The 112,700-nt window shown below is 71.5% G+C and carries 107 protein-coding genes and 2 pseudogenes (2 of these 109 only partly in view); 21 read left to right on the forward strand and 88 right to left on the reverse strand.

Annotated elements, in window-relative coordinates; translation table 11 throughout:
* Positions 1–2,043, reverse strand: partial view of a DNA helicase PcrA gene (pcrA, locus tag ABZ404_RS15320; RefSeq protein WP_358833030.1) — the 5' portion only. The gene continues 423 nt to the left of window position 1, outside the view; the window shows 2,043 of its 2,466 coding nt (coding positions 1–2,043); the start codon lies at positions 2,041–2,043; its stop codon lies beyond the left edge, outside the window.
* Between the two features lie 219 nt (positions 2,044–2,262).
* Here pcrA and ABZ404_RS15325 point away from each other — a divergent pair, with 219 nt between their 5' ends.
* Positions 2,263–3,459 (forward strand): NlpC/P60 family protein, encoded by a 1,197-nt coding sequence (locus tag ABZ404_RS15325; RefSeq protein WP_358833029.1) that lies wholly within the window; start codon positions 2,263–2,265, stop codon positions 3,457–3,459.
* Between the two features lie 37 nt (positions 3,460–3,496).
* Here ABZ404_RS15325 and ABZ404_RS15330 read toward each other — a convergent pair whose 3' ends face one another.
* Positions 3,497–3,850, reverse strand: coding sequence for a hypothetical protein (locus ABZ404_RS15330; protein ID WP_358833028.1), 354 nt, complete (start codon positions 3,848–3,850; stop codon positions 3,497–3,499).
* Positions 3,851–4,176: 326 nt separating this feature from the next.
* On the opposite strand from ABZ404_RS15330, the gene ABZ404_RS15335 reads away from it, so the two are divergent.
* A complete protein-coding gene (locus ABZ404_RS15335) occupies positions 4,177–5,256 on the forward strand; it encodes an NlpC/P60 family protein (protein WP_358833027.1) in 1,080 nt (359 codons plus the stop codon).
* Here the strand turns inward: ABZ404_RS15335 and ABZ404_RS15340 are convergent.
* From ABZ404_RS15340 to ABZ404_RS15350, 3 genes are all read right to left on the reverse strand, one after another.
* Positions 5,220–6,356, reverse strand: a complete 1,137-nt coding sequence (locus tag ABZ404_RS15340; RefSeq protein ID WP_358833026.1) for an alpha/beta fold hydrolase — start codon at positions 6,354–6,356, stop codon at positions 5,220–5,222. The genes ABZ404_RS15335 and ABZ404_RS15340 overlap by 37 nt on opposite strands.
* Before the next feature lie 187 nt (positions 6,357–6,543).
* Positions 6,544–7,245 carry a response regulator transcription factor gene (locus tag ABZ404_RS15345; RefSeq protein WP_358833025.1) on the reverse strand — a complete coding sequence of 234 codons (702 nt, stop codon included), beginning with the start codon at positions 7,243–7,245 and terminating at the stop codon, positions 6,544–6,546.
* Entirely contained in the window at positions 7,242–8,522 is a 1,281-nt protein-coding gene (locus tag ABZ404_RS15350) for a PspC domain-containing protein (protein ID WP_358833024.1), read from the reverse strand. Before ABZ404_RS15350 ends, ABZ404_RS15345 begins: the two co-directional genes overlap by 4 nt.
* Positions 8,523–8,809: 287 nt before the next feature.
* Here ABZ404_RS15350 and ABZ404_RS15355 point away from each other — a divergent pair, with 287 nt between their 5' ends.
* Positions 8,810–10,165, forward strand: coding sequence for a PspC domain-containing protein (locus ABZ404_RS15355; protein WP_358990461.1), 1,356 nt, complete (start codon positions 8,810–8,812; stop codon positions 10,163–10,165).
* Positions 10,152–10,418 (forward strand): hypothetical protein, encoded by a 267-nt coding sequence (locus ABZ404_RS15360; protein WP_358835322.1) that lies wholly within the window; start codon positions 10,152–10,154, stop codon positions 10,416–10,418. Before ABZ404_RS15355 ends, ABZ404_RS15360 begins: the two co-directional genes overlap by 14 nt.
* Here the strand turns inward: ABZ404_RS15360 and ABZ404_RS15365 are convergent.
* The 4 genes from ABZ404_RS15365 to guaA form a co-directional block, all read right to left on the reverse strand.
* Complete coding sequence (locus ABZ404_RS15365) at positions 10,322–10,852, reverse strand: DoxX family protein (protein ID WP_358835323.1); 531 nt, start codon at positions 10,850–10,852, stop codon at positions 10,322–10,324. The genes ABZ404_RS15360 and ABZ404_RS15365 overlap by 97 nt on opposite strands.
* 107 nt (positions 10,853–10,959) lie before the next feature.
* Positions 10,960–12,210, reverse strand: a complete 1,251-nt coding sequence (locus tag ABZ404_RS15370) for a hypothetical protein (RefSeq protein WP_358835329.1) — start codon at positions 12,208–12,210, stop codon at positions 10,960–10,962.
* 114 nt (positions 12,211–12,324) lie between these two features.
* A complete protein-coding gene (locus ABZ404_RS15375) occupies positions 12,325–13,128 on the reverse strand; it encodes a class II aldolase/adducin family protein (RefSeq protein WP_358835324.1) in 804 nt (267 codons plus the stop codon).
* Positions 13,129–13,243: 115 nt separating this feature from the next.
* Entirely contained in the window at positions 13,244–14,842 is a 1,599-nt protein-coding gene (gene guaA, locus ABZ404_RS15380; RefSeq protein ID WP_358835325.1) for a glutamine-hydrolyzing GMP synthase, read from the reverse strand.
* 312 nt (positions 14,843–15,154) lie between these two features.
* On the opposite strand from guaA, the gene ABZ404_RS15385 reads away from it, so the two are divergent.
* Positions 15,155–15,442 (forward strand): chorismate mutase, encoded by a 288-nt coding sequence (locus tag ABZ404_RS15385; protein WP_358835326.1) that lies wholly within the window; start codon positions 15,155–15,157, stop codon positions 15,440–15,442.
* A gap of 773 nt (positions 15,443–16,215) precedes the next feature.
* On the opposite strand, the gene ABZ404_RS15390 is transcribed toward ABZ404_RS15385, so the two are convergent.
* The 6 genes from ABZ404_RS15390 to ABZ404_RS15415 all read right to left on the reverse strand — a co-directional run bounded on the left by ABZ404_RS15390 (position 16,216) and on the right by ABZ404_RS15415 (position 28,809).
* A complete protein-coding gene (locus ABZ404_RS15390; RefSeq protein ID WP_358835327.1) occupies positions 16,216–18,060 on the reverse strand; it encodes a GMC family oxidoreductase in 1,845 nt (614 codons plus the stop codon).
* A 45-nt stretch (positions 18,061–18,105) separates the two neighbouring features.
* Positions 18,106–19,722, reverse strand: coding sequence for a succinic semialdehyde dehydrogenase (locus ABZ404_RS15395; RefSeq protein ID WP_358835328.1), 1,617 nt, complete (start codon positions 19,720–19,722; stop codon positions 18,106–18,108).
* Between the two features lie 201 nt (positions 19,723–19,923).
* Complete coding sequence (locus tag ABZ404_RS15400; protein WP_358835330.1) at positions 19,924–21,399, reverse strand: serine/threonine-protein kinase; 1,476 nt, start codon at positions 21,397–21,399, stop codon at positions 19,924–19,926.
* A gap of 241 nt (positions 21,400–21,640) precedes the next feature.
* Positions 21,641–23,224: a serine/threonine-protein kinase gene (locus ABZ404_RS15405; RefSeq protein ID WP_358835331.1), complete on the reverse strand. Its 1,584-nt coding sequence runs from the start codon at positions 23,222–23,224 to the stop codon at positions 21,641–21,643.
* Between the two features lie 178 nt (positions 23,225–23,402).
* Positions 23,403–26,693 (reverse strand): protein kinase, encoded by a 3,291-nt coding sequence (locus ABZ404_RS15410; protein WP_358990463.1) that lies wholly within the window; start codon positions 26,691–26,693, stop codon positions 23,403–23,405.
* Positions 26,694–26,799: 106 nt separating this feature from the next.
* Positions 26,800–28,809: a serine/threonine-protein kinase gene (locus ABZ404_RS15415; protein WP_358990465.1), complete on the reverse strand. Its 2,010-nt coding sequence runs from the start codon at positions 28,807–28,809 to the stop codon at positions 26,800–26,802.
* A gap of 248 nt (positions 28,810–29,057) precedes the next feature.
* Here ABZ404_RS15415 and ABZ404_RS15420 point away from each other — a divergent pair, with 248 nt between their 5' ends.
* Positions 29,058–30,119: a serine hydrolase domain-containing protein gene (locus ABZ404_RS15420; protein ID WP_358833563.1), complete on the forward strand. Its 1,062-nt coding sequence runs from the start codon at positions 29,058–29,060 to the stop codon at positions 30,117–30,119.
* On the opposite strand, the gene ABZ404_RS15425 is transcribed toward ABZ404_RS15420, so the two are convergent.
* A complete protein-coding gene (locus ABZ404_RS15425) occupies positions 30,116–31,822 on the reverse strand; it encodes a glycerol-3-phosphate dehydrogenase/oxidase (RefSeq protein WP_358833562.1) in 1,707 nt (568 codons plus the stop codon). The genes ABZ404_RS15420 and ABZ404_RS15425 overlap by 4 nt on opposite strands.
* Positions 31,823–32,042: 220 nt before the next feature.
* On the opposite strand from ABZ404_RS15425, the gene ABZ404_RS15430 reads away from it, so the two are divergent.
* Both ABZ404_RS15430 and ABZ404_RS15435 read left to right on the forward strand, forming a co-directional pair.
* Positions 32,043–33,287 (forward strand): nucleotide sugar dehydrogenase, encoded by a 1,245-nt coding sequence (locus ABZ404_RS15430; RefSeq protein WP_358833561.1) that lies wholly within the window; start codon positions 32,043–32,045, stop codon positions 33,285–33,287.
* Positions 33,288–33,395: 108 nt separating this feature from the next.
* Positions 33,396–33,897, forward strand: a pseudogene (locus tag ABZ404_RS15435) (hypothetical protein).
* Between the two features lie 99 nt (positions 33,898–33,996).
* On the opposite strand, the gene ABZ404_RS15440 reads toward ABZ404_RS15435, so the two are convergent.
* The 4 genes from ABZ404_RS15440 to ABZ404_RS15455 form a co-directional block, all read right to left on the reverse strand.
* Positions 33,997–35,121: a GuaB3 family IMP dehydrogenase-related protein gene (locus ABZ404_RS15440; RefSeq protein WP_358833560.1), complete on the reverse strand. Its 1,125-nt coding sequence runs from the start codon at positions 35,119–35,121 to the stop codon at positions 33,997–33,999.
* Positions 35,122–35,253: 132 nt separating this feature from the next.
* Positions 35,254–36,759 (reverse strand): IMP dehydrogenase, encoded by a 1,506-nt coding sequence (gene guaB, locus ABZ404_RS15445; protein ID WP_358833559.1) that lies wholly within the window; start codon positions 36,757–36,759, stop codon positions 35,254–35,256.
* A 223-nt stretch (positions 36,760–36,982) separates the two neighbouring features.
* On the reverse strand, positions 36,983–37,558 hold the full coding sequence (locus ABZ404_RS15450; protein ID WP_067163238.1) for a sigma-70 family RNA polymerase sigma factor: 576 nt from the start codon (positions 37,556–37,558) through the stop codon (positions 36,983–36,985).
* A 255-nt stretch (positions 37,559–37,813) separates the two neighbouring features.
* Positions 37,814–38,425 (reverse strand): response regulator transcription factor, encoded by a 612-nt coding sequence (locus ABZ404_RS15455; RefSeq protein WP_003948568.1) that lies wholly within the window; start codon positions 38,423–38,425, stop codon positions 37,814–37,816.
* 406 nt (positions 38,426–38,831) lie between these two features.
* On the opposite strand from ABZ404_RS15455, the gene ABZ404_RS15460 reads away from it, so the two are divergent.
* A complete protein-coding gene (locus tag ABZ404_RS15460) occupies positions 38,832–39,164 on the forward strand; it encodes a WhiB family transcriptional regulator (RefSeq protein ID WP_358833558.1) in 333 nt (110 codons plus the stop codon).
* A 199-nt stretch (positions 39,165–39,363) separates the two neighbouring features.
* Here ABZ404_RS15460 and ABZ404_RS15465 read toward each other — a convergent pair whose 3' ends face one another.
* Entirely contained in the window at positions 39,364–40,260 is an 897-nt protein-coding gene (locus ABZ404_RS15465; RefSeq protein WP_358833557.1) for a LysR family transcriptional regulator, read from the reverse strand.
* A gap of 81 nt (positions 40,261–40,341) precedes the next feature.
* On the opposite strand from ABZ404_RS15465, the gene ABZ404_RS15470 reads away from it, so the two are divergent.
* Together ABZ404_RS15470 and ABZ404_RS15475 are read left to right on the forward strand one after the other, a co-directional pair.
* Complete coding sequence (locus tag ABZ404_RS15470; protein WP_358833556.1) at positions 40,342–41,022, forward strand: MOSC domain-containing protein; 681 nt, start codon at positions 40,342–40,344, stop codon at positions 41,020–41,022.
* A gap of 50 nt (positions 41,023–41,072) precedes the next feature.
* Positions 41,073–41,846, forward strand: a complete 774-nt coding sequence (locus tag ABZ404_RS15475) for an SDR family oxidoreductase (RefSeq protein ID WP_358833555.1) — start codon at positions 41,073–41,075, stop codon at positions 41,844–41,846.
* Here the strand turns inward: ABZ404_RS15475 and ABZ404_RS15480 are convergent.
* Positions 41,809–43,737, reverse strand: a pseudogene (locus ABZ404_RS15480) (DUF2264 domain-containing protein); the annotation flags it as partial. The gene ABZ404_RS15475 and the pseudogene ABZ404_RS15480 overlap by 38 nt on opposite strands.
* A 524-nt stretch (positions 43,738–44,261) precedes the next feature.
* Here ABZ404_RS15480 and ABZ404_RS15485 point away from each other — a divergent pair.
* The 5 genes from ABZ404_RS15485 (at position 44,262) to ABZ404_RS15505 (ending at position 49,806) form a co-directional block, all read left to right on the forward strand.
* Positions 44,262–45,440, forward strand: coding sequence for a substrate-binding domain-containing protein (locus ABZ404_RS15485; RefSeq protein ID WP_358833554.1), 1,179 nt, complete (start codon positions 44,262–44,264; stop codon positions 45,438–45,440).
* A gap of 136 nt (positions 45,441–45,576) precedes the next feature.
* A complete protein-coding gene (locus ABZ404_RS15490) occupies positions 45,577–46,905 on the forward strand; it encodes a sugar ABC transporter substrate-binding protein (RefSeq protein WP_358833553.1) in 1,329 nt (442 codons plus the stop codon).
* Positions 46,906–47,000: 95 nt separating this feature from the next.
* Positions 47,001–47,840 carry a sugar ABC transporter permease gene (locus tag ABZ404_RS15495; RefSeq protein WP_358833565.1) on the forward strand — a complete coding sequence of 280 codons (840 nt, stop codon included), beginning with the start codon at positions 47,001–47,003 and terminating at the stop codon, positions 47,838–47,840.
* Positions 47,837–48,715, forward strand: a complete 879-nt coding sequence (locus ABZ404_RS15500) for a carbohydrate ABC transporter permease (protein WP_358833552.1) — start codon at positions 47,837–47,839, stop codon at positions 48,713–48,715. The genes ABZ404_RS15495 and ABZ404_RS15500 overlap by 4 nt, the downstream gene beginning before the upstream one ends.
* Positions 48,716–48,777: 62 nt before the next feature.
* On the forward strand, positions 48,778–49,806 hold the full coding sequence (locus ABZ404_RS15505) for a hydroxyacid dehydrogenase (protein WP_358833551.1): 1,029 nt from the start codon (positions 48,778–48,780) through the stop codon (positions 49,804–49,806).
* Positions 49,807–49,934: 128 nt separating this feature from the next.
* Here the strand turns inward: ABZ404_RS15505 and groL are convergent, their stop codons facing one another.
* The 4 genes from groL to ABZ404_RS15525 all read right to left on the reverse strand — a co-directional run bounded on the left by groL (position 49,935) and on the right by ABZ404_RS15525 (position 53,551).
* Complete coding sequence (gene groL / locus ABZ404_RS15510) at positions 49,935–51,563, reverse strand: chaperonin GroEL (RefSeq protein WP_358833550.1); 1,629 nt, start codon at positions 51,561–51,563, stop codon at positions 49,935–49,937.
* A gap of 114 nt (positions 51,564–51,677) precedes the next feature.
* Positions 51,678–51,986: a co-chaperone GroES gene (gene groES / locus ABZ404_RS15515; RefSeq protein ID WP_358833549.1), complete on the reverse strand. Its 309-nt coding sequence runs from the start codon at positions 51,984–51,986 to the stop codon at positions 51,678–51,680.
* Between the two features lie 339 nt (positions 51,987–52,325).
* Entirely contained in the window at positions 52,326–52,619 is a 294-nt protein-coding gene (locus tag ABZ404_RS15520; RefSeq protein WP_358833548.1) for a hypothetical protein, read from the reverse strand.
* Positions 52,616–53,551, reverse strand: a complete 936-nt coding sequence (locus tag ABZ404_RS15525; protein ID WP_358833547.1) for a polysaccharide deacetylase family protein — start codon at positions 53,549–53,551, stop codon at positions 52,616–52,618. The genes ABZ404_RS15520 and ABZ404_RS15525 overlap by 4 nt, the downstream gene beginning before the upstream one ends.
* A gap of 92 nt (positions 53,552–53,643) precedes the next feature.
* Between ABZ404_RS15525 and ABZ404_RS15530 the strand changes: the two genes are divergently transcribed.
* Positions 53,644–54,885: a methyltransferase domain-containing protein gene (locus ABZ404_RS15530; RefSeq protein ID WP_358833546.1), complete on the forward strand. Its 1,242-nt coding sequence runs from the start codon at positions 53,644–53,646 to the stop codon at positions 54,883–54,885.
* 72 nt (positions 54,886–54,957) lie between these two features.
* On the opposite strand, the gene ABZ404_RS15535 is transcribed toward ABZ404_RS15530, so the two are convergent.
* The 10 genes from ABZ404_RS15535 to tsaB form a co-directional block, all read right to left on the reverse strand.
* Positions 54,958–55,323: a hypothetical protein gene (locus ABZ404_RS15535; RefSeq protein ID WP_358833545.1), complete on the reverse strand. Its 366-nt coding sequence runs from the start codon at positions 55,321–55,323 to the stop codon at positions 54,958–54,960.
* A gap of 44 nt (positions 55,324–55,367) precedes the next feature.
* Positions 55,368–55,997 carry a hypothetical protein gene (locus ABZ404_RS15540; protein WP_358833544.1) on the reverse strand — a complete coding sequence of 210 codons (630 nt, stop codon included), beginning with the start codon at positions 55,995–55,997 and terminating at the stop codon, positions 55,368–55,370.
* 114 nt (positions 55,998–56,111) lie between these two features.
* Positions 56,112–56,645, reverse strand: a complete 534-nt coding sequence (locus ABZ404_RS15545; RefSeq protein WP_358833543.1) for a VOC family protein — start codon at positions 56,643–56,645, stop codon at positions 56,112–56,114.
* Positions 56,646–56,772: 127 nt separating this feature from the next.
* Positions 56,773–58,023, reverse strand: a complete 1,251-nt coding sequence (locus ABZ404_RS15550; RefSeq protein ID WP_358990474.1) for a sigma-70 family RNA polymerase sigma factor — start codon at positions 58,021–58,023, stop codon at positions 56,773–56,775.
* A gap of 80 nt (positions 58,024–58,103) precedes the next feature.
* On the reverse strand, positions 58,104–58,460 hold the full coding sequence (locus ABZ404_RS15555; RefSeq protein WP_358834208.1) for a YciI family protein: 357 nt from the start codon (positions 58,458–58,460) through the stop codon (positions 58,104–58,106).
* Between the two features lie 186 nt (positions 58,461–58,646).
* Positions 58,647–59,504 carry a polysaccharide deacetylase family protein gene (locus ABZ404_RS15560; protein ID WP_358834209.1) on the reverse strand — a complete coding sequence of 286 codons (858 nt, stop codon included), beginning with the start codon at positions 59,502–59,504 and terminating at the stop codon, positions 58,647–58,649.
* 61 nt (positions 59,505–59,565) lie between these two features.
* Positions 59,566–59,832 carry a hypothetical protein gene (locus ABZ404_RS15565; RefSeq protein WP_358834210.1) on the reverse strand — a complete coding sequence of 89 codons (267 nt, stop codon included), beginning with the start codon at positions 59,830–59,832 and terminating at the stop codon, positions 59,566–59,568.
* The gene (tsaD, locus tag ABZ404_RS15570; protein ID WP_358834211.1) at positions 59,829–60,941 is read right to left on the reverse strand and encodes a tRNA (adenosine(37)-N6)-threonylcarbamoyltransferase complex transferase subunit TsaD; all 1,113 of its coding nucleotides are present in this window, start codon (positions 60,939–60,941) and stop codon (positions 59,829–59,831) included. The genes ABZ404_RS15565 and tsaD overlap by 4 nt, the downstream gene beginning before the upstream one ends.
* Entirely contained in the window at positions 60,941–61,414 is a 474-nt protein-coding gene (gene rimI, locus ABZ404_RS15575; RefSeq protein ID WP_358834230.1) for a ribosomal protein S18-alanine N-acetyltransferase, read from the reverse strand. The genes tsaD and rimI overlap by 1 nt, the downstream gene beginning before the upstream one ends.
* Before the next feature lie 17 nt (positions 61,415–61,431).
* Positions 61,432–62,085, reverse strand: a complete 654-nt coding sequence (tsaB, locus tag ABZ404_RS15580) for a tRNA (adenosine(37)-N6)-threonylcarbamoyltransferase complex dimerization subunit type 1 TsaB (protein WP_358834212.1) — start codon at positions 62,083–62,085, stop codon at positions 61,432–61,434.
* A gap of 133 nt (positions 62,086–62,218) precedes the next feature.
* Between tsaB and ABZ404_RS15585 the strand changes: the two genes are divergently transcribed.
* On the forward strand, positions 62,219–62,800 hold the full coding sequence (locus ABZ404_RS15585) for a hypothetical protein (RefSeq protein ID WP_358834213.1): 582 nt from the start codon (positions 62,219–62,221) through the stop codon (positions 62,798–62,800).
* 101 nt (positions 62,801–62,901) lie between these two features.
* Here the strand turns inward: ABZ404_RS15585 and ABZ404_RS15590 are convergent, their stop codons facing one another.
* The 8 genes from ABZ404_RS15590 to glmS form a co-directional block, all read right to left on the reverse strand.
* The gene (locus ABZ404_RS15590; RefSeq protein WP_358834214.1) at positions 62,902–63,090 is read right to left on the reverse strand and encodes a hypothetical protein; all 189 of its coding nucleotides are present in this window, start codon (positions 63,088–63,090) and stop codon (positions 62,902–62,904) included.
* A 171-nt stretch (positions 63,091–63,261) separates the two neighbouring features.
* Positions 63,262–63,768: a tRNA (adenosine(37)-N6)-threonylcarbamoyltransferase complex ATPase subunit type 1 TsaE gene (gene tsaE, locus ABZ404_RS15595; protein WP_358834215.1), complete on the reverse strand. Its 507-nt coding sequence runs from the start codon at positions 63,766–63,768 to the stop codon at positions 63,262–63,264.
* Positions 63,740–64,951, reverse strand: coding sequence for an alpha/beta hydrolase (locus tag ABZ404_RS15600; RefSeq protein ID WP_358834216.1), 1,212 nt, complete (start codon positions 64,949–64,951; stop codon positions 63,740–63,742). Before ABZ404_RS15600 ends, tsaE begins: the two co-directional genes overlap by 29 nt.
* A gap of 61 nt (positions 64,952–65,012) precedes the next feature.
* Entirely contained in the window at positions 65,013–66,164 is a 1,152-nt protein-coding gene (gene alr / locus ABZ404_RS15605) for an alanine racemase (protein WP_358834231.1), read from the reverse strand.
* Between the two features lie 41 nt (positions 66,165–66,205).
* Complete coding sequence (locus tag ABZ404_RS15610; RefSeq protein ID WP_358834217.1) at positions 66,206–67,201, reverse strand: L,D-transpeptidase family protein; 996 nt, start codon at positions 67,199–67,201, stop codon at positions 66,206–66,208.
* 394 nt (positions 67,202–67,595) lie between these two features.
* The gene (locus ABZ404_RS15615; protein ID WP_358834218.1) at positions 67,596–69,026 is read right to left on the reverse strand and encodes an NAD(P)H-hydrate dehydratase; all 1,431 of its coding nucleotides are present in this window, start codon (positions 69,024–69,026) and stop codon (positions 67,596–67,598) included.
* Between the two features lie 792 nt (positions 69,027–69,818).
* The gene (locus ABZ404_RS15620; protein WP_358832960.1) at positions 69,819–70,187 is read right to left on the reverse strand and encodes a holo-ACP synthase; all 369 of its coding nucleotides are present in this window, start codon (positions 70,185–70,187) and stop codon (positions 69,819–69,821) included.
* Positions 70,184–72,031 (reverse strand): glutamine--fructose-6-phosphate transaminase (isomerizing), encoded by a 1,848-nt coding sequence (gene glmS / locus ABZ404_RS15625; RefSeq protein ID WP_358832961.1) that lies wholly within the window; start codon positions 72,029–72,031, stop codon positions 70,184–70,186. Before glmS ends, ABZ404_RS15620 begins: the two co-directional genes overlap by 4 nt.
* A gap of 119 nt (positions 72,032–72,150) precedes the next feature.
* Between glmS and coaA the strand changes: the two genes are divergently transcribed.
* Complete coding sequence (gene coaA / locus ABZ404_RS15630) at positions 72,151–73,140, forward strand: type I pantothenate kinase (protein WP_358832962.1); 990 nt, start codon at positions 72,151–72,153, stop codon at positions 73,138–73,140.
* Between the two features lie 98 nt (positions 73,141–73,238).
* Here coaA and glmM read toward each other — a convergent pair whose 3' ends face one another.
* From glmM to ABZ404_RS15650, 4 genes are all read right to left on the reverse strand, one after another.
* Positions 73,239–74,597, reverse strand: a complete 1,359-nt coding sequence (gene glmM, locus ABZ404_RS15635; protein WP_358836278.1) for a phosphoglucosamine mutase — start codon at positions 74,595–74,597, stop codon at positions 73,239–73,241.
* A 130-nt stretch (positions 74,598–74,727) separates the two neighbouring features.
* Positions 74,728–75,246: a 30S ribosomal protein S9 gene (gene rpsI / locus ABZ404_RS15640; RefSeq protein ID WP_358836279.1), complete on the reverse strand. Its 519-nt coding sequence runs from the start codon at positions 75,244–75,246 to the stop codon at positions 74,728–74,730.
* A gap of 47 nt (positions 75,247–75,293) precedes the next feature.
* On the reverse strand, positions 75,294–75,737 hold the full coding sequence (gene rplM, locus ABZ404_RS15645) for a 50S ribosomal protein L13 (protein ID WP_101389615.1): 444 nt from the start codon (positions 75,735–75,737) through the stop codon (positions 75,294–75,296).
* A gap of 313 nt (positions 75,738–76,050) precedes the next feature.
* Entirely contained in the window at positions 76,051–77,673 is a 1,623-nt protein-coding gene (locus tag ABZ404_RS15650) for an ATP-binding cassette domain-containing protein (RefSeq protein WP_358836280.1), read from the reverse strand.
* A gap of 56 nt (positions 77,674–77,729) precedes the next feature.
* Between ABZ404_RS15650 and ABZ404_RS15655 the strand changes: the two genes are divergently transcribed.
* Entirely contained in the window at positions 77,730–78,581 is an 852-nt protein-coding gene (locus ABZ404_RS15655; RefSeq protein WP_358836281.1) for a hypothetical protein, read from the forward strand.
* A 31-nt stretch (positions 78,582–78,612) separates the two neighbouring features.
* On the opposite strand, the gene truA is transcribed toward ABZ404_RS15655, so the two are convergent.
* The 31 genes from truA to rpsJ form a co-directional block, all read right to left on the reverse strand.
* Positions 78,613–79,479, reverse strand: a complete 867-nt coding sequence (gene truA / locus ABZ404_RS15660) for a tRNA pseudouridine(38-40) synthase TruA (RefSeq protein WP_358836282.1) — start codon at positions 79,477–79,479, stop codon at positions 78,613–78,615.
* Between the two features lie 85 nt (positions 79,480–79,564).
* On the reverse strand, positions 79,565–80,056 hold the full coding sequence (gene rplQ / locus ABZ404_RS15665; RefSeq protein ID WP_358836283.1) for a 50S ribosomal protein L17: 492 nt from the start codon (positions 80,054–80,056) through the stop codon (positions 79,565–79,567).
* A gap of 197 nt (positions 80,057–80,253) precedes the next feature.
* Positions 80,254–81,276, reverse strand: coding sequence for a DNA-directed RNA polymerase subunit alpha (locus ABZ404_RS15670; protein ID WP_010473911.1), 1,023 nt, complete (start codon positions 81,274–81,276; stop codon positions 80,254–80,256).
* Positions 81,277–81,416: 140 nt separating this feature from the next.
* Positions 81,417–81,821: a 30S ribosomal protein S11 gene (gene rpsK, locus ABZ404_RS15675; RefSeq protein WP_006376016.1), complete on the reverse strand. Its 405-nt coding sequence runs from the start codon at positions 81,819–81,821 to the stop codon at positions 81,417–81,419.
* A 66-nt stretch (positions 81,822–81,887) separates the two neighbouring features.
* A complete protein-coding gene (gene rpsM / locus ABZ404_RS15680; protein ID WP_146481856.1) occupies positions 81,888–82,268 on the reverse strand; it encodes a 30S ribosomal protein S13 in 381 nt (126 codons plus the stop codon).
* Positions 82,269–82,454: 186 nt separating this feature from the next.
* Positions 82,455–82,568: a 50S ribosomal protein L36 gene (rpmJ, locus tag ABZ404_RS15685; RefSeq protein ID WP_003956441.1), complete on the reverse strand. Its 114-nt coding sequence runs from the start codon at positions 82,566–82,568 to the stop codon at positions 82,455–82,457.
* A gap of 28 nt (positions 82,569–82,596) precedes the next feature.
* Positions 82,597–82,818, reverse strand: coding sequence for a translation initiation factor IF-1 (gene infA / locus ABZ404_RS15690; protein ID WP_003956442.1), 222 nt, complete (start codon positions 82,816–82,818; stop codon positions 82,597–82,599).
* A 263-nt stretch (positions 82,819–83,081) separates the two neighbouring features.
* A complete protein-coding gene (gene map, locus ABZ404_RS15695) occupies positions 83,082–83,927 on the reverse strand; it encodes a type I methionyl aminopeptidase (RefSeq protein ID WP_358836284.1) in 846 nt (281 codons plus the stop codon).
* Between the two features lie 131 nt (positions 83,928–84,058).
* Positions 84,059–84,718 (reverse strand): adenylate kinase, encoded by a 660-nt coding sequence (locus tag ABZ404_RS15700; protein ID WP_358835987.1) that lies wholly within the window; start codon positions 84,716–84,718, stop codon positions 84,059–84,061.
* On the reverse strand, positions 84,718–86,031 hold the full coding sequence (gene secY, locus ABZ404_RS15705; RefSeq protein ID WP_358835986.1) for a preprotein translocase subunit SecY: 1,314 nt from the start codon (positions 86,029–86,031) through the stop codon (positions 84,718–84,720). The genes ABZ404_RS15700 and secY overlap by 1 nt, the downstream gene beginning before the upstream one ends.
* A 216-nt stretch (positions 86,032–86,247) precedes the next feature.
* Positions 86,248–86,703 (reverse strand): 50S ribosomal protein L15, encoded by a 456-nt coding sequence (rplO, locus tag ABZ404_RS15710; RefSeq protein ID WP_358835985.1) that lies wholly within the window; start codon positions 86,701–86,703, stop codon positions 86,248–86,250.
* A 1-nt stretch (position 86,704) separates the two neighbouring features.
* The gene (gene rpmD / locus ABZ404_RS15715) at positions 86,705–86,887 is read right to left on the reverse strand and encodes a 50S ribosomal protein L30 (RefSeq protein ID WP_005313525.1); all 183 of its coding nucleotides are present in this window, start codon (positions 86,885–86,887) and stop codon (positions 86,705–86,707) included.
* Positions 86,887–87,489: a 30S ribosomal protein S5 gene (gene rpsE / locus ABZ404_RS15720; protein WP_017239585.1), complete on the reverse strand. Its 603-nt coding sequence runs from the start codon at positions 87,487–87,489 to the stop codon at positions 86,887–86,889. The genes rpmD and rpsE overlap by 1 nt, the downstream gene beginning before the upstream one ends.
* Positions 87,490–87,535: 46 nt before the next feature.
* Positions 87,536–87,919 carry a 50S ribosomal protein L18 gene (gene rplR / locus ABZ404_RS15725; protein ID WP_358835984.1) on the reverse strand — a complete coding sequence of 128 codons (384 nt, stop codon included), beginning with the start codon at positions 87,917–87,919 and terminating at the stop codon, positions 87,536–87,538.
* 3 nt (positions 87,920–87,922) lie between these two features.
* A complete protein-coding gene (gene rplF, locus ABZ404_RS15730) occupies positions 87,923–88,462 on the reverse strand; it encodes a 50S ribosomal protein L6 (protein WP_358835983.1) in 540 nt (179 codons plus the stop codon).
* Between the two features lie 21 nt (positions 88,463–88,483).
* Positions 88,484–88,882, reverse strand: coding sequence for a 30S ribosomal protein S8 (gene rpsH / locus ABZ404_RS15735; protein WP_067163170.1), 399 nt, complete (start codon positions 88,880–88,882; stop codon positions 88,484–88,486).
* 211 nt (positions 88,883–89,093) lie between these two features.
* Positions 89,094–89,279 (reverse strand): type Z 30S ribosomal protein S14, encoded by a 186-nt coding sequence (locus tag ABZ404_RS15740; protein WP_003948630.1) that lies wholly within the window; start codon positions 89,277–89,279, stop codon positions 89,094–89,096.
* Positions 89,280–89,284: 5 nt separating this feature from the next.
* A complete protein-coding gene (gene rplE, locus ABZ404_RS15745; RefSeq protein WP_358835982.1) occupies positions 89,285–89,842 on the reverse strand; it encodes a 50S ribosomal protein L5 in 558 nt (185 codons plus the stop codon).
* Positions 89,842–90,165 (reverse strand): 50S ribosomal protein L24, encoded by a 324-nt coding sequence (rplX, locus tag ABZ404_RS15750; protein WP_067163164.1) that lies wholly within the window; start codon positions 90,163–90,165, stop codon positions 89,842–89,844. Before rplX ends, rplE begins: the two co-directional genes overlap by 1 nt.
* A gap of 2 nt (positions 90,166–90,167) precedes the next feature.
* Complete coding sequence (gene rplN, locus ABZ404_RS15755) at positions 90,168–90,536, reverse strand: 50S ribosomal protein L14 (protein ID WP_053727611.1); 369 nt, start codon at positions 90,534–90,536, stop codon at positions 90,168–90,170.
* Between the two features lie 98 nt (positions 90,537–90,634).
* Positions 90,635–90,919: a 30S ribosomal protein S17 gene (gene rpsQ / locus ABZ404_RS15760; protein ID WP_358835981.1), complete on the reverse strand. Its 285-nt coding sequence runs from the start codon at positions 90,917–90,919 to the stop codon at positions 90,635–90,637.
* Entirely contained in the window at positions 90,919–91,143 is a 225-nt protein-coding gene (gene rpmC, locus ABZ404_RS15765) for a 50S ribosomal protein L29 (protein ID WP_067163159.1), read from the reverse strand. Before rpmC ends, rpsQ begins: the two co-directional genes overlap by 1 nt.
* Entirely contained in the window at positions 91,143–91,562 is a 420-nt protein-coding gene (rplP, locus tag ABZ404_RS15770; protein WP_358835980.1) for a 50S ribosomal protein L16, read from the reverse strand. Before rplP ends, rpmC begins: the two co-directional genes overlap by 1 nt.
* 5 nt (positions 91,563–91,567) lie before the next feature.
* Positions 91,568–92,410, reverse strand: coding sequence for a 30S ribosomal protein S3 (rpsC, locus tag ABZ404_RS15775; protein WP_358835979.1), 843 nt, complete (start codon positions 92,408–92,410; stop codon positions 91,568–91,570).
* Entirely contained in the window at positions 92,410–92,757 is a 348-nt protein-coding gene (gene rplV, locus ABZ404_RS15780) for a 50S ribosomal protein L22 (protein WP_004571827.1), read from the reverse strand. The genes rpsC and rplV overlap by 1 nt, the downstream gene beginning before the upstream one ends.
* 41 nt (positions 92,758–92,798) lie before the next feature.
* The gene (gene rpsS, locus ABZ404_RS15785; RefSeq protein ID WP_067163154.1) at positions 92,799–93,080 is read right to left on the reverse strand and encodes a 30S ribosomal protein S19; all 282 of its coding nucleotides are present in this window, start codon (positions 93,078–93,080) and stop codon (positions 92,799–92,801) included.
* 12 nt (positions 93,081–93,092) lie between these two features.
* Complete coding sequence (rplB, locus tag ABZ404_RS15790) at positions 93,093–93,929, reverse strand: 50S ribosomal protein L2 (protein ID WP_344074965.1); 837 nt, start codon at positions 93,927–93,929, stop codon at positions 93,093–93,095.
* A 39-nt stretch (positions 93,930–93,968) separates the two neighbouring features.
* Entirely contained in the window at positions 93,969–94,289 is a 321-nt protein-coding gene (gene rplW / locus ABZ404_RS15795; protein WP_358835988.1) for a 50S ribosomal protein L23, read from the reverse strand.
* On the reverse strand, positions 94,286–94,936 hold the full coding sequence (rplD, locus tag ABZ404_RS15800) for a 50S ribosomal protein L4 (RefSeq protein ID WP_067163149.1): 651 nt from the start codon (positions 94,934–94,936) through the stop codon (positions 94,286–94,288). Before rplD ends, rplW begins: the two co-directional genes overlap by 4 nt.
* Positions 94,937–94,943: 7 nt before the next feature.
* Positions 94,944–95,588, reverse strand: coding sequence for a 50S ribosomal protein L3 (gene rplC / locus ABZ404_RS15805; protein ID WP_067163147.1), 645 nt, complete (start codon positions 95,586–95,588; stop codon positions 94,944–94,946).
* Between the two features lie 14 nt (positions 95,589–95,602).
* Entirely contained in the window at positions 95,603–95,911 is a 309-nt protein-coding gene (rpsJ, locus tag ABZ404_RS15810) for a 30S ribosomal protein S10 (RefSeq protein WP_003948644.1), read from the reverse strand.
* A 979-nt stretch (positions 95,912–96,890) separates the two neighbouring features.
* On the opposite strand from rpsJ, the gene ABZ404_RS15815 reads away from it, so the two are divergent.
* A complete protein-coding gene (locus tag ABZ404_RS15815) occupies positions 96,891–98,936 on the forward strand; it encodes a PIG-L family deacetylase (RefSeq protein ID WP_358833566.1) in 2,046 nt (681 codons plus the stop codon).
* Between the two features lie 189 nt (positions 98,937–99,125).
* On the opposite strand, the gene tuf is transcribed toward ABZ404_RS15815, so the two are convergent.
* From tuf to rpoB, 9 genes are all read right to left on the reverse strand, one after another.
* Positions 99,126–100,319 carry an elongation factor Tu gene (tuf, locus tag ABZ404_RS15820; protein ID WP_101389597.1) on the reverse strand — a complete coding sequence of 398 codons (1,194 nt, stop codon included), beginning with the start codon at positions 100,317–100,319 and terminating at the stop codon, positions 99,126–99,128.
* 163 nt (positions 100,320–100,482) lie between these two features.
* On the reverse strand, positions 100,483–102,609 hold the full coding sequence (gene fusA, locus ABZ404_RS15825; protein WP_266982618.1) for an elongation factor G: 2,127 nt from the start codon (positions 102,607–102,609) through the stop codon (positions 100,483–100,485).
* A 38-nt stretch (positions 102,610–102,647) separates the two neighbouring features.
* Entirely contained in the window at positions 102,648–103,118 is a 471-nt protein-coding gene (gene rpsG / locus ABZ404_RS15830; RefSeq protein ID WP_101389595.1) for a 30S ribosomal protein S7, read from the reverse strand.
* Between the two features lie 2 nt (positions 103,119–103,120).
* Entirely contained in the window at positions 103,121–103,492 is a 372-nt protein-coding gene (gene rpsL, locus ABZ404_RS15835) for a 30S ribosomal protein S12 (RefSeq protein ID WP_007265893.1), read from the reverse strand.
* Positions 103,493–103,762: 270 nt separating this feature from the next.
* Entirely contained in the window at positions 103,763–104,320 is a 558-nt protein-coding gene (locus ABZ404_RS15840; RefSeq protein ID WP_358833567.1) for a hypothetical protein, read from the reverse strand.
* Between the two features lie 518 nt (positions 104,321–104,838).
* Positions 104,839–105,309 carry a helix-turn-helix transcriptional regulator gene (locus ABZ404_RS15845; RefSeq protein ID WP_358833568.1) on the reverse strand — a complete coding sequence of 157 codons (471 nt, stop codon included), beginning with the start codon at positions 105,307–105,309 and terminating at the stop codon, positions 104,839–104,841.
* 254 nt (positions 105,310–105,563) lie between these two features.
* Complete coding sequence (locus ABZ404_RS15850) at positions 105,564–105,848, reverse strand: hypothetical protein (RefSeq protein WP_358833569.1); 285 nt, start codon at positions 105,846–105,848, stop codon at positions 105,564–105,566.
* 108 nt (positions 105,849–105,956) lie between these two features.
* On the reverse strand, positions 105,957–109,856 hold the full coding sequence (locus ABZ404_RS15855; RefSeq protein WP_358833570.1) for a DNA-directed RNA polymerase subunit beta': 3,900 nt from the start codon (positions 109,854–109,856) through the stop codon (positions 105,957–105,959).
* A 97-nt stretch (positions 109,857–109,953) separates the two neighbouring features.
* Positions 109,954–112,700, reverse strand: the 3' portion of a protein-coding gene (rpoB, locus tag ABZ404_RS15860) for a DNA-directed RNA polymerase subunit beta (RefSeq protein WP_358833571.1). The gene runs 739 nt beyond the window's last position; the window shows 2,747 of its 3,486 coding nt (coding positions 740–3,486); its start codon lies off the right edge, out of view; its stop codon occupies positions 109,954–109,956.

Below are 112,700 nucleotides of genomic sequence, written 5' to 3' on the forward strand. Positions count from 1 at the left end.
GTACGCCAGGCGGCGCTCCTCCTCCAGCTCCTTGACCTGGCCCAGCGCGCGCATGTGCGGGAAGACGCCGTCCTCCATGCCGGTCAGGAACACCACCGGGAACTCCAGGCCCTTGGCGGTGTGGAGGGTCATCAGCGTGATGACGCCGGAGCCCTCCTCGTCCTCGTCGGGGATCTGGTCGGAGTCGGCGACGAGGGCGACCTGCTCCAGGAACTCGGCGAGGGTGGGGGTGGGCGCCTCGGCGCCGTCGGTCCCCTCCGCCTCGCCGCGCGCCTGCTCGAACTCCAGGGCCACGGCGGCGAGTTCCTGGAGGTTCTCGATCCGGGTCTCGTCCTGCGGGTCGGTGGAGGCCTGGAGCTCGGCCAGATAGCCGGTCTGCTCCAGGACCGCCTCCAGTACGACGGCCGGGCCCGCGCCCGAGTCGACGATCGTGCGCAGATCGTCCATGAGCTGGTTGAAGCGCTTGACGGCGTTGGCGGAGCGGGCCGCCATGCCGTACGCCTCGTCGACGCGGCGCAGCGCCTGCGGGAAGGTGATCTTCTCGCGCAGCGAGAGCGCGTCGATCATGGCCTCGGCGCGGTCCCCGATGCCGCGCTTGGGCACGTTCAGGATGCGGCGCAGCGGGACCGCGTCCTCCGGGTTGGCGAGGACGCGCAGATAGGCGAGGACGTCGCGGACCTCCTTGCGCTCGTAGAAGCGCACTCCGCCGACGACCTTGTACGGCAGGCCGACGCGGATGAAGATCTCCTCGAAGACACGGGACTGGGCGTTGGTCCGGTAGAAGATCGCCACGTCACCGGCCTTGGCGTCGCCCGCGTCGGTGAGCCGGTCGATCTCGTCGGCGACGAACTGCGCCTCGTCGTGCTCGGTGTCCGCCACGTAGCCGGTGATGCGCGCGCCCGCGCCCGCGTCCGTCCACAGGTTCTTGGGGCGGCGGCTCTCGTTGCGCTCGATGACCGCGTTGGCGGCGGAGAGGATCGTCTGCGTGGAGCGGTAGTTCTGCTCCAGCATGATCGTCGTCGCGTCCGGATAGTCCTCCTCGAACTGGAGGATGTTGCGGATCGTGGCGCCGCGGAAGGCGTAGATGGACTGGTCGGCGTCGCCGACCACGCACAGCTCGGCGGGCGCCTCGTCCTTCCCGGCCGGGCCGACCAGCTCGCGCACCAGGGTGTACTGCGCGTGGTTGGTGTCCTGGTACTCGTCGACCATCACGTGGCGGAAGCGGCGGCGGTAGTGCTCGGCGACGTCCGGGAACGCCTGGAGCAGGTGGACCGTCGTCATGATGATGTCGTCGAAGTCCAGCGCGTTGGCCTCGCGCAGCCGCGCCTGGTACATCGCGTACGCCTGCGCCAGGGTCTTCTCGAAGCCGTCGACGGCCTGGCCGGCGAAGGTCTCCTCGTCGATCAGCTCGTTCTTCAGGTTCGAGATCTTGGCGCTGAAGGACTTCGGCGGGAACTTCTTGGGGTCGAGGTCCAGGTCGCGGCAGACCAGCGCCATCAGCCGCTTGGAGTCGGCCGCGTCGTAGATCGAGAACGAGGAGGTGAAGCCGAGCTTCTTGGACTCGCGGCGCAGGATGCGCACACAGGCGCTGTGGAAGGTCATCACCCACATCGCGTGCGCGCGCGGGCCGACGAGCTGCTCGACGCGCTCCTTCATCTCGCCCGCGGCCTTGTTGGTGAAGGTGATCGCGAGGATCTGGCCGGGGTGGACCCCGCGGGTGGCGAGCAGGTGGGCGATGCGGTGGGTGAGCACGCGGGTCTTGCCGGAGCCCGCGCCGGCCACGATGAGCAGAGGGGAGCCCGCGTGGACCACGGCCGCGCGCTGGTTCTCGTTCAGCCCCTCCAGGAGGGTCGCCGGGTCGACCACCGGGCGCGGGGCGCCGTCCCGGTAGTACGCGTCGTGGCTCGGGGGTGCGTCGAAACGGCCCTGGAAGAGGTCGTCCGGCACCTCCTCGCGGACCGGGCCGTCCTCGGGCGGGGGCGGGTGCTCCTCCTCCGAGGGGTGGAGGTCCGCCAGGAAGCTGTCGTCAAAGAGGCTGCTCATCGTCTCCCGAGTCTAGGACCCCGGTCCGACAGCCCGCTCCCGCCTTCGCAGGAGACGAACCAACGACTACGGAGGGTAAAGGTCACGGGAATGTATCGGGCCTGTCGGACATCAACCTTCCCAGTGGCCGCACGAGTTGGCTACCGTGCCGCCTCAACCGGGAACGCCCCCGTCCGGGGACCGCACCCGCTCGGCACGATCCGTAAGGAGGTGTCGGCCTTGCCCTCCCACCGCAAGCCGCGCACCCGCGTACGTCCGGCCGCTCCCGCCGTCGGCATCACCACGGCCGCGCTCGCCTCGGTGGGCCTGCTGGCCCAGAGCGCGGGCGCGGCGCCCGGCGGCCCGGGGCCGACGGTCGAGGAGGTCCAGCGCAAGGTCGACGACCTCTACCGGCAGGCGGGCACGGCCACGGAGACGTACAACCGGGCCAAGGAGGCGACCGAGGTCCAGCGCACCAAGGTCGACGGCATGCTCGACCAGGTCGCCCGGGGCACCGCCCGGCTGAACGACACCCGCCGGGTGCTGGGCTCCTACGCAGCCGAGCAGTACCGCACCGGCGGCATGGCCTCGACCGCGACCCTGATGCTCGCGGACGACCCGCAGGCCTTCTTCGCCCGCGACCACCTGATGAAGCAGCTGACCGGCCGCGAGGAGCAGGCGCTGCGGGACTTCGAGACCCAGCGGGCGGGCGTCGCGACCCGGCGCGCGGAGGCGGCCCGGGGCCTGGAGCGGCTGACCGCCTCGCAGGAGGCGCTGCGGGCCGGCAAGAAGGACGTGCAGTCCAAGCTGGCCGCCGCGCGCACGCTGCTGGGGACGCTGACCGCGCGGGAGAAGGCGCGGCTCGCGGAGCTGGAGGCCGAGAAGCGGGAGGAGGCGCGGAAGAAGGCGGCGGAGCTTGCCGCGCGCCAGGCGGCGGCCAGGAAGGCGGCGGAGGCGGCCGAGGCGGCGAAGAAGCCGCCGAAGGCGACGGGCACGGGGACCGGTACGGGCACGGGGGCGGGGTCGGGGTCAGGAACGGGGTCGGGGTCGGGGTCGGGGTCGGGCGCTCCGTCCTCCCCCACCACGAGCACCAAGGCCGCCCAGGCCCTCGCGTTCGCCCGCGACCAGATCGGCAAGCCGTACGTCTGGGGCGCGACCGGGCCGTCCTCGTACGACTGCTCCGGGCTCACCCAGGCCGCCTGGAAGGCCGCCGGGGTCGATCTGCCGCGCACCACCTGGGACCAGGTCAAGACCGGCACCCGGGTGGCCACGGACGACCTGCGCCCCGGTGACCTGGTCTTCTTCTACGACGACATCAGCCACGTCGGGATGTACATCGGCAACGGGATGATGATCCACGCGCCGAAGCCGGGGGCGTACGTCCGCGAGGAGTCGATCTACTACATGCCGATCTACGGGAGCGTGCGTCCCGCCTAGGGGGCGGCGGTGTGCGCGCCCCTGCGCGCGCCCGCGCTCACGTCCAGAGCGTCGCGATGAAGATGTTGGCCACGGTCAGTCCGCCCACCGCGCCGAACAGGGCCTTCTCCACCTTCTCGTCGTCGCGCTTCACATAGACCAGGCCGAGGATCACCACCAGGACCGCGAGCTTCAGGCCGATCTTGGCGGTGTTCACCGCGTGGTCGTCGGCCTGGTTCAGGCCCACCAGGGCCACCCCCGTGACCAGCATCGTCAGCGCGCCGTGCAGCATCGCGGGCACGAAGCGCGCGGTCCCGGCACCCATCGCCTTCATCTGGGTCAGGAAGCCGCCCAGCAGGGAGGCGATGCCGATGATGTGCAGGGCGACGAAGACATTGATGAGTACGTCCATGGTTCGCGAGCCTAGCCATCGCGTAGCACGGCGCTTCGGGCAGGTGGGCCCCGTCCGGCTCCTCGGTCACAGCGGCATCGGGAAACGGGCCCACCCGATGGTGAAGCGGTCACCTTCGGTCATGGAGGCACCGGAACAGAACACTTCACCGCTTCGCGTCACCCCCCCGTGTGGCCCAGGTTTAGCGTCCTCCTCCAGGCGACCGACTCCCCATCGCCGCTCCCTCGGGGGGCGGCAGACGGTCGCCGGCCGAGAGATCCGGCGGCGGGCCGTTCCCCCTGTGCGGTCCGTCGCCGGGTGCGCACGGAAGGACGTGAAGGCACCTAGTGGCTGCACATCGAAAGCCCAGGCAGCACCCGCTCACCGGCCCCGCCGCCCGCACCGCGGCCACCCTCGCCCTGGCCGGGGCCGCCACCGCCACCGCTTTCGAGGGCTCCGGACACGCCGAGCCCCGCCTGACCCCGGCCCAGGTCAAGGCCAAGGTGGACAAGCTCTACCAGGAGGCCGAGGTCGCCACCGAGGCGTACAACGGCGCCAAGGAGAAGGCGGACGACGCCCAGGCGGCCGTCACCGCGCTCCAGGACGAGGCCGCGCGCAAGGCCGACAGGCTGGGCAGCGCGCGCAACGCACTCGGTTCCATCGCCACCGCCCAGTACCGCACCGGCGGGGTCGCCCCCGCGCTCCAGCTGATGCTCTCGTCCGACCCGCGGCGGTACCTGGACGACGCGGCCTTCCAGGAGCGGGCCGGGGACCGGACGGCGAGCGCCGTCGCCGGGGTCCGCAGGCAGCTCGCCGAGCTGAAGCGTCTGCACACCGCCGCCGACGGCCGCCTCGCGGAGCTGCGCGCCCGCCAGGCCGAGCTGAAGCGCCAGAAGGAGACCGTCACCTCCAAGATCGAGTCGGCGCGGGCGCTGCTCGCGCGGCTGACCGCCGAGGAGCGCCAGGCGTACGAGAGCGAGGACGGCGCCCGGACCGGCGCGGGCACCCCCGGCCGCGCGAGCCGCTCCTCGGCCTCCGGCGCGCCCCTCTCGGCCCCCGCCGGGCTTCCTGCGCCCAACGGCCGGGCGGCCGCGGCCGTCGCGTACGCCTACAGCGCGCTCGGAAAGCCGTACGTGTGGGGCGCGACCGGGCCGTCCGCGTTCGACTGCTCGGGGCTGACCCAGGCGGCCTGGGGCGCGGCGGGCGTCTCGCTGCCCCGGACCACGTATACGCAGATCAACTCCGGCGCCCGGGTGCCCCGTTCCGGCCTCGCCCCCGGTGACCTGGTCTTCTTCTACTCGGGCATCAGCCATGTCGGGCTCTACGTGGGCGGCGGCCAGATGATCCACGCGCCGCACCCGGGGGCGCCGGTGCGGATCGCGCCGATCGATCAGATGCCGTTCGCGGGGGCGACCCGGCCGGCCTGACCGAGCTCCCGGGTGAGCCAGCGGAAGACGTCGGGCACCTGGCGCTCCCATACGCTGCTGCGGTGGCCGCCGCCGTTGAGCCGGACGACATGGACGGTCGTCGGCGCCTTGGCGGCCTTCTTCAGGGCCAGCCCGTCGTTGTAGCCGTCGCCGAGGTCGCCGGAGACGAACAGCGAGGTGTGCGGCGGGGTCTTGGCGTTCTTGAGCATCCACAGCGGGTTGGACTCGCGACGCAGCTTCGGGTCGTGCGCGGTGATCGAGGCGCCCTCGGCGGCGGGGTCGTTGTAGCCGGAGAGGTCGACGCCGGCGCGGTAGCGGTCCGGGTGCGCGATCGCGAGCCTGGCGGCGCAGTGGCCGCCCGCCGAGTACCCGGCGACGGCCCAGCTCTCGGGGCCGGTGGCGGCCCGGAAGTTGTCGGTGACCATCTTCCGTACGTCCACGCTGATCCAGGTGTCGGCGTTGACGGTGCCGGGCACGTTGGCGCAGCCGGTGTCGCGGCCGTCCAGGAGCGTGGTGCGCGGCGAGACGAGGATGAACGGCGCGACCTCGCCGCGCCGCATCATCGGGGTGAGCTGGCGCTGGGTGTGCAGCGAGCCGAACCAGGCGCCGATGGAGCCCGGGTAGCCGGGCAGCAGCTCGACCACGGGGAACGTCTTGTCCTTGTACGCGGGGTCGTTGTACTGCGGCGGCAGCCAGACCGCGACGTCGCCCTCGACTCCGGAGATCGCGCCCTTGAGCGTGGTCTTCATGACGCCGTCGCCGACCTTGCCCTTGTACTCCTTGAAGACCTGCTTCACCTTGGGCGCGGACGCGGGCTCGCGGCCGCCGGTGCCGTCGGGGCCGAGGTCGGGGGCGGCGTTGACGTGGTTGCCGGTGCCGAGCAGGTCGTCCCAGGTGTCGTAGAGCCCGTTGGCGTTGTTGACCAGGACGAAGACCACGAGGACGGCGGTGAACTGGGCGAACAGCAGCATGAGCAGCCGGGAGACTCCGCGCACCACGGCCGGGCCGCCGATCCTGCTCCACAGGAACAGGGGAAGCAGCAGGGCCGCCACCGCCACGAGGACGGCGGTCAGCAGGAAGGGGGTACCGGTCAGGCTCATCACGGACGGGAAGAGCCGCTTGACCTGGCGGGAGTTGCCCCGCTTTGCGAGTCCTTTACTCTCGCGGCGGCTGCCTCCGGTGCCGCCGGTCCCGCGACGCCCCCGCCGGGCCGGCCCCCGGTCCGCCGCCCCGGCCCCGCCGGGTCAGCCCTGGCAGCGCGCCGACCCCGCCCCCTGCCCGGCCCCCTCAGACCAGCCGCCGGGCCGTGGCCCAGCGCGTCAGCTCGTGCCGGTTGGACAGCTGGAGCTTGCGCAGGACCGCCGAGACGTGGGACTCGACCGTCTTCACCGAGATGAACAGCTGCTTGGCGATCTCCTTGTACGCGTAGCCGCGGGCGATCAGCCGCAGCACCTCCCGCTCGCGCTGGGTGAGGCGGTCCAGGTCCTCGTCGACCGGCGGCGCGTCCGTCGAGGCGAAGGCGTCCAGGACGAAGCCCGCCAGACGCGGCGAGAAGACCGCGTCGCCCTCCTGGACCCGGAAGATCGAGGCGATCAGGTCCGTCCCCGTGATCGTCTTGGTGACGTAGCCGCGGGCGCCGCCCCGGATCACCCCGATCACGTCCTCCGCCGCGTCCGAGACGGACAGCGCCAGGAAGCGCACCGGGTTCTCCGGGTCCGCCATCAACGGGGCACAGCGGCGCAGGACTTCCACGCCGCCGCCGCCCGGCAGGTGCACGTCGAGGAGGACGACCTCCGGCCGGGTCGCCGTGATCACGGTGACCGCCTGGTCCACGTCGGCCGCCTCCCCGACGACCTCGACACCCGTCTCCTCGGTCCGGCCGATCTCGGCCTGGACGCCCGTGCGGAACATCCGGTGGTCGTCGACCAGGACGACCCGCACCCGCCGCTCGGCACCGCCCTGGCCCTGCTGGGACTGCTCCGTCGTCATCCGTCCGCCCTCTCCATCTCCAGCTCGACCTCGGTACCCCCGCCGGGCACCGCCCGCAGCCGTGCCGTTCCGCCGTTGCGCTGCATCCGGCCGATGATCGATTCTCGTACGCCCATGCGGTCGCCGGGGACCGCGTCCAGGTCGAAGCCGGGGCCCCGGTCCCGTACGGACACGAAGACGGTACGGCCCTCGACCTCCGCGAAGACCTGGACGGCGCCGCCCTCGCCACCGTACTTGGCGGCGTTGACCATCGCCTCGCGCGCGGCCTGCATCTGCGCCGACAGCCGTTCGTCGAGCGGGCAGTCGCCCACGACCACGACCTCCAGCGGCACCCCGTGCTTGTCCTCGACCTCCGCCGCGGCCTTCTTCACCGCCTCGGCCAGGGTCTCCGGCTCCTCCGACTCGTCCTTGCCGGTGCCCTCCGGCTTGTAGAGCCAGGCCCGCAGCTCCCGCTCCTGGGCGCGGGCCAGGCGCCGCACCTCCCCCACGTTCTCCGCGTTGCGCTGGATCAGGGTGAGGGTGTGGAGCACCGAGTCGTGCACATGGGCGGCGACTTCGGCGCGCTCCTGGGCGCGGATGCGCATCAGGCGCTCCTCGGAGAGGTCCTGGGTCATCCGCACGAGATAGGGCCCGGCCAGCAGGGCTATGCCCGCGAGGACGGCGAGCGCGGCCGTCAGGACGTTGCCGAGCTGGGCGGCCGAGCCGCGCACCACCACGAACCCGGTGAAGCCCGCGCCGACCAGCGCGACCCCGGCCAGCCCCCGGGCCAGCGGCAGCAGCCGGCTGCGCCGGGCGCCCTCGGTCCAGCGGGCCCGGCGGGCGTTGTCCGCCTGGCGCCACACCAGGATCACCCCGGCGCCGACCAGGAGCGTGGGCCAGATGTAGGGGCTGGCCCAGCCGCCCACATTCACATTGCCCACGAAGATCGCCGCGCCGACGCAGAGCGCGATCAGGGCGACGATCTGGCCCTTGTCGGGCTTGCGCAGCCGCCGGCGGCCGTCGGGGCTGACCTCGAACGCCGAACGCGGCTCGGCCGCCGTCCCGCCCAGGCCCAGGGGCACCACGAACCAGAACACCGCGTACAGCAGCGCCCCCAGGCCGTCGATCATGAACAGGCCGAGGAAGACGATCCGCACCCAGACGACCGGCAGCCCCAGGTGCCCGGCGAGCCCCCGCGCCACCCCACCGAGCATCCGGCCCTCGGCCGAGCGGTAGAGCTTGCGCACGGGGGGTTCGTCGGCCTCGGGGGGCGCGGTTCGGGGAGCGGCGACTGGCATGGACCGATCGTCACACGTCCGTGCGGGTGCGGGCATCAGGGTTGGCCCCCAGAACGCCCCTGATCCGCGATCCCCGCGGGAGGGAGGGGCGATCCCCGCGCGGGGGAGACGGGGCCCCCGGTCCGGGGGAACGGGAGGCCCCCGCCCGGGGGGCGGGAGATCCCCTCCCGGGGGACCCGTTCTCCCCCGCCGGGGGGAGGCCCCGGCTCCGCATCAGGGGCAATCTCAGGGAGAGGCCAGGGTCGAGGCGGGTGCCGGACCCGCCGACGGCCCGTCACCATGGAGTCATGACACCGCCGACCGAAACCCCCGTCGCGCCGCCGGACCCGGACCCGGGCCCGGCGTCGGCCGCGCCGCAGCTGCGCCGCAGCGGACACAACAAGGTGATCGGCGGCGTCTGCGGCGGTCTCGGGCGGTACTGCGACATCGACCCGGTGATCTTCCGGGTCGCGCTGGGCGTGCTGACCGTCACCGGCGGCCTCGGCCTGCTCTTCTACGGGTTCGGCTGGCTGCTGCTCCCCCAGGACGGCGAGGAGGAGAACGAGGCGCGCCGGCTGCTCTCCGGCCGGGTGGAGGGTCCGGCGCTGGCCGCCGTGCTGATGGCGCTGGCGGGCTGCGGGATCTTCCTGTCCATGCTGAGCAACGGCTCGGTGATGAGCTTCGCGTGGCTGCTGACGCTGGCCGTCGCGGGCGTCGGCGTCTGGTCCCAGCGGCGCTCCCTCACGCCCGCGGACGCCCCGCCGGACGCGGTGGGCGCCCCGGCCGCGCCCGGGACCGTCTCCCCCGCCTTCGGCCCCGGCGCGGCCCCGCCCGAGACCAAGGCGCCGCCCACCCCCGCCTCGCCCTCGTGGTGGCGCGACCCGATCGTCAAGGACGGCACCACGGGCCCGGTCGGCACCGGCTACCTGTGGGGCGCCGACGACGCCGACCCGGCCGTCGGCCTCGGACCCGCCGGGGCGCGTGCCGGGAAGGCGGGCCGGGCCGGGAAGGCGGCCGACCGGGCAACCCGCGGCCCGCGGGCCATCGGCGGGTTCGTCTTCCTGCTCGCCCTGCTCGCCGCGGGCGCCGGGACCGCGGGCGCCTGGGAGCACCAGCCGCTGGGCACCGCCCTCCAGATCGGCCTCGCCGCGGCCCTCGTCGTCTTCGGCCTCGGCCTGGTGGTCAGCGCGTTCGTGGGGCGCACCGGGTTCGGCACGCTGTTCATGGCGGTCCTCACGGCCGCCCTGCTGGCCGGTGCCTCGGCGCTGCCCAAGACCATCACCACCGAGTGGACCAGGACCGACTGGGCCCCGGCCGCGGCCGCCGACGTCCAGCCGTCGTACGCGCTGGGATCGGGTGAGGGCACCCTCGACCTGAGCAGGGTCGTGGTGCCGGCCGGGCAGAGCGTGCGGACGCGCGCGGAGGTCGGCGCCGGGCGGCTCAAGGTCCTCGTGCCCCTGGGCGCGACCGTGAAGGCGCACATCGTGGTGGGCATCGGCGATGTCCAACTGCCCACCGAGAAGCCGGAGGACGTCGACATCCAGCCCAACCAGAAGAAGACCGTGACCCTGGCGCCGCCCGCCGGGGCGAAGCCGGCCGGGACCCTGGAGCTCGATCTGCACGTCTCCATCGGACAGGCGGAGGTGGACCGTGCCGCGTCATGAGTTCCGGCCGGGCCGGCTGCTCGCGGGCGTGGTCATGCTGGCCACCGCCGCCCTGTTCGGGGGCGACGCGGCCGGCGCGTGGCAGACGCCCTGGTACGAGGTGATCCCGCTGGTCTGCGGCGGGCTCAGCGTCGCCGGGCTGGCCAGCTGGGCGGGTTACGCGGTGCGCAGACGGCGGCGCGACGCCAGCCAGGCGTCGGCGGACAGCAGCGGCGTCCCGGCGAGCACGAGCGGCAGCCAGGCCATCAGATAGGCCAGGTCGTTGCCGTAGTAGTAGGGCGTGGTCGCCCAGCTCACGGTCAGCCACAGGCTGAGCGAGATCAGCGCGCCGCCGAGCGCCGCGAGCCGGCCGAACAGACCGATCAGGATGCCCACCCCCACGGCCACCTCGCCGATGGCGATGGCGTATCCGAAGCCGACCGGGCTCTTCAGGGCGAGGTCGACGAGGGCGGGGATCGCGGAGCTGTCCCGCACCGAGTGCATCAGCTCCCCGAGCGAGCCGCTGCCGCTCGCCTTGAGGCTGGGGGTCCCGCCGGTCATCTTGTCGAGCCCGGCGTAGACGAACGTGACGCCGAGGAAGACGCGCAGCGGCAGCAGCGCGTATCTGCCGGCCGTCTCCTTCAGCCCCCGCAGGCCCCCGCCGGTGGCCGCCCCGCCCCGCGTCCGGGGGTGATTTCCGTGTGCCATCGCCGTTCCCGCCTTCCGTAACCCCTGTCACCAGACCATACGTACGGAAGCCGCGGCGGGCTCAACCGGTTCACCGCTCAACCGGTTTCCCCGGTGGCGGCACCGGTTCAGTCGGTGACGTCGATCGTCACCCGGTTCGTCTCCAGGCCCGCCGCCGTGATCACCCGCACCTCCACCCGCCCCGGCTCGACGTCCACCGGGACCGGCACGGTCAGCACGGTGTCGCTGGGGTTGGCGAAGCCGCCGGCGACCGGGACCAGCGGCACATGGACATGGACGGCGCCGATCCGCACGACCATCTGGGCGAGGCGGTCGGGGGTGCCCGCTCCGGGCGGTACGAATCCGACGCCGCGGATCTCGATGTCGTCTCCGGTACGGATCGGCGCGTCCAGATCGCCCGCCTCGCGCGCCCGGACCACCGAGAGCACGACGGGACGACCGCCTTCGGCGTACTTCCCCGCGAAGTACGTCAGCGCGGACACGGCCACCAGGAAGGCCAGCGCCCACGGCAGATCGGGCAGCCGGTCGGGCCGCCGGGCCAGGCGTACGGCGGCGAACAGCAGGGCGACCGCGGAGACCAGGACGTACTGGACGTCAGCGAAGCTGCCGCGCCCGGCGTCGTCGGTGAGCAGATCGGCGGCGCGCGGCCGCTCCGCGCGCACCTTCTGGAGCCGCTGCCCCGCGATGCGGACGGCCACCACCCGGCGCACCACCACCGTCACCGCGCTGACCAGCGCGACCACCGCCAGCAGGCCCGCGCCACGGGAGAGTCCGAGGCCGTGGATCAGCGCGTCGCGCTCCTTCGCGCCCGAGGCCCCCGCCAGCCGTACGGCCAGGAGCAGCACCGCGAAGGCCACGAGCAGCATCCAGGCGGCGGCCACCGCGCGCGAGGTGGACAGCCGGTTGTCCTCACCGACGACCGGCGCGAGGACTCCGCCGCGCGCCCGGTGCAGCCATCCCGCGCCGCTCAGGACGACCGCCGCCACCAGGGCGGCGACCAGGCCGGCGGTCCTGGCCCGGTTCCAGCCCACGCCGATCGCGGTGGACGACTCCACCAGGGCCAGTACCGCGACGCCCGCCCACACCACCGCCAGGGTGGCCCGCCAGACCGCCGCGGGCCAGGCCTGCCCCGCCTCGCGGCCCCGTTCGGCGAGCGCCCGGGCGGACTGGGTGAGCTCGTCCGACACCCACTGGCGGGACGCCCCGGCGGAGTGCGCCACGGCGGCGGGCAGCCCCTCCCCGGCGGCGAGACCGTCGCGCTTGGCCAGGAACGCCGCCACCGCGCGCCGGTGACCGTCCCGCGCTCCGGGACCGCAGTCACCACCGCATTGCCGAGCCTCCTGCACCGCCACGGAAATCTCGCCCTTCCCTCAAGTCCTGCCGACTGTCAGGGAATTGTGCCGCACGAAAACCATCCCCCGGACGACAGAGGCACGCGCGGAGGGTGATTGACGCACCATCAAATTGACGGACTACGACAGCAGTTCGGGCTCCGACTCACTGATCCGCCGCCACAGCGGCTGGTAGTTGATCCATGCGACGAGGTCGCTGCCCAGCTGGTCGCGGGTGGCGACGGCGTCCCGACGGGCGATCGGCACGGGCTTGCCGGCGGCCCGCGCCAGCAGCTGCACCTCGGCGCAGCGCTCCATCGAAAGGAACCACCAGGCCGCCGCGTCCACCGAATCGCCCACGGTCAGCAGCCCGTGGTTGCGCAGGATCACCGCCTTGTACGCGCCGAGCGCGGCCGCGATCCGGCGCCCCTCCTCGGCGTCGACGACCACTCCCGTATAGGCGTCGAAGAGGGCGTGGTCCTCGAAGAAGGCGCACGCCTCCTGGGTGTACGGCTCGATCAGCTCGCCCAGCGCCGCCAACGCGCGCCCGTGCACCGAATGGGTGTGGGCCACCGCCACCACATCGGGCCGGGCCCGGTGCACCTGGGCGTGGACCGCGAACGCCGCCTGGTTGACGTGGTGGCGCCCCTCGACGACCTGTCCCTCTCCGTTGACCATCACCAGCTCGCCCGCGGTGACCCGGGCGAACGGCACCCCGAACGGGTTCACCCAGTAGCAGTCCTCGAACTCCGGGTCGCGCGCCGATATGTGCCCCGAGACCCCCTCCTCGCAGCCGGCCCGCGCCAGCAGCCGCAGGGCCCCGGCCAGCCGCTCCCGGCGGTGCCGACGCTCCTCGGCGGCGGTGGGGTGGGCGGACGGCAGGGTGAAGTGGAGCCGGTCCACGGGCACGGGGGCGGGGGCGGGCCGCTGCGGGAAGTCGGTCATGGCGGGGAAGTTACCGCGCGTTCTCGCAGGTGAACAGAGTCGTGCGGGAGCGGATACGACGGCGCCGCCGCCCCGGGATCCGGGACGGCGGCGCCGCTTTCGTCACTCGGGAGTCCTACTCCCACTCGATCGTGCCCGGCGGCTTGCTCGTCACGTCGAGGACGACGCGGTTGACGTCGGCCACCTCGTTGGTGATACGCGTCGAGATCCTCGCCAGCACGTCGTACGGCATCCGCGTCCAGTCCGCGGTCATGGCGTCCTCGGAGGAGACCGGGCGCAGCACGATCGGGTGGCCGTAGGTGCGGCCGTCGCCCTGGACGCCGACGCTGCGGACGTCCGCGAGCAGCACGACCGGGCACTGCCAGATCTCGCGGTCGAGACCGGCCGCCGTCAGCTCCTCGCGGGCGATGGCGTCGGCCTCGCGCAGCAGGTCCAGGCGGTCCTTGGTGACCTCGCCGACGATGCGGATACCGAGGCCGGGGCCGGGGAACGGCTGGCGCTGGACGATCTCCTCCGGCAGGCCGAGCTCCTGGCCGACCATCCGGACCTCGTCCTTGAACAGCTTGCGCAGCGGCTCGACGAGCTGGAACTCCAGGTCCTCCGGGAGCCCGCCCACGTTGTGGTGCGACTTGATGTTGGCGGTACCGGTGCCGCCGCCGGACTCGACCACGTCCGGGTACAGGGTGCCCTGGACGAGGAAGGCGACCTCTTCGCCGTCCGCCGCGCCCTCGGCCACGATCTCGGCCTGGGCCTGCTCGAAGACGCGGATGAACTCGCGGCCGATGATCTTCCGCTTGGTCTCCGGGTCGGAGACGCCCGCGAGCGCGGTGAGGAACCGCTCCTGCGCGTCGACGACCTTCAGCTGGACGCCGGTGGCGGCCACGAAGTCCTTCTCGACCTGCTCGGTCTCGCCCTTGCGCATCAGACCGTGGTCGACGTACACGCAGGTCAGCTGGGAGCCGATGGCCTTCTGGACGAGGGCCGCGGCAACCGCGGAGTCCACGCCGCCGGACAGACCGCAGATGGCGCGCTTGGTGCCGACCTGCTCGCGGATGAGGGCGACCTGCTCCTCCACGACGTTGTGCGTGGTCCAGGTGGGCTCGATGCCCGCGCCCCGGTAGAGGAAGTGCTCCAGGACCTGCTGGCCGTAGGTGGAGTGCATCACCTCGGGGTGGTACTGCACGCCGTACAGCTTCTTCTCATCGTTCTCGAAGGCGGCGACCGGTACGACGTCCGTGGACGCGGTGACGGTGAAGCCCTCGGGAGCGGCGGAGCAGGCGTCGCCGTGCGACATCCACACCGGCTGCTCGGTGGGCGTGCCCTCGAAGAGCGTGGAGCCGGCCTGGGTGACGTGCAGGGGCGTGCGGCCGTACTCGCGCGCGCCGTTGTCGTCGACCGTGCCGCCGAGCGTCGTCGCCATCAGCTGGAAGCCGTAGCACATGCCGAAGACCGGGACGCCGGCCTCGAAGATCTCGCGCTCCAGGACGGGGGCGCCTTCCGCGTAGACGGAGGACGGGCCCCCCGAGAGGATGATCGCCTTCGGGTTCTTGGCCAGCATCTCGGCGACGGGCATCGTGCTGGGCACGATCTCGCTGTAGACCCGGGCCTCACGGACGCGTCGGGCGATGAGCTGGGCGTACTGGGCGCCGAAGTCGACAACGAGGACTACGTCCGGGTTGGATGCGGGCGCGGCAGCTGGGGACGCTGATGACACTGGCGGCCTTCCGGCGGTGGGAGGGGGTCTGAATTCGATTCTACCGGGCAGCGGCGCGGGACCTTTCGTCTCACCATCCGAACCGGGATTGGCCCGGCCCGGGGCCGTCGGTCCATACTGTCGCCATGCGCGAGCACCAGACCTTCGTCTTTACCTATGGCACCGGCCCGTCCGGCTGCTGTGGGTTCGTCGGCTCTGCTGCTTGAGCAACCGACCAGACACTTCCCAGAGCGCCCCGGGCCGACAAGGCCCGGGGCGCTCTGGCGTTCGCGGACCGTGTCGCCCGGGGCACCGGAGCCCCGAGGAGCCCCCATGTCCGTCACCCCCGCCGAGAAGACCGGCGCCCGCACCGACGAGGCCGCCACCGTGATCACCGGCGCCCGTGAGCGCATCGACGCGCTCGACGACCGCATCATCGGCCTGATCCAGGAACGCATGGCGGTCTCGGCCGTCATCCAGGAGTCCCGGATCGCCTCGGGCGGTCGCCGGGTGAACCTGAACCGCGAGATGGAGGTGCTCGCCCACTACCGCGACGCCCTGGGCAAGCCGGGCACGGCGCTGGCGATGACGATGCTGGAGCTGTGCCGGGGCCGTATCTGAGACCGTGCGACCGGTGCGTGTCCGGGCTCGGCCCGCTGTCCGTCTCTCTGTCCGTCCGGGTCCGGGGCCGGCGCAGCCTCACCCGTCCGGCGCCGTGACCGGCCGGTGCCCGGCTTCGTTGGTCAGGGTGTCCGTGCCAGCCAGGGGCGGGCCCGAAGAATCCACGCGTGGCTCCGCTGGGGCGTGTGACGTGCCGTCGGCACGTCGTGGGACCTCGCCCCAGCGCGCGTGACCGGACGGCAGGGGACAGCAGCCCGGTCACCCCTTCAAGAAGCGGTCGGCTCCGGGGACGCCCGGGGCCGGCCGCATCCGGTCCGAACGGCTGCGGCGGCCCGCAGTCCCTCCCGCACGCTCTCCCCAGATCACGTCCCCCAGCGGCGCCGCCCCCCGGCGCCGTCCCCCAGGCACCGACGCTGCCCTGACGCCGGTGCTGACGGCCGAGGGCCCCGCGGAGCCATCCCCAGGACGGATGGCCCGGTGCGGGGCCCTTCGCTCTGCCCGGCTGCCTGCCTACCCCGGCTGCCTGACTGCCCGGCGCCCCGCCCTTCCGGCGGCCGGGCGGAGGTCCGCGACGCCTGTGACGAGGGTGTGACAGGGAGCACATAAGAATTCTGTGAGTCCTGGGACAACCATTGACAGGATTGGCGGGTCATTTATGCGGAACCAACGGCCCCGCCTGCTCGGCGAGCGGCCCACGGACGAGCGGGGAGCGCTGCACTCGGAGGGGGGTGCAGCGCTCCTCGTTTTTTCGCGGGGCCGCCTCCCGCCGCTGCTCAGGCCCCGCTGTCCGCCGCGGACTCCGCCTTCGCCGGTACCGTCGGCATCCCCAGGAACGGCAGCCGCAGCGCGCCGAACGCGTCCTGCGGGACCGCCGGGGCCTTCGGCTCCACCGCCGCGACCCGTACGTACGGCCGCCCCTGCGCCGGGCGCGGATCGGCCTCGCCCTTGTTCGGCCACAGCGACATCGCCCGCTCGGCCTGGGCCGTGATCGTCAGGGAGGGGTTGACGCCCAGGTTGGCCGAGACCGCGGCGCCGTCGACCACCGAGATGCCCGGGTGCCCGTAGAGCCGGTGGTACGGGTCGATCACGCCTTCCTCGGCCGACGCCCCGATCGGGCAGCCGCCCAGGAAGTGCGCGGTCAGCGGGGTGCCCATCAGCTCCCCGACGTTCGAGCCCGCGAAGCCGTTGATCTCGGCCGCGATCGCGGTGGCCGCCTCGGAGGCCGCCCTGATCTGCTTCGGGTTCGGCGCGCCGTGCCCCTGGCGGGCCGTGAGCAGGCCCTTGCCGACGCCGTCCGGCTTCAGATACGTGGTGAGCGAGTTGTCCAGGGACTGCATCACGAGGCCGATGATGGTCCGCTCCGACCAGCGGCGGTTGCTCAGCGAGCGGGCGAGGAGCGTGGGGTGCTTCACCGCGTTCGCCAGCCAGCCCAGCGCGCGCGAGGAGCCCTCCGCGTACGGCACCTGGAGGATGGACAGCCCGCCCATGGCGTTGGAGCCCCGGCCGTAGCGGACCGGCTCGATGTGGGTGTTCTCGTCGGGGTGGACCGAGGAGGTGATGGCGACGCCGCGGGTGAAGTCGGCCCGCGCGGCGCCGTGCGCCTTGCGGTAGCGGCGGTTGTCGGTCTGCGCCCCGACCAGCGCCTCGGAGTTGGTGCGGGTCAGCTCGCCGAGCCGCGGGGAGAGGTACGGCAGCTGGCCGCCCGCGCGCATGCGGTGGAGCAGGGTCTGGGTGCCGTAGGTGCCCGCCGCGATCACCACCCGGCGGGCCGTGAAGAGGCGGCCCGTGCCCTTCCTGCGGTTGTCCGTGGGGAGCGTGGCGACCGCGTAGCCGCCCTGCGAGTCGTCGGTGACCGAGACGACCGTCGTCATGGGGTGGACGACCGCGCCCGACTTCTCGGCGAGGTGGAGGTAATTCTCGTTGAGGGTGTTCTTGGCGCCGTGGCGGCAGCCCGTCATGCACTCGCCGCACTCGACGCACGCCTTGCGCGCCGGGCCCGCCCCGCCGAAGTACGGGTCGGCGACCTGCTCCCCCGGCCGCGCCTTGGCGGCGCCGTCCGCGTCCTGTCCGTCGCCGAAGAAGACCCCGACCGGCGCCATGTGGAAGGTGTCGCCCACGCCCATCCGCTGCGCCGCCGCCTTGAGGTGGACGTCGGAGGGGGTCATCGTCGGGTTGAGCCGGACCCCGAGCATGCGCTTGGCCTGCTCGTAGTACGGGGTCAGCTCCTCCTGCCAGTCGGTGATGTCCTTCCACTGCGGGTCCTCGAAGAACTGCTTCGGCGGTACGTAGAGGGTGTTGGCGTAGTTGAGCGAGCCGCCCCCGACGCCCGCCCCGGCCAGCACCATCACGTTGCCGAGCAGATGGATGCGCTGGATGCCGTACATCCCCAGCTTCGGCGCCCACAGGTAGTTCTTGATGTCCCAGGAGTTCTTCGGCAGCGTGCCGGGCGTGAAGCGGCGGCCCGCCTCCAGGACGCCCACCCGGTAGCCCTTCTCGGTCAGCCGCAGGGCCGTCACCGAGCCGCCGAAGCCGGAGCCGACGACCAGGACGTCGTAGTCGTACGCCCCCTCGTCCTCCGGCTGGAGTTCCTGGTTCCGGGCGCGCGTCTCCTGGGGCATCGGCTCTCCTCGTACGAAACAGAAAGGGCGGGGGCGGGACGGGGGTCAGCGCAGGCGCAGGGCCTTCATCGCCTTCAGGCTGCGCGTCATGAACGCGGCGTACTTCTCGTCGTCCATCCCGAAGGACGGCGCGAGCGGCAGCAGGCGCTGCTGGGCGACGGTCTGGGCCTCGGTGTACTTGAGGATGCCCTCGGAGCCGTGGCGCCGCCCGAGACCGGAGTCCTTCATGCCGCCCATCGGGGACTGGACGCTGCCGTAGGCCGGGGCGTACCCCTCGTTGATGTTGACCGTGCCGGTGCGCAGCCGTGCGGCGACCTCGTGGCCGCGCCTGGAGTCCTTCGTCCACACCGAGGAGTTGAGGCCGTACGGGGTGGCGTTCGCGTTCTCGATCACCTCGTCCTCGTCGGTGAACCGGTAGACGGAGACGACCGGGCCGAAGGTCTCCTCGGTGCAGACGGCCATCGGTGCCTCGACGCCTTCGAGGATGGTCGGCTCGTAGAAGAGCGGGCCGATGTCGGGACGGGCGACGCCGCCCACGACGAGCCTCGCGCCCTTGGCGACGGCCTCCTCGACGTGCCGGGTCACGGTCTCCAGCTGGCGCTCGCCGACCAGGGAGCCCATGTCGGCGCCGTACGCGAGGGAGTTGCCGAGCCGCATGGCCTTCGTCCGGGCGGCGAACCGCTCGACGAAGACGTCCGCGACCGACTCGTGGACGTACAGCCGCTCGATGGAGATGCAGAGCTGGCCCGCCGAGGAGAAGCAGGCGCGGACGGCGCCCGCGGCGGCCTTCTCCACGTCGGCGTCGCGCAGCACCAGCATCGCGTTCTTGCCGCCCAGCTCCAGCGAGACGCCGACCAGCCGGGCCGCGGCGCCCTGGGCGACCTCGCGTCCGGTGCGGGTGGAGCCGGTGAAGGAGACGTAGTCGGCGTGGCGGACGACCTCGGGGCCGACGACCGGGCCCTCACCGAGGACCACCTGGAACACCTCGGCGGGAAGCCCTGCCTCGATCAGCAGGTCACGGGCCCACAGCGCGGTGAGCGCGGTCTCGGTGTCGGGCTTCATCACCACGGCGTTGCCGGAGACGAAGGCGGGCAGCGCGTCGCCGACGGACAGCTCGAACGGGTAGTTCCAGGGCGCGATCTGCCCCACCACCCCGCGCGGCTGGCGCAGTTCGGTGACCTTGGTGAGGGTCGGGACCACACCGGTGTGGCGCCTGGGGCGCAGATACGCGGGCGCCTTGCGGCCGTAGTGGCGCGCGGCCACGGCGACGGCCTGCACCTCCTCGTGAGCGTGCAGACGGGCCTTGCCGGTCTCCAGCTGGATGAGGTCGAGGACCTCGGCCTGGCAGTCCAGGACCAGGTCGTGGAAGCGCAGCAGGACGGCGGCGCGCTCCCGCGCCGGGGTCGCCGCCCAGGCGGGCTGGGCGGCGCGGGCGCGCGCGAAGGCGCCGGCGACGTCGTCGGGCGTGGACTCGGGCAGGTCCGCCAGCTTCTCGCCGGTGAACGGCGTGTGATTGGCCGTCCGGCCGGAGCCCGCCACTCCCCGGACGAGCTTGGCGACCACCTCCGGGGTGACCACGGCGGCGGCGGTGCGGGCGCCCGCCGGGGCGGCGGCGACCGGGTTCGTACGGGTGCTGGTGGGCGTGGCCTGCGAGTCCGTCATGGGGGGAGCGTATGCCGGGCACGGCGGTTTGGGTACCCGCCGGTAACAGATTTCGGAACCCTCACCACCGCGCCAGCGACCACTGGCGACATATGCGCTGATCAGCGCGTTGTACCTGCGGAGCCGGCCCCGAACGCCGTGGAGCCCGGGGCCGTTTCCGGGTGGGCGGCCCGCCCGGTGGATGGCCCGCCGGGTGGGCGGTCAGGCCGAGGGCGTGAAGGAGTCGAGCGCGGTGTCGAAGTGCCGCTTGGCCTCGTCGAGGCGGCTGACGGGGGCCGAGACCCACACGTCGTACATCGTCCCGTTCTCGTCCCAGCACTCGTCGTAGGTGTGCCGGGGCCCCTCGGCCGCGCTGAAGCCGTTCCAGCTGAACTCCCACAGCGCCGCGTCGTGGCCCTGGTGGGTGGTGGAGACGACCTTGCCGCCCCGGTAACCGGGGTTGGTGTCGGGCCCGTTGGCGTGGGAGTGGCGCATCACGCCGAGCGGGCCGCCGGAGACGGACTGCTGGAGGCGGATGCCCAGCCGGAAGGCCCCGTCCGGCGACACGTAGAAGACGCGCCGGTCGTCGGTGGTACGGACGTACCCCGCCGGGACCGTCAGGCCGAAGCCGTCCGGGTCGCGGACGTGGCGGTACCCGGCGGGCGCGGTCCCGAGCGGTGACGGCTCGCCGGCCCGGGTGACCGTCACCGTGGGGCCGGGCGGGCCGGGCTCGGCCGCGGCGGACGCGTGCCCGGTGACCGTCGCCGTTCCGCCCGCCGCCCTGGCCTGCCCACCGCCCTCGTCGCCGCCGCTCAGCAGGGCCGCCGCGCCCGCGCCCGCACCGCCGAGCACCACGACCGCGGCCACCGCGATCAGCGCGGCCCGGGTCCTGGACCGGCGCGCCGGCTCCACCACGGCGACCCGCTCGGTCGGCGTGTACTGCCGGGGCGCTACGGGGGTGGCTCCGCTCGACACGTACGCGCGCAGCATCTCGTGCGCCTCGTCCGCGGTGAGCCTGCGCGCCGGGTCGCGCTCCAGGAGCCCGCGGACGACCGGCAGCAGCGGGGCGGCGGCCAGGGGCGGACGGATCTCGTCGGTGACCACCGCGTGCAGCACCCCGCCCAGGGAGTCGCGGTGGAACGGGGACTCGCCGCTCAGGGCGGCGCACAGCAGCGCGCCCAGCGACCACAGGTCGGACTCGGGCCCGGCGGCGGCGCCCTGCATCCGCTCCGGAGAGGTGTACTCGGGCGAGCCGACGAAGGCGCCGTCCTCGCTGATCGTGGTGGACCCCGGCAGCTGCGCGATACCGAAGTCGGTGAGCACGACCCGGCCGGTGCCCTCCTCCAACAGGACGTTGGCGGGCTTGAGGTCGCGGTGGAGCACGCCCTGGCGGTGCGCGGCGCTCAGCGCGCCGAGCAGCGCGATGCCGATCCGGGCGGCCTCGGGGGCGTCCACGGGACCGCTGCCGCGCAGCCGGTCGGCGAGCGAGCCGCCCTCGACCAGCTCCATCACGATGTACGAGCGGCCGTCCTGCTCGACGACGTCGTGGACGCCGATGACGTGCGGGTGCTTGAACTGCGCCACGGCGCGCGCCTCGCGGAGCGCGGCGGTGGCGGGGGCGCCGCCGTCGGGGTGCAGTTCCTTGACGGCGACCTGGCGGCCCAGGAGTTCGTCGGTGGCGCGCCACACGGTGCCCATGCCGCCCCGGCCGAGCCGGGCCGCCGGCCGGTAGCGTCCGGCGATGAGACGGTCACCGGCCGCGCCGCCACGCGGTTCACTGGCTGCTGCGGGCACCGCTTCCCCTCGTTCCCTGGTCCTGTGGCCATCATGCCGCACGGGGGCGCGCCGGGGCGGGGCGTGAGGTCACGAGACGGAATCGACCGGGCGGCACACGGGACCTGCGGGGGCGCGCGCGAGGGGCGCGCGGCGCCTGGGGCGCTCAGTTCAGCGGCGGCGGCTGCCAGCCGCGCAGCACCGTGTCGAACTGTTCGCGGGTGGTCGGCCAGTCGGACTCCGGGCCCGACATGTAGATCGCGTACTCGGCGGCGCCGCCGTCGGCGAAGTACATCTGGTCGATGGCGTGCCGCTTGCCCGGGAAGCCCTTCTTCTCCACGTAGGTGAACTCCCAGAGCGAGGAGTTCACCTGGTCCCGGAAGGTGTTGGAGTGCAGGGTCACCCGCTGGTACTTGGGCAGCCGCTTCTCCAGCGCCTTCTCCAGGTTCAGCTGGTGCATGTACGGGTTCTCGAAGTCGGGCTTGCCGACGCTGACACGTATGTAGTGACGGCCGTTGTCCGGCGTGTAGTCGACCTCCTTGCCGTCCATCCGGCGCCGCCAGCCCTCGGGCACGAACAGGGCGAAGCCGGCCGGGTCCTTCACCCGCTTCCAGCCCTGCGGTACGGAGGCGTCGGCCTTGCCGGACTTGCCCGTCCCGGTGCCGGTCGGCTCGGTGGTCGTCGCCGCCGAGTCGTCGCCGCTGTCGCGGTACTTCAGGGCGGCGAGCCCGGCCGCGCCGCCGAGGACGGCCGCGAGCGCGACCACCAGGGCGACCGTCCGCCCGCGCCTGCGGACGGGGCGGGCGGGCGCGGGCAGGGGCGCGATCGCCTCGGGGACGGGCGCGCGGACCGTGCCGGAGGTGCCCGGCGGGGCGGTGGCGGCCCGCAGCTCCGACTCGGAGACCTGACGGGTCGGCACGTACTCGTGCGCGGCCTTGGGCTCGCGCCCCTCCATCGCCTCCAGGAACATCCGCTCGGCCTCCTCGGCCGAGGGGCGGTCGTCGGGGTCCTTGCGCAGCAGGGCGGTGATCACCGGTGCGAGCGCGCCGGCGTGGGTGGCGGGCTCGGGCTCCTCGTTCACCACCGCCTGCATGGTGGAGATGGGCGAGGAGCGGCGGAAGGGCGAGCCGCCCTGGACCGCCGTGTAGAGCGTGGCGCCGAGGGACCACAGGTCGGAGGCGGGACCGGGCTGCCCTCCTCGTACCCGCTCGGGCGCCAGATAGTCGATGGAGCCGACCAGTTCACCGGTCCGGGTGATGGTGGAGTCGCCCTCGATGGCGGCGATCCCGAAGTCGGTGAGCAGGACGCGCGAGTCGCGGGCGAGCAGGACGTTGCCGGGCTTGACGTCGCGGTGGAGCACGCCCGCGGCGTGCGCGGCGCGCAGAGCGCCCAGGACGTGCAGTCCGATGCGGGCGGCCTCGCGCGCGTCGATCCGCCCGGTCTCGGAGGCCTTCACGGCGTCGGCGAGCGAGGGCCCGTCGACGTACTGCATCACGATCCAGGGGCGGTTGTCGTGGTCGAGCACGTCGTGGACGGTGACCACGCCGGGGTGGGTGATCCGGGCGGCGGCCCGCGCCTCCTTCTGCGTCCGGGCGTGCAGCACGACCCGGTCGGCCTCCGCCACGTACAGCGCGGCGGTCAGCTCCTTGACGGCGACCGTGCGGTGCAGGACCTCGTCGTGGGCGCGCCAGACCTTGCCCATGCCGCCGCGGCCGATGGTGTCGCCCAGGCGGTAGCGCCCGGCCAGCAGCAGCCCTTTCACCACCGCTTCCGCGCCCTTGCCGCTCTTGCTCTGGTTCTGTTCCACGTCCCCCGCCCGGCCGGTTCTTAAGGGGCAAGGTTACGGAGCGGATTCCGGCCAGGGAAGCTCGGGGGCACCTTGTGAGACACCTACCAAGAGGTATGTGTCTGAGGCAACTGGTGAAGCCTCAACGAGTGGCGCTGTAGGCGGCCGTGGCCTGCGTATAGATCTCGCTCACCTTGTCCCGCTGCGGTTCCGGACCGATGACCACGACCAGGTGGTATCGGCCATTGATGATCATTACCTGGTTGCGGACGTAAACCGTGCGGCCCGTGCTGTCGCGCCAGGTGAACTGCCCCTCGGCGGTGACCTTCTGACCGATGTCCACGCGGCGCAGCCCCGTGGCGGTGGCCCAGGCCGAGTCCCGGAACGGCTGGAGTTCGCGCTCCTTGTCGCGCTGGTACGCCAGCGGGTCCGCGCCCGCGTCCTTGACCGCGTCCCGGCCGGGCACCACGAGCAGCGTGAAGTCACCGCCGACATAACGGACTTGTCCGGCGTCGTTGATGGGCCGCCGCTGGAAGGAGGGGTCGACCGCGGTCCGGAACCCCTCGGGGTCGGTGCGCAGCACATAGCCCTTGGCGGGCGGCCGCCCGCCGGGCTCGGTGGTCTGCGTCCTCGGCGTGGAGGGCGTGCCGCTGCGGGGCGGATCGCTGGGCGCGGGGGTGCTCGGGGGCGCGCTCGTGCCCGTACGGGCGGGCGGGGCGCCGGTGTTGTCCTTCTCGCCCTTCGCCCCGGACTCGGGCATGAAGAACACGGCGTACGCGAGGGCCGCCGCCAGGAGCAACAGGATGAGCAGCACGAGGGTCCGGCCGAGCGAGCGGGGCCCGCGCGTGCGGGTCGCGGCCGGGGACGACCTGGGCGGACGGGACCGGGGCCGGCGCGGCTCCTCCAGGACCTCCGCGGCGGGGCGCCGCTCGGCCCTGCGGGGCTGCGCGCGGCGCTGCTGGCGGTGGCGGCCGTGCTCGCCGAAGGCGCCCCTGCGGCGCCGGACGAGCTCGCCGCGGCGGCGCACGATCGGCAGCCGGGTCGCGTCGGCCGGGGGCAGCGGGACGACCTGGGTGCCCGCGTCCGGCTCGGGCGCGGAGCGCACGATCGAGCGCAGCCAGCCGCGCAGCTCCTCGAAGTCGGGCCGCTCGGTGGGGTCCTGGCGCAGCAGCGACTCCACGACCGGCCGCAGCGGACCGCACTCCTCCGCGAACGCGGGCGGCTCGCCGCACACCATCTGCACCAGCTCGACGGCGCTCTCCTCCGGATACGGCGCGTGCCCCTGCACGGCCCGGAAGAGCAGCGCGCCCAGCGCCCACAGGTCGGTGGCGGGGCCGATCGGCGGCGCGAGGCGCCAGTTCTCGTGCACGGGCCCGGCCTGCTCGGGCGCCCACCGCTCGGTGACGGCCCCGACGAGGGCGATCCGCGTCTGGCGCGCCCGCTCGGCGTCGAGCCGGGTGGCGGGGCCCCGGTAGCCCGCGCCCTGGCGCTGCGGGACGGCTGCCTCCCAGCCGCCCTCCCGGGCGGGCACGGGCGCGCTGACGTGCGTCTGCCGCTGGGCGTCGGCCCGCAGCGCCTCGGCCCCGGCGCCGACGGCCTGCGGAAGCGCGGGGCGGGGGCCGGTGGAGGGCCGGGGGCCGGTGGTGGCGGGGGGCCGGGCCCGCGCGCCGGTCCGGGGCGCGGGCGTGCGGTCGGGCCGCTGGGGCTCGCCGGTCTGCGCGTGCGGCACTTCCAGGCGCGGGAGCTGGGGGTGCGGGGTCCCGGTGTGCGGGCCCGTGGGGTGGGCGGGGTCGCGTGGCGTGGGGCGCCCGGCCGTCTCGGGGGGCGCGTCCGCCGTGCCGGGCTGCGCGGGGCGCGGGACCCAGCGCCCGGTCACCGGGTCGTACGCCCGCCGCGGGCGCCCCGAGTCCGGGCCCTCCTCCACGGCGTACGGGCTGGCCGCCGAGGACGCGCCCGCCGCGGGCGTACGCGGCACCCGCGTCCCGCTCACCGGGTCGTACACACCCTGGTCCGCGATGTCATGCCACGAGCCGGCCGACTCGGCGCGGGTGAGCTCGGCGCGGGTGGGCTCGGCCTGGTTGAGCTCGGCCTGGTTGAGCTCCTGCTGGTTGAACGCGGTCCGGGTGAACTCGGGCTGGTCGAGCTCGGCCCGGGTGAGCTCGGAGCGCGGCACGGGCAGCGCGGCCCCGTCGTCGCCCACGCGCGCGGTGGCCCGCGTCCCGGCCCGGTACGCCGCGACGGCCCCGGCCCGGGCCTGCCCACTCCCGGAGGCCCCGCCGGAACGGGCCGCGGGCCCGTCCTCCGGTCCCGGCCGCCCGCCCCGGCTCCCGCCGCCCTCGTCCCCGCCGGACCCCGCCGGGGACCACCCGGCGGGAAGCGCGGGGGCCCTGGTGGAGGGCAGGGAAGCGGGGTGGGGGGGCCGGGGGGCCTCGGGTGCCTGCTCGTCGTACGGATCCCCGTAGAGGTCGCTGTGGGGGTCGCCGTGAGGACCGCCGTAGGCGTCGCTGTGGGGGTCGCCGTCGGTGTCGCTGTAAGGATCACCGTAGGCATCGCCGCGGGGGTCGCCGTGGGGGTCGCTGTAGGGGTCGGGCTCGCCGGACGTGTCGGGATCGTCGGCGTCCGGCTCGGTCGCGGTGTACGGGGAGTGGTCGGCGCCCGCGGAGTACGGTGGGTGCGGGGCCTCCGGGGTGCCCGCGAGGTACGGCGGGTGCGGGGCGTCCGCGTCATCCTGGCCGCCCGGGTCGTCCGGGCCGTCCCCGGAGTCCCGCGCGTCCCCCCAGGCGGCACCCGCGGAGTCGGACGACGCCCCCGGCACGCCGAAGTCACCGTTCTGCTCACCGAGCGGCGGCGGCACCACCACATAGCCGCACAGCGCCTCCTCCGCCGCGCCGACCGCCAGTCCGGTCAGCATCACGCGGCCGTCGTCGCATATCAGCACGGTGCGCTCGGTGATGTTGCGGTGCGTCCAGCCGTGCGCGTGCAGCACGCGCAGCGCCGTCAGCACGTCGGAGGCGACCTCCGCCGCCCGGTACGGCGCCATCGGCTGCTCGGCGAGGAGCGCGGCCAGCGGCCGGGCCATGACGAACTCGCTGACGATCCACAGCGAACCGTCCTCCGCGAAGACGTCGAAGACCTGGTCGAGCCGGGGGTGGTCGGGGATCTGCGCGGCCGCCTGGGCCGCCTCGATCGCCCGCCGCAGCGCGGGGTTGGCGGGCCGCCGCGCCGCTCCGGCGCCGTACCGCCCGTCCCCGTACCGCCCGTCCGCGCCCTGCACCTCGGCGTCCACGACCTCCGGCAACGGCACCTGCCGCACCAGCACGTCCTGCCCGCTATAGGTGTCAAAAGCCCGGGTCTCCACCGGCTCGTACTCGTCGGAGGAGGGCAGCGGCAGCCGATAGCGGTCGGCGAGCACCCGACCCGCGTAGTCGTCCACATCGCCTCCCCACAGCGTGCTGCTCCCCGGAACCCGTCAATTCCGGTCGTTTACCGGCCCATTGTGGCTGCGTACGGTTCGCGGGCTCTCACGATACGTGGCCTGCTCAGTCCTTGGGGCTGAACGTGTCGAACGCCGTCTTGCGCAGCGTCACGCACGCGTCGCCGTCCCACTCGGCCGTCTTGCAGGTCACCATGATCGCGTAGCCGTGCGAGCCGTCGACCTTGAAGCCGCGGTTGAGTATCCGGACCCGCTCACCGCTCTGGTCCCGCTCGAACTGCCAGTCGGCGACCGTCGGGTATCCCTTGTAGTCGACCTTCTGGATGCCGAGCAGGTGGTAGTTGCTGCTGCTCCCGGCGACCGCGCCGGCCAGCTCCAGCCAGGCCCGGCGGGCGTCGTCGGTCGGCTTGGCGTTGAAGTCGACCTGGACGCGGGGGAAGCCGCCGCCCGCCGCGTATATCCCGCCGGAGTTGTCCCCGGCTATGCCGACGCGGTGGAAGCCTGCGGGCATGGCCATGGAGAAGTGGAAGTCGCCGTCGGTGACCATGGTGTAGCCGCTGGGCAGCCCGGCGGCCGCCCCGCCGTTGCCCCCGGACCCCGGGGACGTGGAGGCCGCGGGCGACTTGCCGCCGCTCTGGCCCTGCCCCTGGCCCTGCGTCTGGCCCTGCGTCTGGGTCTGGCCCTGGCCCTGGCCCTGCTGCTGACCGTTGCCCTGACCCGTGCCCTGGGCGCCGCCGGTCTTGCCGCCGCTCGCGCTTCCCGCGGTGGCGCCGCTGGAGGCCTTGCTGCCGCTCGTGCCCTTGTCCTTGTCGTCACCGCCGCCGCTGAACGCGACCGCGAGCACCGTCCCGAGCACGGCCAGCGCCGCGACCACCGCGATGATCACCAGGGTGCGGCGCGGGACGACGTCGGTGAGCGGGGCCCGCACCGGCGCGGGGGGCCCGGGCGGCGCCGACGGTGCCACGGGCACCGACCCGGCGGCGACCGGCTGGGCGGCCGGCCTGCCCGCCGTTCTGTCCTTCGCCTTGTCCTTGGCCTTCTCCTTGGCCGTGGTCTGCGCCGCCACCGCCGCGTTCCGTACGGACTTGAAGGCGCCGCGCATCCGGTCGGCGGCCGCGTCGGCCACCTCCTTCGCCTTGGCGCCCGCGTCGCCCTTGGGCTCGCCGGGCACGGGCGGCAGCGCGACGACCCGGGTCACCTCGGACGAGACCGGCTCCGGCGCCCGCACGGCCTGCTCGGGCGCGTGCAGCACCTCGGTGAGCAGCGCGCGCGCCGCCTCGTTGTCGAGCCGCTGCTCGGGGTCCTTGGCGAGCAGGCCGTAGATGACCTTCTCCAGGAGCGGACCCGCGTTCGCCGGCGGGTCCACCGGCTCGGTCATCACCGCGGTCAGCGTGGCGATGGCGGAGCCCTTGTCGTACGGCGGGACGCCCTCCACGCACGCGTAGAGCAGGCCACCCAGCGACCACAGGTCGGCGGCCGGGCCGGGCTTGTGGCCGCGGGCGCGCTCCGGCGAGATGTACGAGGGCGCGCCGACGAGCATGCCCGTCGAGGTGATGGACGGGTCGCCCTCGACCTGGGCGATGCCGAAGTCGGTGAGCACGACCCGGCCGTCCTCGGCGATCAGCACGTTCGACGGCTTCACGTCGCGGTGCAGGATGCCCTGCCGGTGCGCGGAGCGCAGCACGTCGAGGATGGCGAGCCCGACCTCGGCGGCCCGGCGGGGCGTCAGCACCCCGTCCTCGCGCACCGCTTCGGCGAGCGACTTGCCCTCGACCAGCTCCATGACGATCCACGGCCGGTCGTCCTCGTCCACGACGTCGTAGACCGTCACCGCGCTGGTGTTGCGGATCCGGGCGATCGCCTTGGCCTCACGCAGGGTGCGCGTGATCAGCCGGCGCTTCTCCTCCTCGTCGATGCTGCTGGGGAAGCGCAGCTCCTTGACGGCGACGGTACGGCCGAGCGTCTCGTCGACGGCCCGCCAGACCGTGCCCATGCCGCCACGGCCGAGCACATCCCCGAGCCGGTACCGCTCGGCCAGGAGTCGGCCCTCGGCTTTGGCGCCGGACTCCTTCCGCTCGTCCCGCTGGGGCTCCCGCGACTGCTCCGCCTCCGACATGCGTCCCCTCTGCGATCCCTGATCCGCGCCCGCACCGACCGCGTCCCGGCCGACAGCTCCCCGCAACTTGCCTCGTGAGGCGGCCCGGTTCACCGCTCCGACCTGCTTCTGCTGCCGGGGGTCCGGGGGTTGGCCCCCGGGGGAGCGGCACCCGCCCTGGCAGAGCGTCCATTGTCTCTCACGTCGGGACCAATGATTGTCCCGGGTCCGCCGTCCGCCAAGATGTCCGGGGAAGGGGGACCACCACCGTGCCAAGACTCCGGGCGCTGCTCGCCATGCCACTGGCCCTGGTGCTCTGCGGCCTGGGCATGACCGACCCACCGACCGAACCGGACCGTACCGGTCTGAAAGACCCGCAGGCCACGGCGCTGGCACGGCTGGTCACCGACACGGGTACCCCCGCGGCGGCTCTCCTCACCGACGACGGCGAGCGCTCCCGCTTCGGCACGGCCGGGTCCGGGCTCGGCCGCGACGACCGTTTCCGGGCGGGCAGCGTCACCAAGTCCTTCGTCGCCACGGTGGTACTCCAGCTGGCCGCCGAGGGCAGACTGCGCCTCGACGACACGGTGGAACAGCATCTGCCGGGCCTGATACGCGGCCATGGAAACAACGGCCGCCACCTCACCCTGCGCTCCTTGCTCTCCCACACCAGCGGTCTGTTCCCCTACACGGCCGATGGTGCCGCTCCGGTTCCCCTCACCCCCTCACAAGCCGTTCACACCGCGCTCACGCACTTCCCCGGGCCGCTGGGCATTTACGCCTACTCCAACACCAACTACGTCGTTCTCGGCATGGTCGTTCAGCAGGTCACCGGTCATACCTACGCCGCCGAGGCCGAGCGCCGCATCATCACCCCCCTCCATCTCACCGGCACCTCGTTCCCGGGTGCCCGCACCACGCTCCCCTCCCCGCACAGCCGCGCCTACTCCCCCGGCGGCCACGACGTCACCGACCTCGACCCGCGCCCGGCCGGGGCCGCCGGTGAACTCATATCGACGCTCGCCGATCTGAGCCGCTTCTACGCGGCCCTGCTCGGCGGCGCCCTGCTGCCCGCGCCCCAGCGGCGCGAACTGCTCGACACCGCCGCCACCCACGGCGTCTACGGCCTCGGTGTCTACCCCGAGCGGCTCTCCTGCGGCCTCACCGTCTGGGGCCACAACGGGCGTATATCCGGCAGTTCGGTCCGCGCGGCGGTCACCGCCGACGGCCGCCACACCACTGTTTTCCGCATCAACACGGACATCACTCTCAACCCCTCCCTCGAACTGTCGCTCCTCGACTCCGAGTTCTGCCCGGCGGGCCCGGCCTAGAGCGGCACGATGTCCGGCGCGCCCAGCCGCGCCGCGTCGGCCGTCAGGTCGTCCGGCTGGCGCTGCGACTCGCGCTCCGCCTCCACCCGCTTCTCGTAGTGCTCCACCTCCTTCTCGATCTGCTTGGCGTCCCAGCCGAGGACCGGCGCCATCAGCTCCGCGCACTCCCGGGCCGACCTCGTACCCCGGTCGAAGGTCTCGATGGAGATCCGGGTGCGCCGGGTCAGGACGTCGTCGAGATGGCGGGCGCCCTCGTGCGACGCGGCGTAGACGATCTCGGCGCGCAGATAGTCTTCCGCCGCGCCGAGCGGCTCGCCCAGCGACGGGTCGGCCACGATCAGCTCGATGAGGTCCTCGGCCAGTGATCCGTACCGGTTCAGCAGGTGCTCCACACGGACCACGTGCAGACCGGTGCGCGCGGCGGTCCTCGCGCGGGCGTTCCACAGCGCCCGGTAGCCCTCCGCGCCCAGCAGGGGCACGTCCTCGGTGACGCAGGCCGCGACCCGCTGGTCGAGGCCGTGCACCGCCTCGTCCACCGCGTCCTTCGCCATGACCCGGTACGTCGTGTACTTGCCGCCGGCGATGACGACGAGACCCGGCACCGGGTGCGCCACCGTGTGCTCGCGGGAGAGCTTGCTGGTGGCGTCCGACTCCCCGGCGAGCAGGGGGCGCAGGCCCGCGTAGACCCCCTGGACGTCGTCCCGGGTCAGGGGGACCGCGAGGACGGAGTTGACGTGTTCCAGGAGGTAGTCGATGTCCGCGCTGGAGGCCGCGGGGTGGGCCTTGTCCAGGTCCCAGTCGGTGTCGGTGGTGCCGACGATCCAGTGGCGCCCCCAGGGGATCACGAAGAGCACCGACTTCTCGGTGCGCAGGATGAGGCCGCTGGTGGAGTGGATGCGGTCCTTGGGCACCACCAGATGGATGCCCTTGGAGGCCCGGACGTGGAACTGCCCGCGCTCGCCGACCATCGCCTGGGTGTCGTCCGTCCACACGCCCGTCGCGTTCACGATCTGTTTGGCGCGGACCTCGTACTCCCCGCCGCCCTCCACGTCGCGCACCCGCGCCCCGACCACGCGCTCGCCCTCGCGCAGGAAGCCGGTCACCCGGGCCCGGTTGGCGGTGTGCGCCCCGTAACTCGCCGCGGTGCGCACCAGCGTCGCCACGAAGCGCGCGTCGTCCATCTGGGCGTCGTAGTACTGAAGGGCCCCGACCAGCGCTTCCCGCTTCAGGCAGGGCGCGACCCGCAGGGCGCTTCGGCGGGAGAGGTGGCGGTGGACCGGCAGGCCCCGGCCGTGGCCGGACGACACCGACATCGCGTCGTACAACGCCACGCCCGAGCCCGCGTACCACCGCTCCCAGCCCTTGTGCTGGAGCGGGTAGAGGAACGGCACCGGTTTGACCAGGTGCGGGGCGAGGCGCTCCAGGAGCAGCCCGCGCTCCTTCAGGGCCTCGCGCACCAGAGTGAAGTCCAGCATCTCCAGATAGCGCAGCCCGCCGTGGATCAGCTTGCTCGACCGGCTGGACGTGCCCGACGCCCAGTCCCGCGCCTCGACGAGGCCGGTCGAGAGCCCTCGGGTCACGGCGTCCAGCGCGGTGCCCGCGCCGACCACCCCGCCGCCGACGACCAGCACGTCGAGCTCGCGCTCGGCCATGGCGGCGAGTGCCTCGGCGCGCTGCACCGGTCCCAGTGTCGCTGTCCTCACGGGTGCCTCCCGTTGATCGGGGTGGTCTGGCTCACACACCCGATTCTGGACGCGACCACCGACATCGGCCACCGCCTGTGGACAACACTCGGACAACCCGGGCCCGGCAATACGGCATAACGGTCATATTTACTCTTAGTCTGACATTGCGTAACGCTCATTCTGTCCACAGGGCTTGCGCGCCATGTCCCCTCCGGTTATGGGAAGGACGGTCACCGGCATGCCCGCAGACCTCGCTGTCATCGGACTCGGCCACCTCGGCCTGCCCCTCGCACAGGCCGCCGCCGCCGCGGGCATCGAGACCGTCGGCCATGACACCGACCCCCATGTGCTCGCCGAGCTGCGCGCCGGGCGCCCCCCGGTCGACGGCTCCCTGACCGCCGCCGAGCTGCGCCGGATGCTCTCGGGGGGCTTCCGTGCCTCCGCCGACCCGGCCGAGCTCGGCCGGGTCCGTACCGCGGTGATCTGCGCCCCCACCCCGCCCGGCGCCGACCGCACCCCCGACCTCACCGCCGTCGCCGACGCGGCCCGCACCCTGGCGGCCCGGCTGCGCCCGCACACCACGGTGATCCTGGAGTCCGCCGCCTACCCCGGCACCACCGAGGACTTCCTGCGCCCGCTGCTCGAAGCGGGCTCGGGGCTGCGGGCCGGACGCGACTTCCACCTCGCCTACTCGCCCAGCCGCCTCGACCCCGGCAACCGCACCCACACCTTCACCACCACCCCCAAGGTCATCGGCGGCCTCACCCCCGCCTGCACCGAGTCCGCCGCCGCCTTCTACAGCCGGTTCACCGACAAGGTCGTACGGGCGCGCGGCACCCGCGAGGCCGAGATGGCCAAGCTCCTGGAGACCAACTACCGCCAGGTCAACATCGCGCTCGTCAACGAGATGGCCGTGCTCTGCCACGACATGGGCGTGGACCTGTGGGACGTGATCCGGTGCGCCGAGACCAAGCCGTTCGGCTTCCAGCCCTTCCGCCCCGGCCCCGGCGTCGGCGGCCACGGCGTCCCGCTCGACCCGACCCCGCTGCCCTACACGGGCCTGCGGATGGTGGGGCTGGCCCGGGAGATCAACACCCGGATGCCGCAGTACGTCATCCAGCGCTCCACCACGCTCCTGAACGAGCACGGCAAGTCCGCCCGGGGCGCGCGCGTCCTGCTGCTCGGCGTCACGTACAAGCCCGACCTCGCCGATCTGGAGGGCTCCCCCGCCGCCGAGATCGCGGGGCGGCTCATCGACCTCGGCGCGGCGGTGAGCTACCACGACCCGTACGTCCCGGACTGGCGCGTGCGCGACCAGCCCGTGCCGCGCGCCGACTCCCTCTACGAAGCGGCCGCCCACGCCGACCTCACCGTGCTGCTCCAGCACCACCGCACGTACGACCTGCAAGGGCTCTCGGTCAAGGCGCAACTGCTGCTCGACACGCGCGGGGTCACCCCCGGGGGCGCCGCCCACCGACTCTGAAATGTGATCCCCCGGGCCCCGGGCGGTTGCTACTCTTCGGGTCGCCCGATCGCACAGCCGTGCGCATTCACGGGCTCGTGCTTTCACTTACCTCGGGGGGATCCGAAGATGAGTCAGTCCGTTCCACCGCCCCAGCAGCCCCAGCAGCCCCAGGCACCCCAGCAGGAGTTTCCGGGCTTCGTCCCGGCGCCGCCGCCCGCGCCGGTCCGTGACAACTTCGCCGGCGGCCTGGTGACGGCGGTCGTCGTCGCCGTCGTCGCCGCGGGTGCCTACGGCGCGCTGGTCGGCGCCACCGAGCACGAGATCGGCTACGCGGCCGTCGGTGTCGGTTTCCTGATCGGCTGGGCCTCGGGCAAGGTCGGCGGGCGCAACCCCGCCCTGCCGGTGCTCAGCGCGGTCCTCGCCCTCGGCGCGGTCTACGCGGGCCAGCTGGTCGGCGAGGCCGTACTCGGCGCCAAGCAGCTGCCCGTCAGGCGCCTCGGAGCTGCTGTTCCAGCACCTCGGCCTGGTGAACGACGCCTGGAAGGCCGACGCCGACCCGATGACGTTCCTGTTCTTCGCGATCGCCGCCGTCGCCGCGTTCTCCGGCTCCAAGAAGGCCGGCGCGTAACCCCCGTACACGCGTGAGGGCCCGGACCGTCGAACGGTCCGGGCCCTCACGCTTCCACAGGACACGCGCGGACCGGGGCCCACGCGCGCGCACGGGTCGTCAGCGCTTGTGCTGCGCGTCCGCCACCGTGACCTCGACGCGCTGGAACTCCTTGAGCTCGCTGTAGCCGGTGGTGGCCATCGAGCGGCGCAGGGCGCCGAAGAAGTTCATCGAGCCGTCCGGGATGTGCGAGGGACCGGTGAGGATCTCCTCGGTGGTGCCCACGATGCCCAGGTCGACCAGCTTGCCGCGCGGCACGTCCTCGTGGACGGCCTCCATGCCCCAGTGGTGGCCCCTGCCGGGCGCGTCCGTGGCACGGGCCAGCGGGGAGCCGATCATCACCGCGTCGGCGCCGCAGGCGATCGCCTTGGGCAGGTCGCCGGACCAGCCGACACCGCCGTCCGCGATCACGTGCACGTACCGGCCGCCGGACTCGTCCATGTAGTCGCGGCGGGCCGCGGCCACGTCGGCGACGGCGGTGGCCATCGGGACCTGGATGCCCAGCACATTGCGCGTGGTGTGCGCGGCGCCGCCGCCGAAGCCCACCAGGACGCCGGCCGCGCCGGTGCGCATCAGGTGCAGGGCCGCGGTGTACGTGGCGCAGCCGCCGACGATCACCGGGACGTCCAGCTCGTAGATGAACTGCTTGAGGTTGAGCGGCTCGGCCGCGCCCGAGACGTGCTCCGCCGAGACGGTCGTGCCGCGGATGACGAAGATGTCGACACCCGCGTCCACCACGGCCTTGGAGAACTGGGCGGTGCGCTGCGGCGAGAGGGCGGCCGCGGTGACCACACCGGAGTCGCGCACCTCCTTGATGCGCTGCCCGATCAGCTCTTCCTTGATCGGGGCCGCGTAGATCTCCTGGAGGCGGCGGGTGGCCGCGTCCTCGTCCATCTGGTCGATCTCGTCGAGCAGCGGCTGCGGGTCCTCGTACCGGGTCCACAGGCCTTCGAGGTTCAGCACGCCCAGTCCGCCGAGCTCACCGATGCGGATCGCGGTCTGCGGCGACACGACGGAGTCCATCGGGGCGGCCAGGAAGGGCAGCTCGAACCGGTAGGCGTCGATCTGCCAGGCGATCGAGACCTCCTTCGGGTCCCGGGTGCGCCGGCTCGGGACGATGGCGATGTCGTCGAACGCGTACGCCCTGCGGCCGCGCTTGCCGCGCCCGATCTCGATCTCAGTCACGTTGTGTGGGCCTTTCCCTCTACGTCTGCCGGACCAGTATCCCCGACATGTGTGTCACCGACATACGGGCGAGGGGCGGACCCGGGAAATCCGGGGCCGCCCCTCACTCGGTCCACGCGCGCGTGGGCGTGGTCAGCGCTTGGTGTAGTTCGGTGCCTCGACCGTCATCTGGATGTCGTGCGGGTGGCTCTCCTTGAGGCCCGCCGAGGTGATCCGGACGAACCGGCCGTTCGCCTGGAGCTCCGGGACGGTCCGGCCGCCGACGTAGAACATCGACTGGCGCAGGCCGCCGACCAGCTGGTGGACGACCGCGGAGAGCGGGCCGCGGTAGGGCACCTGGCCCTCGATGCCCTCGGGGACCAGCTTCTCGTCGGAGGCGACGCCCTCCTGGAAGTAGCGGTCCTTGGAGAAGGACTTGCGGTCGCCGCGGGACTGCATCGCGCCGAGCGAACCCATGCCGCGGTACGACTTGAACTGCTTGCCGTTGATGAACAGCAGCTCGCCCGGGGACTCCTCGCAGCCCGCGAGGAGCGAGCCGAGCATCACCGTGTCGGCGCCCGCGACCAGGGCCTTGGCGATGTCGCCCGAGTACTGCAGGCCGCCGTCGCCGATGACCGGGACGCCCGCGGCCTTGGCGGCGAGCGAGGCCTCGTAGATCGCGGTGACCTGCGGGACGCCGATACCGGCGACGACGCGGGTGGTGCAGATGGAGCCGGGGCCGACGCCGACCTTGATGCCGTCGACGCCCGCGTCGATCAGCGCCTGGGCGCCGTCGCGGGTGGCGATGTTGCCGCCGATGACGTCGGCGCCCCCCGCGTTCGACTTGATCTTGGCGACCATGTCGCCGACCAGCCGGGAGTGGCCGTGGGCGGTGTCGACGACGATGAAGTCGACGCCCACCTCGATCAGCGCCTGGGCGCGCTCGTAGGCGTCGCCCGCCACGCCGACGGCGGCGCCGACGATCAGCCGGCCGTCCTTGTCCTTGGCCGCGTTCGGGTACTTCTCGGCCTTCACGAAGTCCTTGACCGTGATCAGGCCCTTGAGGATGCCCGCGTCGTCGACCAGCGGCAGCTTCTCGATCTTGTGGCGGCGCAGCAGCTCCATCGCGTCCACGCCGGAGATGCCGACCTTGCCGGTGACCAGCGGCATCGGGGTCATGACCTCGCGCACCTGGCGCGAGCGGTCGGACTCGAAGGCCATGTCGCGGTTGGTGACGATGCCGAGCAGCTTGCCGGCGGCGTCGGTGACCGGGACGCCGCTGATGCGGAACTTGGCGCACAGCTCGTCGGCCTCGCGCAGCGTCGCGTCCGGGTGGACCGTGATCGGGTCGGTCACCATGCCGGACTCGGAGCGCTTGACCAGGTCGACCTGGTTGGCCTGGTCCTCGATCGAGAGATTGCGGTGCAGCACGCCGGCGCCGCCCTGGCGGGCCATCGCGATGGCCATGCGCGCCTCGGTGACCTTGTCCATCGCCGCGGACAGCAGCGGGACGTTCACCTTCACGTTCTTCGAGAGGTACGAGGAGGTGTCGATCTGGTCGGGCGCCATGTCGGACGCGCCCGGCAGCAGCAGCACGTCGTCGTATGTCAGCCCGAGCATCGCGAACTTCTCGGGCACTCCGTCGACGTTTGCAGTCATGACACCTTCCCCATGGCCTTGATCGGTGCGGATGTCCATGCTAACGGGCTGGGGCGGTGTCTCATTCCATGAACAAGATCAACCCCATTCTTTGTACGTTCACACGTACAGCCGCCCGTTCAGGGGCGTGCGGCCACGCGCGCGGGAGCGACGCGGCGCCGTGCGCGCGGGGAGCGCCGGTACCGCCGTGCGGGTGACGGCAGGTGACGGCGGGCGGCGGGAGCTACTGCTCGGCGAGCGCCCGGAGCCGGCTGAGCGCGCGGTGCTGGGCGACGCGGACGGCGCCCGGAGACATCCCGAGCATCTGGCCGGTCTCCTCGGCGGTCAGGCCGACGGCGACCCGCAGCACCAGCAGCTCGCGCTGGTTCTCCGGCAGGTTGGCGAGGAGCTTCTTGGCCCACTCCGCGTCGCTGCTGAGCAGCGCGCGCTCCTCGGGGCCGAGCGAGTCGTCGGGCCGCTCGGGCATCTCGTCGGAGGGCACCGCCGTGGAGCCGGGGTGGCGCATCGCCGCCCGCTGGAGGTCGGCGACCTTGTGGGAGGCGATGGCGAACACGAAGGCTTCGAAGGGCCGCCCGGTGTCCCGGTAGCGCGGCAGCGCCATGAGCACGGCGACGCAGACCTCCTGCGCGAGGTCCTCCACGAAGTGGCGAGCATCACCCGGCAGGCGGTTCAGCCGGGTACGGCAGTAGCGCAGCGCGAGCGGGTGAACATGGGCCAGCAGGTCGTGCGTGGCCTGTTCGTCGCCGTCGACGGCACGGTGAACGAGTGCACCGATCACCGTTGGCTCGTCGTCGCGCATCGGTCCATCGTGCCCCGGCGTCGCAGAATCCGTGGCACCGCGCCCGTAGTTGTGCACTGAAGCGTTATGAGCAGGTGCGCCGGAAGTCATCTCCTGCGCCCTCCCCTCCCGCTCGACCGACTCGTCCCCGAGGAACTCCACACCTTCAAGGATGCGGCATCGCGCGCGAAGCGTCACACGCCGCTCCACGGAGTGGGGGGACGGACCCGCCCGCCGACGACGGACGGGGATCCGGCCGACCACGCCGTGGGCCGGTCAGCGCACCAGGCCCCAGCGGAAGCCGAGCGCCACGGCGTGCGCCCGGTCCGAGGCGCCGAGCTTCTTGAACAGCCTCCTGGCGTGCGTCTTCACCGTGTCCTCCGAGAGGAAGAGCTCGCGCCCGATCTCGGCGTTGGACCGGCCGTGGCTCATACCTTCGAGCACCTGGATCTCGCGCGCGGTGAGCGTGGGCGCCGCGCCCATCTCGGCCGAACGCAGTCTGCGCGGGGCGAGCCGCCAGGTCGGGTCGGCGAGCGCCTGGGTGACGGTCGCGCGCAGCTCGGCGCGCGAGGCGTCCTTGTGGAGATAGCCGCGGGCGCCGGCGGCGACGGCGAGCGCCACGCCGTCGAGGTCCTCGGCGACCGTCAGCATGATGATGCGGGCGCCGGGGTCCGCGGACAGCAGCCGCCGGACGGTCTCCACGCCGCCCAGACCGGGCATGCGTACGTCCATCAGAATGAGGTCCGAGCGGTCGGCGCCCCAGCGGCGGAGGACTTCCTCGCCGTTGGCCGCCGTCGTCACACGCTCTACGCCGGGCACGGTAGCCACCGCGCGACGGAGCGCCTCTCGGGCAAGCGGGGAGTCGTCGCAGACGAGGACGGATGTCATGGCCGCCCTCCGCAGCTGATGCGCGTCACCTTGAGCCTCCAGGCTGGTTACGTATCGTCACCTGTGCGATTGACGCTCTCGGACGCCTGCCCGAGCGCTTGTTCTTTCAACCGCTCCGCACTCTCAACGATGGTCACTCGAAAGAGTTACGGGTCGGACGGGCGCCTTCGGCACTCTACGTGAGGAAGCGTGTGCGCCGGGCGCGCATCGCGGGTCACCCGTCGTTCGCTTGGAGGTATGCCCCATTTAGCGGCTTTTCTTCCCTTTTTCTGGTGTCTGTGGCTAGATTCGCAATGAGTCATATTTACATCTACTTACACCGTAGATGTACGTTCGTCGGTACACCCCAGTGATCCGGGGTACCCGGCCCATCCACCTCAGGCACGGCTTCAAGGGGACATGAGCAATGGCAGATTTCTCCCGCCTTCCCGGACCGAACGCCGATCTGTGGGACTGGCAGCTCCTCGCCGCATGCCGCGGGGTCGACAGCTCCCTCTTCTTCCACCCGGAGGGCGAACGCGGCGCGGCCCGGAGTGCGCGCGAGAACTCGGCGAAAGAGGTGTGCATGCGCTGCCCGGTGCGCGCCCAGTGCGCCGCGCACGCTCTGGCGGTCCGCGAGCCGTACGGGGTGTGGGGCGGACTCACCGAGGACGAGCGCGAAGAGCTGATGGGCAGGGCGCGCAACCGGCTGGTGACGGCGGCGGGCGCGGGAGCGGCGGGCGACCGGGGGCACGGCTAGCGCCAGGCCTCGACCCGCTTTCGCAGAAACGTTCCTGCGCCGGATGGCGCAGCACCGGACGGCAGCCCCGCCGGCCCCTCACCGGGCGGCGGCGCCGGGACCGCGCGGCCGCGGCGGGCGGCACGCGCTTCGCGGGCGGCTCGCGCGGGAGGTGTGCGCCACGCGCCGGTGACGCGCGTCCGTGCGCCGCGCCGGCCGCTCAGTTGCGGGCGGCGGCCCCGGCGAGCTGGTCCAGGGTGGCCGCGACGGCCGGGACCCTGGCCAGGTCGGGCAGGGTGAGCGCGACGATCTCCCGCTCCACGGCAGGCTCCACGGTGACGGTCCGGGCGCCCTTGGGCCGTACCGAGGCGATGGCCAGCTCCGGCAGCACCGCCACCCCCAGACCCGCCCCGACCAGGCCGATCACCGCCGGATAGTCGTCCGTGGCGAAGTCGATGCGCGGGGTGAAGCCGGACGCCTCGCAGACCTCGACCAGCTGGCGCCGGCAGCGCGGGCAGCCCGCGATCCACGGCTCGTCGGCGAGGTCGCGGATGTCGACGGTGCCGCTGCCGGCCAGCCGGTGGCCGTCGGGGACCAGTCCGACCAGGCGGTCGATCAGCAGCGGCCGTACGACCAGGTCGTCCCACTCCTCCGTGCTGGCCGCCCCGTACCGGAAGGCCAGCGCGACGTCGCAGTCGCCCTCGCGCAGCATCTCCACCGAGCGCGGCGGCTCGGCCTCGACCAGGGAGACACGGGTGCCGGGATGGGCGGCGCGCAGCGCGGCCAGGGCGCTGGGCACCAGGGTGGAGGAGCCGCTGGGGAAGGAGACGAGCCGGACCCGGCCCGCGCGCAGCCCCGCGATGGCCGCGACCTCCTCCTCGGCGGCGGTCAGGCCCGCGAGGATGCCGGAGGCGTGACGCACCAGGACCTCGCCGGCCTGGGTCAGCCGGGTCTCCCGGCCGGTGCGGATCAGCAGCGGGGTGCCGGCGGACGCTTCGAGGGCCTTCATCTGCTGGCTGACGGCGGGCTGGGTGCAGCCGAGCTCGCGCGCGGCGGCCGAGAAGGAGCCGGTGGCGGCGACGGCGCGCAGGACGCGGAGATGACGGGCCTCGATCACCCATCGAGCATAAGGGGTACTTGGGGGACCTGCGGGATATTGGGTGGCTGCTTTGAGACAGTGCGGGTTAGCGTGCGCGCCATGAAGCTTCTGTCTGTCAACGCGGGCCGTGCCAGGTTCGTCGAGTACACCGATGCCGAGGGCGGCCTCACGGGCATCGGCAAGCGCCCGGTGGAGGGCGCCGTGGGGATCTTCCGGCCGGGTCCCAGGGGCGTGGGCGCGAGCGGGGTCGCGGGCGACGACGTGTGCGACAAGCGCCACCACGGGGGCGAGCACCAGGCGGTCTACGCCTACGCGCGCGAGGATCTCGACGCCTGGGAGAAGGAGCTGGGCCGCGAACTGCCCGGCGGGATCTTCGGCGAGAACCTCACCACCAGCGGCCTGGACGTCAGCGGCGCCCGGATCGGCGAGCGCTGGCGGATCGGGCCGGACGTCGTTCTGGAAGTCGCCGGCGCGCGGATCCCCTGCCGTACGTTCGCGGGCACGCTGGGCGAGCAGGGGTGGGTCAGGCGGTTCACGCGGGCCGGCGCACCCGGCGCGTATCTGCGGGTGGTGGAGGAGGGCGCTATACGCGCGGGCGACGCGATCGAGGTCGTCCACCGGCCCGCTCACGAGGTGTCGGTGGCGTTCTGGTTCCGGGCGTTCACCACCGAGCGGGAGCTACTGCCGCGCACGCTCGCGGCGGGCGAGGCGATGTCCCCGGAGGCCCACGAGACCGTACGCAAGTACCTGGAGCGGCAGGCCGTCCGGCCGGTCTCCTGAGCGCACGGGCCGTCACACCGCCGACACGTGCGGGGCGTTACCGTGCGCCTATGACGACTGCACTGATTACGGGAGCCACGGCGGGGATCGGGGCCGCGTTCGCGCGGCGGCTGGCCAGGGACGGGCACGATCTGGTCGTGGTGGCCCGCGACGGCAAGCGGCTGCGCGAGCAGGCCACCGAGCTGCACGACCGGCACGGCGTGGAGGTCGAGGTGCTGGCCGCCGACCTGTCCACCGAGGACGGCATCGCGTCCGTCGAGGCCCGGCTCGCCGAGCGCCGCAAGCCGGTCGACCTGCTGGTGAACAACGCCGGGTTCGGCAACAAGGGCCGCTACCTGGACGTGTCCATGGGCGACGAGCTCAAGATGCTGAAGGTGCACATCGAAGCGGTGCTGCGGCTGACGTCGGCCGCGACCGAGGGCATGCGCGAGCGCGGGCGCGGCGGGGTCGTCAACGTCGCCTCGGTCGCCGCGTTCGTGCCGCGCGGCACCTATGGCGCGTCCAAGGCGTGGGTCGTGCAGTTCACCCAGGGCGCGGCGCGCGACCTGGCCGGGTCGGGGGTGCGGCTGATGGCGCTGTGCCCCGGCTTCGTACGGACGGAGTTCCACCAGCGGGCCGGGATGGGCACCGACAACATCCCCGGCTGGATGTGGCTGGATGCCGACAAGCTGGTGGCGACGGCGCTCTCCGACCTCGCGCGCGGGAAGACGCTGTCGATCCCGGACCCGCGCTACAAGGCGCTGATGGGTGTGGTGAAGCTGGCTCCGCGCGGCCTGCTGGGCGGGGTCACCTCGCGGACGGGCCGCAAGTACGGCCCGCAGTGAGGCCCTTGTCGTCCGTGGTCGCGGGTCCGGTGCCGGGTCCGGTCCCACGGTCGGGGCCGGGGTCGGGGCCGCCGTCGAGGACGAGGCCGGCCGTGGTCCCGTCCCGCCAGGTGACCCGGACCGTGTGACCCTCGACGCGGATCCGCGTGACCAGGTCCGGCAGCGGGGCCGGGTGCTCCTCCCCGGTGAGGGAGACGAGGGCGACGAAGACGGACGGCCCTTCTCCGGTGGCCCCTTCGAGCACCGCGACACGGGAGGACGGACCGAACAGTGTGGACCCGGCGTCCTCTCCTACGCGCGCGTGGGGCTCGTACCCCCAGACGGCGTGCAGCTGCCCGGTCTCCCGCGGCCCGGTGACGGCCCACCCCGTCTGGCGCACCCGGGTGCCGGGCGGGGCGCCGTCGACCCGGTGGGCGCGGACCTCGGCGCGGCCGTGGACGAGGGTGGCCGACACGATCCGTACGCCGGGCAGCGGCCGCGACGCCGAGGCGGCCCACCCCGGTCCGTGGCCCACGGGCTCGGCGGGCCCCCGGGCGGTGACCGTGCCGTCGTCCAGGACCAGCCCGAAGTGGTTGTCGCGCACCGCGCCCGAGGCCGGTCCGGTACGGGTCGAGTACGCGAACCGGGCGTAGCAGGGGTCCTCCTCGGCCCCGACATGGTTGTCGCTGCCGTGGTTGTGGAGGCGTACGAGACCGTCCGAAACGGTGGACTGGATCAGGATGTTGGGCGGGCCCAGCACCCTCACCGCGTCCGCCCGCTCCGCCGGCAGCGGCTCCTCCACCGCTGTCCACACCGGGTGCTCCGGCGGCATGAGCAGACCGAGGAACCCTTTCGCCGCCCAGTACGGCGAGGCCGGGCCCGAGTAGCCCTGCACGATCGGCGGGTAGGGGCCGTGCCAGCCCAGGGTGAGCAGACCCCGCTCGTCGGTGGCGCCCCGGCCGGGCCCGCGGTCGGTGAAGTACCGCAGCGCCCCGGAGGCCAGGCGGCGGGTGGCGCCGGGGGTGAGCGGGGTGTGGCCGGTGAGCGCGCCGAGCCAGGGAGCCGCGGCGGCGGCGAAGCGGTAGGTGAGGGAGCGGCCGTAGGGCAGGGGGGCGCCGTCGGCGCCGAACATCCGGGTGTAGCCGTCGAGGTGGGCGTGGAGCCGCGGCCCGTACCGGTCGAGGAGTTCCCGGTTGTCACCCAGATGAGCGTGCAGGACGGGATAGAAGTGGAGAGCCCAGCCGTTGTAGTGGTCGAAGGAGCGGTGGGGGCCGTCGCTGTACCAGCCGTCGCCGAGGTACCACTGGTCGACGTGTTCCAGCGCGCGTTCGACGGTGGCCGAGGCGCGGTCGGTCTCGATGCCGGCGTCCTGGAGGAATCCGGCGACGGTGAGGCCGAAGAACCACCAGTTGTTGTCGACGGGCGAGGGGCCGAGCGCGGGCAGCAGCCAGTCGACGACGCGTTGGCGCACGCGGTCGTCCAGCCCGTCCCACAGCCAGGGGCGGGTGAGGCGCAGCCCGAGCGCGACGGAGGCGGACTCGACGACGGCCTGGCGCACCTCGGCCATGCGGGGCCAGGAGTCGGGGTCGCCGCTGCCCAACTCCCCGATGGACAGCGGTCGTTCGGTCCCGGACGCCAGTCCTTCGGCGTAGCGGCCGAGGTGGCCGTGCGGGTCGTCGCCGCGCGCGCCCGCGATCCGCAGCGCGGCGAGGAGCCAGGTGCGGGCGTACCCTTCGAGGCCGTCGGAGCGGGGCCCGGACCGGCTCGGGCGGTCGCCGGGCAGGTTGATCAGGCCGTGGCGCGGTGAGGCGTAGGGCCGTACGGCGAGCAGGAGCCGGTCGGCCTCGCGCTCCCAGTGGTCACGGGTCCAGCCGGTGTACGGGCTGAGCTCGTGGTTCTTGGGGGGTGGCGGTGCGGACGGCCGGGCCGGTGCGGACGGCTGGGCCGGGACGGACGGTCGCGTCCGTGCGGACGGTCGCGTCCGTACGGACGGTCGGGTCGGTGCGGACGGACGCGTCCGTGCGGACGGCTCGGCCGGTAATGGCAGCTCGGCCGGTGGTGGCCCGGCCGGTGGCGGTGCGGACGGTCGGGTCTGTACGGACGGCTCGGCCGGCAGGGATGGCTCAGCCGGTACGGACGGCTGTCCCGGGGACCGTGGCGGTGTCGGCATGTGCGTGCTCCCCCGTCGCCCGGGGCCGGTTCGGGCGTCCGGAATGTAGGGCGGGGGCTGATCGAGCGTCAAGGGAATCGGACCGATTGATCGAAACTCCCGGCGTTCGATCACCGTGCATTAGGGTCATGGGCCCGGGAGACCGGTCCCGGGCATCTCACCGCGCACCAGCGCGGGTCACCAGGGGCAACGCGCCGACCCGCGCGGGCCGTACGCGTGCCAGGCGTACGCCGGACGCGCGCCACACTGCGAGGGGGACTGCCGCCGTGCGAGAGAGTGCCGCCGAACGTCACGACCGACTGCTGGAGCTGGTGCGCCGGCGCGGCTCGGCCCGGGTCTCCGACCTCGCGGGCCAGTTGGGCGTCTCCCCCGTGACCGTGCGGCGGGACGTGGAGGCGCTGGCCGTACGGGGGCTGCTCGACCGGGTGCACGGCAAGGTCTCCTGGCCGCACCAGGAGGGCGCGCCCGGGGTGTCCGCGCCCGGCGGCCCGGGCGGTCGCGAGCTGGTGCTCGGCATGATCGCGCCCAACGCCACCTACTACTTCGCCGAGGTCATCCGGGGAGCGCACGAAGCGGCGGCCGCCGCCGGGGCGCGGCTGATCCTGCGGATCTCCGACTACCGCCCGCAGGAGGACGCGGCCCGCGCGGCCGGGCTGCTGGCGGCCGGGGCCGAGGGGCTGCTGGTCGCCCCGGGCTGGAAGGAGCCGCACGACCCGGCCGAGCACGGACGGTGGATCACCAAACTCCCCGTCCCCACCGTGCTCCTGGAGCGGCGCGGGGTGCCCGGCGGGGCCCTGGACGACCTGGACCGGGTCTGCTCGGACCACGGGCACGGGGTGCTCCTCGCCGTACGCCATCTGACCGGGCTCGGGCACCGGGCGCCGCTCCTGGTGGCGCGGGCCGACAGCCCGACGGCCCTCGCGGTGCGCGCGGGATACCGCCAGGCGCTGGACGCGCTCGGGCTCGCGGCGTCGCACCCGGTGATCGACTCGGTCCCGGCAGAGGCGGATCCTGCGGGGTTCGAGGCGGCGGTGGGGGCGCTGGCCACGGCCGTGCGCGCCGGGGTGGCGTCGGCGGCCCTGGTCCACAACGACGTCGACGCGATCCGGATCGCCCAGCGCCTGGGCGAACTCGGGATCCGGGTGCCGCGGGACCTGGCGCTCGTGGCCTACGACGACGAGGTGGCGGCGCTCGCGGACACCCCCCTGACGGCCGTGGCGCCGCCCAAGCACGAGGTGGGCCGGTACGCGGCGCAGCTCCTGGTCGAGCGGCTGCGCGGGGCGACGGCCGGGCCGGGCGGGGAGCCGCAGCCGTGCCGCCATGTGGACCTGCTGCCCCGGCTGCGGGTGCGGTCCTCGTGCGGGGCGCCGCGGCCGGGCACGCCCGCCGCCGCGGCCTCCCCCGTCGCCTCCCCCGCCGCCCTTCCAGAACCCCGGAACGGCTAGTGGTCTAGACCTCTAACCCCTCCCCACCTCGTTTCGATCATTTTTCGATCATTCGAACTTTCGCTCTTGACTTCGGTCAGGACCGGCTCAAGGATCGCGGCCATCGCCTCGTCCCCTCACGTCCAGGAGCCGTTCCGTGAACCGCAGTTGGACCAGATCGACCGCCGTCGTCTCCGCGGTCACCGCCCTCGCCCTGCTCACGGCCTGCGGGGGCGGTGACGAGGAATCCTCCGGCGCGGGCGGCAAGGGCACCGCCGACAAGCCCGTCACCCTGACCTTCTGGGCGTGGCAGAAGGGGTCGAAGGACGTCGTGGACGCCTTCAACTCCTCGCACCCGAACATCCGGGTCCGGTTCGAGGAGATCCCGTCCGGGAACGCCGGCGGCTACGCCAAGATCTCCAACGCGGTGAAGGCGGGCAACGGCCCCGACCTGGTCGCCGTCGAGTATCCGATGCTGCCCGAGTTCGTCAGCCAGGGCGCGCTCCAGGACATCGGCCCGTACCTCACGGACGACGTGCGGAAGAAGTTCCTGCCGCAGGCGGTCGACCTCACCACGCTGGGCGGGAAGAGCTGGGCCGTCCCGTTCGACGCCGCGCCCCAGACGTACTTCTACCGCAAGGACTTCTTCGCCGAGAACGGGATCGAGGTGCCGAAGACCTGGGCGGAGTTCCGTACCGCCGCCGAGAAGGCGAAGAAGGCCGACCCCGGGGCGCGGATCGCGACCTTCATGCCGGACGACCCGACCACCTTCGAGGCGATGGCCTGGCAGGCGGGCGCCCAGTGGTTCAAGGCCGAGGGCGACACCTGGAAGCTGAACACCTCGGACGCCGCCACCGGGAAGGTCGCCGACTACTGGCAGGGGCTGATCGACGACAAGCTCGTCCAGACGGCCGTCTCCTTCAGCCCCGAGTGGACGGCCGCCCTCGAGAACGGCTCGACCGTCGGCTACCTCGGCGCCTCCTGGGGCGCGGGCGTCCTGAAGTCGACCCTGCCCGACCAGAGCGGCAAGTGGGGCGTCGCGCCCGTGCCCACCTGGGACGGCAGACCCGCCAGCGGCATGCTCGGCGGCTCCGCCTGGGCGGTGACCAAGGGGAGCGGGAAGGCCGCGGCGGCGGTCGAGTTCGCCACCTGGATGTCCACCACCGAGGAGGGCGTCAGGGCGCGGATCGCCCCGGGCACGTCGAGCGCCTTCCCGGCCGACGTCGCGCTGCGCCCGGCCGCCAAGAAGGCCTTCGACGCCGGGTTCTACGGCGGCCAGGACATCTACCGGCTCTTCGACGAGGCCGGCGCCTCGATCAACCCGCGCTGGAGCTGGGGCCCGGCCACCGGCACCACCAACACCACGCTCAAGGACCGGTTCGGCAAGGTCCCCGGCGGCTCGGTCACCCTCAAGGAAGCGGTACGGGCGGCCCATGACGCCACCGTGGCCGAGCTGAAGAAGCGCGGGCTGAAGGTCGAGGGCTGACCGTGGCGGCGAAGGCCGGCACCACGCGCCGCACCACCCACCGCAACCCCCGCCGTACCGGCGCCGCCGCGGGCGTCCTGCTCATCCCCTTCTTCATGCTGTTCACCGCGGTGACGGCGGTACCGGTCGGATACGCCCTCTGGCTGAGCCTGTTCACCGAGAAGCAGTCGGGGCTCGGGTTCGGCGGCGCCGAGTCCGTCTTCAGCGGACTCGACAACTACACGGCCGCTCTGGGCGACAAGGCCTTCCGCGACGGCTTCTGGATCCTGCTCGGCTACTGCGCCCTCTACATCCCCCTGATGGTCGGCGGGGCGCTCGCCCTGGCCCTGCTGCTCGACTCGGGGCTCGCCCGGGCCCGCCGCTTCTTCCAGCTGGCGCTCTTCCTGCCGCACGCCGTGCCCGGCATCATCGCCGCGCTGATCTGGGTGTACCTCTACACCCCCGGGCTCAGCCCGGTCGTACGGGCCATGGACTCGGGCGGTGTCGGCTTCAGCTTCTTCTCCCCCGACGGGGCCCTGCCCTCCGTGGTCAACATCGCGCTGTGGGAGTGGCTCGGCTACAACATGGTGATCTTCTACGCGGCTCTCCAGGCCATCGACCGGTCCGTCCTGGAGGCGGCCACCGTGGACGGCGCGGGCGCCTGGCGCACCGCGTTCAGCATCAAGGTCCCGCTCGTCCGCACCTCGCTCGGGATGGTGGCCCTGTTCACCGTGATCGGCTCGCTCCAGCTGTTCACCGAGCCGCTCATCCTCAACCAGGGCTCCGGCTCGGCGGTCACCTCCACCTGGACGCCCACCCTGTACGCCTACACCGCCGCCTTCGCCCGCAACGACTACGGCCTGGCCGCGGCCGCCGCCGTCCTGCTCGCCCTCACCGCGGCGCTGCTCTCCTTCGCCGTCACCCGCCTCACCACCCGGAAGGGGGCGCGGACATGACGTCCCCGGCCACCACGGGCGCGCCCGGCCCCGGCCGCTGGTTCTCCAGGGCCGCCGTGAACGGGATCCTGCTCCTCTCCGCCCTCTACACGCTCTTCCCCCTCCTCTGGCTGGTCACCGCCGCCACCAAGGACACCGGTGGACTGCTCACCGGCGACGCCTTCTCCCTCAAGGGCGCCAAGGGCTTCCACCTCGGCCGCAACCTCTCCGAGCTGGTCGCCTACAACGACGGTGTCTATCTGCGCTGGTACCTCAACTCCCTGCTCTACGCGGGCGGGGGCGCGCTGGTCTGCGCGCTGATCAGCGTCGCCGCCGGGTACGCCTTCGACAAGTACGACTTCCGGGGCAAGGAGAAGCTGTTCGCGGTGGTGCTGCTCGGGGTGCTCGTGCCGTCCACCGCGCTCGCGCTGCCGATGTATCTGCTCGCCAGCAGGACCGGGCTGGTCAACACCTACTGGTCGGTGCTGGTCCCCGTCCTGGTGAACCCCTTCGGGGTCTACCTCTCCCGCGTCTTCAGCGCGAGTCATATCCCCGACGAGGCGCTGGAGGCGGCACGGATCGACGGGGCGGGCGAACTGCGCGCCTTCTGGTCGATCGGGCTGCGGATGGTCATGCCGGGGTTCGTCACCGTGTTCCTCTTCCAGTTCACCGCGATCTGGAACAACTTCTTCCTCCCCCTGGTGATGCTCTCGGACCAGAAGCTCTTCCCGCTGAGCCTCGGTCTGTACGCGTGGAACTCCAACACCCATGCCGAGCCCTCGTTCTACCCCCTCGTCGTCACCGGTTCCCTCCTCGCCGTCCTCCCCCTGGTCATCGCCTTCGTCGCCCTCCAGCGGCACTGGAAGGCGGGCCTCTCGGCGGGCAGCGTCAAGTGACCGGAAGGACCCGCGGCCGGTTACCCCTGGACAACGCCCCCGTGAGGAGCCCGAGTTCCACCATGCACCACGCCACTGACAACCGACCCGCCGTCCTCCTCGCCATGGGCCCCGGGATCGCCGAGCGGCTGTTCACCGAGCGGCACCGCGCCCGTCTCGCCGCGCTCGCCAGGACCGACCCGTACCTCGTCGCCCACGAACTCCTCGCGCCCCCGCCGGCCGTGGCGGCGGCGCTCGCCGAGGCCGAGGTGCTGCTGACCTGCTGGGGCGCGCCGCCGCTCACGGCCGAGGTGCTGGCCTCGGCGCCCCGGCTGCGGGCCGTCGTGCACGCCGCCGGGTCGGTGAAGCACCACGTCACCGAGGCGTGCTGGGAGCGGGGCATCGCCGTGACCTCGGCGGCGGCGGCCAACGCGCTGCCGGTCGCCGAGTACACGCTGGCCGCGATCCTCTTCGCGGGCAAGCGCGTGCTGGCCTCGGCCCAGCGGTACGCGGAGCTGCGCGCCCCGCACGACTGGCTGCGCGAGGGTGACGGCACCGGCAACTACCACCGCACGGTCGGTCTCGTCGGCGCCTCGCGGATCGGCCGCCGGGTGATCGAGCTGCTGCGCCCCTTCGACTTCCGGGTGCTGCTCCACGACCCGTACGTCGACGCGGCCGAGGCGGCCCGGCTGGGGGTGGAAACCGTCCCGCTGGACGAGCTGTGCGCCCGCAGCAGTGTCGTCTCCGTCCACGCCCCGCAGCTCCCGGCGACCGAGCGCATGATCGGCGCGCGCCAGCTGGCCGCGATGCCGGACGGGGCCACGCTGGTCAACACCGCGCGCGGCTCCCTGGTGGACGGACCGGCCCTGCTCGGCGAGCTGCTCTCCGGGCGCCTGCACGCCGTACTGGACGTCACCGAACCCGAGCTTCCCGCCCGCGAGAGCCCGTTGTACGACCTGCCCAACGTCCTGCTGACCCCGCACATCGCCGGTTCGCTCGGCAACGAGCTGCACAGGATGGCGGATCTGGCGCTGGCCGAGGTGGAGCGGTTCGCCACGGGGCAGCCGTTCGCGGACCCGGTGCACGCGGCGGCCCTGCGCCACTCGGCGTGAGAGACGTACCCGCGTACGTACGGGAAAGGCCCCCGCCCCGCCGGTGGCGGGATCGGGGGCCTTCAGCGTCGTACGGTGCCTGCCGCCGTGGGGCGTCGGGCTCCGTACGACGTCAGCGCGTCACCACGTCAGTGGCTGTGGCCGTGACCGTGGCCGTGACCGGCCTCGGCCTCCTCGTCGGCCGGCTTCTCGACGACCAGGGTCTCGGTCGTGAGCAGCAGGGAGGCGATGGAGGCGGCGTTCTCCAGGGCGGAGCGCGTCACCTTGACCGGGTCGATGACGCCGGCCTTGACCAGGTCGCCGTACTCGCCGGTGGCGGCGTTGAAGCCCTGGCCCTTGTCGAGCTCGGCGACCTTGGAGGTGATGACGTAACCCTCCAGGCCGGCGTTCTCGGCGATCCAGCGCAGCGGCTCGACGGCGGCGCGGCGGACGACCGCGACACCGGTGGCCTCGTCGCCGGTCTTGTCGAGGTTGCCCTCCAGGACCTTGACGGCGTGGACGAGCGCGGAGCCACCACCGGAGACGATGCCCTCCTCGACCGCGGCGCGGGTCGCGGAGATGGCGTCCTCCAGACGGTGCTTCTTCTCCTTCAGCTCCACCTCGGTGGCGGCGCCGACCTTGATCACGCACACGCCGCCGGCGAGCTTCGCGAGGCGCTCCTGGAGCTTCTCGCGGTCCCAGTCGGAGTCCGTGGACTCGATCTCGGCCTTGATCTGCGCGACGCGGCCGACCACGTCCTCGCTGTTGCCGCCGCCGTCGACGATCGTGGTGTCGTCCTTGGTGACGGTCACGCGGCGGGCGGAGCCCAGCACGTCCAGACCGGCCTGGTCGAGCTTGAGGCCGACCTCCTCGGCGATGACGGTGGCACCGGTGAGGGTGGCCATGTCCTGGAGCATCGCCTTGCGGCGGTCGCCGAAGCCGGGGGCCTTGACGGCCACGGCGTTGAACGTGCCGCGGATCTTGTTGACGACCAGGGTGGAGAGGGCCTCGCCCTCGACGTCCTCGGCGATGATCAGGAGCGGCTTGGAGGAGCCGGCCTGGATGACCTTCTCAAGGAGCGGCAGGAGGTCCTGGATCGAGGAGATCTTGCCCTGGTTGATCAGGATGTACGGGTCGTCGAGGACGGCCTCCATACGCTCCTGGTCGGAGACCATGTACGGCGAGAGGTAGCCCTTGTCGAAGGCCATGCCCTCGGTGAACTCCAGCTCCAGGCCGAAGGTGTTGGACTCCTCGACGGTGATGACACCGTCCTTGCCGACCTTGTCCATCGCCTCGGCGATGAGCTCGCCGACCTGCTGGTCCTGGGCGGAGAGCGCGGCCACGGCGGCGATGTCCGACTTGTCGTCGATCGGACGCGCGGTGGCGAGCAGCTCCTGCGAGACAGCCTTGACGGCCGCGTCGATGCCCTTCTTCAGGGCGGCCGGGGAGGCGCCGGCGGCGACGTTGCGCAGACCCTCGCGGACCAGCGCCTGGGCCAGCACGGTGGCGGTGGTGGTGCCGTCACCCGCGATGTCGTTGGTCTTGGTCGCCACCTCCTTCACGAGCTGGGCACCCAGGTTCTCGTACGGGTCGTCGAGCTCGACCTCGCGCGCGATGGTGACACCGTCGTTGGTGATGGTGGGGGCGCCGAACTTCTTGTCGATGACGACGTTGCGGCCCTTGGGGCCGATCGTCACCTTCACCGTGTCGGCAAGCTTGTTGACGCCGCGCTCAAGGGCGCGACGGGCGTCCTCGTCGAACTTCAGGATCTTCGCCATGGGAGCGGTTCAGCCCTCTCGGAAACTTGGTGATACGAAAACTGCGCCCCTCGCCGCCCGGCTGTCAGCAGGGTGGCCAGGGGCGCAGCTCAGAAGCATTCGCTTCGAGGTGAATTACTTCTCGATGATCGCGAGCACGTCGCGAGCCGAGAGGACGAGGTACTCGTCACCGTTGTACTTCACCTCGGTGCCGCCGTACTTGCTGTACAGCACGACGTCACCGACGGCGACGTCGAGTTCGACGCGCTTGCCGTCCTCGATCCGGCCCGGGCCCACGGCCAGGACGACGCCCTCCTGGGGCTTCTCCTTGGCGGTGTCCGGAATGACCAGGCCGGAGGCCGTGGTCTGCTCGGCGTCGAGCGGCTGGACCACAATGCGGTCCTCGAGCGGCTTGATGGCAACCTTGGAGCTGGCGGTCGTCACGATCCGACCTCCCCCTTCGGAGATCTCACGGGGTTAACTGTCTGAGGTGGCGACCAGGTGGATCCGTCGTCGCGGGTGCCGGACCTGCCCGTCGCTGTGTTGGCACTCTCCGGTGGGGAGTGCCAGAGCCGAGACTAGGACGGCGGTTAGCACTCGGTCAAGCGGAGTGCCAGACGGATGGTGCGTGGCGGGGTCCCGCGGGGTGCCGTGACGCCGCGTCCACGGGGTGGTCGAGGGCCTGTCGCGCGCACGCGGCGGAGCCGGAAACGTCGCCCCGCGCGCGCGAGGGCGAAGCCGGAAAACGTCACCCCCGCGCGCGAGGAACGTGGCGCGCCGTCTCTAGGGCGTCGGTGCCGGGGCGGTCGCCCCCGGGGTGCGGGGCGGCGCCGCCGGGCCGGGAGCGGGCGGGGTGCGTTCCGCGTCGGGCCGGACGTGCCAGGGCCGGCGGCCCGGGGCGCCGGGGCGGGGGAAGCCGCGCCGCGCGTCGGTCACCTTCGTCGCCGCCATGCGGCCGAGCCGTTCGATCGGGGCGGCGGGGCGCTCGCAGCCCGCCGCCAGCAAGGACACCGTCAGCGCACCGGCCGCCAGCAGACCGGCCAGCGGACCGCCCGACGGCCGGTGCGCGCCGGTCATACGTAGTCCTCCAGCCTGGCCACCGCGTACCCCTTGTCGGTGATGACCTTCATGACCTGCCGGATCATGTCGGGCATCGTGCCCTTCCAGTCCTCGCGCCCCCGGAAGTGGGTGAGCACGATGTCGCCGGGGTGCAGGTCGCGGTCCCACTCGCGCCACTCCATGTGGTCCGGGAACGCCTCGGCCGCCCACAGCGGCACCGCCTTGATCCCGCAGGACTGGGCCGCGCGCAGGGTGTCCTCGTTGTAGTTGCCGTACGGCGGCCGGAAGAGCCGGGGCCGCTTGCCCGCCCACGTGCCGATCTTGTCCTGCTGGCCGCAGATCTCGTGCCGCTGCTCTTCGTAGGAGAGGCCGGGCAGATAGCGGTGGTTGAGCGTGTGGTTGTTGAGCGTGACCCCGAGGCTCTGCATGCGCTTGAAGTACGGGTAGTCGGTGTGGACGAGGTAGTCGCTGAGGAAGGCGCTGTAGGGGATGCGCAGGTCCCGCATCATCTTCAGCAGTTTGGGGTCCTTCTCGGCGCCGTCGTCGATGGTCAGGAAGACGATCCGGTCCTTGGTGGGCACGGTGGTGAAGACCGGCGGCAGCGAGTCGCCGCCGTCCGTCTCGAAGCCGGGCCGGTTGGTGATCTCCGGTTTGACGGCGGGCGGGGCGGGCGGGGTCAGCGGCACCTTGGCCAGCCTCCACCTCCTGGCGGCGGTCACCCGGGCGGCCTGCTCCTCCTTGAGGCGGCCGGAGTAGCCGGCGAGGGCGCGGGCGGCGGCGCTGTCGTAGGCCTGCGGTCCGGCCGCGGCACTGCCGCCGTGTCCGCCCACGTGGGGATCCCCGGAGGCGCACCCGGAGGCGAGCGCGGCGACGACGAGCCCGGCGAACACCAGGAGGGGGGCTTTCGTCAGAAGGCGCCCATTTTCTTCCTTTTGTCGTACAAGCTGCATGCCGCCGCATCCTGTCAGTGCGGGGCGGTATACCGGAGGCGACACCCGACACCGCACGCGCGCCGTCCCCCGCCTGGCCCACAATGGGGCGGGTGAACGACCTCGACACCTTCCGCGCCCTGCTCACCCCCGAGGGCACGGGCCTGCTGGACTCGCTGCGCGACCACGACCCGGCCCAGGAGCTGGCGCTGGCGACCCGGCTGCGCCGCACGCACGCCCCGGAGCTGGTCTCGGCCGCCCTGGCCCAGGCGCGGCTGCGGCAGCGCGCGGTAGCGAAGTTCGGCGCGGACGACGCGTACCGGATGTTCTTCACCCCCAACGGGGTCGAGCAGTCCACGCGCGCGTCGGTGGCCGCCTACCGCGCCCGCGTCTTCGCCGCCCAGGGGGTACGGAGCGTGGCCGACCTGTGCTGCGGCATCGGCGGGGACGCGCTGGCGCTCGCCCGGGCGGGCATCTCCGTCCTCGCGGTGGACCGCGACGAGCTGACGGCCGAGGTCGCCCGCGCGAACGCGGCGGCGCTGGGCCTCGCGGAGCTGATCGAGGTGCGGTGCGCGGATGTGACGGACGTGGACACCTCGGGGTGGGACGCGGTGTTCGTGGACCCGGCGCGGCGGGGCGGGCGCGGGCGCGTCTTCGACCCCGAGGCGTACTCCCCGCCGCTGTCCTGGGCGATCGGCGCGGCCCTGAAGGCCCCGCTCGCCGCACTGAAGATCGCCCCCGGCATCCCGCACGAGACGGTCCCGCCGCAGGCCGAGGCGGAGTGGATCTCGGACGGGGGCGATGTGAAGGAGGCGGTGCTCTGGTTCGGGCAGGCGCAGGGGTTCGGGCAGGCGCAGGGGTCCGGGCAGGCGCACGCCCCGCTGCACACCCGCACGCCGGGCGCGGTCCGTGCCACGCTCCTGCCCGCCGAGGCCACGCTCCGGGCCTCCGCCCCGCTCCCGTCGCCCCCGGTCGGCCCGGTGGGCCGCTACCTCCACGAGCCGGACGGCGCCGTCATCCGCGCCCATCTGGTGGCCGACGTCGTGGCGGCGTGCGGCGGCCGCCTCATCGACGAGACCATCGCGTACGTGACGAGCGACGAGCCGTACGCGTCCCCGTTCACCACCGCGTACGAGATCACCGACGAGCTGCCCTTCAACATGAAGAAGCTGAAGGCGCTGCTGCGGGAGCGCGGGGTGGGCGTCCTGACGGTCAAGAAGCGCGGCTCGGCGGTGGAGCCGGAGGAGCTGCGCCGCAAGATGAAGCTCCAGGGGCGCGGTTCGGCCACGGTGTTCCTGACGCGGGTGGCGGGGGCGCCGACGATGCTGATCGGACATCCCGCCGGGCGTCCGTAGACGCCCCGGGCCTCTGCTCCCCCGCGGCCCGGGAAGGCGTCCGCGCCGGGCCGGGGGCCGGGTCCGTACCCCCTACGCCAGGTCCGTGAGCTCCTCCGCGAACACCTGCGACAGCGGCTGCGGCCCCACGTACTGCTGGCAGTTGCACCGGCCCGGCTCGAAGCGGAGCGGCTGCTTGGACTCGTCCCAGGCGACCGGGATCTCGACGCGCTCGTGGCACAGGCCCTGCTTGTCGTGCTTGGCGAGGTGGTGGGCGCAGCCGCAGACGGGCTCCGGGGGGCGGTGGGCGGCCTCCAGGGCGAGGCGCTCGCACCGGGCCGCCTCCAGGCGTTCCAGCCGGCGCTCGTGGCGGGTGCGCAGGGCCGTGCGGCCCGTGTCGGCGGCCCAGCCGAAGCCTCCCATCCAGAAGACAATGAGGACCCACCAGTACCATTCCATGTTGCCGCCTTCCCCCTGAAACCGTGCGACGTGCGTACGCGCGTTCAGGATAGGTGCGCGGAGGGCCGGAGCCGTAGGGCCCAGCGGCGGTGGGACAGCGCCTTGTTGACGGCGATCAGACCGGTGAGCCAGCACACCAGACCCAGCCCCATCCCCAGCACCACCACGCCGTAGGTGTCGTCGCCCGGCCGCGCCGCCGCCGGGACCGTGACGCACACGAACAGGCCGACCGCGCACATCAGTCCGCCCGGCAGCAGCCACGCCAGGCTCAGTCCGGGCGCGCGCAGCCCGGCGTCGGTCGCGGGATGGCGGTCCAACGCGGCCCACTGCGCCAGGAGTCGGCGGATCCGCGCGTCCTTGCGCAGGCCCGCCACGATCGCCACGGCGGTCGGCACCAGCGCGCCGAGTCCGATCACCAGGCAGACCGCCCCGTAGAGCACCGACAGCACGTCCAGCGCCTCGGTGAACGCGATGATGGCCGTCCCCACGAACGCCCAGCCGGTGGCGAGCAGCACCGCCCAGCCCCAGTGGGCCGCGATCCGCCCCGGGCCCAACTGCCGTGCCACCAGGTCCGCCAGGACCGCCGCGCGGTCCCTGAGCAGCGCGTCCCGGTCGGGCCAGGTGCGGATCCCCACCGGGGGCGGGGGCGGCGGCAGGGGGGTGCGGAACGGCATGGACATGAGGTTACCGGCGCCGCCAAGAGGCCCCGCCGCCCGCTCGGTTGCCCGCGCCCTCCGGTCGCCGGCCCCGGCCGGGTCTCCCGGTCGGGCGCCCGCGCGGCCACCCGCTCAGTCGCCCTCGTACGCCCGTCGCAGTCCGGCCACGTCCAGCTTCCTCATCTTCATCATGGCCCCGAGCGCCCGGTTCACGCCCTCCCGGTCCTCGCCCGACAGGATCTCGCGCAGGGCGCGCGGGACGATCTGCCAGGACAGGCCGTACTTGTCCTTCAGCCAGCCGCACGGGCCCTCCTCGCCGCCGTCGGCGGTCAGCCTGGCCCAGAGCTCGTCGACCTCCTCCTGGGACGCGCAGTCGACGGAGAGCGAGATGGACTCGTTGAAGGAGAAGTCCTGCTTGCCGCCGTTGAGCGCGGTGTACTGCTGGCCGGCCAGTTCGAACACGACGGTCATCACCGTGCCGGCCTGGTCGGGGAACGCCTCCGTGTACCGCGTGGTCTCGATGATCCGCGAGCTGCCGCCGAAGACGGAGACGTAGAACCGCGCGGCCTCCTCGGCCTGGTCGTCGAACCACAGGAACGTGGTGATCTTCTGGACGGGCTGCGCGGGCTGTGCGGACTGCTCGGAGCGTGCGGACTGCTCGGACATGGCTGCTGCCTCCCTCTCGGCCGGGCCGTCCGGCGGGTACCGGCGGCTCGGAAGGGTAGACCGGGCCCCTCCGCGAAACTCATCGGTGGCCCGGAGCCCCCCCCCGGCCGCCGCGAGCCCCCCGGGCTCAGCCCTCCGCGCGCGCCCGCAGCAGCTCCCGCTCGCGCGCGTTGCGCGTCAGCTCCGCGGCGCGCGCGAACTCCGCGCGCGCCTCCTGCGTACGCCCGAGGCGCTCCAGCAGATCGCCCCGGACGCTCGGCAGCAGGTGGTAGCCGCGCAGCGCCGGGTCGGCGGCGAGCGCGTCCACGAGCGCCAGGCCCGCCCCGGGGCCCTCGGCCATGGACACCGCGACCGCCCGGTTCAGCTCCACCACCGGCGAGGGGGCGATCGCCGCCAGGGCGCGGTAGAGCGCGGCGATCGCCGCCCAGTCGGTCTCCTCGTACGAGGCGGCCTGCGCGTGGCAGGCGGCGATGGCGGCCTGGAGCGCGTACGGGCCGGGGGCGCCGCCCAGTTCACCCGCGCGGGTCAGCGCCGCGAAGCCGCGCCGGATCAGCAGCCGGTTCCAGCGGGAGCGGTTCTGGTCGGCGAGGAGCACGGGCGCGCCCGTGGCGTCCGTGCGGGCGCCCGTGCGCGAGGCCTGGATCTCCAGGAGCGCGGCCAGCGCGTGCACCTCGGGCTCCTCGGGCATGAGCCCCGCCAGCACCCGTACGAGCCGCAGCGCGTCCTCGCACAGCGCCGGGCGCACCAGGTCGTCGCCGGCCGTGGCCGCGTACCCCTCGTTGAAGACGAGGTAGATGACTTCGAGGACGGAGGCGAGCCGCGCGGCGCGCTCCGGCCCCCGCGGCACCTCGAACGGCACGCCCGCCTTCGCCAGCGTCCGCTTGGCCCGGGAGATCCGCTGGGCGACGGTCGCCTCCTGGGCGAGGAAGGCGCGGGCGATCTCGTCGGTGGTCAGCCCGCCGAGCAGGCGCAGCGTCAGGGCGATGCGCGCCTCGGTGGAGAGCACCGGATGGCAGGCGGTGAAGATCAGCCGGAGCAGGTCGTCGTCGATCGCGTCCGGCTCCTCGGCCGCCGCGAACTCCGGCGCGGTCACCGCCTCGTCGAGGTCGCGGCCGATCTCGGCGAGCTTGCGCGCGTAGCTCTCGCGGCGGCGCACCAGGTCGACGGCCCGGTGCCTGGCGGTGGCCGTGAGCCAGGCGCCCGGGTTGTCCGGGACTCCTGTCTCCGGCCACCGCTCCAGGGCGGCGACCAGCGCGTCCTGCGCCAGCTCCTCGGCGATGCCGACGTCCCGCACGATCCGCGTGACGGCGGCGATGACGCGCGGGGCCTCGATCCGGAAGACGGCCTCGACGGCGTCCTTTTCTGTGCTCACGGGCAGTCATGAGAACACCCGCGCGGCCCGGCGGCAATCGCCGTCCGCCGGGCACGCCGTCGTACGCGGACGGTCGGCCCCGACGGTCAGCCCTCGAAGATCTCGCGGATCTCGGAGGTGACCGTCCAGTGCTCCTCGTGGATCGTCAGGAACCGCTTGGCCCACTCGATCGCCTCGGCCATGTCCTTGCACTGCATGAGCGCGTAGCCGCCGACGACCTCCTTGGACTCGGTGAACGGCCCGTCGGTCGTCGAGAGCTTTCCGCCCGACCAGGTGACCCGGGTGCCCTGGGCCGTGGGGGTGAGCCCGGCGGTGTCGAGCAGGACGCCGGCCTTGGTCATCTCCTCGATCAGGGCGCCCATCCGCTGCATCAGCTCGGCGCTGGGGCCCTCGGCGGGGGCGTCGGCCTCGTTGATACGGACCATCGACAGGTAGCGCGGCATGGTGTTCTCCTCGGTGCGTCCGGACCGTGGTCCGGAGGGTGGCTGCGGGGCCGTTCCCCGCCTCTCACCCCTACGTCGAACGGCCGGGCCCGGATTCGACACCGCTCGGGAATTTTCCCCGAAGTTTTTTTCCGGAGTCTCCCGCGGCGCCCGCCGGGGTGCCTTCCGGGGCCCGCGCGGCCGGGCTCAGACGTAGTCCTCCAGGCGGGCCACCGCGAAGCCCTGCTCCTGTATGTGGCGGAGCATGTTCGCCGTCATCTCGGTCATCGTGTGGCCCTTGAGCTCGCTCCTGCCGCGGAAGTGGGCCAGGATCACGTCGCCGGGGTGCAGCTTCTTGTCGCCCCGCTGGTACTGCATGTTCTGGATCTGCATCGACTCGCGCCACAGCACGATCGCCTGGACGCCGCACGCCTTGGCCGCCGCGCGCGTGCCCTCGTTCCAGTTGCCGTACGGCGGCCGGAAGAGCCGGGGCGCCCTGCCGTACTCCTTGGCCAGCTTCTCCTGCTGGCCGCATATCTCGTGCTGCTGCCGGGCGCCGGACTCGGTGCGCAGGTTGGGGTGGGTCAGGGTGTGGTTCTGGATCGCGTTGCCGAGCTGCTGGAGCGGTTTGAAGTAGCCCTTGTCCGCGCTGATGGCCGCGTCGGTGAGGAACATCGTGAAGGGGACCTTGAGGTCCCGCATCATGTCGACGAACCTGGGGTCCTTCTCGGCCCCGTCGTCGAACGTCACGAAGACGACCTTCTCCTTGGTGGGGATGTCGCTGATCACCGGAACCTCGCCCGGCTTCGCCCGCACCGGCTTGCGCGCGGGCGGCGCGGGCGCCTCGGGCAGGGGCTTGAGACCCCACTTGCGGTACGCGGCCGCGCTCGCCACCCCGTCCTGGGCGCCCGGGGCGGGGGCGGAGGCCGGCGCGGAGGGCCTGGCGGACGTACCGCCGCTCTTCCGCGGGGCGGCCCCGGAGCCGCCGTCCGACGAGGAGCAGCCGGTGGCCGACAGCACCCCGGACAGGACCAGAACCGCCGCCGCCACGCTCTTCTTACCCACTGTGAACCAACCGTCCGAACTGCCGACCGATACGCCCTCTGCGTACAGATCGATGCGGAATTCAGGCCGGAGGTTCCACGCCGAGTGACTCGAAGCGCCAGCGGTGGACCGCCCTGGCCACCAACTCCCCGTCCGGTTCCGGCAGTTCGGGCAGCTCCGCGTCGTACGCCGCGTCCCACCAGGTGATCACGAGCACCCGGTCCTGCGGCGCCGCGAAGACCTCGCGGCGCACCGGCGCGTACGGCAGGGTCTGCGCGCGGGCCCAGGCGAGGAGCTCCCCGCCCCGGCCCTCCACCGCCCGCGCCTCCCACATCAGCGCGACCGTCACGGGTACAGGTTCTCCTTGCTGACCTCGTGCACGTGGTCGTGGTCGTGCGCGTGCCCGTGGCCCTGGGTGCCCGGCACATGAGGGTCCGTCACCGGCAGCGAGGAGTCCGCCGACAGGTCGAGGTCCGAGGCGGGCCGGTTGCGCGCCACCATCTCGGCGCCGAGCGCCGCCACCATCGCGCCGTTGTCGGTGCACAGCCCGGGGCGCGGCACCCGCAGCCGGATGCCGGCCTTCTCGCACCGCTCCTGGGCGAGCGCGCGCAGCCGCGAGTTGGCCGCGACGCCGCCGCCGATCATCAGATGGTCCACGCCCTCGTCCTTGCAGGCCCGGACCGCCTTGCGGGTCAGCACGTCGACCACGGCCTCCTGGAAGGAGGCGGCCACGTCCCGGACCGGCACCTCCTCGCCCGCGTTGCGCTTGGCCTCGATCCAGCGGGCCACGGCCGTCTTCAGCCCCGAGAAGGAGAAGTCGTACGCCGGGTCGCGCGAGCCGCTCAGGCCGCGCGGGAACGCGATCGCCGCCGGGTCGCCCTCCTTGGCGAGCCGGTCGATGACCGGACCCCCGGGGAAGCCCAGGTCGAGCACGCGCGCGATCTTGTCGAAGGCCTCGCCCGCCGCGTCGTCGATCGTCGCGCCCATGGGGCGCACGTCCGCGGTGATGTCCGGCGCCAGCAGCAGCGAGGAGTGGCCGCCGCTGACCAGCAGCGCCATCGTGGGCTCGGGCAGCGGCCCGTGCTCCAGCTGGTCCACGCAGATGTGCGAGGCCAGGTGGTTCACCCCGTACAGCGGCTTGTTCAGGGCGTACGCGTAGGCCTTGGCGGCCGAGACGCCGACGAGCAGCGCGCCCGCGAGGCCGGGGCCGGCCGTCACCGCGATGCCGTCGAGGTCCCGGGCGGAGACCCCGGCCGTCTTCAGGGCGCGCTCGATGGTGGGAACCATCGCCTCCAGGTGCGCGCGCGAGGCGATCTCGGGCACCACACCGCCGTACCGGGCGTGGGTGTCCACGCTGGACGCGACGGCGTCGGCGAGCAGCGTCGTGCCGCGCACGATGCCGACGCCCGTCTCGTCGCAGGAGGTCTCGATGCCGAGTACCAGCGGTTCGTCAGCCATCACTCAGTCTCTTCTGTTTCTCGGTCGTGTTCCTGGACGATCAGGCGCATCACGAGCGCGTCCACGTTGCCCGGCTGGTAGTAGCCCCGCCGGAATCCGATGGGTTCGAAGCCGAAGCGCTCGTACAGCTTCTGGGCCCGTGTGTTGTCGACCCGCACTTCGAGCAGGACCTCGTCGCACTCGAAGGCGGTGGCGTGCTTGAGCAGGTCGGTCAGGAGCCGGGCGCCCAGGCCCGTGCCCCACTGGTCGCGGGCCGCGGCGATGGTCTGGACGTCACCGAGGCCGCCGGCGGCCGCGAGGCCCGCGTAGCCGACCAGCCGGCCCGAGGCGTCCTCGGCGACCACGTAGCGGCGGGTGGCGCCCGGCCCCCTGGCGTGCGCGAGCTCCGACCAGAACATCCCCGCCGACCAGGCGTCCTCGGGGAACAGGTCGTGTTCGAGCGCGAGCACCGGTGCTATGTCCCACCAGCGCATCTCGCGGAGCACCACGCTCACCGCGGGGTGACCACCTTGTAGTTCTTGGGCACCTGGGCGTCCGGGCGGCGCAGATACAGCGGTGTGGGCGGCAGGAACGCCTCGCCCGCCGCGAGCCGCTCGGCGGCCAGCGACGCGAGCGCCGCAGCCGACTGGTGCTCGGGGCCGCGCGCGTCGGTGAACACCTCGGGGTAGAGCAGCGCGCCGGCGCCGACCGCCGGCACCCCGGCGACCTGCTCGGCGATGTCGGCGGGGCGGTCCACGGACGGCTCGCCCGCGCGGGTGCGGAAATCCTCGTAGCGGGCCCAGTAGACCTCCTTGCGGCGCGCGTCGGTGGCCACCACGAACGGCTCCTCGATACCGGAGGCGTAGGCGAGGCCGTCGAGCGTGCACAGGCCGTGGATGGGCACGCCGAGCACGGAGCCGAAGGTCGCGGCCGTCACCAGGCCGACGCGCAGTCCGGTGTAGGGGCCGGGGCCGACGCCGACGACCAGGTCCGTCACGGCGTCGAGCGTGAGCCCGGCCTCCGCGAGCACCTGGTGGACGGCGGGCAGCAGCAGCTCCCCGTGGCGGCGGGCGTCCACCCGGCTGGTCTCGGCGACGACGTCGGTGCCGTCGTGCAGGGCGACGGTCACGGCGGGAGTGGCGGTATCAACGGCGAGCAAGAGCACGCGAACAGCCTACGGCCACGGCGCCGGGGGCACGGCGTCCCGCCCCCGCCGCCACCGGCTGCTACCGTCAGCCGCAGATATGACCGCAGGCTTGTACGTCTTGCGGCCGGTACGGACGAAAGGGGCGAGCCAGGTGGCAAGGAGCAGCTCGGGATTTGTGGCCGGGCTCACCGCGGCGGCACTCGCGGTGGTCGGCTTCCTCGCCTATCAGGCGTCGGCGAACGCCCCCTCCAAGGCCGATCTGGCAGCTCCCGGCACCACCGTCTCGCCCGCCCCGAGCGCGTCCACGGCGACGCCCAAGGGGAAGTCGCCCGCGAAGAACCCGGCGGCGCTGCCGCCGAACTCGGGCGTCGGGCCGCGCGTCGTCTATTCGCTGGGCGCCAAGCGCGTCTGGCTGGTGGGCACCAAGACCCTCAAGGGCCTGCCGCCCAAGACCTTCGAGGTCATGCCGTCGACGGTCAGCCCCAAGCCGGGCAACTACGCGGTGACCTCGCGCGCCGCCTCCGTCCCCGGCTCGGACGGCGTGCCGATCGAGCACGTGGTGCGGTTCGCCACCGTGGACTCCGTGACCATCGGCTTCAGCGCGGCGGTCGACGGCAAGCTGGCCAGCCCCGCCCCGGGCAAGCGCACCGGCGGCATCCGGATGAAGCGCGAGGACGGCAACGCGCTCTGGACGTTCGCCACGATCGGCTCGAAGATCGTCGTGGTGCCGTAGGGCGCGTCGGCGGGCCTGCTGACGCACCCCTGGTCTGCCTCTGACGTACCCCTGCCCTACCGCTGACGTACCGCGAGGAACACCCGCACGAGTGATACGGGTCAGGCGGCGTCGCGCCGCGCGCCGCTCTTCTCGGCCGGTTCCGCCGCCTCGGGCGGCTCGGTCGCGTCCGTCTCCGTCCGCCGCGGTGGCGTCGAGACGGCGCTCGCCGCCGCGCAGGAGGCCAGCAGATCGTTCATGGACACACCCTGCGTGCGCCGCGGCTGCGCTTGGCGCTCCGACACGGTCATGGCGGCCTCCCGGCTCCTGGAGAAGGCGTGGTTAGGTAGACCTAACCAGGTCTCTCCCCCCATGTGACCACGGTCGGCGGGACCCGCGCAACATTTTGCCGACGGCTTGTCGGAACGTACGTCGCTTGTCGGAACGCACGTCTCCCGCGCGTCCCGCCCCTCCGCGGACGGCTACAGGGCGTCGATCCCGGCGCCCGACCACCGGGTACCCAGACCCGTGACGGTCACCACCCGCCGGTCGTCGTCCGTTTCGCCGACCACCCGGTCGATGACCACGTGCAGCCGGTCGTCGGAGAGCTCCTCCACCTTGCCGTCGCCCCACTCCACGACGACCACGGAGTCGGGCAGCGAGACGTCGAGGTCGAGGTCCTCCATCTCGTCCAGACCGCCCCCCAGCCGGTACGCGTCCACGTGCACCAGGGCCGGGCCGCCGGTCAGCGAGGGGTGGACGCGGGCGATCACGAAGGTCGGGGAGGTCACCGCGCCGCGCACGCCCAGGCCCTCGCCCAGGCCGCGCGCCAGCGTCGTCTTGCCCGCGCCGAGCTCGCCGGTGAGCAGGACGAGGTCGCCGGGGCGGAGCAGTTTCGCGATACGGCGGCCCAACTCCTGCATCTCGGCGGGCGAGTCGAGGGTGAGCCGGGTCATGGCCTCACTGGCCTGGGTGTGCGGTGCTTCCATACGTGCCAACGTTAGTCGCCTCCGGCACCGCGCCGACGCGCACCAGGAGGTCCGCCAGCCGGTCGGTGACCGTCTCGGGGTGCTCCAGCATCACCAGGTGCCCGCCGTCGGGCACGATGACCAGCTCGGCGTCGGGCAGCAGGTCCGCGATGGACTCGCTGTGCGAGCTGGGCGTGACCAGGTCGCGGTCGCCGGCCAGGACGAGCGCGGGCACCTCGGCGAAGACCTGGAGCGCCGCCTCCTTGTCGTGGTCGTCGAAGGCGGGGTAGAACTCCGCCACCACGTCGATCGGCGTCCCCTCGATCATCCGCTCCGCGAACCGGGCCACCGCCGGGTCCACGTCCCGGGAGGAGAACGAGTACCGCTTGATCATCCCGGCGAAGAGGTCGGCCGTGGCCCGCCGCCCCCGCTCCACCAGCTCCGCCTGCGAACCGAGCGCCTTGAGCACCCCGGGCAGGACCCGGCGGACCATGGTGACCCCCGCCACCGGCAGGCCGTAGCTGACCTCGCCCAGCCGGCCGGAGGAGGTGCCGACGAAGGCGGCGCCGACGACCCGGTCGCGGATCAGCTCCGGGTACTGGTCGGCGAGCGCCATCACCGTCATCCCGCCCATCGAGTGCCCCACGAGCACCAGCGGCCCCTCGGGGGCGGCCGCGTCCAGGACCGCCTTGAGGTCCCGGCCCAGCTGGTCGATGGTGACGGGCCTGCCCTGTGTCTGCCCCTCGCCGCGCGCCGAGCGGCCGTGGCTGCGCTGGTCCCAGTGGACGGTCCGCACGACCCCGCGCAGCGCGGCCCGCTGGAAGTGCCAGGCGTCCTGGCTCAGACAGAAGCCGTGCGAGAAGACCACGGTGACGGGCGCGGGCGCCTTGCGCCCGAACAGCCGCCGCTTGCGCGCCCCGTGGGCCGTGGCGGACGGCTCGGCCTCGTCGACCTCGTAGTAGAGCGCGGTGCCGTCGTCGGCGTAGGCGCGCCCCGGTGTACCGCGCAGCGCGCCGTACGGCCCCGTCGCGTCCAGCGCCAGACGCGCCTTCTTGCGCATCCCGCGCCCGACGGTGAGCCGCTCCACCGCGACCCCGGCCGCGGCCCCCGCCGCCACCACGCCTATCGCCGCGCCGGCCAGACCCGCCCGGCGCCAGCTGCCCGCGGCCGCCCGCACCGCGTCCCCCGTGCTGGTCTCGCTCACCGTGCCGCTCCTTGTGGTCCAGGTCCCCGTGGCCGCCCCCGCGGATCCGGCCGCCGGGGGTTCAGCTGTCGGTACTCTCGTCGCCCTCGTCCAGATAGACGCGGGGTACCCGCGAACCGATCCGCGTGACGATCTCGTACGCGATGGTGTCCGCGGCCCGCGCCCAGTCCTCGGCGGTCGGCTCGCCCCGGTCCCCGGGCCCGAACAGGACCGCCTCCGCGCCCGGCTCCACGCTGTCCCCGTCGAGGTCGACCACGAACTGGTCCATGGCGACCCGCCCCGCCACCGTCCGCACCTTCCCGCCGAGCAGCACGGGCCCGCGCCCGGAGGCGTGCCGCGGAATGCCGTCGGCGTACCCGAGCGGGACCAGCGCGAGGCTGGTCTCCTCCTGGGTGACGTAGTGGTGCCCGTAGCTCACGCCGTGCCCCGCCGGGACCTGCTTGGCCAGCGCCACGGACGCGGCGAGCGTCATCACCGGCCGCAGCCCGAAGTCGCCCGGGGTGCCGAGCTCGGGCGCCGGGCTGACGCCGTACATGGCGATACCGGTCCGTACCAGGTCGAAGTGGGATTCGGGCAGGGTGAGGGTCGCCGGGGAGTTGGCGATGTGCCGCACCTCGGGCTCGATCCCCGCCTTCTCGGCGTACGCGACCAGCTCGCGGAAGAGGGTGAGCTGGGCGGCGATGGAGGGATGGCCGGGCTCGTCGGCGCAGGCGAAGTGCGACCAGAGGCCGGTGACGCGGACCTCGGGGGTGGCCAGGGCCTCCCGGACGAGCTCGGGCCAGTCGGCGGGCTGGCAGCCGTTGCGCCCGAGCCCGGTGTCGGCCTTGAGCTGGATCCGGGCGACGCGCCCGGCCGCGCGGGCGGCCTCGGTGACCTCCCGCAGGGCCCACATCCCGCTCACCGACACGTCGATGTCGGCCTCGACCGCCTCGCGCCAGGGCCCGCCGGGCGTCCACAGCCAGCACAGCATCCGCCCGCCGATCCCGGCCGCCCGCAGCGCGAGCGCCTCCTGCGGGGTGGCGGTGCCGACCCAGGCGGCGCCCGCCTCGATCGCGGCCCGGGCGCAGGGCAGCGCGCCGTGCCCGTACGCGTCCGCCTTCACGACGGCCATGAGCTGCGCGCCGGGGGTACGGGCGCGCAGCGCACGGACGTTGGCGCGCAGGGCGGCCAGATCGATCTCGGCGCGGGCTCGGGTGTGCACGGTCTGCGTCATCGCGGTCATCGCGCCCAGTCTCTCAGAGCTGCGCCCCCGCCTCAGGCGCCGGGCCTGTGGCCCCAGATGTGGACCGGGTCACCCTTGCGCAGGACGCCCCACAGCCGCTTGGCGTCCGAGTACGTCAGGTTGACGCATCCGCGGGAGCCGACGGTGGAGTAGATGTTGTCGTAGATGGCGTGGAACGCCTGCCCGCCGCTGAAGAACTGCGCGTACGGCATGGGGGCGTGGTAGATGGTCGACCAGTGGTTCTTGTGGCGCCAGTAGACGGGGTAGGTGCCGGTACGGGTGGCGAAGCCGGGCCGTCCGCTGCGCACGGCGACGGGCCCGAAGAGGACGTCTCCCTTCCCCTTGCCCTTCCCTCCCCTCTGCACCCACATGATCTGCCGGTCGAGGTCGACGCAGGCGGTCCTGGCCTTGCGGGCCGGGCAGCGCCCGGCGGCGTCGGGGCGGTCCCGGGCGGCCAGCAGCCGCATGGTGCCCCAGGTGGCGGGCCCGGCGAAGCCGCTGTCCGGGCGGATGCCGTGGGTGGTCTGGAAGCGGCGGATCGCGGCGCAGTCGGCGGCGGACTGCTTCCCGTCGACGGCCAGCTTCAGCCACCGCTCGACCTGCCGCTGATACGGCCCGGCCCGCCGGCTGCACGCGGTGACGCCGACCTCGTTGACGGGCACGTACTCGACGATCCGCTCCACCCCGGCGCCCGGCGCGGCGGGCTCGACGGCCTCCTCGGCGGCACTGGGCTCGTACACGAGCGGCGGGAGCGCCTGGTCCGGGGTGTCCATGGGGTACGCGGGCTGCCCCGGGTCACGGGGCACGCCGGGGACGAGGGCGTCGAGGGCGGTCTCGGGGGTGGTCTCGGGGGCGGGCGCGGCGGGGGCCGGGGCGGCGGGGGCGGCGGCGGGGCCGGGGCGCGGGGGGATGGGGTAGGCGGCGCCGCAGAGGGTGAGGGCGGCGGTGAGGGCGAGGGTGAGGTGGAGGGGGGTGCGGGTGCGTCTGGGGCGGGAGGGGCCGGGGGTGGGGGGTCGTTGTGGGGTCATGGGGTCAGGGAAGCGGGTGGGGGGTGAGGGGTGGGGGTGGCGCGCGGGTGGGCGGGGTGTGTTTCCCCCGCCCCGCCCCTTCCCTGAACCCTCCGGGGGCGGGGGCGGGCGGGCGAAGGTGTGTTTCCAGGGGGCTACGCCCCCGGACCCCCTGACGGGGCCACGCCCCGGGCCCGCTTCCCGGCGCGGACCGTGAGGGGGCACCCGGGCGGTTCCCGCAGAAAGACACGGGCCTCCAGGGGGCCCACTCGCCGCCGAGCGGAGGCAACCTCCCAAGGGGCGCGGGGAACTGCGCGCCCAGCCCAAGCCGGCCCGCGGACGAACACCGGCCCCCGGGGGGCCCACTGCACGCCCGAGCCGGAGGCAACCCCCTCCGGCAGAGGCCAGGCCGCAGTCAGCCCCGCACGTCCCCCCACGCCCCCGCCACAGCCTCCGCCACCTCCGAGGCCCGTACCGGGGCCCCCCGGGCCGCCCGGCGTGCGGCCAGACCGTGGAGGTAGGCCGCCGCCGACGCCGCGTCCCGGGCCTCCAGACCCGCCGCCAGCAGCGAGCCCGCCAGGCCCGAGAGGACGTCGCCGCTGCCCGCCGTGGCGAGCCAGGGCGTTCCCGTCGGGTTGACGCGGACCGGGGTGCGGCCGTCCGGGTCCGCGACGAGGGTGGTCGAGCCCTTGAGGAGGACGGTCGCGCCGTACCGGTCGGCCAGCGCGCGTACGGAACGCAGCCGCGCCCCCTCCACCTCCGCCCGGCTCACCCCGAGCAGCGCCGCCGCCTCCCCGGCGTGCGGGGTGAGCAGCGTCGGCGCGGTCCTCGCCCGTACCGCCGCCGCGTCCAGGCCCCGCAGCCCGTCCGCGTCGACCAGGACCGGAACGTCCGAGGCCAGCACGTCGTCCACCCCGGGGGCGTCCCCGAGGCCGGGGCCGGCGACCCAGGCCTGGACGCGGCCCGCCCCGGCCGGGGGGCCCGCCGAGACCAGCGTCTCGGGGAAGCGGGCGATGACGGCGTCGGCGGCGTGCCCGACGTACCGTACGGCCCCCGCACCGCCGTGCAGCGCGCCCGCCACCGCGAGCACGGCCGCGCCGGGGTACCGCGCGGATCCGGCGACGACGCCGACGACGCCGCGCCGGTACTTGTCGCTCTCACCCGTCGGCGCGGGCAGCAGTCGCGCCACGTCGGCGTGGTGCAGCGCCTCGCAGTCCGGGACGGAGGGGAGGTACGGTCCGAGGCCGATGTCGACGAGGCGCACGGCACCGGTGTACGCGTACGCCGGGTCGATCAGCAGCCCCGGCTTGTACGCGCCGAACGTGACCGTCGCGTCCGCGTGCAGCGCCTCCCCCAGGACCTCCCCACTGTCCGCCTCGACCCCGCTGGGGAGGTCGACGGCGACGACGAGGGCGTTCGAGCCGCGGGCGGCACGGGCGATCGGAACGGCGTCGGGGCGCAGCCCGCCGTGGCCGCCGATGCCGGTGATGCCGTCGAGGACGAGGTCGGCGGTGGCGAGTACGTCGTACGGATCGTCGGTGACGCGGCCTCCGGCGCGCAGGAGCGCGGCGAGGCCGTCGGGGTGGGCGCGGTCGGGGGCGAGCAGCACGGCGGTGACGCCCGCGCCGCGGCGGGCCAGGCGGGCTCCGGCGTACAGGGCGTCCCCGCCGTTGTCGCCGCTCCCGGCGAGGACGACGACACGGGAGCCGTACACCCGCCCGAGCATCCCCGCGCAGGCGGCGGCCAGTCCGGCGGCGGCGCGCTGCATGAGGGTGCCGGGAGGGAGTCGGGCCATGAGCTCCCGCTCGGCGGCGCGGACGGTCTCGACGCGGTAGGCGATACGCATGGGGCCAGCCTTCCCAATCCGGGGGTGGGGTGCCAGTGGGGGCCGGTGGTTGTTGTCTGCGGGTTGCCTCCGGCTCGGGCGTGGGGGGGTCCCGGGGGCCGGTGTCTGTCTGCGGGCCGGCTCAGGCTGAGCGCGCAGTTCCCCGCGCCCCTTCAGGGGGTTGCCACCGGCTCGGGAATGGCGGTGAGGTCCCGGGGGCCGGTGTCTGTCTGCGGGCCGGCTCGGGCTGAGCGCGCAGTTCCCCGCGCCCCTTCAGGGGGTTGCCACCGGCTCGGGAATGGCGGTGAGGTCCCGGGGGCCGGTGTCTGTCCGCGGGCCGGCTCGGGCTGAGCGCGCAGTTCCCCGCGCCCCTTCAGGCGGTTGCCACCGGCTCGGGAATGGCGGTGAGGTCCCGGGGGCCGGTGTCTGTCCGCAGACCGGCTTCGGCTGAGCGCGCAGTTCCCCGCGCCCCTTCAGGGGGTTGCCACCGCTCGGCCGCGAGTAGGCCCTCCAGAGGCCCATGTCTGTCTGCCGGCCGGCTTCAGTTACGCGCGCAGTTCCCCGCGCCCCTGCGCGGTCCGCCCCCTCCACGCCGCAAGAGCACAACCCCCCAGGGGCGCGGGGAACTGCGCGGCCAGCCCCCACTCACCCGCACACAAAGCCCAGGCCAGACACCCCCACCACCCCGCGCCCCTGAGGGGTCCGCCCCCTCCGCGCCGCAGGAGCACAACCCCCCAGGGGCGCGGGGAACTGCGCGCTCAGCCCCCACTCACCCGCAGACAAAGCCCGGGCCAGACACCGCCCCCTCCCCCCTCACCCCTCCGCGATCACCACCGCCGACGCCACCCCCGCGTCATGGCTCAACGACACGTGCCACCCCCGCACCCCCAGCTCCTCCGCCCGGGCCGCCACGCTCCCCCGTACCCGCAGCCGCGGCTGCCCGCTCTCCTCCACGTACACCTCCGCGTCCGTCCAGCGCAGTCCGGCCGGGGCGCCCAGGGCCTTCGCCAGGGCCTCCTTCGCCGCGAAGCGGACCGCCAGGGACGCCGTCCCCCGCCGCTCCCCGCTCGGCAGCAGCAGCTCGTCCTCCACGAACAGGCGGTCGAGGAGGCCCGGCGTCCGGCGCAGGGACTCCCCGAAGCGTTCGACCTCGGCCACGTCGATACCCACCCCGATGATCATTCGACCGTGACCGACTTCGCGAGGTTGCGCGGCTGGTCCACCTCGTTGCCCCGCGCCGTGGCCAGCTCGCAGGCGAAGACCTGGAGCGGGACCGTGGCGACCAGCGGCTGGAGCAGCGTCGGCGTGGCGGGGATGCGGATCAGATGGTCCGCGTACGGCACCACCGCCTCGTCGCCGACCTCCGCGATCACGATCGTCCGCGCCCCCCGCGCCCTGATCTCCTGGATGTTCGACACGATCTTGTCGTGGAGCACCGAACGCCCCCGCGGCGACGGCACCACGACCACCACCGGCAGGTCCGGCTCGATCAGCGCGATCGGGCCGTGCTTGAGCTCGCCCGCCGCGAACCCCTCCGCGTGCATATAGGCGAGCTCCTTGAGCTTGAGCGCGCCCTCCAGCGCCACCGGATAGCCCACATGACGGCCCAGGAACAGCACGGTGTTCTTGGCCGCGAGCGAGCGCGCCAGCTCCCGCACCGGCTCCATCGTCTCCAGCACCTGGTCGACGTCGCGCGCGATCGACGCCAGGTCCCGGATCACCGCCCGGATCTCGTCGCCCCACTTCGTGCCGCGCACCTGCCCCAGGTACAGCGCGACCAGGTAGCAGGCGACCAGCTGGGTCAGGAACGCCTTCGTGGACGCGACGGCGACCTCCGGGCCCGCGTGCGTGTACAGCACCGCGTCGGACTCGCGCGGGATCGTCGACCCGTTGGTGTTGCAGACGGCCAGCACCTTCGCGCCCTGCTCGCGCGCGTGCCGCAGCGCCATCAGGGTGTCCATGGTCTCGCCGGACTGCGAGATCGCGATCACCAGCGTGCGCCGGTCGAGGATCGGGTCGCGGTAGCGGAACTCGCTGGCCAGCTCGGTCTCGCACGGGATCCGCGTCCAGTGCTCGATCGCCAGCTTGGCGATCATGCCCGCGTGGTACGCCGTACCGCACGCGACGATCACGACCTTGTCGACCTCGCGCAGCTCCGCCGCCGGGATGCGGACCTCGTCGAGGGTCAGCGAACCCGCGCCGTCGATGCGGCCGAGCAGCGTATCGGCCACGGCCTTGGGCTGCTCGGCGATCTCCTTGAGCATGAAGTAGTCATAGCCCCCCTTCTCCGCGGCCGACGCGTCCCAGTCCACGTGGTACGACCGCACCTGTGCGGGAGCCCCGTCGAAGTCGGTGACCGACACACCGTCCCGCCGCAGCTCCACGACCTGGTCCTGGCCCAGCTCGATCGCGGACCGCGTGTGGGCGATGAACGCGGCCACGTCCGAGGCGAGGAAGGACTCACCCTCTCCAACGCCCACCACCAGCGGGGAGTTCCGCCGCGCCCCGACCACCACGTCCGGCTCGTCGGCGTGCACCGCGACCAGCGTGAACGCCCCGTCCAGCCGCCTGCACACCTGCCGCATCGCCTCGGCCAGGTCCTCGGTCGAGGAGTACGCCTCGGCCAGCAGATGCGCCACGACCTCGGTGTCCGTCTCGGAGGCCAGCGCGTGGCCGCGCTCCTCCAGCTCCGCCCGCAGCGCCGCGAAGTTCTCGATGATCCCGTTGTGGACGACCGCGACCCGGCCCGCGTTGTCGAGGTGCGGGTGGGCGTTGGCGTCCGTCGGCCCGCCGTGGGTGGCCCAGCGGGTGTGCCCGATACCGGTGGAACCGCTCGGCAGCGGCCGGTCCACCAGGGCCTTCTCCAGGTTGACGAGCTTGCCGGCCTTCTTGGCCGCGGCCAGCCCGCCGTCGGCGAGGACCGCGACCCCGGCCGAGTCGTAACCCCGGTATTCGAGCCGCTTCAGCCCGGCGATGACAACATCGAGCGCTGACTGCGCTCCCACGTACCCGACGATTCCGCACATGGCGGCAGCCTACGACCGCCGGGCCGCGAAACGGGCCCACTCCCGCGGCCCGCCCCCGCGGTGCGCCGCGTGACCCACCCCACCCCCCACATCCGGCCGCCAGCCACGACAATGGGCCTGTGATCACTTCGCCGCCACGCAGCGCCCAACGCCGGGCGGACTCGACTCCCTACGTCGACCTGACCCGCAGCGAGTGGAGCGCGCTGCGGGACAAGTCGCCCCTTCCGCTGACCGCCGAGGAGCTGGAGCGACTGCGCGGCCTCGGTGACGTCATCGACCTCGACGAGGTGCGCGACGTCTATCTGCCGCTCTCCCAGCTGCTCAACCTGTACGTGCAGGCCACCTCCGAGCTGCGCGGCGCCCTCAACACCTTCCTCGGCGGCTCCGGCAACGGCCACAGCGCCCAGCGCGGCACCCCCTTCGTCATAGGAGTGGCCGGGTCGGTCGCCGTCGGCAAGTCCACGGTGGCCCGTCTGCTCCAGGCGATGCTGGCCCGCTGGCCCGAGCACCCGCGCGTGGAGCGGGTCACCACCGACGGCTTCCTCTATCCGATGGCCGAGCTCCAGCGGCGCGGCCTGATGTCGCGCAAGGGGTTCCCCGAGTCGTACGACCGGCGCGCGCTGACCCGGTTCGTCGCCGACATCAAGGCGGGCAAGGACGAGGTCACCGCGCCCGTCTACTCCCACCTGATCTACGACCGGGTGCCCGGCGAGCTGCTGACCGTGCGCCGCCCGGACATCCTCATCGTGGAGGGCCTCAACGTCCTCCAGCCCGCCCTGCCCGGCCAGGACGGCCGCACCCGGGTCGGTCTCGCCGACTACTTCGACTTCAGCGTCTACGTGGACGCCCGGGCCGAGGACATCGAGACCTGGTATCTGAACCGTTTCCGCAAGCTGCGCGCGACGGCGTTCCAGGACCCGTCCTCGTACTTCCGCAAGTACACGCAGGTCTCCGAGGAGGAGGCGCTCGACTACGCGCGCACCGCCTGGCGGACCATCAACCGGCCCAACCTGGTGGAGAACGTGGCCCCGACCCGCGGGCGCGCCACCCTCATCGTCCGCAAGGGCCCCGACCACAAGGTCCAGAAGCTGTCCCTGCGCAAGCTCTGACGCCCGGACGGCAGACGCAGAACGAGCGGGCCCGCCGGGAACTCCCCCGGCGGGCCCGCTCGTTGGGCGTACGTGCGTACGAAGGTACGCGCCCGGTCCTAGCCCAGGGCCGACTTCACCACGTCCGCCAGGCGGCCCGCCACCGACCGTGCCTGGTCGATGTCGGCGGCCTCGACCATCACGCGCACCAGCGGCTCGGTGCCCGAGGGGCGCAGCAGCACCCGACCGGTGGAGCCCAGCTCGCGCTCGGCCTCGGTGACCGCGGAGGTCAGCTCGGCCGAGGTGGCCACCCGGGACTTGTCGACGTCCGGCACGTTGACCAGGACCTGCGGCAGGCGCTCCATGACGCCCGCGAGGTCGGCCAGGGTGCGGCCGGTCGCGGCGACCCGGGCCGCCAGCATCAGACCGGTGAGGGTGCCGTCGCCGGTGGTCGCGTGGTCGAGGATGATCACGTGGCCGGACTGCTCGCCGCCCAGCGCGTAGCCGTGCTCCTTCATCGACTCCAGCACATAGCGGTCGCCGACGCCCGTCTGGACCACCTGGAGGCCCTCGCGCTCCATGGCGATCTTGAAGCCGAGGTTGGACATCACCGTGCCGACGACCGCGTCGCCGCGCAGGGTGCCCGCCTCGCGCATGGCCAGCGCGAGCACGGCGAGGATCTGGTCGCCGTCGACCTCGTTGCCCCGCGCGTCCACGGCCAGGCAGCGGTCCGCGTCGCCGTCGTGCGCGATGCCGAGGTCGGCGCCGTGCTCGACGACGGCGGCCTTCAGCAGGTCCAGGTGGGTCGAGCCGCAGCCGTCGTTGATGTTGAGCCCGTCCGGCTCGGCGCCGATGGTGACGACCTCGGCCCCGGCCCGGGTGAACGCCTCGGGCGAGACCCGGGCGGCGGCGCCGTGCGCCTCGTCCAGGACGACCTTCAGACCGTCGAGACGGTTGGGCAGCACGCCGATGAGGTGGGCGACGTACTTGTCGAAGCCCTCCTTGTACGCGCGGACCCGGCCGACGCCCGCACCGGTGGGGCGCTGCCACGGCTCGCCCGTGCGGTGCTGGTCGTAGACGCGCTCGATCCGGTCCTCCAGCTCGTCGGCGAGCTTGTGGCCGCCGCGCGCGAAGAACTTGATGCCGTTGTCGGGCATGGCGTTGTGGCTGGCGGAGAGCATCACACCGAGGTCCGCGCCGAGCGCGCCGGTGAGATACGCCACGGCCGGGGTCGGCAGCACGCCGACGCGCAGCACGTCGACGCCGGCGCTGGCGAGGCCCGCGACGACCGCGGCCTCCAGGAACTCCCCGGAGGCGCGGGGGTCGCGCCCGACCACCGCGGTGGGCCGATGGCCCGCGAAGGTCCCCGCCTCGGCCAGTACGTGAGCCGCCGCGACCGAGAGGCCGAGCGCCAGCTCAGCCGTCAGATCGGCGTTGGCCACGCCGCGTACACCGTCCGTGCCGAAGAGTCGTCCCACTGCTGTCCTCCATTGAGATCCACCGGCGCCGCACCCGGGCGCCCACCACTGGTGTCAAAAACAACGCCGCCCCGGCAGCACCAAGAGTGCTGCCGGGGCGGACGAGAGCCGTACAGGCGGCAGGCGCGGTTTAGCGCTTGCTGTACTGCGGGGCCTTGCGGGCCTTCTTGAGACCGGCCTTCTTGCGCTCGACCGCACGGTCGTCGCGGGAGAGGAAGCCGGCCTTCTTCAGCGCCGGGCGGTTGTTCTCGACATCCGCCTCGTTCAGCGCACGGGCCACGCCGAGGCGCAGGGCGCCGGCCTGGCCGGACACGCCGCCACCCGAGATGCGGGCGATGACGTCGTAGCGGTTGTCGAGCTCGAGCACCTTGAAGGGCTCGTTGACTTCCTGCTGGTGGACCTTGTTCGGGAAGTAGTCCTCGAGCGTACGCCCGTTGATCTTCCACTTGCCGGTGCCCGGGACGATCCGGACGCGGGCGATGGCGTTCTTGCGACGGCCCAGGCCGGCGGCCGGCTGCGGGTCGCCGAAGCGGGACGCCAGGGACTCGGTGGTGTACTCGCCCTCGACGGGGACCTCGGACTCGAAGGTGGTGACCTCCGCGTAGGTCTCTTCGCCCTCGACGGGGGTCTCGACAGTGGTCTCGGCCACGATGCTCCTCAGATTCTTTTCTGTCTTAGGGGGTGTGGTGGCCGGAACTACTGCGCGACCTGGGTGATCTCGAACGGCACCGGCTGCTGGGCAGCGTGGGGGTGCTGGTCGCCCGAGTAGACCTTCAGCTTCGAAAGCATCTGACGGCCCAGGGAGTTCTTGGGGATCATGCCCCGGATGGCCTTCTCGACGGCCTTCTCCGGGTTGTTCGCCAGGAGGTCGTCGTAGCGCACGGAGCGGAGACCGCCCGGGTAGCCGGAGTGGCGGTAGGCCAGCTTCTGCTCGCGCTTGTTGCCGGACAGGTGAACCTTGTCGGCGTTGATGATGATGACGAAGTCACCCATGTCCATGTGGGGCGCATAGACGGGCTTGTGCTTGCCCCGGAGGAGGTTCGCAGCGGTCGTCGCGAGACGGCCCAGGACGACGTCCTGGGCGTCAATGACGTGCCACTGGCGAGTGATGTCGCCGGGCTTGGGGCTGTACGTACGCACGGTCGTAGCCTTCGCTTCTTCAGTGGATGGGGTCCAGAAACATTGCACCCTGAAGCGATCATGCAGCTTGGGCTCACAGTGCCGGGGACGCTGCCCGTATGCGAGCCACTGGTAACTGCTCCAGAGAACCTACGTAGTGGCCCCTCGCGTGAGAACGACCAAGCCAATACGCATAACGAACCAGAAGAATACCCACGCTCCCCCGCGCCGGTCAAAACGCCCCCGGTACGGCCCGTCCCCCGGCCGCGGCCGAGTGACGGGTGAAAGAAGGCGCACCGCAGGGGGTCCGGGGGCGCGGCACCCCGGAAAACCCCTATCGAGCCCGCTCCACCCGGCGCTCGTCCCACACCGGCTCCGAACTCTCGCGCACCACCCCGTCCGACCCGAACACCAGGTACCGGTCGAAGGCGCGGGCGAACCAGCGGTCGTGGGTGACGGCCAGCACCGTCCCCTCGTACGCCTCCAGCCCGTCCTGGAGCGCCTCCGCCGACTCCAGGTCGAGGTTGTCCGTCGGCTCGTCCAGGAGCAGCGCCGTGGTCCCGGCCAGCTCCAGCAGGAGGATCTGGAAGCGCGCCTGCTGCCCGCCGGAGAGCCGCTCGAACGCCTGGTCCCCCTGCCGCTCCAGCTCGTACCGCCGCAGCACCGACATCGCCCCGCCCCGGTCCTTGGCGTGCTCCGTCCACAGGATGTCGACGAGCGTGCGCCCGAGCAGCTCGGGGTGCGCGTGCGTCTGCGCGAAATGGCCGGGCACCACCCGCGCCCCCAGCTTCCACAGACCCGTGTGCGCCACCGACGCATCCCCCGCGAGGAGGCGCAGGAAGTGCGACTTGCCCGAGCCGTTCGACCCCAGGACCGCCACCCGCTCGCCGTAGAAGATCTCCAGCGAGAACGGCTTCATCAGCCCGGTCAGCTCAAGGTTCTCGCAGGTCACGGCCCGTACGCCGGTACGGCCGCCGCGCAGCCGCATGGTGATCTCCTGCTCGCGCGGCGGCTCCGGCGGCGGCCCGGCCTCCTCGAACTTCTTCAGCCGCGTCTGCGCCGCCGCGTACCGCGAGGCCAGCTCGTGGCTGACCGAGGCCGCCTGCCGCAGCGAGACCACCAGCTTCCTCAGCTGGGCGTGCTTCTCCTCCCAGCGCCGCTTCAGCTCCTCGAAGCGGGCGAACCGCTCCTTGCGGGCCGCGTGGAAGGTGTCGAAGCCGCCGCCGTGCACCCACACGTCGGAGCCGTCGACCCCGGGCTCCACCGCGATGATCTTCTGAGCGGCCCGGGAGAGCAGCTCCCGGTCGTGCGAGATGAACAGCACCGTCTTGCGCGTGGCCCGCAGCTGGTCCTCCAGCCACCGCTTGCCGGGTACGTCCAGATAGTTGTCCGGCTCGTCGAGCAGCAGCACCTCGTCCGAGCCGCGCAGCAGCGCCTCCAGCACGAGCCGCTTCTGCTCACCGCCGGAGAGCGTGCGCACCTCGCGGAACTGGGCCTTGTCGTACGGGACGCCGAGCGCGGCCGTCGTGCAGACGTCCCAGAGGGTCTCCGCCTCGTACCCCCGCACGTCCGCCCAGTCGGAGAGCGCCTGCGCGTACCGCATCTGCGCGGACTCGTCGTCCACCGTCATGATCAGGTGCTCGGCCTCGTCCACGGCCTTCGCCGCCGCCCGGATCCTCGGCTGCGCGACCGACACCAGCAGGTCCCGTACGGTCGTGTCGTCCCGCACCGAGCCCACGAACTGCGGCATCACTCCGAGCCCGCCGCCCACGGAGACGGTCCCGCCGTGCGGCTGGAGCTCGCCGGAGACCATCCGCAGCAGGGTGGTCTTCCCGGCGCCGTTCGCCCCGACCAGGGCCACCACCGCACCCTCCCCCACCCGGAACGACGCGTCGGCGAGCAGGACCCGCCCGTCCGGCAGGTAGTACTCCAGGTGTGCGGCTTCTACATGTCCCATGGGCGGATTGTCGCCCACCCCGTACTCGCGCTCACAATCGAATTAAGATGCGCGCCATGAGCTTTGGGCAAGGGGGACCCGCATGGGGCCCGGGGGACAACGGCACACCGGACTGGGCGGCGCTCGCCGACGAGGCCGCCGCGCGGGGCCGCAAGAAGCGCTGGCTGCTGATCGGCGGTGGCGCGCTGGCCACGGCGGCGGTGGTGGCGATCGTCGCCACGGCCATCGTGAGCTCCGGTGACTCCAAGGACGGCGCCGACGGGAAGTCCCCCAGCGAGCTGCCCTCCGCCCAGACGCTGCCCAGCGGCACCGCCGAGCCGCAGCCGTCGTTCTCCTCGGTGGCACCGCCGCCCCCGCCCAACCCGCACGACTTCATATCCAGCGCCAAGAAGGACAAGGCGCCGCTGAGCGCCGACACGCTCTTCCCGGGCAAGACGCTGAAGATGGGCGACCGCACCTACACCAAGGGCGCCACCGCCCGCACCACCGACTGCGCCGCCGCCACCCGCGGCTCGCTCGGCTCGGTGCTCACCTCCAACGGCTGCGACCAGGTCATCCGGGCCACCTACGTCCGGGACGGCGTCGCCGTGACGATCGGCGTGGCCACCTTCGAGACCGAGGCCAAGGCGCAGCGTGCCAAGCAGCAGGCGGGCATCGGCCTCGCCCCGCTCGCGGGCTCGGGGGTCCCCGGCTTCTGCGACGGCGGCCACGCCGTCTGCCGCAACACGTCGAACTCGTACGGCCGGTACGCCTACTTCGGCATCAGCGGCTACACCAACGGCAAAAGCGTCACCAAGGGCGACAAGAACGCCTTCGCCCCCGGCGACGACCTGGCCGAGTTCACCTTCCGCCAGATCGTCGCCCGGGGCGAACAGCAGGCCCAGGCGGCGGCGGCCCCGCCCGTCTGAGCCCCGGCGCACCGGGCCCGGGGGCGGCCCCTCAGCAGCAGCCCGCCCCCGGCCCGCTCCCCGGCAGCGTCCGCATGTTGCGGGCCTCGCGGCTCCGGGCGGCAAGGAGTTCGTCGGCGGGGTAGCCGACCTCCTCCAGGGTCAGCCCGTGCGGCTTGACCACGTGCACGGACGAGTCCCGTACGGCCGCGGCCAGCACCTTCCCCGGCCACTCCACCCCCCGGTGCCCGTCCCCCACGTACAGCAGCGCGCCCACCAGGGAGCGCACCATGTTGTGGCAGAAGGCGTCGGCGCGGACGGTCGCGGTGACGACGCCGTCCTCGCCCCGCGTCCAGGAGAGCTCCTGGAGGGTGCGGATGGTGGTGGCGCCCTCGCGCTTCTTGCAGTACGCGGCGAAGTCGTGCTCGCCGAGCAGCGCGGCCGAGGCGGCGTTCATCGCCTCGACGTCCAACTCCCAGTCGTGCCACAGCACATGGCCGCGCAGCAGCGGGTCGACCCCGCCGGGGTTGTCGGTCACCCGGTAGGCGTACCGCCGCCAGATCGCGGAGAAGCGCGCGTTGAAGCCGCTGGGGGCCTCGGCGACGCGCCAGATCCGCACGTCGTGCGCCAGCCGCCCCGCGAGCCGCCGCAGCAGCTTCTCGCGGTGCTCGGCCCAGACCTCCTCGGGCAGGTCGACGTGGGCCACCTGGCCGCGCGCGTGGACGCCCGCGTCGGTACGTCCGGCGACGGTGAGGTCGTACGTCCGGGACGACCGGGTCACCGTCCGCAGCGCGTTCTCGATCTCGCCCTGGACGGTCCGCCGGCCGCTGGGCTGCTTGGCCCAGCCGGAGAAGTCCTTGCCGTCATAGCTCAGGTCCAGCCGCACCCGGACCAGGCCGGGCTCCACCTCATCACTCACGAACAGAATCCTCTCAGAGCGGCGGGAAAACGGAACGGGCCCGTCCCCCAGGGGGAACGGACCCGTCCGTCGGTCTGCGGAACGCTTACGCGTCCTTCGACTCCTCCGCCGGAGCGGCGTCCTCGGCCTCGGTCGCCTCGGCGCCCTTGGCCTCGTCGGCCTCCTTGACGGCGCGCTTGGTCGCGGCCTCGGCCTCGGCGACGGTCGCCTTCTTGGCGATCTCGCCCTCGACCAGCTCGATCACGGCCATCGGCGCGTTGTCACCACGGCGGTTGCCGATCTTGGTGATACGGGTGTAACCACCCGGACGCTCCGAGTACCGCGGGGCGATCTCGGTGAAGAGGGTGTGGACGATGCCCTTGTCGGTGATCGTCTGCAGCACCAGGCGACGGTTGTGGATGTCGCCCTTCTTCGCCTTGGTGATCAGGCGCTCGGCGACCGGACGCAGGCGGCGGGCCTTGGCCTCGGTCGTGGTGATGCGGCCGTGCTCGAAGAGCGACTTCGCCAGGTTGGCGAGGAGCAGCTTCTCGTGCGCGGCGCTGCCGCCCAGACGGGCACCCTTGGTGGGACGCGGCATGGTGTTTCTCCTTGGTGTCTGCCCCGGCCGTATCAGGTACCGGGGTCAGTATCCGAGCAGGCGGCCGCCTGTCGGAGATCCAGGCTCCCGAAGGGGCCTGGAAGGGGCGCGGGGCGGTGTCGATATGCGACTCCGTCGCGTGGGCGCGACCGGCCACAGCCGGTCCGCGGAAGCAGTACGGCCTCCCCGCGGAGCTCTTAGTACTGCTCGGTCTCCACGAAGCCCGCGTCCGCGTCGTCGTCGGCGCCGAAGGCGTCGGCGGCGGCGGTCGGGTCGAATCCGGGCGGGCTGTCCTTGAGGGCCAGGCCCATGCCGGCCAGCTTCGCCTTGACCTCGTCGATCGACTTCGCACCGAAGTTGCGGATGTCGAGCAGGTCGGCCTCGGAGCGGGCGACGAGCTCACCCACGGAGTGGATGCCCTCGCGCTTGAGGCAGTTGTACGACCGAACGGTGAGCTCCAGCTCCTCGATCGGCAGGGCGAGGTCGGCGGCCAGGGCGGCGTCCGTCGGGGACGGGCCCATGTCGATGCCCTCGGCGTCGATGTTGAGCTCGCGCGCCAGACCGAACAGCTCGACCAGGGTCTTGCCGGCCGACGCCATGGCGTCACGCGGACGCATGGCCTGCTTGGTCTCGACGTCGACGATCAGCTTGTCGAAGTCGGTGCGCTGCTCGACACGGGTCGCCTCGACCTTGTACGTGACCTTGAGCACCGGGGAGTAGATGGAGTCGACCGGGATACGGCCGATCTCCTGGCCCAGCTGCTTGTTCTGCACGGCGGAGACGTAGCCGCGACCGCGCTCGACGGTCAGCTCCATCTCCAGCTTGCCCTTGCCGTTGAGCGTGGCGAGGACGAGGTCCGGGTTGTGCACCTCGACACCGGCCGGGGGCGCGATGTCGGCGGCGGTGACCAGGCCCGGGCCCTGCTTGCGCAGGTACATCACGACCGGCTCGTCGTGCTCCGAGGAGACGACCAGCTGCTTGATGTTGAGGATGAGGTCGGTCACGTCCTCCTTGACGCCCGGCACGGTGGTGAACTCGTGCAGAACGCCGTCGATCCGGATGCTGGTGACAGCGGCGCCCGGGATCGAGGAGAGGAGGGTACGGCGGAGCGAGTTGCCGAGGGTGTAGCCGAAGCCCGGCTCCAGCGGCTCGATCACGAACCGGGAGCGGTACTCGTCGACGACCTCTTCGGTCAGCGAAGGACGCTGAGCGATAAGCATGTGTGTTCCTTCAGTCGTGGGCGCCCACTATTTGACGCCCTCGGGGTCCTGCGTACTGCAAGGGTACGGGCGGCAGCACCCCGGAGAGGGGTTCTGCCGCCCGAAACCTCAAGCCCTGCGAGCAGTCCTGCGACCGTGCGTCAGACGCGGCGGCGCTTGGGCGGACGGCAGCCGTTGTGCGGCGTCGGGGTGACGTCCTGGATCGAGCCGACCTCGAGGCCGGTGGCCTGGAGGGAGCGGATCGCGGTCTCACGGCCGGAGCCGGGACCCTTGACGAAGACGTCGACCTTGCGCATGCCGTGCTCCTGCGCGCGGCGGGCGGCCGACTCGGCGGCCATCTGCGCGGCGAACGGAGTCGACTTGCGGGAGCCCTTGAAGCCGACGTGGCCGGCGGACGCCCAGGAGATCACGTTGCCCGCGGGGTCCGTGATCGAGACGATGGTGTTGTTGAACGTGCTCTTGATGTGCGCGTGGCCGTGAGCGACGTTCTTCTTTTCCTTGCGGCGCACCTTCTTGGCAGCGCCCTGACGACCCTTGGGGGGCATCTATAACTCCTACGGGAGGTGGTCGGTCCTACAGCGAAGACCGCTGAGTAAGCGTCCGGCTGAGGACTACTTCTTGCCCGGCTTCTTCTTGCCGGCGATCGCGCGACGCGGGCCCTTGCGGGTACGGGCGTTCGTGCTGGTGCGCTGGCCGTGGACCGGAAGGCCACGACGGTGACGCAGACCCTGGTAGCAACCGATCTCGACCTTGCGGCGGATGTCGGCCTGGATCTCGCGGCGGAGGTCACCCTCGGTACGGAGGTTGGCGTCCACGTACTCGCGGATCTTGACCAGGTCCTCTTCGGCCAGGTCACGAACGCGGGTGTTCGGGTTCACGCCGGTGGAGGCGAGGATCTCCTTGGACCGGGTGCGCCCGATACCGAAGACGTAGGTGAGTGCGATCTCCACGCGCTTTTCGCGCGGGATGTCAACACCGGAAACGCGTGCCATTCAATGGCTCCTGTGTGTTCGGGGGTCTTCCGCAGAACCGTTCCCGACCGCCGTACTAGGTACGGATCGGGTCCCCGGCCCCCGCCGGAGGTGTCGCCGACCCTGTGTGGGCTGGGCGGGCTCTGCGTATGTACGTTTTCGTGCGTCGCGCGAAGAACTGCGTAAGTGCAGGTCGGTCGGCGTGCGTCAGCCCTGGCGCTGCTTGTGGCGCAGGTTGTCGCAGATGACCATGACCCGGCCGTGACGGCGGATCACCTTGCACTTGTCGCAGATCTTCTTGACGCTCGGCTTGACCTTCATGGGATTCAGGTTCTCCGGGTCGTGAGATCTACTTGTACCGGTAGACGATCCGGCCACGCGTCAGGTCGTACGGAGAGAGCTCCACCACGACCCTGTCATCGGGGAGGATACGGATGTAGTGCATCCGCATCTTGCCGCTGATGTGCGCGAGGACTTTGTGACCGTTCTGGAGCTCCACCTTGAACATGGCGTTCGGGAGGGACTCGATCACGGTGCCCTCGATTTCGATGGCACCTTGCTTCTTGGCCACGCTTCGCCTTTCGAATCGGCTACCTTGATCGACTCCCGCGATCGTGTGCGGACACACTGATACACGAGAGCCGACGCATCAGTCTACGTCAGGGCACCCGAAAAGACGAATCAGGGAAGTTTGCCCTCTAGCGTAGATCGTTAAGCGGACAACCCGGGACGCGCCGGGCCAATGCTCCCGCGGGCTCGGCGCCAGGGGCGCCTCACGGGCTTCGAGCGGCTGCGCCGGCCTCCGGCCGGCGGTCGCCGCATCGGCCGGCCGAATCAGCCCAGCGGGTCCGGCGCCGTCGTCACGCCGTACTCGGCCAGCTTCGCCCTGCCGCAGTCCGGGGAGGTCAGGACGATCGGGCCGGCCTCGGTCAGGGCCACCGAGTGCTCCCAGTGCGAGGACCAGGTGCCGTCCGTGGTGATGACCGTCCAGTCGTCCTCCAGGACCTCCGTGCGCGGGGTGCCGAGCGACACCATCGGCTCGATGGCCAGGCAGAAGCCGGGGACCAGCTTCGGGTTGTGGCGGCCGAGCAGGCGGCGCTTGTCCACGTAGTTCAGCAGGTGGGGGTCCATGTGCATCTCGGAGCCGATGCCGTGGCCGCCGTACTCCTCGATGATCCCGTACTTGCCCTTCGGCGGGCGCGGCTGGCGGCGGATGTAGCTCTCGATCGCCCGGGAGACGTCCACCAGGCGGTTGCCCTTCTTCACCGCCGCGATCCCGGCCCACATCGACTCCTCGGTGACTCGCGAGAGCTCGATCAGCTCCGGAGCGTGGCCGGAGCCCACGAAGGCGGTGAAGGCCGCGTCCCCGTGCCAGCCGTCGACGATCGCGCCCGCGTCGATGGAGATGACGTCGCCGTCCTTCAGGACGGCCTTCTCGTCCGGGATGCCGTGGACGACGACCTCGTTGACCGAGGTGCAGATGGTGGCGGGGAAGCCGCCGTACCCCAGGAAGTTCGACTTGGCACCGTGCTCGGCGATCACCTTGCGGGCCACCTCGTCCAGGTCCCTCGTCGTGGCGCCGGGCACCGCGGCCTCACGGGTCGCCGCGTGGATGGCGGCGACGACCAGCCCCGCCTCGCGCATCTTCGCGATCTGCTCGGGGGTCTTGATCTCCACCATGGCGGCTGACGCCTTTCTGAGTACGGATACGGGGGTACGTCAACGATACGGCCCGCCGGACCCGCACACGGCAGCGGCCGCGGTGCCCCTTCAAGGGGCACCGCGGCCGCGAACCGCGTACGGATGAGGTGTCAGGCCGTCTTCTCGGCCTTCAGAGCGTGCATCGCGCGCTCCGTGACCTCGTCGACCTTGCCGAGCGCCGAGATCGTCACGACCAGGCCCTGGGCCCGGTAGTAGTCGATGATCGGCTCGGTCTCGGTGTGGTAGACCTCGAGGCGCTTGCGGACCGTGGCCTCGGTGTCGTCACCGCGCTGGTACAGCTCGCCGCCGCAGATGTCGCAGACACCCTCGGTCTTCGGCGCGTTGTAGGCGACGTGGAAGACGTGCGCGGAGTCGGTGCGGCAGATGCGCCGGCCGGCGATCCGCTTCACGACCTCGTCCTCGGGCACTTCGAGGTCCAGGACGGCGTCGAGCCGCACGCCGTCCGTCTTCAGCGCCTCGTCGAGGGCCTCGGCCTGGACCACGTTGCGCGGGAAGCCGTCGAGCAGGAAACCGCTCTGCGCGTCCGGCTGAGCCATGCGGTCCTTGGCCATCCCGATGGTGACCTCGTCGGGCACCAGGTTGCCCGCGTCCATGTACGCCTTGGCCTGCTTGCCCAGCTCCGTGCCCTGGCTGATGTTGGCACGGAAGAGGTCGCCCGTGGAGATGTGCGGGATCCCGAGGTTCTTGGCGAGGAACGCGGCCTGCGTTCCCTTGCCGGCACCGGGCGGCCCGACGAGGACGATTCGCATCAGCGGAGGAACCCTTCGTAATTGCGCTGCTGGAGCTGGCTCTCGATCTGCTTCACGGTCTCCAGACCCACACCCACGATGATGAGGATGCTTGTCCCGCCCAGCGGGAAGCTCTGGTTGGCCCCGAAGATCACCAACGCCATCGTCGGTACGAGCGCGATCAGTCCCAGATACAGCGACCCCGGCCAGGTGATCCGGTTGAGCACGTAGCTCAGGTACTCAGCAGTAGGTCGACCAGCCCGGATGCCCGGGATGAAGCCACCATACTTCTTCATGTTGTCGGCGACTTCCTCGGGGTTGAACGAGATCGCCACATAGAAGAAGGCGAAGAACACGATCAGGAGGAAGTAGCTGATGATGTAGTACGGGTGGTCGCCCTTGACGAAGTTGTCCTTGATCCAGGTGGCCCAGCCCGCGGTCGAGTTCGAGAACTGTACGACCAATGCGGGGATGTAGAGCAGCGAGGACGCGAAGATGACGGGAATCACACCCGCCTGGTTGACCTTCAACGGGATGTAGGTCGAGGTCCCGCCGTAGGAACGGCGGCCGATCATGCGCTTCGCGTACTGCACCGGGATACGGCGCTGGGCCTGCTCGACGAAGACCACCAGGGCGACCATGACCAGGCCGACCAGGATGACGGTGCCGAACTCGATCCAGCCCTGGGCCAGGTGCCCCTGCTTCTTGATGGCCCACAGCGAGGTGGGGAAACTGGAGGCGATCGAGATGAACATCAGGATCGACATGCCGTTGCCGATGCCGCGGTCGGTGATGAGCTCACCGAGCCACATGACGGCGGCGGTGCCCGCGGTCATGGTGATGACCATCGTGATGGTGGTGAAGATCGACCGGTTGGGCACGATCTCACTGGCGACCTGGCAGCCGCTGAACAGCGCACCCGAGCGGGCGGTGGCCACCAGGCCGGTGCCCTGGAGGATCGCCAGGGCGACCGTCAGGTAACGCGTGTACTGCGTGATCTTGGCCGTGCCGGCCTGGCCCTCCTTCTTGAGGGCCTCCAGACGCGGGATCACCACGGTCAGCAGCTGCAGGATGATGCTCGCCGTGATGTACGGCATGATGCCCAGCGCGAAGATCGTGATCTGCAGCAGCGCGCCGCCGCTGAACATGTTCACCAGGCCGAAGAGGCTGTTGCCCTGCTGGGCCTGGTCGACACAGATCTGAACGTTCTTGTAGCTCACACCCGGGATCGGGACGTGCGTCCCCATCCGGTAGAGCACGATGATGCCGAGCGTGAAGAGCAGCTTCTTGCGCAGGTCAGGCGTCTTGAACGCCTGGGCGAACGCGGTGAGCACGGTGCCTCCTGCGACCCCCGCGCCAGGTGCGCAAGAGGTGACGGTCTTGAGGATCGACGAATACGAATGAGTCAGAGGAACCGGACGGCATACCGCACGGAAACTTAGACAGTGCACGCCACCTTACCGGCGACCCTGCCCCCCTAGGAACGACCAACCGGGGATGCCCCATATGAGAGGGCATCCCCGGTCGGATGTTCAGGCCAACGAGCTGTCTCAGACGAGCTCGGTGACGGTGCCGCCGGCGGCGGCAATCTTCTCCTTGGCGGAGCCGGAGACGGCGTCGACCGTCACCTGCAGCGCCACGGAGATCTCGCCCTGGCCCAGGACCTTGACGAGGCTGTTCTTGCGCACGGCACCCTTGGCGACCAGGTCGGCAACGGTGACTTCGCCACCCTCGGGGTAGAGGGCGCCGAGCTTGTCCAGGTTCACGACCTGGTACTCGGTGCGGAACGGGTTCTTGAAGCCCTTCAGCTTCGGAAGACGCATGTGGAGGGGCATCTGGCCACCCTCGAAGCGCTCCGGAACCTGGTAACGGGCCTTCGTACCCTTGGTACCACGGCCGGCCGTCTTACCCTTCGACGCCTCACCACGACCCACACGGGTCTTGGCAGTCTTGGCGCCCGGGGCGGGACGGAGGTCGTGGGCCTTGAGCGGCTTGTTCTCCGCCATGTCAGTCGACCTCCTCAACCGTCACGAGGTGGCGGACGGTGTGCACCATGCCGCGGAACTCGGGACGGTCCTCCTTGACAACCACGTCGTTCAAGCGCTTGAGCCCGAGCGAACGCAGGGTGTCGCGGTGGTTCTGCTTGCTGCCGATGTACGACTTCGTCTGCGTGATCTTGAGGCGAGCCATTACGCACCCGCCCCGGCACGCGCACGAAGCAGAGCCGCGGGGGCGACGTCCTCGAGGGGCAGACCGCGGCGGGCCGCGATCTCCTCGGGACGCTGCAGGCCCTTGAGGGCCGCCACGGTCGCGTGCACGATGTTGATCGCGTTGTCGGAGCCGAGCGACTTCGACAGGATGTCGTGAACGCCGGCGCACTCCAGGACGGCGCGCACCGGGCCACCGGCGATAACACCGGTACCGGGGGAAGCAGGCTTCAGCAGGACGACGCCCGCGGCCTTCTCACCCTGGATGGGGTGCGGGATGGTGCCCTGGATGCGGGGAACCTTGAAGAAGTTCTTCTTGGCTTCCTCGACACCCTTGGCGATGGCCGCGGGAACTTCCTTGGCCTTGCCGTAACCGACACCTACGGTGCCGTCACCGTCGCCCACCACGACCAGCGCGGTGAAGCTGAAGCGGCGACCACCCTTGACAACCTTGGCAACGCGGTTGATCGCGACAACGCGCTCAACGTAGGCGGTCTTCTCGGCGGCAGCGCCACCGTCGCGACCCTTCCGGTCCCGCCGCTCGCCGCCACCGGCACCGCTTCCGCGGCGCTGGGGTCCAGCCATTGGATTTACCTCTCTCTGTTACGTCCGTTAGTCCCGGAACCGGGGCTTAGAACTTCAGCCCGGCTTCGCGGGCGGCGTCAGCCAGAGCGGCAATGCGCCCGGCGTACCTGTTGCCACCACGGTCGAACACGACGGCCTCGACACCGGCGGCCTTGGCGCGCTCGGCGACCAGGGCGCCGACCGACTTGGCCTGCGCGGACTTGTCGCCCTCGCTGCCGCGGATCGACGCGTCCAGGTTCGACGCCGACGCCAGGGTGTGACCCTTGATGTCGTCGATGACCTGAGCGGTGATGCCGCGGTTGGAACGCGTCACGACGAGGCGCGGACGCTCCGCCGTACCCGACACGTGCTTGCGGATGCGGACGTGACGGCGGGCCTTGGCCGCACGCTTGTAAGCGTCGCCCTTGGCGATCTTCACACCGTATGCCATGGCTTACTTACCAGCCTTTCCGACCTTGCGGCGGATGACCTCGCCGGCGTACTTGACGCCCTTGGCCTTGTACGGGTCGGGCTTCCGCAGCTTGCGGATGTTCGCCGCGACCTCGCCGACCTTCTGCTTGTCGATGCCCTCGACCGAGAACTTCGTGGGCGTCTCGACCTTGAAGGTGATGCCTTCGGGGGCCTCGATGGTGATCGGGTGGCTGTATCCGAGCGCGAACTCCAGGTTGGAGCCCTTCGCCTGGACGCGGTAACCGACACCGCTGATCTCGAGCGCCTTGGTGTATCCCTGGGTCACGCCGGTGATCATGTTCGCCACCAGCGTGCGGGACAGGCCGTGCAGGGCCTTGTTCTGACGCTCGTCGTTGGGACGGGTGACGTTGAGAACGCCGTCCTCGCCCTTAACAATCTCGATCGGCGCGGCAACGGTGTGCGTGAGGGTGCCCTTGGGGCCCTTCACGTTGACCGTACGGCCGTCGATGGTGACGTCCACACCAGCGGGAACCGGAATGGGGAGCTTGCCGATACGCGACATGAGCTTTCCTTCCTTTCCCGACTACCAGACGTAGGCGAGGACTTCCCCACCCACGCCCTTCTTGCCTGCCTGCTGACCGGTCAGGAGACCGTGGGACGTGGAGATGATCGCCACGCCCAGGCCGCCGAGTACCTTCGGCAGGTTGGTGGACTTCGCGTACACACGCAGACCCGGCTTCGAGATCCGCTTGATGCCGGCGATGGAACGCTCGCGGTTCGGGCCGAACTTCAGCTCGAGGACGAGGTTCTTGCCGACCTCGGCGTCCTCGACCTTCCAGCCGGTGATGAAGCCCTCCTGCTGGAGGATCTCCGCGATGTGCGACTTGATCTTGCTGTGCGGCATCACGACGGTGTCGTGGTACGCCGAGTTAGCGTTACGCAGACGAGTGAGCATGTCTGCGATGGGGTCAGTCATGGTCATGAATTGGCCTTCGGCCTCTCTCGCCGGGGTTTCCTGTATGCGCCATCCCTCTCCCCACTCATGGGCGGGACGGGTGCGGTGCGGGGACCTACGGCGTAGTAAGTCGTCTGGGCGGCGGACGCCCAACCCTCCTAGCCTAAGCCATGGAGGGAGGGGCCTCCGCCCACCCTTTACTTACCGAGAGACTCCGGAAAAACCCGAAAAACGGGGTTTACCAGGAGCTCTTGGTCACGCCCGGCAGCTCGCCACGGTGAGCCATCTCACGAAGGCAGACGCGGCACAGGCCGAACTTGCGGTACACGGAGTGGGGGCGACCGCAGCGCTGGCAGCGGGTGTACCCACGCACACCGAACTTGGGCTTGCGGGCAGCCTTCGCGATGAGAGCCTTCTTCGCCATCTCGCTTACGCCTCCTTGAAGGGGAAGCCGAGGTGACGAAGGAGGGCACGGCCCTCGTCGTCGTTGGTCGCCGTGGTGACCACGGTGATGTCCATACCCCGGGTACGGTCGATCTTGTCCTGGTCGATCTCGTGGAACATGACCTGCTCCGTGAGACCGAAGGTGTAGTTGCCACGGCCGTCGAACTGCTTCGGCGACAGACCGCGGAAGTCACGGATACGCGGCAGCGCGAGCGACAGCGTACGGTCCAGGAACTCCCACATGCGGTCACCGCGGAGGGTGACGTGGCAGCCGATCGGCTGACCCTCACGCAGCTTGAACTGCGCGATGGACTTCCGGGCCTTCGTCACGGCCGGCTTCTGGCCGGTGATCGTGGTCAGGTCGCGGATGGCGCCGTCGATCAGCTTGGAGTCGCGGGCGGCGTCGCCCACACCCATGTTGACGACGACCTTGACGAGGCCCGGGATCTGCATGACGTTCTCGTACGAGAACTCCTCACGCAGCTTGCCCGCGATCTCCTCGCGGTACTTCGTCTTGAGACGCGGAGTGGTGGTGGTAGCCATCAGATGTCCTCACCCGTCCGCTTGGCAACGCGAACCTTGTTGCCCTCGTCGTCGAAGCGGTAACCGACACGCGTGACGACCTTGTTGCCGTCCTTCTCCACGACGAGCTGAACGTTGCTCACGTGGATCGGGGCCTCGGTGGTCACGATGCCGCCGGTCTGCGAACCGCGAGCGGTCTGACCGGCCTTCGTGTGCTTCTTGACCCGGTTGACACCCTCGACCAGGACGCGGTCCTCGCGGGGGAAGGCCGCGATGACCTTGCCCTGCTTGCCCTTGTCCTTACCGGTGATGACCTGAACCAGGTCGCCCTTCTTGATCTTCATGCTTACAGCACCTCCGGCGCGAGCGAGATGATCTTCATGAACTTCTTCTCGCGCAGCTCCCGGCCCACCGGGCCGAAGATGCGGGTGCCGCGGGGGTCGCCATCGTTCTTGAGGATGACGGCCGCGTTCTCGTCGAAGCGGATGTACGAGCCGTCCTGACGACGACGCTCCTTGACGGTGCGCACGACGACAGCCTTGACGACGTCGCCCTTCTTCACGTTGCCACCGGGGATCGCGTCCTTGACGGTGGCGACAATGACGTCACCGATGCCCGCGTAGCGGCGACCGGAGCCACCGAGAACACGGATGCAAAGGATCTCCTTGGCACCAGTGTTGTCGGCGACACGCAGTCGCGACTCCTGCTGGATCACGTCTATCTCCTGATCGTCTGCCGGTTCCCGGCCGGGGCCTGATCTCTCAAGCCCCGGCCGAGCCTGGCGGAACTGTTCCTGAGCGAGAGCTCAGGAAATTACTTGGCCTTCTCGAGGATCTCGACGATGCGCCAGCGCTTGGTCGCCGACAGCGGACGCGTCTCCATGATGAGGACGCGGTCGCCGACGCCGGCAGCGTTCTGCTCGTCGTGCGCCTTGAGCTTGTTGGTACGGCGGATGACCTTGCCGTACAGCGCGTGCTTCACGCGGTCCTCGACAGCGACGACGACGGTCTTGTCCATCTTGTCGCTGACGACCAGACCCTCACGGGTCTTGCGGAAACCGCGCGCTTCAGTCGTCTCAGTCACATTCTTCTCGCTCATCAGGCGCTCTCCACCGTCTCGATGCCCAGCTCGCGCTCGCGCATCAGGGTGTAGATCCGGGCGATGTCCTTACGGACGGACTTGAGCCGGCCGTGGTTCTCGAGCTGGCCGGTCGCCGCCTGGAAGCGGAGGTTGAACAGCTCTTCCTTGGCCTCGCTGAGCTTGGCAACAAGCTCCTCGTTGCCCAGTTCGCGCAGCTCGGACGCCTTGGTACCGGCCGACATCACGACTCACCTGCCTCGCGCCGAACGATCCGGCACTTCATCGGAAGCTTGTGAGCAGCGCGGGTGAGCGCCTCACGAGCAATCTTCTCGTTCGGGTAGGACAGCTCGAACATCACCCGGCCCGGGTGAACGTTCGCGACCCACCACTCGGGGGAACCCTTACCGGAACCCATGCGGGTCTCGGCGGGCTTCTTCGTGAGCGGGCGGTCCGGGTAGATGTTGATCCAGACCTTGCCGCCACGCTTGATGTGGCGGGTCATCGCGATACGAGCCGCCTCGATCTGGCGGTTGGTCACGTACGCCGGCGTGAGGGCCTGAATGCCGTACTCGCCGAACGCAACCGTCGTACCACCCTTGGCCATACCGCGGCGCTTGGGGTGGTGCTGCTTGCGGTGCTTGACCCTACGGGGGATCAGCATGTCGGTCAGGCCTCCGTTCCGGTGCTCTCAGCCGGAGCGGCGGCGGCGGGAGCCTCGGCCTTGGGGGCCTCGGCAGCCGGCGCAGCCTGCTGCGGCTTGCGGCCGCGACCGCCACGCTCGCCGCCACGACCACCGCGGCCACCGGCCGGACGGTCGTTGGCGCCACCACGGGCCGGGCGGTTACCCGCACGGGCCGCTGCGTTTTCGGCGCGGACCTCGGCGATGTTCTTGACATCGCCCTTGTAGATCCAGACCTTCACGCCGATGCGGCCGAAGGTCGTCTTGGCCTCGAAGAAGCCGTAGTCCACGTTCGCGCGGAGCGTGTGCAGGGGCACACGGCCCTCGCGGTAGAACTCCGAGCGGGACATCTCGGCGCCGCCGAGACGGCCACCGCACTGGATCTTGATGCCCTTGGCGCCGGCCTTCATGGTGCCCTGCATGCTCTTGCGCATGGCACGACGGAAGGAGACGCGGGAGGAGAGCTGCTCGGCGACGGCCTGCGCGACCAGCTGAGCGTCCATCTCGGGGTTCTTGACCTCGAGGATGTTCAGCTGGACCTGCTTGCCCGTGAGCTTCTCGAGGTCGCCGCGGATGCGGTCGGCCTCGGCGCCACGGCGGCCGATGACGATGCCCGGACGAGCGGTGTGGATGTCCACACGCACGCGGTCACGGGTGCGCTCGATCTCCACCTTCGAGATACCGGCGCGCTCCATGCCGGACGTCATCATCCGACGGATGGCGACGTCTTCCTTGACGTAGTCCTTGTACAGCTTGTCGGCGTACCACCGGGACTTGAAGTCCGTGGTAATGCCGAGCCGGAACCCGTGCGGGTTTACCTTCTGGCCCATTACCGGGTTCCTTCCTTGCTGCTGACGACCACGGTGATGTGGCTGGTCCGCTTACGGATCCGGTAGGCACGGCCCTGAGCACGCGGACGGAACCGCTTCAGGGTCGGGCCCTCGTCCACGTACGCCTCGCTGATGACCAGCGAAGAGGCGTCGGTGTGGTCGTAGTTGTGTGCAGCGTTGGCAATGGCGCTGTCCAGCACCTTGCCAACCGGCACGCTCGCGGCCTGCGGGGCGAAACGCAGGACCGCCTGAGCCTCCGTGGCATCCATGCCACGGATGAGGTCCACCACTCGGCGGGCCTTCATGGGCGTGACGCGGATGTACCGCGCCTGGGCCCTGGCTTCCATGGTTGTCCCTTCGGTGTAAGTCATAGTCGTTCCACCCCGCTTTAGCGGCGCTTCGACTTCCGGTCGTCCTTGACGTGGCCGCGGAAGGTGCGAGTCGGCGAGAACTCACCGAGCTTGTGGCCGACCATCGACTCGGTGACGAACACCGGGACGTGGGTCTTGCCGTTGTGCACCGCGATCGTGTGGCCCAGCATGCTGGGGATGATCATCGAGCGACGGGACCAGGTCTTGATGACGTTCTTGGTGCCTGCCTCGTTCTGTACGTCCACCTTCTTGATGAGGTGTCCGTCGACGAAGGGCCCCTTCTTGAGACTGCGCGGCATCTAAACCCGCTCCTAGCGCTTCTTGTTCGTCTTGCGGCGGCGGACGATGTACTTGCTCGATGCCTTCTTCGGCGAGCGAGTACGACCCTCCTTCTGACCCCACGGCGAGACCGGGTGGCGACCACCGGAGGTCTTGCCCTCACCACCACCGTGCGGGTGGTCAACCGGGTTCATCGCGACACCGCGGACGGTCGGGCGAACGCCCTTCCAGCGCATACGGCCGGCCTTGCCCCAGTTGATGTTCGACTGCTCGGCGTTGCCGACCTCGCCGATCGTGGCGCGGCAGCGGACGTCGACCAGACGGATCTCGCCGGACGGCATACGAAGGTGGGCCATCGTGCCCTCCTTCGCCAGCAGCTGCACGGAGGCACCCGCGGAACGGGCGAACTTCGCGCCGCCGCCGGGCCGCAGCTCGATGGCGTGGATGGTCGTACCGACCGGGATGTTGCGCAGCGCCAGGTTGTTACCGGGCTTGATGTCGGCGGCCGGGCCGTTCTCGACACGGTCGCCCTGGCTCAGGCCACGGGGGGCGATGATGTAGCGCTTCTCGCCGTCCGCGTAGTGCAGGAGCGCGATGCGCGCGGTGCGGTTGGGGTCGTACTCGATGTGAGCGACCTTCGCCGGAACGCCGTCCTTGTCGTGACGACGGAAGTCGATCACTCGGTAGGCGCGCTTGTGGCCACCGCCCTGGTGGCGGACGGTCACACGACCGGTGTTGTTACGGCCGCCCTTGCTGTGCAGGGGGCGGACCAGCGACTTCTCCGGCGTGGACCGCGTGATCTCGACAAAGTCGGCGACGCTGGAGCCACGACGGCCCGGAGTCGTCGGCTTGTACTTGCGGATACCCATTTCTCAGTCCTCGTCCGATATTCGGACCAGGGCGCTCCGTTAGGAGGCCTGGCCGAAGATGTCGATACGGTCGCCCTCAGCGAGGGTCACGATGGCGCGCTTCGTGTCGGCGCGCTTGCCGAAACCGGTCTTGGTGCGCTTGCGCTTACCCTGACGGTTGATCGTGTTGACCCCGGTGACCTTGACCGAGAAGACCGCCTCGACGGCCTGCTTGATCTGGGTCTTGTTGGCGCCGGGCGCGACGATGAACGTGTACTTGTTCTCGTCCAGCAGCGCGTAGCTCTTCTCGGAGACGACCGGCTTGATCAGCAGGTCGCGCGGGTCCGTGAAGGTCTTGCTGGTAACGGTCGCCGACATCAGGCGTCGCTCCCTTCGGTCTCAGCGGTCTGGGGGCCAGACACGAAGGACTCGAAGGCGGCCTGGGTGAAGACCACGTCGTCGGAGACGATCACGTCGTACGTGTTCAGCTGGCCCGGCTCCAGGATGTGCACCTGGGGCAGGTTGCGGGCGGACAGCCACGCGGCCTCGTCGGCGCGGTCGACGACCAGGAGCAGGTTCTTGCGCTCCGAGATCTTGCCGAACAGCGTCTTGGCGGCCTTCGTGGAAACCGCACCGTCGACCACGCCGGTGACGACGTGGATACGGCTGTGGCGCGCCCGGTCCGAGAGGGCACCGCGCAGGGCGGCGGCCTTCATCTTCTTCGGGGTGCGCTGCGAGTAGTCACGCGGCTGCGGGCCGTGGACGACGCCACCGCCGGCGAACTGCGGCGCGCGGGTCGAACCCTGACGGGCGCGGCCGGTGCCCTTCTGGCGGTAAGGCTTCTTGCCACCACCACGGACTTCACCGCGGGTCTTGGTCTTGTGCGTGCCCTGGCGGGCAGCCGCGAGCTGAGCGACGACGACCTGGTGGATCAGCGGAACGCTGGTCTTGGCGTCGAAGATCTCCGCGGGGAGCTCGACGGTCCCGGCCTTGTCGCCCGCCGGCGAAAGGATGTCAATGGTGCTCATCGGTTCCTCAAACCCCCTTGGCCGCGGTGCGGACCAGGACGAGGCCACCGTTGGGGCCGGGGACGGCGCCCTTGATGAGCAGCAGACCCTTCTCGGCGTCAACGGCGTGGACGGTCAGGTTCTGGGTGGTCACACGCTCGTTGCCCATGCGACCCGCCATGCGGAGGCCCTTGAACACACGGCCAGGGGTGGCGCAGCCACCGATGGAACCGGGCGAGCGGTGCTTGCGCTGGGTACCGTGACCGGCGCCCAGGCCCTTGAAGTTGTGACGCTTCATGACACCGGCGAAGCCCTTGCCCTTGCTCTTGCCCGTGACGTCGACCTTGACGCCGGACTCGAACACCTCGGCAGTGATCTCCTGGCCCAGCGTGTACTCGCTGGCGTCAGGGGTGCGGAGCTCCACCAGGTGGCGGCGCGGGGTCACGTCGGCCTTGGCGAAGTGGCCCTTGAGGGGCTTGTTCACCTTGCGCGGGTCGATCTCGCCGAAGGCGATCTGGACCGACTCGTAGCCGTCGACGTCGTTGGTGCGAACCTGCGTCACGACGCACGGCCCGGCCTTGACGACGGTGACCGGAACAACGCGGTTGTTCTCGTCCCACACCTGCGTCATGCCGAGCTTCTCGCCCAGGACGCCCTTGATGTTCTTGCTCATCTCGGCCCGTCCCTTCAGAGCTTGATCTCGATGTCGACACCGGCCGGGAGGTCGAGGCGCATCAGCGAGTCAACCGTCTTCGGCGTGGGGTCGAGGATGTCGATGAGGCGCTTGTGCGTGCGCATCTCGAAGTGCTCGCGAGAGTCCTTGTACTTGTGCGGCGACTTGATGACGCAGTACACGTTCTTCTCAGTGGGCAGCGGCACCGGGCCCGCGACCGACGCACCAGTGCGCGTCACCGTCTCGACGATCTTCTTCGCCGAGGAGTCGATGACCTCGTGGTCGTAGGCCTTGAGCCGGATGCGGATCTTCTGTCCCGCCATGGCTACCTAGTAGTCCTTTGTCTCGTAACGCTCTGGAACCCGGGGGTTCTGATGGCCTCCGCCTCCGACCCACGCGGTCGGGCGTGTCGCACTCCCTCTACGCAGAAATCCCATACGGGATTTCCCAACCAAGGGGATGCGGGCCGTGGACCTCGCGAACGGGGGCAGAACACCCACCGGGCGCCTGGCTGGAGCCCCGCTGACACTTCCCGGAAGATTCCCGTACGTCCGCCCCAGCGCTGCCGCAGGCGACAGATAAGGCGACGAGTACTGTGGGACTCGCTTCCGGTCCTCCCGGCGGGAGGCGCGCAGCATCGGCACTCAACCGAGCAACCCCGACAGTCTGCCATACGCGGCGGGGCGCTGGCGAATCGAGCCGAGGATCGTACCCCACGTCACATGGCGGTAAGCACGGACGGGGCGGCGCGCCGGGCACGCCGGGGCACCCGCCGTCCTCGCGCGCAGGCGCCGGGATTGCCCGTCGGCACCGCCGCCGCCGGATCGCCGCCGCAGAACCCGCCGACCGCCCGCCGGAACACCGCGCCGCGCGGAACCCCAGAGCCGGCGACGTACGCCACCGAAATCCTCGGCCCCGCCCCGCGCCCAGTCGATCGAGCTGGTGTACGTGTCCGGGCGAACGCCGACGCGCCCAACAACCGTTCCCCCGGACCCCGTTGGGACGCCGACTCCCGCGAGCGGGGCCTCATCGGAGAACACGGCTCGCACGGTGAATGCGGAATTACGGACGAGGGGAATTCCGGTGAACAATTCTCGCTCGTTTACGCGACCCCCGTATTCGCATTCCCCCCGGGCAACCCCACCCCTTTTTCCCCCGTCTAATCCGGCGACCAAGGACGGAAGAAATGGACGGGGACGGAGAGCGCTTGTGCGGGGAGCGTGGGAGGGGTGGCGGGGCAGTAGGCGGGCCGTGCTCGGGGGGGTCGTCGTCGGGGCCGCGGGGCTCGTGGGGGCGTGTTCCGTGCCCGACAGCCACCGGCACCCCCACCACGCCCCCACCCCCGCCCCCGGGCAGCCCGTCTCCACCGGGCGGCGGGCCCTGGTCATGCAGATCGTGGCGCACCCCGACGACGACCTGTACTTCATGAACCCCGACACCCAGCACGCGCTCGACGGCGGCGCCCACGTCGTCGGCGTGTATCTCACCGGGGGCGAGGCCAACGGGGACAACCGGGTCGTCAGCGACCCCGCCGACCGGGGCCACGACAAGGCCGCCTACTCCTCCGCCCGCCACCAGGGACTCCGGCAGGCCTACGCCTCGCTCCTCGGGCTGCCGCTCTTCACGCCCTGGGAGCGGTCCGTACGGGAGCTGAGCGGCGGGCACCGCGTCGAGGTGTGCGCGCTCACCCACCGCGGGCGCCGCGTCGAGCTCGTGTTCGTGAACACCGCCATGCACACCCTGCGCGGCGGCCGGATGGGGCTGCCCAGCCTCTGGGCGGACCGCTCGCTCTCGCTGCCCGTCGTCATCGCCGAGGGCTCGCCGCTGACGGCCGCCGCCCCGTACACCTACGACGGACTCGTCGAGGCCGTCGCCGGGCTGCTCGACGCGTACGCCCCCACGCTCGTCCAGACCCTCGACCCCGACCCCGACATCCAGCACAGCACCGAGAAGGCGCGCCAGCACGACAGCGAGCAGCCGGGGTACGCCGACCACGCCGACCACACCGCCGCCGCCTCCTTCGCCTGGGCGGGGATGGTGCGGTACGTCGACCGGGCCACCCGGCGGGGCGGGGCGGTCCCGGGGTTCGCCGTCACCTCCTACCGCGCGTACTACAACCGGCACTGGCCCAAGAACCTGCCGCCCGCCGTCCTCGCCGGGAAGGCCGCCCATCTGCGGCCCTACGGCGGCGCTCCCGACTGGCGGTGCGGCAACCCCGGCGGCTGCGGGGACTACAACGTCGGCGGCGACCGGCCGCTGACCAACTGGAAGGGATGGGTGCGCTCCACCCACTACCGCTACCCCGGGCCCCGCCCGGTCGTCGGCGACGAGCCCGACGGGCGGCTCGCCGCCTACGGGGTGCTCGGGCTGCGCGCCGTGCGGTGGCGGGAGACCGCGCCCGGCAGCGGGCGGTTCGGCCCGGCCGACGACCTCGGCGGCGGACCGCTCGCGCCCGTGCTCGGCGGGACCGCGCTGCGGGACGGGCGGCAGCTGCTCTTCGGGCTGCGGTTCGCCGCGATGGCCGGGCGGGCAGGCGCCAACACCCGCGAGATCGTGTTCCTGGAGCAGGCCGCGCCCGGTGGCGCCTTCCGCGCCTGGCGGGGGCTCGGCAACCCGGAGGCCGGCGGTGACCGGGGCCGCCGCATCGGCTCCCCCGTCGCCGTCACCGCCCCGGACGGCCGCGTCCACCTGTTCGTCCGCAACGCCGACAAAGGCGTCAGCACCCGGGTGCGGGAGGCGGACGGGTCCTGGGGGCCCTGGCGCGGACTCGGCGGCGAGACCGTGCAGGACGGGCTGGGGGCGACCGTGGACGCCGGCGGACGCGTGCACGTCTTCGCGCCCGGGTACGACTTCGTCCACCACTGGACGCAGGACGCCCCCGGCCGTCCCCTGGCATACGTGAAGGGCGGGCCTCTGCTGCCGCTCGCCGTGGACGCCCCCGCCGCCGTGGCCCTGCCCGACGGCGGCGTACAGCTCCTCCACCGCACCCTCACCGACCCCCGGAAGACCAAGGGCAAGGGGCTGGCCCCCGCCGCTCCGGGGCTGGTCTCGGTACGCGTGGACAGTCCGGGCCGCGCTCCCGCGCTCTCCTTCGACGGGTACGGGCCCGTGGGCGCGCTCCTGTCGCCCCAGGACGGGCTCGTCGTGCTCGGCAAGGACGTGAAGGGGCGGGTGCAGGCCCTGGTCGGCGGCGAGCGCCGCATCCGTACGCGGGGTGTGGTCCCGGTCGACGCCCCCACCCTGCACCTGACCGCACGCGGCCCGGTCGCCGTGGGCCTGGGCGTCGACGGGGCGCCGTGGGTATGGGCGCCGGGCTCGACGGCCCCGCCGGTGAGAGCGGCGGGCTGAGCCCCGGGGTGCCTCCAGGGGCGCGGGGAACTGCGCGACCAGCCCCCACCGGCCCGCAGACAAAGCACCCCTCTGCCCGCGGTCTGCGTCCCGTACTCGCGTACGGACAAAAGAAAGGGCCCCGCACCTCTCGGTGCGGGGCCCTTTCCTTACTGCGAGCTGTGCGAGCTCACCAGGTCAGAACACGAATTACTTCGTGATCTTGACGACCTGGCCGGCGCCCACGGTCCGGCCACCCTCACGGATGGCGAACTTGAGGCCCTCCTCCATGGCGACCGGCTGGATCAGCGCGACCGTCATGGCGGTGTTGTCGCCCGGCATGACCATCTCGGTGCCCTCGGGGAGGGTCACGACGCCGGTCACGTCCGTGGTACGGAAGTAGAACTGCGGGCGGTAGTTGTTGAAGAACGGGGTGTGACGGCCACCCTCGTCCTTCGACAGGATGTACGCCTGCGCCTCGAACTCCGTGTGCGGGGTGACCGAGCCCGGCTTGATGATGACCTGGCCGCGCTCGACGTCCTCGCGCTTGATGCCACGGAGGAGCAGACCGACGTTCTCACCGGCCTGGCCCTCGTCGAGCAGCTTGCGGAACATCTCGATGCCGGTGACCGTGGTGGTGGTCTTCTCGGTCTTGATGCCGATGATGTCGACGGTCTCGTTGACCTTCAGGACACCACGCTCGATACGACCGGTGACGACGGTGCCACGACCGGTGATCGTGAAGACGTCCTCGATCGGCATCAGGAACGGCTTGTCGACGTCACGCTCGGGCTGCGGGATGGACTCGTCGACGGCCTTCATCAGGTCGAGAACGGTCTGGCCCCACTCGGCGTCGCCCTCAAGAGCCTTGAGCGCCGAGACCTTGACGACCGGAAGGTCGTCGCCCGGGAACTCGTACTCGGAGAGGAGCTCACGGACCTCGAGCTCGACGAGCTCCAGGATCTCCTCGTCGTCCACCATGTCGGCCTTGTTCAGGGCGACGACGATGTACGGAACGCCGACCTGGCGGGCCAGGAGCACGTGCTCCTTGGTCTGCGGCATCGGGCCGTCGGTGGCGGCGACCACGAGGATGGCGCCGTCCATCTGCGCCGCACCCGTGATCATGTTCTTGATGTAGTCAGCGTGACCCGGGCAGTCGACGTGCGCGTAGTGACGCGACTCCGTCTGGTACTCGACGTGCGCGATCGAGATGGTGATACCGCGCTGGCGCTCCTCGGGAGCCTTGTCGATCTGGTCGAAGGCCGAGGCCTCGTTCAGGTCCGGGTACGCGTCATGCAGCACCTTGGTAATGGCGGCCGTGAGGGTCGTCTTACCGTGGTCGATGTGACCGATGGTGCCGATGTTGACGTGCGGCTTAGTCCGCTCGAACTTCGCCTTCGCCACTGGGTCCTCCTGTGGAGTGGTTCTGTACGCCTTGCTTCATCGGCGCCAGGTGATCTTTGCTGGAATGCCGGGTCCGGGGGCATTCGCCGCAATACTCTCGCACTGCGGTGAATGCCCCGCCGGACTACCGGTGACAAGCCTAAAGCGGGTGGACTCCGAAGAGTTACTCGCCCTTGGCCTTCGCGATGATCTCCTCGGCGACGTTCCGCGGAACCTCGGCGTAGGAGTCGAACTGCATCGAGTAGCTTGCGCGACCCGAAGTCTTGCTGCGGAGGTCTCCGACATAGCCGAACATCTCCGAGAGGGGCACGAGGCCCTTCACGACGCGAGCGCCGCTGCGCTCCTCCATGGCCTGGATCTGGCCACGGCGGGAGTTGATGTCGCCGATGACTTCACCCATGTAGTCCTCGGGCGTGGTGACCTCGACGGACATCATGGGCTCGAGGAGCACCGGGGACGCCTTGCGCGCGGCCTCCTTGAAGGCCTGCGAGCCGGCGATCTTGAACGCGAGCTCGGAGGAGTCGACCTCGTGGTAGCCACCGTCGAGAAGGATGACGCGGACGCCAGTCATCTCGTAGCCGGCCAGGATGCCGAACTGCATGGCCTCCTGCGCACCCGCGTCCACCGACGGGATGTACTCCCGGGGGATGCGGCCACCGGTGACCTTGTTCACGAACTCGTACGACGCCTCGCCGCCCTCGATGGGCTCGATCGCGATCTGCACCTTGGCGAACTGACCGGTACCACCGGTCTGCTTCTTGTGGGTGTAGTCGTGACGCTCGACGGTCTTGCGGATCGTCTCGCGGTACGCGACCTGCGGCTTGCCGACGTTCGCCTCGACCTTGAACTCGCGACGCATACGGTCGACGAGGACGTCGAGGTGGAGCTCGCCCATACCACCGATGATGGTCTGGCCGGTCTCCTCGTCCGAGTGAACCTGGAAGGAGGGGTCCTCCTCCGCGAGACGCTGGATGGCGACACCCAGCTTCTCCTGGTCACCCTTGGACTTGGGCTCGATCGCGACCTGGATGACCGGCGCCGGGAAGTCCATGGACTCCAGGATCACCGGGTTCTTCTCGTCGCACAGCGTCTCACCGGTGGTGGTCTGCTTCAGGCCCATGACGGCGACGATGTCGCCGGCGCCCACCGCGTCGATCTCCTCACGCTTGTTCGCGTGCATGCGGTAGATCTTGCCGATGCGCTCCTTCTTGCCCTTGACGGAGTTCAGCACCGAGGTGCCGGCCTCCAGGCGACCGGAGTAGATCCGGATGAAGGTGAGCTTGCCGAGGTGCGGGTCGCTCGCGATCTTGAACGCGAGGGCCGACAGCGGCTCGTCGTCCGACGGCTTGCGCTTGACGACGACCTCGGCGTCCTTGACGTCGTGGCCCTCGATGGCCTCGACGTCCAGGGGCGAGGGGAGGTAGCGCACGACCGCGTCGAGCAGGGGCTGGACGCCCTTGTTCTTGAACGCGGTGCCGCAGAAGACGGGGGTCACCGTGGTGTCCCCGCCCTTGCCGGACGCGATGGTGATACGACGGACCGCGGCGTACAGCTGCTCCTCGGTGGGCTCGACACCCTCGAGGAAGAGCTCCATGATCTCTTCGTCGTTCTCCGCGACGGTCTCGACCAGCTTGCCGCGCCACTCCTCAGCGGCCTCGGTGTGCGTGGCCGGGATGTCGACGACGTCGTACATCTCGCCCTTGGTCGCTTCCGCGGACCAGACCAGGGCCTTCATGCGGACCAGGTCCACAACGCCCTTGAAGTCGGCCTCGGCGCCGATGGGGAGCTGCATGACGATCGGGGTCGCGCCGAGGCGGTCCACGATCATGTCGACACAGCGGTGGAACTCGGCGCCGGTGCGGTCGAGCTTGTTGACGAAGCAGATGCGCGGCACGCCGTAACGGTCGGCCTGGCGCCACACCGTCTCGGACTGCGGCTCCACACCGGCGACACCGTCGAACACGGTGACGGCACCGTCGAGGACGCGGAGCGAACGCTCCACCTCGACCGTGAAGTCCACGTGACCCGGGGTGTCGATGATGTTGATGGTGTGGTCGACGTCCTCGAGCGGCCAGTGGCAGGTCGTCGCGGCGGACGTGATGGTGATGCCGCGCTCCTGCTCCTGCTCCATCCAGTCCATCGTGGCAGCGCCGTCGTGGACCTCACCGATCTTGTACGAAACGCCGGTGTAGAACAGGATCCGCTCAGTGGTGGTCGTCTTGCCCGCGTCGATGTGGGCCATGATCCCAATGTTGCGGACCTTGGCCAGGTCAAGCGAAGTGGTGGCCATAAGGCTCAGTCTTCTCTCGGTCTCGATGTGGGTTGCGACTACCAGCGGTAGTGCGCGAAGGCCTTGTTGGACTCGGCCATCTTGTGCGTGTCCTCACGCTTCTTGACGGCCGCACCGAGGCCGTTCGAAGCGTCGAGAAGCTCGTTCATCAGGCGCTCGGTCATGGTCTTCTCACGGCGGGCGCGGGAGTAACCCACGAGCCAACGGAGGGCCAGGGTCGACTGACGACCCGGCTTGACCTCGACCGGAACCTGGTAGGTGGCGCCACCGACACGGCGGGACTTGACCTCGAGGGACGGCTTGACGTTCTCCAGCGCGCGCTTCAGCGTGATGACCGGGTCGTTGCCCGTCTTCTCGCGGAGGCCTTCCATGGCGCCGTAGACGATGCGCTCGGCGGTGGAGCGCTTGCCGTCCAGCAGGATCTTGTTGATCAGCGACGTGACAAGAGGAGACTGGTAGACCGGGTCGATGATGACCGGGCGCTTCGGGGCGGGGCCCTTACGAGGCATTCTTACTTCTCCTTCTTGGCGCCGTAGCGGCTGCGGGCCTGCTTGCGGTTCTTGACAGCCTGGGTGTCAAGCGCACCGCGGATGATCTTGTAACGAACACCCGGCAGGTCCTTCACACGGCCACCACGCACGAGCACGATCGAGTGCTCCTGCAGGTTGTGCCCCTCACCCGGAATGTAAGCGGTGACCTCGATGCCGGAGGTCAGACGCACACGCGCGACCTTCCGCAGCGCCGAGTTCGGCTTCTTCGGGGTGGTGGTGAACACACGCGTGCAGACACCACGACGCTGGGGCGAAGCCTCAAGCGCGGGCGTCTTCGTCTTCTCGACCTTGTCCTGCCGGCCCTTCCGGACCAGCTGCTGGATCGTAGGCACTACTTCTCCGGTTTCTGTGTGCCGTTGGTGAAACTAACCTGGAACATCACCGACCCACGCGGTCGGGTGTGTCGAATACTGCGGGCTCTCGCCGTGGGCACGGAGAAAGCGCAGATTGCGGTGGCCGTATCTGGCTCGTCCTGCGGACGTAGGCACGCAGGGGAGCCCAGGCACACCCCAGGCACAAGGTCTGAGCGTACCTACCTCATCGACTTGGGTCAAAACAAATACCCACACGCGGGACACCCCAAGGACCCACTGAGACGCGTCTCACCCCGGCCCCTCCTCCGGCGGCCGGGCGCCGCCCCCGCCCCGCTCCCGCCGGGGCGGGCCCAGCGGCGGGATGGTGGGCGCCTTGGAACGCGGACTCTTGCGTACGAGACCGGGCTGCGCGGGGTCCGGTTCGGGCGGCGCGGCGGGGCCGGGCCGCGGCGGGGGTTCGCGCCGCAGGGGGATGACCTCGCCCTGCCCCTGGCGGCGCCCCGCCCTGCGTAAGGAACGGGCCCGGGCGGCCGAGGCGGTCTCGTCCAGGGCGCGCTGGTACTGGGCCGCCGCGTCCCGCCAGCCGGCCGCGTACGCGCGCACCTCGCGCTCCTCGGCCTCGGCGCGCAGCAGGACGACGAGCTCCTCGGCGGTGTGGCGTTCGAGCTGGACCCCGAGGGAGGCGAGCAGCCCCGGCAGGTCCTGGGCCGCCACGGGCAGCCCCACGGCCCCCTCGGACGGCTCGTAGGAGTGCGAACGACCCTCGGACGGCTCATAGGAGCGCGGTCGGCCCTCGGCCTCCCGCCCGGCATCGCCGGACCGGGAGATCCCGTCGCTCTCAGCCATGCACGGCTCTCTCTCGCGTCCATGGGAAGTAGGACAGGCCGTGCCAGCTTACTGTCCACCCCCCGCCCCCCACCCTGACGAGTCAGGAACTCGGGGAGCCTCGCGGGAGCCTCGCGGGGGCGTCGGGGGGGGGCAACCGTCCCGGGGCCACCTACGACCCCCGGCCCTCCGGACGCGGCCGGGCTCCCCGGGCCCCCAAGAGCCGACCACAGCCCCCCGCCTGGACGGACGCCCGCCCGCGGCCCGATGTACGCCTAGGGACCGTGCTGGGCTGCCCACGGTGTTGAGCTGCGGACCGTGCTGGGCTGAGCGCGCAGTTCCCCGCGCCCCTGGGCAGTTAGGGGCGCGGGGAACCGCGCGACCAGCCACGAACAACCCGCAGCCGAAGACCGAGCCCTGAAGGGGCGCGGGGAACCGCGCGAGCAACCCACCACGACCCGCAGACGAAAGCGGGTTCAGGGGCGCGGGGAACTGCGCGACCAGCCCCCACCGGCCCGCAGACGAACGACAACCCCCGCCTAGCGGGACCCCACGGACCCGGACCCCGACCCGGACCCAGAGCCGGACCCGGAACCCGCCCCCCTCCCCCCCGCCTCCGGCAAAAACTGCCCCGCCACCTTGATGAACATCGCCCGCTGCTCAGGCGGCACCCCGAGCCCCACAGCCGCCTCCTCCAACGTGAGCGACGCCGCGGGCGCGGCCACCCCCACCCGCAGGGAGGGCAGCGGAAGGTCCTCCTCCGTGAGGCGCCCGGACCGGATCAGCATCTCCCGTACCGGCACCTCCAGCACATGCGCCAGCCGCCGCGTCGTCTCCAGGTCCGGCATGCTCTGGCGCTGGAGCAGCCGGGTGACGGCGGCCCGGTGGACCCCGGCCTCGTCGGCGAGGCGCGACCGGCCACCACCGCGCGGGCTGTCGATGTCGAAGCCGCGCCTGCGGATCAGGTCCTCGATCCAGGCCGCGAACCGGTCGAGCTCGCTGGTGGTCATGTGATCGCCTCCCTCCGAAGCAGGACCAGACTATCGCGCTTGCGCGCAAGGAATTAATGGCGGGCCCGGCCAGCGCTGTAAGGATTTTGTGGCGAGGTTCCGGGCCTTGCCGCACTCCGCCCAATGTGCGCGCACGCTCGCACGCACCCAGCGTGCGCCCCCGCAACTCCCCCGAGCCACCCCGACCAGGCCACCCCCGACCCGGCCCGCCAACCCCCAATCCCTAACCCCACCTCACCCCACCACGCCTCACCTCACCCCGGCGTGACCTCCCCCTCTCCCCCGCGCACCGGCATCCGCACGATCCGCCCGCCCCCCTCCGAGCCGCCCCCGGACACGAACGCCATCGCCTCCCGCCACCCGCTGGAGAACCCGCGCGCCTCCCCGTCGACCGCGATCCGCGCCCCCACCTTGGCCACGACCGCCCCGAGCGTGCGGCCGACATCGGCGGTGTACGTACCGGACTCGCCCGCCTCGGCCGCCACCTCCACCGCGGCCACCACCACGTCCACCAACCGCTCCTGGGCGCTCATCCCCATCGGCCGCACCGCCTTTCGAATATGCGTTCGACAAGCGCCACCCACGATACGCCGAAGGGCGCCCACCCCGTGTGAAACGGGGTGGGCGCCCTTCAGCAGACGTACGCCTTACTGGTTGTACGGACCGTAGTCGTAGTCCTCCAGCGGAACGGCCTGGCCGGAGCCCGTGCCGAACGGCGAGTAGTCGATGTCGTCGTAGCCGACGGCCGAGTACATCGCGGCCTTGGCCTCCTCGGTCGGCTCGACCCGGATGTTGCGGTAGCGGGACAGACCCGTACCGGCCGGGATGAGCTTACCGATGATGACGTTCTCCTTGAGGCCGATGAGGCTGTCGGACTTGGCGTTGATCGCCGCATCCGTCAGGACTCGGGTCGTCTCCTGGAAGGAGGCGGCCGACAGCCAGGACTCCGTCGCCAGCGAGGCCTTGGTGATACCCATCAGCTGCGGACGGCCGGAGGCCGGGTGGCCGCCTTCCGTGACCACACGACGGTTCTCGGTCTCGAACTTCGAGCGCTCGACGAGCTCGCCCGGCAGCAGCTCCGCGTCGCCGGACTCGATGATCGTCACTCGGCGCAGCATCTGCCGGATGATGATCTCGATGTGCTTGTCGTGGATCGACACGCCCTGCGAGTTGTAGACCTTCTGGACCTCGCCGACCAGGTGGACCTGGACCGCGCGCTGACCGAGGATCCGGAGCACGTCGTGCGGGTTGGTGGCACCCACGGTGAGCTTCTGGCCCACCTCGACGTGGTCGCCCTCGCCCACGAGCAGACGGGCACGCTTGGAGATCGGGAACGCCGTCTCGTCGCTGCCGTCGTCCGGGGTGACGACGATCTTCTTGGTCTTCTCGGTCTCCTCGATCCGGATGCGGCCGGCCGCCTCCGAGATCGGGGCGACACCCTTGGGCGTACGAGCCTCGAAGAGCTCGACGACACGGGGCAGACCCTGGGTGATGTCGTCACCGGCCACACCACCGGTGTGGAAGGTACGCATCGTCAGCTGGGTACCGGGCTCACCGATGGACTGGGCGGCGATGATGCCGACCGCCTCACCGATGTCGACCAGCTTGCCGGTGGCCAGCGAGCGGCCGTAGCAGAAGGCACAGGTGCCGACCGCCGACTCACAGGTCAGGACCGACCGGGTCTTGACCTCCTCGACGCCCGCGTTGACCAGCGCGTCGATGAGCACGTCACCGAGGTCCACGTTGGCCGGCGCGATGACCTTGCCGTCGACGACGACGTCCTCGGCGAGCATGCGGGCGTAGACCGAGGTCTCGACGTCCTCCGTCTTGCGGAGCACACCGTCCTCGCCCTTGACCGCGATCTTCAGCTTCAGGCCGCGGTCGGTGCCGCAGTCCTCCTCGCGGATGATCACGTCCTGCGAGACGTCCACCAGACGACGGGTCAGGTAACCCGAGTCGGCGGTACGCAGGGCGGTGTCCGCCAGACCCTTACGGGCACCGTGCGTGGAGATGAAGTACTCCAGAACGGTGAGGCCCTCACGGAAGGACGCCTTGATCGGACGCGGGATGGTCTCGTTCTTCGCGTTCGACACCAGACCACGCATACCCGCGATCTGACGCATCTGCATCATGTTTCCTCGGGCACCCGAGTCAACCATCATGAAGATGGGGTTCGTCTTCGGGAAGTTCGCGTTCATCGCCTCGGCAACCTCGTTGGTCGCCTTGGTCCAGATCGCGATGAGCTCCTGCGTGCGCTCGTCCTTGGTGATCAGACCGCGCTCGTACTGCTTCTGGACCTTCTCGTCCTGCGCCTCGTAGCCCGCGACGATCGCCTTCTTGGCCTCGGGGACCACGACGTCGGAGATGGCCACGGTGACACCGGAACGGGTCGCCCAGTAGAAGCCCGCCGCCTTCAGGTTGTCGAGCGTCGCCGCCACGATGACCTTGGGGTAGCGCTCGGCCAGGTCGTTCACGATCTCGGAGAGCTGCTTCTTGCCCACCGAGTAGTCGACGAACGGGTAGTCCTCGGGCAGCAGCTCGTTGAAGAGCGCGCGGCCCAGGGAGGTGCGCAGCCGGAACGAGTCGCCCTGCTGCCAGGTCGTCTCGCCGTCCTCGTCGACCGGCGGGGTCCAGCCGCGGGGCGGGACCGTGCCGATCGGGAAGCGGATGTCGATCTTCGCCTGGAGCGAGAGCTCCCGGGCGTCGAACGCCATGATCGCCTCGGCGGTCGAGTTGAAGGCGCGGCCCTCACCCTTGACCTGGCGCTCCTCCTCGTCGGTGGTGAGGAAGAACAGACCCAGGACCATGTCCTGCGTCGGCATCGTCACCGGCCGGCCGTCGGCCGGCTTGAGGATGTTGTTCGAGGACAGCATCAGGATGCGGGCCTCGGCCTGCGCCTCCGCGGAGAGCGGCAGGTGGACGGCCATCTGGTCACCGTCGAAGTCCGCGTTGAACGCGGTGCAGACGAGCGGGTGGATCTGGATGGCCTTGCCCTCGACCAGCTGGGGCTCGAAGGCCTGGATGCCGAGGCGGTGCAGCGTGGGCGCACGGTTCAGGAGGACCGGGTGCTCGGCGATGACCTCTTCGAGGACGTCGTAGACCACCGTGCGGCCGCGCTCGACCATCCGCTTGGCGCTCTTGATGTTCTGCGCGTGGTTCAGGTCGACCAGGCGCTTCATCACGAACGGCTTGAAGAGCTCCAGCGCCATGGCCTTGGGCAGACCGCACTGGTGCAGCTTCAGCTGCGGACCGACGACGATCACGGAACGCGCGGAGTAGTCCACGCGCTTACCGAGAAGGTTCTGACGGAATCGACCCTGCTTGCCCTTCAGCATGTCGCTGAGGGACTTCAGCGGACGGTTGCCGGGGCCCGTGACCGGGCGACCGCGACGGCCGTTGTCGAAGAGGGCGTCGACCGCCTCCTGGAGCATCCGCTTCTCGTTGTTCACGATGATCTCGGGGGCACCGAGGTCGAGCAGACGCTTCAGACGGTTGTTGCGGTTGATCACGCGGCGGTACAGGTCGTTCAGGTCGGAGGTCGCGAAGCGGCCACCGTCCAGCTGCACCATCGGACGCAGGTCCGGCGGGATGACCGGCACGCAGTCCAGCACCATGCCCTTGGGGCTGTTGCTGGTCTGCAGGAACGCGGAGACGACCTTGAGGCGCTTGAGCGCACGGGTCTTCTTCTGGCCCTTGCCGGTGCGGATGATCTCGCGGAGGCGCTCGGCCTCCTCGTCGAGGTCGAAGGTCTCCAGGCGCTTCTGCAGAGCAGCGGCACCCATCGAGCCGTCGAAGTACGTGCCGAAGCGGTCACGCAGCTCGCGGTAGAGCAGCTCGTCGCCCTCGAGGTCCTGGACCTTGAGGTTCTTGAAGCGCGCCCAGACCTCGTCCAGACGGTCGATCTCGCGCTGCGCGCGGTCGCGCAGCTGCTTCATCTCGCGCTCGGCACCCTCGCGCACCTTGCGGCGCACATCGGCCTTGGCGCCCTCGGCCTCCAGCTCGGCGAGGTCCGTCTCGAGCTTCTTGGCGCGGGCTTCGAGGTCGGCGTCGCGGCGGTTCTCGATCTGCTGGCGCTCGACGGAGACGTGGGCCTCCAGCGACGGCAGGTCGCGCGTACGGCGCTCCTCGTCCACGAACGTGATCATGTACGCGGCGAAGTAGATGACCTTCTCGAGGTCCTTCGGCGCGAGGTCGAGCAGGTAGCCAAGGCGCGAGGGAACGCCCTTGAAGTACCAGATGTGGGTCACGGGAGCGGCAAGCTCGATGTGGCCCATCCGCTCACGGCGCACCTTGGCACGCGTGACCTCGACGCCACAGCGCTCGCAGATGATGCCCTTGAAGCGGACGCGCTTGTACTTGCCGCAGTAGCACTCCCAGTCCCGGGTCGGACCGAAGATCTTCTCGCAGAAGAGTCCGTCCTTCTCGGGCTTGAGGGTGCGGTAGTTGATGGTCTCCGGCTTCTTGACCTCACCGTGGGACCACTGACGGATGTCGTCAGCAGTGGCGAGGCCGATCCGCAGCTCGTCGAAGAAGTTGACGTCGAGCACTTGTCGTCAATCCCTCTTTCGGGGTCGATTCTTCAAGATGGTCTGAGGGGGGTCCTGGGACGGCGGGGGCTCTACGGGAGAGCCCCCACCAGACCCGTCAGACCTCTTCGACGCTGCTCGGCTCGCGCCGGGACAGGTCGATACCGAGCTCCTCCGCAGCGCGGAAGACGTCCTCGTCCGTGTCGCGCATCTCGATGGACATGCCGTCCGAGGACAGCACCTCCACGTTGAGGCAGAGCGACTGCATTTCCTTGATGAGCACCTTGAAGGACTCGGGAATGCCGGGCTCGGGAATGTTCTCGCCCTTGACGATGGCCTCGTAGACCTTCACACGGCCGGTGACGTCGTCGGACTTGATGGTCAGCAGCTCCTGGAGGGCGTACGCGGCGCCATAAGCCTCCAGCGCCCACACCTCCATCTCACCGAATCGCTGGCCACCGAACTGGGCCTTACCACCCAGCGGCTGCTGGGTGATCATCGAGTACGGACCGGTCGAGCGGGCGTGCAGCTTGTCGTCGACCAGGTGGTGCAGCTTGAGGATGTACATGTACCCGATCGAGATCGGGTCCGGGAACGGCTCACCGGAGCGGCCGTCGAACAGGTTGGCCTTGCCGGACGGCTGCACCAGGCGGTCGCCGTCGCGGTTGGGGATCGTGGCCTCGAAGAGACCGGCGATCTCGTCCTCACGGGCACCGTCGAAGACCGGGGTCGCGACGTTGGTGCCGGGGGCGACCTGGTCGGCGCCGATGGCCTGGAGCCGCTGGGCCCAGTCCTCGGCGAGACCGGAGACGTCCCAGCCGCGGCTGGCGAGCCAGCCGAGGTGGATCTCCAGGACCTGTCCCGGGTTCATTCGGGACGGGACACCCAGGGGGTTGAGGATGATGTCGACCGGGGTGCCGTCCTCCAGGAACGGCATGTCCTCGATCGGCAGGATCTTCGAGATGACGCCCTTGTTGCCGTGACGGCCGGCGAGCTTGTCACCGTCGGTGATCTTGCGCTTCTGCGCCACGTACACGCGCACCAGCTGGTTCACACCGGGGGGAAGCTCGTCGCCCTCCTCGCGGTCGAAGACGCGGACGCCGATGACCTTGCCGGTCTCGCCGTGCGGCACCTTCAGCGAGGTGTCACGGACCTCACGGGCCTTCTCACCGAAGATCGCGCGGAGCAGGCGCTCCTCCGGCGTCAGCTCGGTCTCGCCCTTGGGCGTGACCTTGCCGACGAGGATGTCGCCGGCGACGACCTCGGCACCGATACGGATGATGCCGCGCTCGTCGAGGTCGGCGAGGACCTCCTCGGAGACGTTCGGGATGTCCCGGGTGATCTCCTCCGGGCCGAGCTTGGTGTCACGGGCGTCGACCTCGTGCTCCTCGATGTGGATCGAGGAGAGGACGTCGTCCTGCACGAGGCGCTGCGACAGGATGATCGCGTCCTCGTAGTTGTGACCCTCCCACGGCATGAACGCCACGAGCAGGTTCTTGCCCAGCGCCATCTCGCCGTTCTCGGTCGCCGGACCGTCGGCGAGGACCTGGCCCTCGATGACGCGGGCGCCCTCGTCGACGACAACCTTCTGGTTGACCGAGGTGCCCTGGTTCGAGCGGGAGAACTTGTGCAGGCGGTACGTGGTGTACGTGCCGTCGTCGTTGGCGATGGTGATGTAGTCCGCGGAGACCTCCTGGACCACACCGTCCTTCTCCGCCTTGAGCACGTCACCGGCGTCGGTGGCGCAGCGGTACTCCATGCCGGTGCCGACGAGCGGCGCCTCGCTCTTGATGAGCGGGACTGCCTGACGCATCATGTTCGCGCCCATGAGGGCACGGTTGGCGTCGTCGTGCTCCAGGAAGGGGATCATCGCGGTCGCGACCGACACCATCTGGCGCGGCGAGACGTCGATGTAGTCCACCTCGGCCGGCGGCACGTAGTCGACCTCGCCGCCACGGCGGCGGACCAGGACGCGGGCCTCGGTGAGCTGGAGCTCGTCGTTGAGCGCGGCGTTGGCCTGGGCGATGACGAAGCGGTCTTCCTCGTCGGCCGTGATGTAGTCGACCTCGTCGGTGACCTGGCCGTCGACGACCTTGCGGTACGGCGTCTCGATGAAGCCGAACGCGTTGACGCGGCCGTAGGAGGCGAGCGAGCCGATCAGACCGATGTTCGGGCCTTCGGGGGTCTCGATCGGGCACATGCGGCCGTAGTGCGACGGGTGCACGTCACGGACCTCGAAGCCGGCCCGCTCACGGGAGAGACCACCCGGGCCAAGAGCCGACAGACGGCGCTTGTGGGTGAGACCCGACAGCGGGTTGTTCTGGTCCATGAACTGCGACAGCTGGCTGGTGCCGAAGAACTCCTTGATGGAGGCGACGACCGGCCGGATGTTGATCAGGGTCTGCGGCGTGATCGCCTCGACGTCCTGGGTCGTCATGCGCTCACGCACGACGCGCTCCATACGCGCCAGGCCCGTACGGACCTGGTTCTGGATGAGCTCGCCGACGTTGCGCAGACGACGGTTGCCGAAGTGGTCGATGTCGTCGGTCTCGACGACGATGTTCCGACCCGACTCGCCGACCGTCTCGGTCTCGCCCGCGTGCAGCTTGACCAGGTACTTGATGGTCGCGATGACGTCGTCCGTGGTGAGGACGCCGGCGTCCAGCGGCTCGTCCGCGCCGAGCTTCTTGTTCACCTTGTAGCGGCCGACCTTCGCGAGGTCGTAGCGCTTGGGGTTGAAGTAGAGGTTCTCGAGCAGCGTCTGAGCGGCCTCGCGCGTCGGCGGCTCGCCCGGGCGCAGCTTGCGGTAGATGTCGAGCAGCGCGTCGTCCTGGCCCTGGGTGTGGTCCTTCTCCAGGGTGGCGC

The sequence above is a fragment of the Streptomyces sp. NPDC005878 genome (assembly GCF_040629815.1).
Classification (GTDB): Bacteria; Actinomycetota; Actinomycetes; order Streptomycetales; family Streptomycetaceae; genus Streptomyces.

Excerpts from the sequence above, each read along its gene's own strand:
- ABZ404_RS15330 (WP_358833028.1), bottom strand. The coding sequence starts at position 3,850 with ATGGACGTACTCATCAATGTCTTCGTCGCCCTGCACATCATCGGCATC.
- ABZ404_RS15340 (WP_358833026.1), bottom strand. The coding sequence starts at position 6,356 with ATGAGCCTGACCGGTACCCCCTTCCTGCTGACCGCCGTCCTCGTGGCG.
- ABZ404_RS15345 (WP_358833025.1), bottom strand. The coding sequence starts at position 7,245 with ATGACGACGGAGCAGTCCCAGCAGGGCCAGGGCGGTGCCGAGCGGCGG.
- ABZ404_RS15350 (WP_358833024.1), bottom strand. The coding sequence starts at position 8,522 with ATGCCAGTCGCCGCTCCCCGAACCGCGCCCCCCGAGGCCGACGAACCC.
- ABZ404_RS15355 (WP_358990461.1), top strand. The coding sequence starts at position 8,810 with ATGACACCGCCGACCGAAACCCCCGTCGCGCCGCCGGACCCGGACCCG.
- ABZ404_RS15365 (WP_358835323.1), bottom strand. The coding sequence starts at position 10,852 with ATGGCACACGGAAATCACCCCCGGACGCGGGGCGGGGCGGCCACCGGC.
- ABZ404_RS15375 (WP_358835324.1), bottom strand. The coding sequence starts at position 13,128 with ATGACCGACTTCCCGCAGCGGCCCGCCCCCGCCCCCGTGCCCGTGGAC.
- ABZ404_RS15385 (WP_358835326.1), top strand. The coding sequence starts at position 15,155 with ATGTCCGTCACCCCCGCCGAGAAGACCGGCGCCCGCACCGACGAGGCC.
- ABZ404_RS15390 (WP_358835327.1), bottom strand. The coding sequence starts at position 18,060 with ATGCCCCAGGAGACGCGCGCCCGGAACCAGGAACTCCAGCCGGAGGAC.
- ABZ404_RS15395 (WP_358835328.1), bottom strand. The coding sequence starts at position 19,722 with ATGACGGACTCGCAGGCCACGCCCACCAGCACCCGTACGAACCCGGTC.
- ABZ404_RS15400 (WP_358835330.1), bottom strand. The coding sequence starts at position 21,399 with ATGGGCACCGTGTGGCGCGCCACCGACGAACTCCTGGGCCGCCAGGTC.
- ABZ404_RS15415 (WP_358990465.1), bottom strand. The coding sequence starts at position 28,809 with ATGTCGGAGGCGGAGCAGTCGCGGGAGCCCCAGCGGGACGAGCGGAAG.
- ABZ404_RS15430 (WP_358833561.1), top strand. The coding sequence starts at position 32,043 with ATGCCCGCAGACCTCGCTGTCATCGGACTCGGCCACCTCGGCCTGCCC.
- guaB (WP_358833559.1), bottom strand. The coding sequence starts at position 36,759 with ATGACTGCAAACGTCGACGGAGTGCCCGAGAAGTTCGCGATGCTCGGG.
- ABZ404_RS15450 (WP_067163238.1), bottom strand. The coding sequence starts at position 37,558 with ATGCGCGACGACGAGCCAACGGTGATCGGTGCACTCGTTCACCGTGCC.
- ABZ404_RS15455 (WP_003948568.1), bottom strand. The coding sequence starts at position 38,425 with ATGACATCCGTCCTCGTCTGCGACGACTCCCCGCTTGCCCGAGAGGCG.
- ABZ404_RS15460 (WP_358833558.1), top strand. The coding sequence starts at position 38,832 with ATGGCAGATTTCTCCCGCCTTCCCGGACCGAACGCCGATCTGTGGGAC.
- ABZ404_RS15470 (WP_358833556.1), top strand. The coding sequence starts at position 40,342 with ATGAAGCTTCTGTCTGTCAACGCGGGCCGTGCCAGGTTCGTCGAGTAC.
- ABZ404_RS15475 (WP_358833555.1), top strand. The coding sequence starts at position 41,073 with ATGACGACTGCACTGATTACGGGAGCCACGGCGGGGATCGGGGCCGCG.
- ABZ404_RS15495 (WP_358833565.1), top strand. The coding sequence starts at position 47,001 with ATGCTGTTCACCGCGGTGACGGCGGTACCGGTCGGATACGCCCTCTGG.
- ABZ404_RS15500 (WP_358833552.1), top strand. The coding sequence starts at position 47,837 with ATGACGTCCCCGGCCACCACGGGCGCGCCCGGCCCCGGCCGCTGGTTC.
- ABZ404_RS15505 (WP_358833551.1), top strand. The coding sequence starts at position 48,778 with ATGCACCACGCCACTGACAACCGACCCGCCGTCCTCCTCGCCATGGGC.
- groL (WP_358833550.1), bottom strand. The coding sequence starts at position 51,563 with ATGGCGAAGATCCTGAAGTTCGACGAGGACGCCCGTCGCGCCCTTGAG.
- ABZ404_RS15520 (WP_358833548.1), bottom strand. The coding sequence starts at position 52,619 with ATGACCGGCGCGCACCGGCCGTCGGGCGGTCCGCTGGCCGGTCTGCTG.
- ABZ404_RS15525 (WP_358833547.1), bottom strand. The coding sequence starts at position 53,551 with ATGCAGCTTGTACGACAAAAGGAAGAAAATGGGCGCCTTCTGACGAAA.
- ABZ404_RS15535 (WP_358833545.1), bottom strand. The coding sequence starts at position 55,323 with ATGGAATGGTACTGGTGGGTCCTCATTGTCTTCTGGATGGGAGGCTTC.
- ABZ404_RS15540 (WP_358833544.1), bottom strand. The coding sequence starts at position 55,997 with ATGCCGTTCCGCACCCCCCTGCCGCCGCCCCCGCCCCCGGTGGGGATC.
- ABZ404_RS15545 (WP_358833543.1), bottom strand. The coding sequence starts at position 56,645 with ATGTCCGAGCAGTCCGCACGCTCCGAGCAGTCCGCACAGCCCGCGCAG.
- ABZ404_RS15555 (WP_358834208.1), bottom strand. The coding sequence starts at position 58,460 with ATGCCGCGCTACCTGTCGATGGTCCGTATCAACGAGGCCGACGCCCCC.
- tsaD (WP_358834211.1), bottom strand. The coding sequence starts at position 60,941 with ATGGCTGACGAACCGCTGGTACTCGGCATCGAGACCTCCTGCGACGAG.
- rimI (WP_358834230.1), bottom strand. The coding sequence starts at position 61,414 with ATGCGCTGGTGGGACATAGCACCGGTGCTCGCGCTCGAACACGACCTG.
- ABZ404_RS15590 (WP_358834214.1), bottom strand. The coding sequence starts at position 63,090 with ATGACCGTGTCGGAGCGCCAAGCGCAGCCGCGGCGCACGCAGGGTGTG.
- tsaE (WP_358834215.1), bottom strand. The coding sequence starts at position 63,768 with ATGGAAGCACCGCACACCCAGGCCAGTGAGGCCATGACCCGGCTCACC.
- alr (WP_358834231.1), bottom strand. The coding sequence starts at position 66,164 with ATGACGCAGACCGTGCACACCCGAGCCCGCGCCGAGATCGATCTGGCC.
- ABZ404_RS15610 (WP_358834217.1), bottom strand. The coding sequence starts at position 67,201 with ATGACCCCACAACGACCCCCCACCCCCGGCCCCTCCCGCCCCAGACGC.
- ABZ404_RS15615 (WP_358834218.1), bottom strand. The coding sequence starts at position 69,026 with ATGCGTATCGCCTACCGCGTCGAGACCGTCCGCGCCGCCGAGCGGGAG.
- ABZ404_RS15620 (WP_358832960.1), bottom strand. The coding sequence starts at position 70,187 with ATGATCATCGGGGTGGGTATCGACGTGGCCGAGGTCGAACGCTTCGGG.
- glmS (WP_358832961.1), bottom strand. The coding sequence starts at position 72,031 with ATGTGCGGAATCGTCGGGTACGTGGGAGCGCAGTCAGCGCTCGATGTT.
- ABZ404_RS15650 (WP_358836280.1), bottom strand. The coding sequence starts at position 77,673 with ATGGGACATGTAGAAGCCGCACACCTGGAGTACTACCTGCCGGACGGG.
- ABZ404_RS15655 (WP_358836281.1), top strand. The coding sequence starts at position 77,730 with ATGAGCTTTGGGCAAGGGGGACCCGCATGGGGCCCGGGGGACAACGGC.
- rplQ (WP_358836283.1), bottom strand. The coding sequence starts at position 80,056 with ATGCCGCGTCCCACCAAGGGTGCCCGTCTGGGCGGCAGCGCCGCGCAC.
- ABZ404_RS15670 (WP_010473911.1), bottom strand. The coding sequence starts at position 81,276 with ATGCTTATCGCTCAGCGTCCTTCGCTGACCGAAGAGGTCGTCGACGAG.
- rpsK (WP_006376016.1), bottom strand. The coding sequence starts at position 81,821 with ATGCCCCCCAAGGGTCGTCAGGGCGCTGCCAAGAAGGTGCGCCGCAAG.
- rpsM (WP_146481856.1), bottom strand. The coding sequence starts at position 82,268 with ATGGCACGCGTTTCCGGTGTTGACATCCCGCGCGAAAAGCGCGTGGAG.
- rpmJ (WP_003956441.1), bottom strand. The coding sequence starts at position 82,568 with ATGAAGGTCAAGCCGAGCGTCAAGAAGATCTGCGACAAGTGCAAGGTG.
- map (WP_358836284.1), bottom strand. The coding sequence starts at position 83,927 with ATGGTGGAGATCAAGACCCCCGAGCAGATCGCGAAGATGCGCGAGGCG.
- ABZ404_RS15700 (WP_358835987.1), bottom strand. The coding sequence starts at position 84,718 with ATGCGAATCGTCCTCGTCGGGCCGCCCGGTGCCGGCAAGGGAACGCAG.
- rplO (WP_358835985.1), bottom strand. The coding sequence starts at position 86,703 with ATGGCGGAGAACAAGCCGCTCAAGGCCCACGACCTCCGTCCCGCCCCG.
- rpmD (WP_005313525.1), bottom strand. The coding sequence starts at position 86,887 with ATGGCTCGCCTCAAGATCACGCAGACGAAGTCGTACATCGGCAGCAAG.
- rpsE (WP_017239585.1), bottom strand. The coding sequence starts at position 87,489 with ATGGCTGGACCCCAGCGCCGCGGAAGCGGTGCCGGTGGCGGCGAGCGG.
- rplR (WP_358835984.1), bottom strand. The coding sequence starts at position 87,919 with ATGGCATACGGTGTGAAGATCGCCAAGGGCGACGCTTACAAGCGTGCG.
- rplF (WP_358835983.1), bottom strand. The coding sequence starts at position 88,462 with ATGTCGCGTATCGGCAAGCTCCCCATTCCGGTTCCCGCTGGTGTGGAC.
- rpsH (WP_067163170.1), bottom strand. The coding sequence starts at position 88,882 with ATGACCATGACTGACCCCATCGCAGACATGCTCACTCGTCTGCGTAAC.
- ABZ404_RS15740 (WP_003948630.1), bottom strand. The coding sequence starts at position 89,279 with ATGGCGAAGAAGGCTCTCATCGCGAAGGCTGCCCGCAAGCCCAAGTTC.
- rplE (WP_358835982.1), bottom strand. The coding sequence starts at position 89,842 with ATGGCTACCACCACCACTCCGCGTCTCAAGACGAAGTACCGCGAGGAG.
- rplX (WP_067163164.1), bottom strand. The coding sequence starts at position 90,165 with ATGAAGATCAAGAAGGGCGACCTGGTTCAGGTCATCACCGGTAAGGAC.
- rpsQ (WP_358835981.1), bottom strand. The coding sequence starts at position 90,919 with ATGAGCGAGAAGAATGTGACTGAGACGACTGAAGCGCGCGGTTTCCGC.
- rpmC (WP_067163159.1), bottom strand. The coding sequence starts at position 91,143 with ATGTCGGCCGGTACCAAGGCGTCCGAGCTGCGCGAACTGGGCAACGAG.
- rplP (WP_358835980.1), bottom strand. The coding sequence starts at position 91,562 with ATGCTGATCCCCCGTAGGGTCAAGCACCGCAAGCAGCACCACCCCAAG.
- rpsC (WP_358835979.1), bottom strand. The coding sequence starts at position 92,410 with ATGGGCCAGAAGGTAAACCCGCACGGGTTCCGGCTCGGCATTACCACG.
- rplV (WP_004571827.1), bottom strand. The coding sequence starts at position 92,757 with ATGGAAGCCAGGGCCCAGGCGCGGTACATCCGCGTCACGCCCATGAAG.
- rpsS (WP_067163154.1), bottom strand. The coding sequence starts at position 93,080 with ATGCCGCGCAGTCTCAAGAAGGGGCCCTTCGTCGACGGACACCTCATC.
- rplB (WP_344074965.1), bottom strand. The coding sequence starts at position 93,929 with ATGGGTATCCGCAAGTACAAGCCGACGACTCCGGGCCGTCGTGGCTCC.
- rplD (WP_067163149.1), bottom strand. The coding sequence starts at position 94,936 with ATGAGCACCATTGACATCCTTTCGCCGGCGGGCGACAAGGCCGGGACC.
- rplC (WP_067163147.1), bottom strand. The coding sequence starts at position 95,588 with ATGAGCAAGAACATCAAGGGCGTCCTGGGCGAGAAGCTCGGCATGACG.
- rpsJ (WP_003948644.1), bottom strand. The coding sequence starts at position 95,911 with ATGGCGGGACAGAAGATCCGCATCCGGCTCAAGGCCTACGACCACGAG.
- fusA (WP_266982618.1), bottom strand. The coding sequence starts at position 102,609 with ATGGCCACCACTTCGCTTGACCTGGCCAAGGTCCGCAACATTGGGATC.
- rpsG (WP_101389595.1), bottom strand. The coding sequence starts at position 103,118 with ATGCCTCGTAAGGGCCCCGCCCCGAAGCGCCCGGTCATCATCGACCCG.
- ABZ404_RS15840 (WP_358833567.1), bottom strand. The coding sequence starts at position 104,320 with ATGGCTGAGAGCGACGGGATCTCCCGGTCCGGCGATGCCGGGCGGGAG.
- ABZ404_RS15845 (WP_358833568.1), bottom strand. The coding sequence starts at position 105,309 with ATGACCACCAGCGAGCTCGACCGGTTCGCGGCCTGGATCGAGGACCTG.
- ABZ404_RS15850 (WP_358833569.1), bottom strand. The coding sequence starts at position 105,848 with ATGGGGATGAGCGCCCAGGAGCGGTTGGTGGACGTGGTGGTGGCCGCG.